Consider the following 113685-nt stretch of genomic DNA (forward strand, 5'->3'; position numbering starts at 1 on the left):
ATTTCACCGCTACACCAGGAATTCCAGTCTCCCCTACCGAACTCTAGCCTGCCCGTATCGACCGCAGGCCTGGGGTTGAGCCCCAGGTTTTCACGGTCGACGCGACAAGCCGCCTACGAGCTCTTTACGCCCAATAAATCCGGACAACGCTCGCGCCCTACGTCTTACCGCGGCTGCTGGCACGTAGTTGGCCGGCGCTTCTTCTGCAGGTACCGTCACTTACGCTTCGTCCCTGCTGAAAGAGGTTTACAACCCGAAGGCCGTCATCCCTCACGCGGCGTCGCTGCATCAGGCTTCCGCCCATTGTGCAATATTCCCCACTGCTGCCTCCCGTAGGAGTCTGGGCCGTGTCTCAGTCCCAGTGTGGCCGGTCGCCCTCTCAGGCCGGCTACCCGTCGTCGCCTTGGTAGGCCATCACCCCACCAACAAGCTGATAGGCCGCGAGCCCATCCCAAGCCGAAAAACTTTCCACCAAACACCATGCGGTGCAAGGTCATATCCGGTATTAGCCCCGGTTTCCCGGGGTTATCCCAAAGCCTGGGGCAGGTTGCTCACGTGTTACTCACCCGTTCGCCGCTCGAGTACCCCGAAGGGCCTTTCCGCTCGACTTGCATGTGTTAAGCACGCCGCCAGCGTTCGTCCTGAGCCAGGATCAAACTCTCCAACAAAAATCTTTGTCGAACAGCATCCTGGCAACAAAAGTGTTGCCAAAGGAATCCCAACCAGCAACCATTCCAAAGAACAGCCACCAGTCCGGGGTATAAAACAATTGGCACTGGCTTTACAAGCACCCTGTTGAGTTCTCAAAGAACAACCACACACCAACCACCAGGCCCCGCATAAGCAGAACCCCCAGCCGGGGCATTTCGTTCAACCACCCGCCGCTCTCGCGCCGGGCACTTTTACTACGTTACCCGGTGGTTTCTGCCGTGTCAAACCGGTGTCAACCGGTTTGTCGTGCATCACCCTTTTACCGGGCACCCCGATTAAACCGACTTCCGTCGGTCGTTCCGAGGAATTCGGCAGGCCGGCCGCCCGCGGTTTCCCGCTGGCTCGTCCGTTTCCCTGCCGGCCGATAACCTTACCCGGTCGGTTCCGCCTCGCCAAATCCGCCTCCCGGCGAATCCGGGGCACCACCCGGTTCTCAGGTCCTGCGCTCCGGCCTTCCAGGTCTTTCGCCCTGTTTCGTCCGTTCCGCGCTGGCAGAGAGAAAGTTACGCGCCCAGCGGAGTGATCGTCAAATCCGCTGGGCGCGTCCCGCGTCACATTGTCGACAACGGACTATCCGCGCAGCTCGACACCGGCGAACGAGCGCTTGCCCCGGCGCAGCACGAGGTACCGGCCGTGCAGCAGGTCGTCCGCCGACACGGTGGCGTCGACCTCGGAGATCCGGGTGTTGTTGACGTACGCGCCACCCTCGGCGATCACCCGGCGAGCCTCCTTCATGCTCGGCACCAGGCCCGACTCCTTGAGCAGGCCGGCGACGTCCGGCAGCGCGTCGAGGCGCACCAGGCCGGCCTCGGTCAGCGCGGCGCGCAGCGTCTCTGGGGCCAGTTCGTCGAGCGAGCCCCGCCCGAACAGCGCCTGGCTCGCCGCGACCGCCTGGGCCGTCTCCCGCTCGCCGTGCACCAGCGTGGTCAGCTCCTCGGCGAGCGCCCGCTGGGCCAGGCGCGCCTGCGGGCGTTCCGCGGTCGCCTTCTCCAGCTCCTCCAGCTCCTCACGGGAGCGGAAGCTGAAGTACCGCAGGTAGCGGCTGACGTCCCGGTCGTCGGCGTTGACCCAGAACTGGTAGAACGCGTACGGGCTGGTCATCTGCGGGTCGAGCCAGATCGCGCCGGACTCGCTCTTGCCGAACTTGGTGCCGTCGGACTTCGTCACCAGCGGGGTGGTGAACGCCTGCACCGGCCCGGCGCCGCGCCGGCGAACGTAGTCCACCCCTGCGGTGATGTTGCCCCACTGGTCGGAGCCGCCGTACTGGAGCTGGCAGCCGTGCCGGCGGTGCAGCTCGAAGAAGTCGTTGGCCTGCAGCAGCTGGTAGCTGAACTCGGTGAAGCTGATGCCCGTCTCCAGGCGCGCCCTGACGACCTCGCGGGCGAGCATCTTGTTCACCGGGAAGTGCTTGCCGACGTCGCGGAGGAACTCCACCACAGACATCTCGCCGGTCCAGTCCAGGTTGTTGACCAGTTGCGCCGCGTTCTCCCCGGTGTACGTGACGAACGGCGAGAGTTGCTCGCGGATGCGTTCCACCCAGCCGGCCACCACCTCGGGCGAATTGAGCGTCCGCTCGGCGCTCTCCTTCGGGTCACCGATCTGGCCGGTGGCGCCGCCGACCAGCAGCAGCGGACGGTGCCCGGCGAGCTGGAGCCGGCGCGCGGTGAGGACCTGCATGAGGTGGCCGACGTGCAGGCTCGGGGCGGTCGGGTCGAAGCCCACATAGAACGTGGCCTGCCCGCCCCCGAGCAGGTCGCGCAGCTCGTCGAGGCCGGTCGAGTCCTGGATCAGGCCCCGCCACAGCAGGTCGTCGGTCAGGGAGTCCCGCCCCTGCGGGAGGTTGCTGTCGGTCACGGTCACCGATTCTCCCCCATTACCGGACCCGGGCCGTACCGGGTTTGCCGAGGTGCGGCCGACTAGGCTGGCGGCGCCGTCGAACGCGAGGAGGAACCGCGGTGGACATGCCGAACCTGACCGGTGGCTTCGTGGCCCTGCTGGGCCTGACGTTCGACGAGGTCAGCGGGGACCGGGTGGTGATCCGGTGGAAGGTGCGCCCGGAGCTGCACCAGCCGTACGGGATCCAGCACGGTGGCGTCTACTGCTCGGTGGTCGAGACGGCGGCCAGCATCGGCGGCGCGCTCTGGCTGGGCGACAAGGGCAACGTGGTCGGGGTGTCGAACCAGACCGACTTCCTGCGCGCGGTGCGCGACGGCGAGCTGACCGCCGTCGGCACGCCCGTGCACCGGGGCCGCAGCCAGCAGCTCTGGCTCGTGGAGATCACCGACGCGGACGGCCGGCTGGTGGCCCGCGGCCAGGTGCGCCTGCAAAACCTGACCGCCTCCTGACGCATTCGCCCGAAACCGGGCACTGACGCCGATATCGTCGCCTCGGTGAGATCGTCCGCTCCCGAACCGACGTGAGGAAGCTGTTCGCCGCCACGCTCGGCGTGCTGTCGGCCGTCGGCGGCTTCGTCGACATCGGTGACCTGGTGGCGGCCAGTCAGGCCGGCGCCCTGTTCGGCATGGCCCACACCTGGGTGCTGCTGGCCGGCGTGGTCGGCATCTGCGCGTACGCGGAGATGGCCGGCCGGATCGCGGCGGTGAGCGGGCGGGCGGTCTTCGACCTGGTCCGGGAGCGGCTCGGGCCGCGGGTGGCGCTGCTCAACCTGGTCGCGTCGTGGCTGGTCACGGTGGTCACGCTCGCCGCGGAGCTGGGCGGGGTGGCGCTGGCGCTGCAACTGGCCACCCGGGTGAGTCACCTGTTCTGGGTGCCGCTCGCCGCGCTGGCCGTCTGGCTGGTGCTGTGGCGGCTGCGCTTCGAGCTGATGGAGCGGATCTTCGGCCTCGCCGGGCTGGCGCTGCTGGTGTTCGCGGTCGCGCTGGTGGCGCTGCCGACCGACTGGCCGGAACTCGGGCAGGGCGCGTGGCAGATCAGCGCGGCCGGGCACGGCTGGCCGCTGTACTGGTTCGTGGCGGTGGCGCTGTTCGCCTCGACGGTGAGCCCGTACGAGGTGTTCTTCTTCTCCTCCGGCGGCGTCGAGGAGCGCTGGAGCGCGGCGGACCTGGCGCGGGCCCGGTCGAACGTGCTGATCGGCTTTCCGGTGGGTGGGTTCCTGGCGTTGTCGCTGGTGGCCGTGGCGACGGTGGCCTACCACCCGTCCGGGGTGTCGCTCAGTACGCTCGACGAGGTGGCGCGGCCGGTGGCCACGGCGCTCGGTGGCGCCGGCCTGGCCACCGCCGTGCTGGCGTTCTTCGCGGTGACGTTCGGCGCGGCGCTGGAGACGGGCCTGTCGGCGGCGTACGCGGCGGCGCAGTACTTCGGCTGGCAGTGGGGCAAGCGTGTCCGCCCCCGGGAGGCGGCCCGGTTCCACAGCGTCCTGCTGGTCGGTCTGCTGCTCGGCGTGGTGATGCTGATGACGACCGTGGACCCGGTGCGGCTGACCGAGTACATGCTGGTGCTGAGCGCTGTGGTGCTGCCGCTGACGTACCTGCCGATCCTGGTGGTCGCGAACGACAGGGGGTACCTCGGCGACCGGGTCAACGGGCGCTGGATGAACCTGCTCGGCGCGGTGTTCCTGCTGCTCATCGTCGCGGCGTCGGTGGCCGCGATCCCACTGGCGATCATGACGGGGATGGGTCCATGAGGGTTCAGCTGGCCAAGCGGCTGCTCGACCGGCAGATCGTCGACGTGGACGGGCGGCTGGTCGGGCGGGTCGACGACATCGCGTTCGCCGTCGACGACGAGGGTTTCCCGTACGTGGACAGCCTGCTCACCGGGCAGGGCGCGCTCGGGGAGCGGATCGGCGGGCGGGTCGGTCGGCTGCTGGTGGCGGTGGCGGACCGGTTCACCGACGACCCGCCGGTGCCGCCGTTGCGCGTACCGCTGTCGCAGGTCGCCCACGTGGACAGCGCGGTGCGGCTGCGCTGCCGGGCGGCGGACCTGCCGCCGTCGCCGGTGGAGGCGTGGCTGCGCCGGCACCTGATCGAGCACATTCCCGGGTCCGGCCGTGCGAGCGGGTGAGCTGCTCGGCCGTACCGCCTACGACCTGCACGGGCGGCGGCTGGGCCGGGTGGTGGACGTGGTGGTGCGCGGCGGGTGGCCGCCGGACCGGCTGCGGATCACCGACGTGATCGTCGCCGGGCACTGGTGGACCCGGGTGATCAGCCGCCTGATCGGCCCGGAGCTGCACCCGTCCGGGCCGTGGCTGCTGCGGATGGTGGCCCGGCTGGTCGGGCGGAGCACCCGTCAGCTGCCCGCCGACGCGGTGCAGCTGCTTCCGCCGGTGCCCGGCTTCCCGTTCGGCCCGCCGACCGGACGCCGCTGAGGCCCGAGTTGCCGGACGCCGTCCGTCAGCGGCGCGCTTCGTCGAGTTCCGGGGCGTCGGCCGGCTCGCCGGCGTCGTCCGCGGCGTCGTCGTCCGGGGAGTCGTCGCCGCGGCCGCGCCGGCGGACCCGCACCTCGGTGATGGCCCGCTGGTCGACGTCGGCCACCGCCAGCTCCCAGCCGTCGACGGTGACCTGCTCCCCCGCCACCGTCGGAATGTGCCCGAGGCAGATCAGCACCAGCCCGGCGACGGTGGTGTAGTCGCCCGCCGGCCGGTTCGGCAGCTCCACGCCCAGGTCGGTCAGGTCGTGCACCGGGAACGTGCCGGGCAGCACCAGCGTGCCGTCCGGCTCGGTGCGCACGGAACGCAGGTCGCGGTCGGTCTCGTCGTAGATCTCGCCGACGATCTCCTCGAGGATGTCCTCCAGCGTGACGATCCCGTCGACCGCGCCGCGCTCGTCGACCACGAGCGCGATGTGCTGGCGTTCGGCCTTGAACTGGCGCAGCGCGTCGACCACCGGCAGCGAGTCGGGCAGCAGCATGGGCGGGCGGGCGATCTCGTCGACCGGCCGGTCGTCGGAGACGCCGACCAGGTCACGCAGGTGGATGACGCCGACCGCGTCGTCCAGGCCGCCGTGGCGGACCACCGGCGCCCGGGAGTGGCCGGTCGCCGCCAGGACCAGCCGCGCGGCCTCGGCGGTGGTGCCGCTGTCGAGCGTGAAGACCTGCAACCGGGGTACGAGCACAGCCCGCAACTGCCGGTCCGCGATCTCCACCGCACCGGCGATGATCGTGCGCTGTTCCTTGGTGAAGCCGTGGTTGCCGGCCACGATGTCGCGCAGCTCGTCCGGGCCGATCTCGTCCGGCTCGGCCTTCGGGTCCAGGCCGAACAGGCGTACCACCAGGTCGGTGGTGGCGCCCAGCAGCCAGACGGCGGGCCGGGTGATGCTGGAGAGCAGGTCCAGCGGGCGGGCCACCAGCAGCGCCCACCGCTCGGCCGACTGCATCGCGATCCGCTTCGGGGCCAGCTCGCCGAAGACCAGCGTGACGAACGTGAGCACCAGCGTTACCGCGACGATGGCGACGGTCTCGGCGGCGTTGCCGAACACGCTGAGCAGCGGCACCAGCGGCCGGGCCAGCGAGACCGCGGCGGCGGCGGACGCGAGGAACCCGGCGAGCGTGATGCCGATCTGGATCGTGGCCAGGAACCGGTTCGGATCCTTTGCCAGGCGGGCCAGTGTCCGTCCGCCCCGGCCGCTGCGCTCCAGCCGCTGCACCTGGCTGTCCCGCAGGGACACCAGGGCCATCTCGCTGCCGGCGAACGCCGCGTTGAGGATCACCAGCACACCGACCAGGGCCAGCTGGCTCCAGTAGCTCTGCACGACCGGTTATCTCCCTCGACCCGATCCGGGCCGGCCGACGGCCGACCCGCCGGCCGGCAGATCCGGTCGGCGTGGCCCCTCTGTGCCCCGCGGGCCCGCCGCTGAATCATGACCGGCCCCGGTGTCACCCGCCGGGGGCGGGGTTCAGGCCGGTACGGGCAGGTCGAGCACGTACGCGCCGCCCTCGGGCCGGAATCCGAGCCGGTGGTAGTAGGGGGCGACCATGCCGGGCGGGCTGACCACGCGGCGGAAGCCCCGGTCGGTGAACAGCCGGCTGCGCCGGTAGACGAACTCGCCCGGGGTGAAGTCCCGGAACGGCGGGGTCACGTAGTCCAGGTCGATCTGGGCCACGCCGCCCGGTTCGGCGTGCGAGAGCATCACGCCGACCACCTCGTCGGCGCGTACCACCAGGAACGCCGAGCGGTCGTCGGCGTCGGCGTCCCAGCGGAAGCCGGGGTTGAAGCGGGCGATGTCGGCGGCGTGCACCCGCAGCGTGTGCGCCAGGAAGGCGTCGCCGGTGCCCACCTCGACCACCTGGTAGGTCTGCTCGTCGTGCCGGGTGGCCAGCAGCTTGCGCAGGTACCAGACGTTGATCACGGCGAGCACCACGTTCAGCCCCACCATCGGCCAGACCTGCACGGCGGTGTTGTAGCCGATCAGGATGAGGCAGCCGACCAGGTTGAGCGCGCGCAGCCGCAGGATCCGGGTCTGCAGCAGGGACCAGACCAGCAGCGCGGAGCCGGCCCAGCCGACGAGTTCCAGCCAGTTCACCCGGGGAGACTAGCGGTCTGCCTGGTCAGGCCCCTCGGCGGGCAGCTCCAGCACGTACTCCTCGACCTCGGCGCCGCGCGCCGGGGCGTACCCGGAGTCCTCACCGACCACGACGAAGCCGCACTTGCGCAGCACCGCCAGCGAGGCGGCGTTGTCCTTCGCGGCGCGGGCGTGCAGCGGCCGGTGCGGCACCTCGCGCAGCAGCGCGCGCAGCGCCGCGGTGGCGTGGCCGCGCCCCCAGTACGCCGCGTCGATCCAGTAGCTGACCTCGGTCTGCTCGCCGACCGGGAACGCCGCCACCCGCCCGACCAGCCGGCCGTCGACGGTGACCGCGCGGTTCACGATGCGCGCGTCGGCGCGGATGCGCGCCCAGTGCGCCTCGAACGCGGCCCGGTCGGACGGATCCTTCGGGCCGAACGCGGCCATCCAGTTCGCCTGCGGGTCCTGCTCGTGGGCGAAGAAGGCGGGCAGGTCGTCGTCGCGCACCGGGCGGAGCAGCACCTCGTTCGTCACGGCCGGAACGATACGGGCCCCCTCCGACACGGTCGGGACCTCCGGCCCGGTGTGTGTCCCGTCCGGCCCTGCCGCACGGCCGGCCGGCCCGGTTACCAAGGAGGTGCAACGACGCAGTCGAGGAGGCCGGACCATGTCGAAGTACGTCTACGACTTCATCGAGGGTGACCGCAGCCAGGCCGACCTGCTCGGCGGCAAGGGCGCCAACCTCGCCGAGATGACCCGGCTCGGGTTGCCGGTGCCGCCCGGGTTCACCGTCACCACCGACGCGTGCCGGGCGTACCTGGCCACCGGGGCGCCGCCGGCCGGGCTGTACGAGGAGATAAACGCGCACCTGCGGGAGGTGGAGGCGCGGCTGGACCGGTGGCTGGGTGACCCGCATGACCCGCTGCTGCTGGCGGTGCGCTCCGGCGGGCGGTACTCGATGCCGGGGATGATGGAGACGATCCTCGACATCGGGCTCAACGACACCACCGTGGCGGGGCTGGCCGCCCGCACCGGCGACGAGCGGTTCGCGTGGGACTCGTACCGGCGGCTGATCCAGATGTTCGGCCGCACCGTGCACGGCATTCCGGGCGACGAGTTCGAGCACGAGCTGGCCGCGCTGCGGGCCACCGCCGGTCCGGGTGGGCCGGGCGCCGGGCAGCTGCGCGACCTGGTCGACACGTACAAGAAGATCTTCGCCCGGCACGTCGGGCACGACTTCCCGCAGGCCCCGCACGAGCAGCTGTTCCTGGCCGTGCGCGCGGTGTTCGAGTCCTGGCACTCGGAGCGGGCCCGGATCTACCGGCGGCAGGAGCGCATCCCGGACGACCTGGGCACCGCCGTCAACGTGATGGCGATGGTGTTCGGCAACCTCGGCCCGGACTCCGGCACCGGGGTGGCGTTCACCCGCGACCCGGCCACCGGCGCACCCGGCGTGTACGGCGACTACCTGAGCGACGCGCAGGGCGAGGACGTGGTGGCGGGCATCCGCAACACGGTGCCGCTGACCGAGCTGGCGAACCTCGACCCGGTGAGCTTCCACCGGCTGCGGGAGATCATGGCGACGCTGGAGCGGCACTACCGCGACCTGTGCGACGTCGAGTTCACCATCGAACGCGGGAAGCTGTGGATGCTCCAGACCCGGGTCGGCAAGCGCACCGCGGCGGCGGCGTTCGTGATCGCCGCGCAGCTGGCCGAGGAAGGGCTGATCACGGCCGACGAGGCGCTCACCCGGGTCACCGGCGCGCAGCTCGCCCAGCTGATGTTCCCGGCCTTCGACGTCGCCGGCGCGCCCGAGCCGCTCGCCGTCGGCGTCGGCGCCTCCCCCGGCGCCGCGGTCGGGCGGGTGGTCTTCGACTCGGCCGCCGCGGCGGCGTCCACCGGGCCGGTGATCCTGGTCCGGCCGGAGACCAACCCGGACGACCTGCCCGGCATGATCGCCGCGGTCGGGGTGCTCACCTCGCGCGGTGGGAAGACGTCGCACGCCGCCGTGGTGGCCCGCGGCATGGGCCGGACCTGCGTCTGCGGGGCCGAGGCGCTGACCATCGACGTGGAGCGCGGCGAGTTCACGGTGGGCGAGCAGGTGGTGCGCGCCGGCGAGGTGATCTCGATCGACGGCACCAGCGGGCGGATCTGGCGCGGCGAGGTGCCGGTGCAGCCGTCCCCGGTGGCCCGGTACCTGACCGGTGAGCTGCGGCCGGAGGCCGACCCGCTGGTCGCCGCCGTGCACCGGCTGCTCGGGCACGCCGACGCGGTACGCACGCTCGGCGTCCACGCCAACGCCGACACCCCGGACGACGCGCGCCGGGCCCGTGAGCTGGGCGCCAAAGGGATCGGTCTGTGCCGCACCGAGCACATGTTCCTCGGCGAGCGCCGGGAACTGGTCGAGCGGCTGATCCTGGCCGACGGTCCGGCCGAGGTCGGCGCGGCGCTGGACGCGCTGCTGCCGTTGCAGCGGGCCGACTTCGTCGGGCTGCTCACCGCGATGGACGGGCTTCCGGTCACGGTGCGGCTGCTCGACCCGCCGCTGCACGAGTTCCTGCCTCCGCTCGCCGAGCTGACCGCCCGGGTGGCGGGCGCGCAGGCGCGCGGCGAGGAACCGGGCCACGACGGCGTGCTGCTGGCGGCGGTACGGCGGATGCACGAGACGAACCCGATGCTGGGGCTGCGCGGCGTGCGGCTCGGGCTGGTGGTGCCGGGTCTGTTCGCGATGCAGGTGCGGGCGCTGGCCGAGGCGGCCGCGCAGCGGGTCCGGGCCGGCGGTGACCCGCGCCCGGAGATCATGGTGCCGCTGGTCGGTGACGTGCGGGAACTCGCCGCGGTGGCGGACGAGGCACGGCGGGTCCTGGCCGGGGTGCCTGACGCGCCGGAGATCCCGATCGGCACCATGATCGAGACGCCCCGGGCGGCGCTGACCGCCGGGGACATCGCCGCCGAGGCGCGCTTCTTCTCCTTCGGCACCAACGACCTGACGCAGATGACCTGGGCGTTCTCCCGGGACGACGTGGAGGGGGCGTTCTTCTCCACGTACCTGGAACGGGGGATCTTCCCGGTGTCGCCGTTCGAGAGCATCGACGCCACCGGCGTGGGGCGGCTGGTCCGCCTCGCCGTCGCCGAGGGGCGGGCGGCCCGGCCGGACCTGACCGTCGGGGTGTGCGGCGAGCACGGCGGCGACCCGGACTCGATCGGGTTCTTCGCCGCGGCCGGGCTCGACTACGTCTCCTGCTCGCCGTACCGGGTGCCGGTGGCGCGGCTGGCCGCCGGCCGGGCCGCCGTCGAGGCCCGTACCGAGAAGTCCGACTCCCGCTAGGAGGGCAGCGTCATGACCGCCATCTTCAACCCGACCGGTCCGGCGGTCGCGCCGGTCCCCCGGCCGGCGCCACCGCAGGCCGCGCCTCCGCCCGCGACGCCCACCCCCACCCCGGCCGGGCCGGTCGGCCCGGTGCTGGAGCTGCCCGGGGACGCCGCGCTGGTGCCGGTGAACCGCGACGGCCGTCCGGTCGGCGTGTTCGTCGCGGCCGGTGGCCGGGTCCGCTACCGGCGCGTGGTCGAACCGGACCAGCTCGTCGCCGCGGCCACCGGCGCGTTCGCGGTGGCCGCGCTCACCGCCGCCGTGGCGGTGTGGTCGCGGCGCCGTCCGCCGTCGGTCGGCACCGTCACCATGGGGCCGGGCGGCTGGGTCAGCCTGCGCGGCCTGCCGGCGCCCCGGCTGCGCCCGGACGACCGGCCATGGTGGGCGCGCGTGCTGCGGGCCCGCCGCCTCGTCGTCGACAGCTGAGCACCCAGGGGTACGGCCGCCGGTACGTCACCGGCGGCCGTACCGCCGTTCTCCCGTCGGCTCTCGGCGGAGGGGCCGTTGGTCCCGGGTCACGGCGGTCCTGCGCCCCTGCCCGGCGGCGCCCGGACCGACGACGCTGAGGGTGAGAACGAGACCGAGGGAGGCCCCCGATGCGCGCCAGTGTCGTCACCGCGTTCGACCGTCCGATGGAGATCACCGAGCGTCCCGTGCCGGAGGTCGGCCCGGGCGAGATCCTGGTCCGCGTCGAAGCCAGCGGACTCTGCCACACCGACATCCACGCCGCCCGCGGCGAGTGGCCGGTGAAGCCCACCCCGCCGTTCGTACCCGGTCACGAGGGCGTCGGCCTGGTCGAGCAGGTCGGCCCCGGCGTCACCGAGCACGCCGTCGGCGACCGGGTCGCGCTGCCCTGGCTCGGCTGGGCCTGCGGCACCTGCGCGTACTGCGTGACCGGCTGGGAGACGCTGTGCGAGTCGCAGCGCAACACCGGTTACAGCATCGACGGCGCGCACGCCGAGTACGCGGTGGCCTCGGCCCGCTACGCGGTCCGCGTGCCCGACGGCGTGGACCCGTTCGAGGCCGCGCCGCTGACCTGCGCGGGCGTCACCACGTACAAGGCCGTCAAGGTCGCCGGGGTACGGCCGGGCGAGCGGGTCGCGATCTTCGGCATCGGCGGTCTGGGTCACCTCGCCCAGCAGTACGCGCAGATCTTCGGCGCCGAGACGGTCGCGGTGGACGTGACCGCCGAGAAGCTGGAGCTGGCCACCTCGCTGGGCGCCGCGCACACTGTCGACGCCGCCACCACCGACCCGGTCGAGCGGATCACCGCGCTGGGCGGCGTGGACGTGGCGATCGTGCTGGCCGCCAGCCCCCGGGTGATCGAGCAGGCGCACCGCTCGCTGCGCCGTGGCGGCCGTCTGGTGCTGGTGTCGCTGCCCGCCGACAACGCGATCACCCTGCCCGTCTTCGAGACGGTGCTCAAGGGCATCACGGTGCTCGGCTCGATCGTCGGCACCCGCGCCGACCTGGCCGAGGTCTTCGCGCTGCACGCCGCCGGCCGCACCCGGGTCGTCTACGAGACCCGCAAGCTGGACGACATCAACGACGCGGTGGACGACGTCCTCGCCGGCCGGGTCGCCGCCCGGCTCGTGCTCCAGCCCTGACCCCCGCCCCCGGTCCCCGCACCCGCGGGGACCGGGGACACCGACGCCCGGAGAGGGACCGACATGACCGCCACCGAACCCCTGGCCCCCTGGCGCGGATTCCACGCCGGCGCGTGGCAGGAGACAGTCGACGTGGCCGACTTCGTCCGCCACAACCACGAGCCGTACACCGGGGACGCCTCGTTCCTGACCGGGCCGACGCCGCGCACGCTCGCGGTGTGGGACCGGCTGCGGGACATGTTCCCGGAGGAGCGGCGCCGCGGCGTGTACGACGTCGACGCGGCCACCCCGTCGACGATCACCTCGCACGCGCCCGGGTACATCGACCGGGAGCGGGAGCTGATCGTCGGGTTGCAGACCGACGCGCCGCTGCGGCGGGCGATCATGCCGGCCGGCGGGCTGCGGATGGTGGAGACGGCGCTGCGCGCGTACGGGCGTGAGCCGGACCCGCGCGTGCACGAGATCTTCACCCGGTACCGCCGCACGCACAACGACGCGGTGTTCGACGCGTACCCGGAGACCGTGCTCGCGGCCCGGCGCTCGCACATCATCACCGGCCTGCCCGACGCGTACGGACGCGGACGGATCATCGGCGACTACCGCCGGGTGGCGCTGTACGGCGTGGACCGGCTGATCGAGGAACGCCGCGCGCTCAAGGCGGCGCTGGACGACCGGCGCAGCACCGACGACGTGATCCGCGACCGGGAGGAACTGGCCGAGCAGATCCGCGCGCTCGGCGAGCTGAAGGAGATGGCCGCCTCGTACGGCTTCGACATCTCCCGCCCGGCCGTCACCGGCGCGCAGGCGATCCAGTGGCTCTACTTCGCCTACCTGGCCGCCACGAAGGAGCAGAACGGCGCCGCCATGTCGCTCGGCCGCACCGCCGGGTTCCTCGACGCCTACCTGCGGCGGGACATCGCCGAGGGGCGGCTGGACGAGAGCGGCGCGCAGGAGCTGATCGACGACTTCGTGATCAAGCTGCGGATCATCCGCTTCCTGCGCACCCCCGAGTACGACCAGCTCTTCTCCGGCGACCCGACCTGGGTCACCGAGTCGCTCGGCGGGATGGGCGCGGACGGCCGGCCGCTGGTCACCCGCACCACGTTCCGCTACCTGCAGACGCTGTACAACCTCGGCCCGGCGCCGGAGCCGAACCTGACGGTGCTCTGGTCGCCGCGGCTGCCCGAGGGGTTCAAGCGGTTCTGCGCCCAGGTGTCGCTGGACACCAGCGCCATCCAGTACGAGAACGACGAGCTGATCCGCCCGGCGTACGACGACGACACCGCGATCGCCTGCTGCGTGTCGGCCATGCGGGTCGGCCGGGACATGCAGTTCTTCGGCGCCCGGGCGAACCTGGCGAAGGCGCTGCTGTACGCGATCAACGGCGGCCGCGACGAGCTGTCCGGCGCGCAGGTCGCCCCGCCGGCCGCGCCGGTCGGCGGCGAGACGCTCGACTACGACGAGGTGCTGGCCGCGTACGACCGCACGCTGGACTGGCTGGCGCAGACGTACGTGGACGCGCTGAACGTGATCCACCACCAGCACGACAGGTACGCCTACGAGCGGCTGGAGATGGCGCTGCACGACCACCCGGTGCGCCGCTTCATGGCCACCGGCATCGCCGGCCTGTCGGTCGCCGTGGACAGCCTGTCGGCCATCCGGTACGGCCGGGTCAAGGTGCTGCGCGACGAGTCCGGGCTGGCGGTCGACTACGCGGTCGAGGGCGAGTTCCCGACGTACGGCAACGACGACGACCGGGCCGACGAGATCGCGGTGTGGCTGGTCGAGACGTTCGCGGAGAAGCTGCGCCGGCAGCGCACGTACCGCGACGCGGAGCTGACCATGTCGGTGCTCACCATCACCTCGAACGTGGTGTACGGCAAGCACACCGGCAACACGCCGGACGGGCGGCGCGCCGGTGAGCCGTTCGCGCCGGGGGCGAACCCGATGAACGGGCGGGACACGCACGGCCTGGTCGCGTCCGCGCTGTCGGTGGCGAAGCTGCCGTACGACGCGGCCCGCGACGGCATCTCGCTGACCGGCACCGTCACGCCGGACGGCCTGGGCCACACCCGCGACGAGCGGATCGCGAACCTGGCCGGGGTGCTCGACGGCTACGCCGACGCCGGCGGGTTCCACCTCAACGTCAACGTGCTGGACCGGGCCACGCTGCTGGACGCGATGGCGCACCCGGAGCGGTACCCGCAGCTCACCGTCCGGGTCTCCGGGTACGCGGTGAACTTCGTGCGGCTCACGCCGGAGCAGCAGCGCGACGTGGTGTCGCGGACCTTCCACGGGTCGCTGTGAACGGCCGCCCGCCCGCGCCGCCGCAGGTGACTGCGGCGGCGCCGGGGTGCGTCACCGGCGCTGTGCACTCCTGGGACACCTCGGTCGGGGTGGACGGCCCGGGCACCCGGTTCGTGGTCTTCCTGGCCGGTTGCCCGCTGCGCTGCCGCTACTGCCACAGCCCGGACACCTGGTACGGCCGCAGCGGCCGCCGCCGCAGCGTGGACGAGATGGTCGCGCTCGCCGGCCGGTACCGCCGGTTCATCCAGGTGGCCGGGGGCGGCGTCACTGTGAGCGGCGGGGAGCCGCTGCTGCAACCGGCGTTCACCCGGGAGCTGCTGCGGCGCTGTCACGTCGACCTGGGCCTGCACACCGCGCTGGACACCTCCGGCTTCCTCGGCGTCCGCGCCGACGACACGCTTCTGGACGCCACCGACCTGGTGCTGCTCGACGTGAAGGCGGGCAACCCGCAGACGTACCGCCGGGTCACCGGCACCGGCCGGCTCGCGCCGACGTTGCGGTTCGCGCAACGGCTGGCCGACCGGGGTACGCCGATGTGGATCCGGTACGTGCTGGTGCCCGGCCTGACCGACGCGGTCGACGAGGTGGAGCGGGTGGCCGACATCGCGGCCGGGCTGGCCACGCTGCAGCGCGTGGAGGTGCTGCCGTTCCACCGGCTCGGTGCGCACAAGTACGCCGAGCTGGGGCTGACCTTCCCGCTGGCGGACACCGAGCCGCCTGATGCCGACCTGCTGACCCGGGTACGCGGTCAGTTCGCCGCCCGCGGTCTCACCGTCACCTGACCGCGCGCCGGTTCAGCTGGCTGCGGCCGTCGGGTAGCCGTAGAGGTCCAGCAGCCGGACCCGGGACGCCTGGAGGCGGTCCACCACCACGCTCATGAACCGGCTGGTGAGCTGGCGGCCGAGCGTGTCGTCGGACTCCATCAGCCGGCGTACCCCGTCGGCGTCGAGTTCGACGGCGGTGCTGCGCTGGGTGGCGACCGCGCCGAACTGCCAGCGGTACGGCGGGAACAGCCAGGACCAGCCGAGCACGCCGCCCGGCCCGATCGTCTCGATGCCCACGTCGCCGCGGCCCGGCACCGGGAAGTCGAGTGCCACCTGGCCGCCGCGGACGAGCCAGAACCGGTCGGCCGGCGCGCCGGCGCGGAACAGCCGGTGCCCGGGGTGCCAGACCACCGGGCGGGCGTACCCGGTGAGCCGGGGCAGCCACTCGTCGGGCAGCCCGGCCAGGAAGGGGTGGACGCGGAGCATCTCCAGCGGGGTCATCGCGCCTCCAGGATCGACAGGAGGGAGCACTGGTTCCCATTCCACCTCGCGAACGGCCCGGCCGGTAGGGGCCGATGGTCCCGGCCGTGCCGGGCGGATCGACTCTGCCCAGGTGGCAGCCGTCGGCGCAGGCTGAGGGGGAACCGAAGGAGGACGTCATGACCGACAGGACCGGTGCCCCCGTCGTGGTGGGCGTGGACGGCTCCCCGTCCGCGCTGGACGCGGTACGGCTGGCCGCACGCGAGGCGGTGCTGCGGCACCGGCCGCTGCGGGTGGTGAACGCCTTCCTGTGGCCGCTGGTCGGCACGCCGCTGGGCATGGTCGCCCCGGTGCTGCCCGACATCGAGCTGCGCCAGGAGGCCGAGAAGCTGGTCGAGGAGGCGGTGGACGAGGCCCGCAAGGTCGACGCGGAGCTGGCGGTGACCGGCGCGGTGGTCGACGGCGGGCCGGTCGCGGTGCTGCTGCGGGAGAGCCGCGACGCCGCGCTGCTCGTGCTGGGCCACCGTGGCCTGGGCGGCTTCGCCGAACTCCTGGTCGGCTCGGCGGCGGTGCAGCTCTCCGCCCGCGCGGACTGCCCGGTTCTCGTCGCCTGGGGCGAGGCCCGCGCCGACGGCCCGGTGGTGGTCGGCGTGGACGGGTCCGCGCTGTCCGACGAGGCGGTCGGGTTCGCGTTCGCCGAGGCCGCGGCGCGCGACGCCGAGCTGGTGGTGGTGCACACCTGGCTGTACCCGCAGCCGGTGAGCTACCGCGAGGCGTTCGGCGACGTCCTGCCGCTGGCGTACGAGCCGGAGCAGTTGCGCGCCGACGAGCAGCGGGTGCTGGCCGACGCGGTCGCCGGCTGGACCGAGCGCTACCCGGAGGTCACGGTGCGGCCGAAGCTGGTCGCCGCCGCCACGCCGGCCCGAGTGCTGGTCGAGGAGTCCGTCGGGGCGCAGCTGACGGTGGTCGGCGCGCACGGGCGGGGTAGCCTCGGCTCGCTGCTGCTCGGCTCGGTCAGCCACGCCGTGCTGCACCACTGCCACAGCCCGCTGGCCGTCGTCCGGCACCGCGGGGGCCGGGAACGCTGACCCCGGTTCGGCGGTCCCGGCGCCGCCGGGACCGCCACAATGGCCTGAGCCGACCGGAGGGAACAGACCTGATGAACCGACCCGTCGTGGTGGGAGTGGACGGATCGCCGTCCAGCCTGGCCGCCGCCGACCTGGCTGCCGCGACCGCCGTGGCACGTTCCCGGCCGCTGGTGCTGGTGCACGGCTACCTGCACCCGCTCGGCTACGGCGTGCCGCTCAACCCGTACGACCTGGGGGTGCCGGCGCCCACCGCGGAGGCGGAGAAGATGCTCGAGTCGGTCGCCGCCGACCTGACCGAGCGGCACCCGGGCCTGCGGGTGCAGGTGCGCCAGGTGGCCGGCGGTCCGGGCGCGACGATGGTCGAGGAGTCCCGCCGCGCCGAGCTGGTCGTGGTGGGCAGCCGGGGCGTGGGCGGTTTCGCCGGCCTGCTGCTCGGCTCGGTCAGCGGGCAGCTCGCGCAGCACGGGCACTGCCCGGTGCTGATCGTCCGCCCGGAGGAGCAGCCGATTCCGGTGGACGGGCCGGTGCTGGTCGGCGTGGACGGCTCCGACTCGGCCGCGTACGCGATCGAGCTGGCTGCCGACGAGGCCGAGCGGCGCGACGCGGAGCTGGTGCTGATGCACGTCCGGTCGCCGGAACGCGGCGCGGTGGCGCCCGAGGTCGCGGCGGAGGCCTCCACCGCCGAGCGGGCCGAGGCGGCGGGACTGCTGGCCGAGGCCGCGGACCGGGTCCGGTCGGCGCATCCGGGCCTGCGGGTGACGGAGCGGTCCGTCACCTCCCCCTCGCCGGAGACCGCGCTCGTCGAGGCCAGCGGCGAGGCGGCGCTCGTGGTGGTCGGCTCCCGGGGCCGGGGCGGCTTCGTCGGGCTGCTGCTCGGCTCGGTCAGCCAGGCAATGGTGCAGCACTCCCACTGCCCGGTGCTCGTCGCCCACCGGCCCGAGCCGGCCGACGACTGAGCCGCCTCGCGGGCGGCGGCCCCGCGCCGGCCCTGTCCGCCGGGCCGCCCGGCGCGAGAGATGTCTTCCGAGCGATATGACTGAGAGGCATAAATATGCCTCTCAGGCATATCGAGTTTCCGGCGTGGTTTCGCCGGGACGGTAACGCTCGGTAGCGGTCGCCCCCGCGCCGCACCGCCCCGGCGTCAGGCCGGGTCGCGGCCGGCGAGCAGGTCGGCGAAGTCGGTGGTGAGCGCGAACGGGTCGGCCGGGCCGGTCGCGGGCGGGCGGCGGTCCACCTGCTCGGCCAGCTCGGCGGCGGCCCGGCGGATCCGGGACCGCAGCGCGCTGTCCCCGTCGTCACCGGCCCAGTCCTCCGGCGCGGCGAACACCGCAGTGGGCAGTGTCGCCGCCCGCAGGTACGTGAACATCGGCCGGACCGCGTGCTCCAGCGCGAGGGAGTGCCGGGCGGTGCCGCCGGTCGCCCCGATGAGCACCGGCTTGCCCGCGAGCGTGTCCCGGTCGATCACGTCGAAGAACGACTTGAACAGCCCGTTGTAGGACGCGTTGAAGATCGGCGTCACCGCGATCAGCGCGTCGGCGGCCGCCACGGCGTCGAGTGTCTGTCGCAGCGCGGCCGGCGCGAAGCCGGTGAGCAGGTGGTTCACCACGTCGTGGGCGTGCTCGCGCAGCTCCACGGTGCGCAGTTCCACCGTCGCGCCGCGCCCGGCCAGCTCGTCGCGGGCGGCCGCGGCGAGCTGGTCGGCGAGCAGACGGGTGGACGACGGCTGGGCGAGCCCGGCCGAGACGACCGCCAGGGTACGACGGGTCATCGCTGCTCCCCGTCGGCCGGAGCGGCGTCGCGGGCGGCCAGCAGGCCGGCGTGGGTGGGCGCCTCGGGCACGTGCGCGGGACGCAGCGAGTCGAACTCCTTGCGCAGCACCGGTACCACCTCCTCGCCCAGCAGGTCGAGCTGCTCCAGCACCGTCTTCAGCGGCAGGCCGGCGTGGTCGATCAGGAAGAGCTGCCGCTGGTAGTCGCCGACGTACTCGCGGAAGCCCAGCGTCCGGTCGATGACCTGCTGCGGGCTGCCCACCGTCAGCGGCGTCTCGCGGGTGAACTCCTCCAGCGACGGGCCGTGCCCGTAGACCGGGGCGTTGTCGAAGTAGGGGCGGAACTCGCGTACCGCGTCCTGGGAGTTGCGGCGCATGAATACCTGCCCGCCGAGGCCGACGATGGCCTGGTCGGGTGAGCCGTGGCCGTAGTGCGCGAACCGCTCCCGGTAGAGGCCGACCATCCGCTGGGTGTGCTCCTTGGGCCAGAAGATGTGGTTGGCGAAGAAGCCGTCGCCGTAGTACGCGGCCTGTTCGGCGATCTCCGGGCTGCGGATCGAGCCGTGCCAGACGAACGGCGGCACGCCGTCGAGCGGGCGCGGGGTCGAGGTGAACGCCTGCAGCGGCGTACGGAACCGGCCCTTCCAGTCGACCACGTCCTCGCGCCAGAGCCGGCGCAGCAGGTCGTAGTTCTCGATGGCCAGGGGGATGCCGTTGCGGATGTCCTGGCCGAACCACGGGTAGACGGGCCCGGTGTTGCCGCGCCCCATCATCAGGTCCACCCGGCCGTCGGCGAGGTGCTGCAGCATCGCGTAGTCCTCGGCGATCTTCACCGGGTCGTTGGTGGTGATCAGCGTGGTCGCGGTGGACAGCAGCAGCCGTTCGGTGCGCGCGGCGATCCAGCCGAGCATGGTGGTCGGCGACGACGGCACGAACGGCGGGTTGTGGTGCTCGCCGGTGGCGAAGACGTCCAGGCCGACCTCCTCGGCCTTGAGCGCGATGGCGGTCATGGCCTTGATCCGCTCACGCTCGGACGGCAGTCGCCCGTTTGTCGGGTCGGGGGTGACGTCACCGACGGTGAAGACTCCGAACTGCATGACCAGCTCCTCGCGTGGGGTCCGGACCGGTCGGCCCGGGATCGCTCCTCACAACATATTTGACGAGTCAACTATTCCGGTGGCCGCCCGCCCCGGCGTGGCCCGGATCACGCGCCTCCCACCGACTACCCTTGCCGCGATGACGTACCCCTGGCTCTCCGCGCCCGCCGCGCAGATCGCGCAGACCGCGCGGACGCTGCTCGGCTGGACCGTGTCGGCCGGCGGCGTCACCGTACGCCTCACCGAGGTGGAGGCGTACGCGGGCACCGGCGAGGACCCGGCGTCGCACGCCCACCGCGGGCCGACGCCGCGCAACCAGGTCATGTTCGGGCCCGCCGGGCACGTCTACGTGTACTTCGTGTTCGGCATGCACTGGTGCGCGAACATCGTCTGCGGGCGCGACGGCGAGGCGGCGGCGGTGCTGCTGCGCGCGGGCGAGGTGGTCGGCGGCGTCGAGACCGCCCGCGAGCGCAGGCCGCGCGCCGCCGACCGGGATCTGGCCCGCGGGCCGGCCCGGCTGGTCACCGCGCTCGGGATCGGGCGGGACGCGAACGGCACCTCGGCTATCGACGGCAGCGGCCCGCTGCTGCTGACGCCACCGGCGATCCCGGTCGACCCGGCGCACATCGTCGCCGGGCCGCGTGTCGGGGTCGCCGCCGCGCACGACCTGCCGTGGCGGTTCTGGCTGGCGGACGAGCCGAGCGTGAGCGTCTACCGGCGGCACACCCCGCGTCGCCGGCCCGCTCCGGCCGCCCCGGTGCGGAACTCGCCGGCCTGAATCGGCCGTTCCGGGCAACCCGGGACACCCCGCGGCGCGTCTGTGGTGGCATGACGCGCCGACCCTTCACCATGCGTTGAGGTCACGGTGTTTTATACGAGGGGCTTTCAACGGGGTGTTGACAACGGGCCATTCTTGGGTGTGGGATGGACGACATGGTCACCGTGGACAACGACCCGTTCACCGCTCCGGATGCTGCCCAGGCACGGGCGCACCGCAACTACGCGGCGCTGCTGCGGATCGCCGAGCGGCACGCCGGCACCAACTCCCGCCGCCGTCGCTACGCCCACCCCGACGTGCCCGACGCCTACGAGGCGGCCACGCTGGTGATGGCGCTCGCCGGGGGCGCCGAGCTGGACGAGGGTGAGGAGCCGGTCGACCAGGCCGACCTGATGGCCGCGCTGACGCTCATCCCGCACGTGCGCTCCGAGGTGGACGCACTGGAGGCCGGGCTGCTCCAGGTGGCCCGCGGCCGGGGCATGACCTGGCAGGCGATCGCCTTCGGGCTGGGGCTGGGCAGCGCCCAGGCGGCCCGGCAGCGCTACGAGCGGCTCACCGTCCGCACCGGCACCGGCGACTGACCGACGGCGCGCACTGTCACAGCCGCGGGCGAGACTGCGCCGGACGACGGCACGGGAGGACGCGATGACGCGCGAGGAGATGCTCGCCTACTGCCTGGCCAAGCCGGGAGCCTGGCTCGACCGGCCGTGGGAGGGCGACGAGGTGGTGAAGGTGGGCAGCCGGATCTTCGCGTTCCTCGGCTCGCCCGAGGGTGAGGCGCGGGTCGGGGTGAAGTGCGGGGCGTCCCGGGAGGTGGCCGACGAGTGGCTGCACCGGTTCCCGGCCGACGCGCGCCCCTCCCCCTACATCGGCCGGTCGGGCTGGAACACGCTGCGGCTCTCCGGCGGCATCCCGGACGACGAGCTGGTCGAGGCGGTCGACGGGTCGTACGACGCGGTGGTGGCGAAGCTGCCGAAACGCGAGCGCCCCACCGGTTGACCGGTGTGATCCGGGGGCAGGCGGGTGCCTGCCCCCGGATCAGCCGCAGGTCAGCGGGGGACGACCCGCTCGGCGGCCCACTCCCGCCAGCCGGTCAGCTTGTCCGCCGCGGCGGCGAGCTGGTCGGCGACCGGGCCGGGCCCGGTGGAGCCGGGCGTGATGCGGGCGGCCAGCGCCGAACGCACCGACAGCACGTCGCGCACCGACGGGTCCAGGTGCTCGCTGACGGCGGCCAGGTCGGCGTCGGACACCTCGTCCAGCGCGCAGTCCCGGGCCGCGCAGAGCGCCACCAGCTTGCCGGTGATCTCGTGCGCGTCGCGGAACGGCACGTTGCGCCGGACCAGCCAGTCGGCGACCTCGGTGGCGAGCGAGAAACCCGACGGGGCGCTCGCCACCAGCCGGTCCACCCGGACCGTCATCGTGGAGATCATCCCGGCCAGCGCGGGCAGCAGCAGCTCCAGCGTGTCGACCGCGTCGAACGCCGGCTCCTTGTCCTCCTGCATGTCCCGGTCGTACGTCATGGGCAGGCCCTTGAGCATGGTGAGCACGCTCATCAGGCCGCCGACCAGGCGGCCGGACTTGCCCCGGGCCAGCTCGGCGATGTCCGCGTTCTTCTTCTGCGGCATGATCGACGAGCCGGTGGCAAACGCGTCGTCCAGCTCGACCCAGCCGAACTCCTGCGACGTCCAGAGCACCACCTCCTCGCCGAGGCGGGACAGGTGCACGCCGATCATCGCGGTGACGAACAGGAACTCGGCGACGAAGTCGCGGTCCGCGACCGCGTCCATCGAGTTGGCGAACGAGGTACGGAAGCCCAGCTCCTTGGCGACCGCCACCGGGTCCAGCGGCAGCCCCGACCCGGCCAGCGCGCCCGCGCCGAGCGGGCTGATCGCGGTCCGCTCGTCCCAGTCCCGCATCCGCTCCAGGTCGCGCAGCAGCGGCTGCACGTGGGCCAGCAGCCAGTGCCCGAACGTCACCGGCTGGGCGTGCTGCAGGTGCGTCATGCCCGGCGCGGCGGTGTCCACGTGCCGCTCCGCCTGCTCGACGAGGGCCTCGGCCAGCTCGACCAGCCGGGCCGCCACCCCGCGGGCGTGGTCACGCAGGTAGAGCCGCAGGTCGGTGGCGACCTGGTCGTTGCGGGACCGGCCGGCGCGCAGCTTGCCGCCGAGGCTGCCCAGCCGCTCCAGCAGGCCACGCTCCAGCGCGGTGTGCACGTCCTCGTCGTCAACGGTCGGGCGGAACGCGCCGGAGGCGCACGCCGCCTCCAGGTCGTCCAGCGCGGCAAGCATCCGGCCCAGTTCGTCCGGGTCGAGCAGGCCGGCGCCGGCCAGGACCCGGGCGTGCGCGCGGGAACCGGCGATGTCGTACGGGGCGAGGCGCCAGTCGAACTGGACACTCACCGACAGCCGCGCGAGCGCCTCGGCGGGGCCGCCGGCGAACCGGCCGCCCCAGAGGCTCGTCCGGTTGGCGGGGGCGCTGTTCTCGGTCAGGCTCTTGTCGTCCACCCCACCCATTGTGGTGCCCCCCATCAGACTCCTCCCATCCGGGCGTCCCGCGCCGCCGCCATCCGGCTGGGCAGGCCCCACAACTGCACGAAACCCTTCGCCAGCGACTGGTCGAACGTGTCACCGGTGTCGTACGTGGCGAGGCCGAAGTCGTACAGGCTCGCCTCGGAACGCCGGCCGGTCACCACGGCCCGGCCGCCGTGCAGCCGCAGCCGCACCTCGCCGCTGACGTGCCGCTGCGCGTCGTCGATGAACGCGTCCAGCGCGCGCTTCAGCGGCGAGAACCAGAGCCCGTCGTAGACCAGCTCACCCCAGCGCTGGTCGACGCCGCGCTTGAACCGGGCCAGGTCCCGCTCGACTGTCACCGCCTCCAGCTCCTGGTGGGCGGTGATCAGCGCGACCGCGCCGGGTGCCTCGTACACCTCGCGGCTCTTGATGCCGACCAGCCGGTCCTCGACCATGTCGAGCCGGCCCACGCCGTGCGCCCCGGCGCGCCGGTTCAGCTCCCGGATCGCCTCGTACGGGGTGACCGTCTCGCCGTCGATCGCGACCGGGACGCCGGCGTCGAACGTGAGCACCACGTCGTCCGGGTCGCGTTCCGACGCCGGGTCCTCGGTGTACGCGTAGAGGTCCTCGACCGGGGCGTTCCAGATGTCCTCCAGGAAGCCGGTCTCCACCGCGCGGCCCCACAGGTTCTGGTCGATCGAGTACGGCGACTTCGCCGACACGTCGATCGGCAGCCCCTTCTCCTCGGCGAACGCGATCGCCTTGTCCCGGGTCCAGGCGAAGTCCCGGGCCGGGGCGATCACCTTCAGGTCGGGCGCGAGCGCGCCCAGGCCGACCTCGAAGCGGACCTGGTCGTTGCCCTTGCCGGTGCAGCCGTGCGACACGATCGTGCCGCCGTGGGCGCGCGCCGCGGCGACCAGGTGCTTGACGATCAGCGGCCGGGACAGCGCGGACACCAGCGGGTACCGGTCCATGTAGAGGGCGTTGGCCCGGATGGCCGGCAGGCAGTAGTCGGCGGCGAACTCGTCGCGCGCGTCCACCACCTCGGCCTCGACCGCGCCACAGTCGAGCGCGCGCTGCCGGATCACGGCCATGTCCTCGCCGCCCTGGCCGACGTCGACCGCCACCGCGATGATCTCCGCGCCGGTCTGCTCGGCCAGGTACGGAATGGCGACCGAGGTGTCCAGGCCCCCGGAGTACGCCAGCACGACCCGCTCGGTCACGTCGTGCTCCCTTCGACTGTGTCGTCCCGGCGGGCCCAGGCGGCGAGCCGCTCGCCCAGCGCCGCCCCGCCGTCGGCCTCCCGGGCCACGACGAGGATGGTGTCGTCGCCGGCGATGGTGCCGACGATCTCGGTGAGGCCGGCCCGGTCCAGCGCGCTGGCGAGGTACTGGGCCGCGCCCGGCGGGGTGCGCAGCACCGCGATGTTGCCGCTGGAGTCGACGCCGTTGAGCAGCTCACGCAGCAGCCGGACCAGCCGGGCCGGCGCGCCCTCGGCGTCGCGCAGCGGCCGGTGCCCGTCCTCCGGGATCAGGTAGACGCCCCGCCCGTCACCGCCGCGCGCGGTCACCGCCCCCAGTTCCTTCAGGTCCCGCGACAGCGTGGCCTGGGTGACCTGGATGCCGTCGCCGGCGAGCAGGTCGGCCAGCTCGGTCTGCGAGTGGATCGGGGTGTCGCGGATCAGCTCGACGATGCGGGCGTGCCGCGCGGCGCGGGTCAGCGGAGCGGTCATGCGGATTCCTCCAGGAGAAACGTCAGCAGCGCCTTCTGGGCGTGCAGACGATTCTCCGCCTGGTCGAACACCGCGCTGTGCGGGCCGTCGAGCGCCTCGTCGGTGATCTCCTCGCCCCGGTGGGCGGGCAGGCAGTGCAGCACGATCACGTCGGCGTCGGCGTGGCCGAGCAGCGCGGCGTTGACCTGGTACGGCAGGAACGGCGTGATCCGGTCCAGCCCGTCGGCCTCCTGCCCCATCGACGTCCAGGTGTCGGTGGCGACGACGTGCGCGCCGCGTACCGCCTCGGCCGGGTCGGTGAGCACCTGGACCGAGCCGCCGGTGGTGGCGGCGATCTTCTCCGCGCGGGCCACGATCTCCGGGTCCGGCTGAAACCCGGCCGGGCCGGCGATCCGCACGTGCATCCCGGCGGTCGCGCCGGCCAGCAGGTACGAGTGGGCCATGTTGTTCGCCGCGTCGCCCACGTACGCGAGGATCCGCCCGGCGGTGCCGCCGAAGCGCTCGCGCACGGTGAGCAGGTCGGCCAGCATCTGGCAGGGGTGGTACGTGTCGGTGAGCGCGTTGACCACCGGCACCGTGGCGTGCTCGGCGACCTCGGCGATCCGGTCGTCGCCGTGGGTGCGCAGCACGATCGCGGCGACGTAGCGGGACAGCACCCGGCCGGCGTCGGCCAGCGTCTCGCCGCGGCCGAAGTGGGTGACCTGGGTGTCCACCACCAGCGGGTGCCCGCCCAGCTCGGCGATGCCCACGTCGAACGAGATCCGGGTCCGCAGGCTCTGCTTGTCGAACAGCACCGCCACCGACTTCGGCCCGGCCAGCGGCTGGTGGCCGTACCGGTCGGTCTTCATCCGGGCGGCGAGGTCGAGCACGGCGGCCTGCTCGGCGGGCGTGAGGTCGTCGTCGCGCAGGAAGTGGCGGATCATGCGGGAGCCTCCGTCGGGGTCGTGGCGTCGGACGCGGCGTCGTCGGCGGTCGCTGCGGCGTCGGTGGAAGGGTGCGGCGCGGCGGCGGGCAGCGCGGCGGGCAGCGCGGCGACGAAGGCGTCGGCCTGCGCCACGGTGAGGATCAGCGGCGGGGCGAGCCGGATCACGTCCGGCTGCACCGGGTTCACCAGGAAACCCGCGTCGCGCAGCGCTGCCGCCGCGGCGGCGGAGACCGGCTGGTCGAGCACGATGCCGAGCAGCAGGCCGGCGCCGCGCACCTCGCGTACCAGCGGGTGGCCGAGCGCCTCGACGCCGCGCCGCAGCCGCTCGCCGACGCGCTTGACGTGGTCGAGCAGGCCCTCGTGCGCGATCGTGGAGACGACCGCGAGCGCGGCGGCGCAGCTGATCGGATTGCCGCCGAACGTGGTGCCGTGCGAGCCGGGGGTGAGCAGGTCGGCGGCCCGGCCGAAGGCCAGGCAGGCGCCCAGCGGCAGTCCGCCGCCGAGGCCCTTGGCGAGCGTGATCACGTCCGGCTCGACGCCGTCGGCCTGGTGGGCGAACCAGTGGCCGGTCCGGCCGATGCCGGTCTGCACCTCGTCCAGCACCAGCAGCGCGCCGTGCGCGGCGGTGATCCGCCGGGCCGCGGCGAGGTAGCCGGGCGGCGGGACGACCACGCCGTTCTCGCCCTGGATCGGCTCGATGATCAGCATGGCGGTGTCGTCGGTGACCGCCTCGGCCAGCGCGTCGGCGTCGCCGAACGGCACGTGCGTCACGTCGCCTGGTAGCGGGCGGAACGGGTCGGCCTTGGCGGGCTGCCCGGTCAGCGCCAGCGCGCCCATGGTCCGGCCGTGGAAGCCGCCGTGGGTGGCGACCACGTGCCGGCGGCCGGTGAGCCGGGACAGTTTGAACGCCGCCTCGTTGGCCTCCGCGCCGGAGTTGGCGAAGAACACCCGGCCGGGGCGGCCGGCCAGCGCCAGCAGCAGCTCGGCCAGCGCCACCGGCGGCTCGGCGACGAACAGGTTCGACACGTGCCCGAGCGTCGCGACCTGCTTGCTGACGGCGGCCACCACCGCCGGGTGGGCGTGGCCGAGCGCGTTGACGGCGATGCCGCCGAGCAGGTCGACGTACTCCCGGCCCGTCTCGTCGGTCACGACGGCGCCGGAGCCGGAGACGAGCGCCAGCGGCGGCGTGCCGTAGTTGTCCATCATGGTGGCGTTCCACCGCTGCACCAGCGTGCTCATGAGTCGATCACCATGGTTCCGAAGCCCTCCGACGTGAACACTTCCAGCAGCGTGGAGTGGGCGACCCGGCCGTCGACGACGTGCGCGGCGGGCACTCCCCCGCGCACCGCCCGCAGGCAGGCCTCCATCTTCGGGACCATGCCCGACTCCAGGGACGGCAGCAGCTTCGCCAGGTCGTCCGCGGTGATCTCGCTGACCAGGCTGGACGTGTCCGGCCAGTCGGCGTACAGGCCGGGCACGTCGGTCAGCACGACCAGCTTGCGGGCGTCCAGCGCCACCGCGAGCGCGGCGGCGGCGGTGTCCGCGTTGAGGTTGTGCAGCACCCCGTCGGCGTCCGGCGCGACTGTCGAGATGACCGGGATCCGGCCGGCGGCGATCAGGTCGGTGACCGCCGAGACGTTCACCGACTCCACGTCACCAACCTGGCCCACGTCGACCGCTTCGCCGCCCACGTACGCGGGACGGCGCACGGCGGTGAACAGCCCGGCGTCCTCGCCGGAGAGGCCGACCGCGTACGGGCCGTGCGCGTTGATCAGCCCGACCAGTTCCCGGCCGACCTGGCCGACCAGGACCATCCGGACCACGTCCATCGCCTCCGGGGTGGTGACCCGCAGGCCGCCCCGGAACTCGCTGGCGATGCCCAGCCGGCCGAGCATGGCGGAGATCTGCGGGCCGCCGCCGTGCACCACCACCGGCTTCAGGCCGGCGTAGCGCAGGAACACCATGTCGGCGGCGAACGCCCGCTGCAGTTCCGGGTCGACCATGGCGTTGCCGCCGTACTTGACCACGACGGTGGCGCCGGAGAAGCGGGCCAGCCAGGGCAGCGCCTCGATCAGCGTGGCGGCCTTGGCCTGGGCCCGGGTGAGGTCAGCACTCAGATTCATGTGGAATAGGCCGAGTTCTCGTGTACGTACGCGTGGGACAGGTCGTTGGTCCAGATGGTGGCGGTGTCGACGCCGGCGTGCAGGTCGATCCGGACGGTGACGCCGCGGCCGGTGAGGTCCACCTTGGCGCGGTCCTCGGCGGCGGCGCCGCCCCGGCACACCCAGATGCCGTTGACCGCGACGTCGACGCCGTCCGGCTCGAACACGGCGGTGGTGGTGCCGACCGCAGCGAGGATGCGGCCCCAGTTCGGGTCGTTGCCGAACAGCGCGGTCTTGACCAGGTTGTTGCGGGCCACCGTACGGCCCACCTCGACCGCGTCGTCCTCGCTGGCCGCGCCGACCACCTCGATCGCGACCTCCTTCGTCGCGCCCTCCGCGTCGGCCAGGAGCTGCTGGGCCAGGTCGTGGCAGGCGGCGGTGACCGCGGCGGTCAGCTCCTCGGCGGTCGGCTCGATCCCGGACGCGCCGCTTGCCAGCAGCAGCACCGTGTCGTTCGTGGACATGCAGCCGTCGGAGTCGATCCGGTCGAACGTGATCCGGGTGGCGGCGCGCAGCGCGGCGTCCAGGGCGTCCGGCCCGGCCACCGCGTCGGTGGTGAGCACGCAGAGCATCGTGGCCATGGCCGGGGCGAGCATGCCCGCACCCTTGGCCATGCCGCCGACGGTCCAGCCCGTACCCTGCGCCACTGTCGTCTTGGGCTGGGTGTCGGTGGTCATGATGGCCTCGGCGGCCGCCGGGCCGCCGTCGCGGGACAGGCCGCGCACCGCGTCGCGTACGCCGGGAAGCAGCTTGTCCATCGGCAGCCGCTCGCCGATCAGGCCGGTCGAGCACACAGCGACCTCGCCCGCGCCGACGATGAGCCGCGCGTTCGCCGCGGTGATCGCGGCGGCGGTGTGCTCGGCGGTGGCGTGGGTGTCCTGGAAGCCGGCCGGGCCGGTGCAGGCGTTCGCGCCGCCGGAGTTGAGCACCACGGCGCGCACGACGCCGCCGTGCACGACCTGCTGGCTCCACAGCACCGGCGCGGCCTTGACCCGGTTGGCGGTGAAGACACCCGCCACACCGGCGTCCGGGCCGTCGTTGATCACAAGGGCGACGTCGGGCGCGCCGGAAGACTTCAGTCCGGCCGCGACACCTGCGGCGCGGAACCCACGGGGGACGGTGACGCTCACGGGGCCACTCCAAACACGGACAGACCGGTGGTCTCGGGGAGACCCACCATCAGGTTGGCGTTCTGCACGGCCTGGCCGGCCGCGCCCTTGCCCAGGTTGTCGATCGCGCTGACCACGATCACCCGCCCCGAGTCGACGTCCACGGTCGCCTGGAGGTGGCAGGAGTTCGACCCGGCGGTGGCGGCGGTGTGCGGCCACGCGCCCTCGGGCAGCACGTGCACGAACGGCGCGTCGGCGTACGCGGCGGCCAGCACCGCGCGCGGGTCGGCGTCGCCGGTGGGCACGGCGGTGACGGTGGCCAGGATGCCCCGGGGCATCGGCGCGAGCACCGGGGTGAAGGACAGGCCGGTCGCGCCGGTGGCCTGCTTGATCTCCGGCACGTGCTGGTGCGCGCCCACCTTGTAGGGCGACAGGTCGCCCATCACCTCGCTGCCGAGCAGGTGGGTCTTGGCGGCCCGGCCCGCGCCGGAGGTGCCGGAGGCGGCGACCACCACCACGTCGTCGGGGCGTACCGCGCCGGCCGCGATCAGCGGCGCCAGCGCCAGCGTGGTCGCCACCGCGTAGCAGCCGGTGCTGGCCACCCGCGACGCGGCGGCGATCTCGGCCCGCTGGCCGGGCAGCTCGGGCAGCCCGTAGGTCCAGGCGCCGGCGTGCTCCCCGCCGTAGTAGCGGGACCAGGCGCCGGCGTCACGCAGCCGGTGGTCCGCGCCCAGGTCGACCACCTTGACCGAATCGGGCAGCGCCGCGGCGAGCGCCGCGGACTGCCCGTGCGGCAGGGCCAGGAACACCAGGTCCGCGTCGGCCAGGGTCGCCGGTTCGGTCGCGGCGAAGACCAGGTCCAGGCCGGCGAGCTGCGGGTGTACGGCGGTGACCGGCTGACCGGCCTGGGTGTGCGCGGTGGCGGCGATCAGCTCGAACTCGGGGTGACCGGCGAGCAGGCGCAGCAGTTCGCCCCCGGCGTATCCACTCGCCCCGGCCACCACTGTTCGAATGCCCATACCCACCTCCGCATGACTATGCAGAGAAGGGTACCGGTCGGGGCGACCTCATCGCAAGGTCATACGGCGCGCTGCATAGCCATGAGACGACGTTCACGGGCGGCTCGCGTGCGCGCGGTGTTAAAAGGGGCCCCCTCCGCTGCCGGAGGCGTTAAGAGGGGGCCCCTCCTTTCAGGCGCCGCGCAGGGTGGCGCCGAAGCGCTCGGCGGCGACAGCGACCGCCGCGTCGCGCGCCGCCACCGCCTCCTCGCCCGCCAGGGTCCGGTCCGGGGCGCGGAACGTCAGCTTGTACGCCAGCGACTTGCGCCCCTCGCCGAGCTGCTCGGAGGTGTAGACGTCGAACAGGCGGACGTCCTCCAGCAGCGCGCCCGCGCCCTCGACCAGCGCCGCCCGCACCTCGGCGGCCGGCACCGCGTCGTCCACCACGAGCGCCACGTCGATCAGCGCCGGCGGGAACGTGGAGATGGTCGGGCCGGCGACCAGGGGGGCGGCGGGCAGCGCGTCCAGGTCCAGTTCCATGGCGCTGGTCCGCCGGGGCAGCTCCAGCGCGGCCAGCACGGCCGGGTGCAGCTCACCGGCGTGGCCGACGACCACGTCGTCCACCACCAGTTCGGCGCAGCGGCCCGGGTGCCAGGGCGCGCGCTCGCCGGCCCGTACCGTCACCCGGTCGGCGGGGATCCCGGCGGCGTCGAGCACGGCCCGGCCCGCCTCGATCGCGTCGGCCCAGCCGGCCGCGCGGCCCGCGCCCCACCAGCCAGCCGGCTCGATCTCGCCGGTCAGCGCGACCGCGACGTGCCGCGGCTGGGCAGGTACCACCGCGTCGGCGGCGGCGAACTCCTCGTCGGTGGGCCGCCGGTCCACGCCCATCGCGGGCGGGGCGCCGGCGCCGGGGCGCGGGTGGAAGACGGTGCCGATCTCGTAGATCGCCACGTCCCGCTGACCCCGGCCGACGTTGCGCCTGACGATGCCGAGCAGCGGGCCGAGCAGCGTGGTGCGCAGCAGCGGCTCCTCCTCCGACAGCGGGTTCGCCAGGCGTACCGCGGGGCGGCGCGGGTCGTCGGCGGGCAGGCCGAGCTGGTCGACCAGTTCCGGCGCGACGAACGGCTGCGCCAGCACCTCGACGTAGCCGCGCTCGGCGAGCGAGCGGGCGACGGCCCGGCGGCGCTGCTGCTGCCAGGTCAGGCCCCGGCCGGGCGGCGCGGTGGGCAGCACCGACGGCACCCGGTCGTAGCCGTCGAGGCGTACCACCTCCTCCACCAGGTCGGCCGGGTCGGTCAGGTCGGGACGCCAGCTCGGCGGCGTCACGGTCAGCACCTCACCCTCGCCGGAGCCGACCCCGGCCGTGCCCGGGTCCTCGGCGAGCCGGTCCGCGCCGCGCGTGACTGTGCAACCGACCTGCTCCAGCAGCTCCACCACGCGGTCCGGCGAGTAGGACACGCCGACCCGCCGCGACGGCAGGTCCACCGGCAGCGTCACCGGCGTACGCGGCGCGACGTGGTCGATGTCGAGCACCTCGTCGCCGGCCGTGCCGCCGGCGAGGTCGGTGAGCAGCCGGACCGCCTTGTCCAGCGCGACCAGCGGCAGCGCCGGGTCGACGCCCCGCTCCCACCGCTTCGCCGCCTCGCTGAACAGCTTGTGCCGCCGCGCGGTACGGCCGACGGTCGCCGGATCCCAGTGCGCCGCCTCGAACAGCACGTTCGTGGTGGAGGCGAGCACCTCGCTGGTCTCACCGCCCATCACCGCGGCCAGCGAGATCGGACCCGTGTCGTCGCAGATCACCAGGTCCTCGGCGGACAGCGTCCGGCTCACCCCGTCCAGCGTGGTCAGCTTCTCCCCCGCCTCGGCGCGGCGCACCACGAGCGGCCCGGCGATCCGGTCCGCGTCGAAGGCGTGCATCGGCTGGCCGAGTTCGAGCATCAGGTAGTTGGTGATGTCGACCGCGAGCGAGATGCTGCGCACGCCGGCCACGGTGAGCCGCTGCCGCATCCAGCCCGGCGTCTCCACGGTCGGGTCGACGCCGCGCACCATCCGCGCCGCGAACCGGTCGCAGCCGACCGGGTCACGGACCTCCACCGGGTACGCGGGCTCGGCGGTCGCGCCGGGCGCTGGCGCGTCGGCCGGGTCGCGGAACGGCACGCCGAGCGCGTGCGACAGCTCCCGGGCGATGCCGCGCACGCTCAGCGCGTACCCGCGGTCCGGGGTGATCTCCATCTCGACCACGACGTCGTCCAGGCCGACGACGGGCCGGGCGTCGTCGCCGGGCTGGGCCTTGACGTCCTCGGGCAGCACGACGATGCCCGAGTGGTCGTCGCCCAGTCCCAGCTCCTGGGCCGAGCAGATCATGCCGTGGGAGTTGCGCCCGTACGTCTTGCGCGCGCCGATCGCGAACCCGCCGGGCAGCACTCCGCCGGGGAGGATCACCACGACCTTGTCGCCCTGGGCGAAGTTGCGCGCCCCGCAGACGATCTCCTGCGGCTCGCCGGTGCCGTTCGCGGCGCCGACGTCGACCCGGCAGAAGCGGATCGGCTTCTTGAAGCCGGTCAGCTCCTCGATCTCCAGGACCTCGCCGACGACCAGCGGGCCGGTGACGGACTCGCGCAGGTCCACCACGGACTCGACCTCGATGCCGAGGTCGACCAGCGCCTGCTCCAGGTCGCCGGTGGGCAGGTCGGCCGGCAGGTCGACGTACTCGCGCAGCCAACTGACAGAAACTCGCATGACTGTTAAACCACCGTTCCCGTAGCTCAGGCGCCGAACGCGCGGGTGAACCGCACGTCGCCCTCGGCCATGTCCCGCATGTCGCTGACGCCGTGCCGGACCATCACGGTCCGGTCGATGCCCATGCCGAACGCGAATCCGGAGTAGACCTCCGGGTCAATGCCGCAGGCGCGCAGCACCCGCGGGTTGACCATGCCGCAGCCGCCCCACTCGACCCACTGCGGACCGTCCCGGTGCTCCGGGAACCAGACGTCGAACTCCGCCGACGGCTCGGTGAACGGGAAGTAGTGCGGCCGCCAGCGGGTCTTCGCGCCCTCGCCGAACATGGCCCGGGCGAAGTGGTCGAGCGTGCCGCGCAGGTGCGCCATGGTGATGCCCTTGTCCACCACGAGGCCCTCGACCTGGTGGAAGACCGGCGCGTGGGTGGCGTCCAGCTCGTCGGTGCGGTAGACCCGGCCGGGCACCACCACGTAGATGGGCGGCTTGCGGCTGAGCATGGTGCGCGCCTGCACCGGCGACGTGTGGGTGCGCAGCACCAGGCCCGAGCCCTCGGGTGCGATGTGGAACGTGTCCATCAGGCCGCGCGCCGGGTGGTCGGCCGGGATGTTCAGCGCGTCGAAGTTGGTCCACTCCAGCTCGACCTCGGGACCCTCGGCCACCTCGTAGCCCATGCCGATGAACAGGTCACTGATCTGCTCCATCAGCACGCTCAGCGGGTGGCGGGCGCCACGCGGCCGGCGGTCGTACGGCAGGGTCACGTCGACCCGCTCCTCGACCAGCACCCGCTCGGCCTGCTCGCGCTCCAGGATCTCCTGCCGGGCGGCGTACGCGGACTCGATCGCCCGGCGGGCCTCGTTGACCCGCTTGCCGGCGTCGGCCTTCGCGGCCGGCGGCAGCGCGCCGATCTCCCGGCGCGCCAGCGACACCGGCGACCGGTCGCCGAGGTGCGCGGGGCGCAGCGCGGTGAGCGCGTCCGGGTCGGTGGCGTCGGCGAACGCCTTCTCGGCGTCGGCCACTGCTCCGGCCAGGGCGTCCGGGTCGAGCAGGGCGACCTGCTTCGGGTCGTACGGATCGTTGCGGTAGCTCATGGTGAACGGGCACTCCCTCACGGCGGCGCCGACCCTCACGGGTGGCTAGGCGAGTCTACGGACGCGCGGCTTCGCCGCAGCCCGCCGGTGGGGAGTCGTGCAGGGGGAAGGGTCAGGCCCGCCGCCCGCCGACACCGGCGGGCTGGCTAAACGAACGCCGTGGCGCGTTCATGACGAGGCGGACTCCCCTGCTGTCTCTCGCGTGCCCCGGGGGACACGCAGTGCTCTGGCGGAAGAATACAGGCAGACGGCGGCAGCCGCAGCCAGGTTCAGGCTCTCCGCGCGCCCGTGCAGCGGCACCCGGACCCGGGCGTCGGCGGCGGCGGTCAGCTCCTCGGGCAGGCCGTGCGCCTCCGATCCGAACAGCCACGCTGTCGGCGCGGCCAGCATTCCGGCGTCGGCGAGGTCGTCCAGGTCGCTGTCGCCGTACCCGGTGGTGGCGAAGATCTTCAGGCCCGCGGCCCGCAGCGCCTCGACGGCGGCGAGCGGGTCGGCGGCGCGCACCACGTCGACGTGGAAGAGGCTGCCGGCGGAGGCCCGCACACATTTGCCGTTGTAGGGGTCGACCGCCTCGCCAGCGAAGATCACCGCGCCCGCCCCGGCCGCGTCGGCGGTGCGCAGCACGGTGCCGGCGTTGCCCGGGTCGCGGATCCCGGCGAGCACCGCGACCAGTCGCGGTGCGCGCGCCACGGCCTGCGCCAGGGGTACGTCGAGGTGCCGGCACACCGCCACCAGTCCCTGCGGCGCGACCGTCTCGGCCAGCGCGGCCAGCGCGTCGTCGGTCACCTCGGAGACGGGCACGTCGGCCCGGGCGGCCGTGGCGGCGAGGTCGGCGTACCTGTCGAGCGCCGCCGGGGTGCCGAACAGCTCGACCACGGTGCCGGCGCGGGCCAGCGCCTCCCGGACCGCCTGCGGCCCCTCGGCCAGGAACCGGCCGGCCTGGTCGCGGTCGCGCCGGCGGTGCAGCCGGCGGGCCGCCACGACCCTGGGGGTACGCGGGGTGAACGGTCCGGGAACGGCGTCGAGACGCCTCCCCTGCGGATGTGACTGCATGGGAGACGCCTCGATCTGCCGTACGGGGTGGGTCAGGCGGCCTGAGCCGCGGCGCCACCGGTGCCCTCGGCCGCCACGGCGGCGCGGGCCAGCTCGACGATCGCCGCGAACGAGGCGGCGTCGTTGACGGCCATGTCGGCCAGGATCTTCCGGTCGACCTCGATGCCGGCCAGGCGCAGGCCCTGGATCAGCCGGTTGTAGGTCAGGCCGTTGGCCCGGGCGCCGGCGTTGATCCGCTGGATCCAGAGCTGCCGGAAGTCGCCCTTGCGGTCGCGACGGTCCCGGTAGGAGTACTGCATCGAGTGCAGCACCTGCTCCTTGGCCTTGCGGTACAGCCGGGAGCGCTGACCGCGGTAACCGCTCGCGGTCTCCAGCAGGGTACGACGCTTCTTCTGGGCGTTCACAGCCCGCTTGACGCGTGCCATCTCAACTCCTTCTTCGGTTCAGGTGGCTCGCGTCAGCGGCCGAGCAGCTTCTTGATGCGCTTGACGTCGGCCTTGGCCAGCTCGACGGTGCCGGTCAGCCGACGGGTCTGGGTGCTGGGCTTCTTCTCCAGGTTGTGGCGAAGGCCGGCCTGCTGGGCAACGATCTTGCCCTTGCCGGTCACCTTGACCCGCTTGCCCATACCCGTGTGGCTCTTCATCTTCGGCATTGGAACGTCTTCTCCCCTGTTACTGGCCGCTGGTCTCAGCGGTCGTACCGGTCTCGCCGGCTGCTGCGGTGTCGCCGGCCGCCGGGGTCTCGCCGGCCGGAGCGGCCGGTTCCTCCGCGGCCCGGTCGCGCGGTCCACCGCGGGACGCCGTGGCGGCGACCGCGGAGGCCTTGACGGCCCGGTGCGGAGCGAGAACCATGATCATGTTGCGGCCGTCCTGCTTCGGAGCGGCCTCGACGTATCCCAGGTCCGTGATCTCGGACTCGAGCCGGCGCAGGAGCCGGTAACCCAGCTCCGGGCGGCTCTGCTCCCGACCGCGGAACATGATCGTCACCTTGACCTTGTCGCCGGCCTTGAGGAACCGCACCACGTGACCCTTCTTGGTCTCGTAGTCGTGCGGGTCGATCTTCGGCCGGAGCTTCATCTCCTTGATGACGGTCTGCTGCTGGTTACGCCGCGCTTCGCGCGCCTTGAGTGCGCTCTCGTACTTGAACTTGCCGAAGTCCATGAGCTTGCACACCGGCGGGCGCGCCATCGGCGCAACCTCGACCAGGTCCAGGTCGACGTCCGCGGCCAGCTGCAGGGCGCGCTCAAGCGGGACGATGCCCACCTGCTCACCCTCAGGGCCGACCAGTCGGACCTCACGTGCCCGGATCTGCTCGTTCACGCGTGGTTCGACGCTGATGGGGCCTCCTCGAGTCGAGTCTCCTACGGTGCCGACTCCGCGGGCTCCCGGGCGGGAGCCGACCCGGAAAGCAGAAGGCCCCGGCGTATGCCAGGGCCCACTCGACCGGTCGGCACGATCACAGGATCGCGCATCCGGCGCCGGGACGTGCCCGAAACCGGGGACCGGACCCGGCCACCGTGGCGGCGACTCGGGTGGGAGCGGGCGCTCCGCTTCACGACCGCCCGCGCGTCAGGGACGGGGGCAGTCTGGTCGACTCCGCAACACTACACCCTCGGCCCAGGCCCGCCCAAACCGGGCTCGCTGGTCAGCGGGGTGCCGACTGGCCGGCGGACAGCGCCGCCAGGTGCGCCTGGTGCAGCCGGCGCAACGCGCGGACCGCCTCGACCGCGCTCTCCTTGTCGGCGGCCTGCAACGCGACCATCGGGAGCAGGTCGTCGTCGTGCAGCTCCAGGCTGGCCCACGGGGCACCCCGGTCGAACCGGACCCCGCGGATCACCTCCCACGGCAGCTCGTACGAGCTGAACACGTTGCGCACCCGGACGCCCTTGGCGTCGGCGACCACGCGCGGGCGGGTGAACAGCAGGAAGCCGAGCGCACCGAACACGCCCAGGCCGATCATGGCGAACTGGTCGCCGCGCTGGAACGTGCCGTAGCCGTTGCCGGTGGCGCCGGTCAGCGACGTCGCGACGAGGCTGAACACGACGAACAGCGTGACGGCCGACACCCAGCACACGACCCGGACGCGGCGGGGTCGCACGGTCACCACGGAATCGCTCACCCGACCAGTCTGCCATCCGGTTCGCGCGCATCTTCGGCCGCCACACGGTCCGGGCCGCGCCGGCGCAGGCTGGTGACCACCACGGCGAGCAGCGTGAGCAGGGCGCCGGCCAGCACCGGCAGCCGCACGCCGGGCCCGCCGGGCAGGACCAGGTCCAGCAGCAGCGCGCCGCCGAGCTGCCCGGCCACCAGCGCCAGGCCGGTGCGCAGCACCCCGGCGGCGCGTACGCCGACCAGCAGGGAGAGCACGATGCCGACGCCGAGCAGGCCGCCGACGTAGAGCCACCACTGGCCGGGCCAGCGGGGCTGGCTCGTGAGCGCGCCGGTCAGCGCCGCCACCGCGCCGATCACCACGGTGCTGACCGCGAAGTTGACGGCGAGCCCGGCGGCCGGGCCCACGGTGGCGGCGACCCGGCCGTTGAGCGCGGACTGCGTCGCCACCGCCAGCCCGCCCAGGACGCAGAGCAGCACCAGCCCGACCGCCAGTTCGCCGACCGGGCGGCCGAGCTGGGCGAGCGCGACCGCGCCGACGCCGAGCACCGCCCCGCCGACGCGGGGCACGGTGAGCGGCATCCGCCCGGTCGCGGCCAGCCCGGCCCGGTCCACCGCCAGGCCGCCGAGGCTGCCGCCGGCCACCTGGGCGATGGTGAACACCGCCACCCCGAGCACGGGCACCACCACCGGCGCGACCAGCACGATCACTGCACCGCCCACCCCGCCCAGGTAGGTCCACCAGGGCAGGCCGGAGCGGCGCAACGCGGCCAGCCCGGCGCGCATCGACGGCAACGCCACGATCCCGGCCAGCACCAGCAGGCAGCCGCCGAGGTTGTTGACGACCGCGCCGAGGACCGGGGCGCCGGTCCGCTCCCCCATCTCGGCGTTGACCACGCCCTGGGCGGCGGAGGCCACGCCACCGGCCACGACCACCGCGAGCGCGGCCGGGAGCGGCAGCGGCCTCACAGGCGGCAGGCGTGGATGTTGGTGACCAGGATCGCGCGGGCGCCCAGCTCGTACAGCTCGTCCATGATCCGGTGCACGTCGTCGCGGAGCACCATCGCCTGCACCGCGACCCAGCCCTCCCGGTGCAGCGGCGAGACCGTCGGCGACTCGATGCCGGGGGTCAGCGAGCTGGCCCGGTCGAGCAGGCCGGCCGGTACGTCGTAGGCGAGCATCACGTAGCGCCGGGCGACCAGGACGCCGTGCAGCCGGCGCAGCAGCTGCTCGTGCTGGGTGCCGCCGGGCGTGCCGGCGCGGCGGACCAGCACCGCCGAGGAACGCAGCAGCGGCTCGCCGAACACCACCAGGCCGGCCTGGCGCAGCGTCGCGCCGGTCTCCACCACGTCGGCGACCACGTCGGCCACGCCGAGGCGGATGGCGTTCTCCACCGCGCCGTCCAGGCGGATCACGTCGGCCTTGACGCCCAGCTCGGCCAGGTGCCGCTCGACCAGACCCGGGTACGCGGTGGCGATCCGGTGCCCGCCCAGATCCCGGACGTCGTCCACGTCCTGCGGGCGGGCGGCGAACCGGAAGGTGGCCTGGGCGAAGGCGAGGTCCACCACCTCCTCGGCCGGAGCGCCGGAGTCGATCAGCAGGTCCCGCCCGGTGATGCCGACGTCGAGGTCACCGGAGCCGACGTAGGTGGCGATGTCCTTGGGGCGCAGGTAGAAGAACTCGATGTCGTTGGGCTCGTCCCGGCAGACCAGGTCCTTCGGGTCGGTGCGCTGGCGGTAGCCCGCCTCGCGCAGCATCTGGGCCGCCTTCTCGGCCAGGGCGCCCTTGTTGGGTACTGCGACACGCAGCATGGGAGTGCTCCTTCGTTCGATCGGATGATCAGCGGACGGGCACTCACAGATGTCGGTAGACGTCCTTCAGTTCCAGACCGGTCGCGAGCATCAGCACCTGCGCCTGGTAGAGCAGCTGGGAGATCTCCTCGGCGGCCCGCTCCGGGCCCTCGTGCTCGGCGGCCATCCACGACTCGGCCGCCTCCTCGACGACCTTCTTGCCGATGAAGTGCACGCCCTTCGCGAGCGCGTCGACCGTGCCCGAGCCCGGGGTGCCGGCGGCGGCCTTGGCCTGCAGCTCGGCGAACAACTCCTCGAACGTCTTCACGGAAGGCGATTCTTCCAGCCGCTGCTGGTGACGGGCCGGGTGGGTCAGGCGAAGCCGACGCGGTGGGCGGACTGGGCGTCCAGGCCGCGAATCGCGAGGGCGGCGTCCAGCGCGGCCACCGTCGCCGACCAGCCCTTGTCCTCGGCCGAGCCGGGCAGCCCGGCCCGGTCCCGGGCCTGCTCGACGGTGTCCACCGTCAGCACCCCGTGCGCCACCGGCTTGCCCTCGTCCAGCGCCACCCGGGTCAGGCCCTCGGTGACCGACTGGCAGACGTAGTCGAAGTGCGCCGTCGCGCCGCGTACCACGACGCCGAGCGCGACCACCACGTCGAAGCGGCGGGCCATCGCCTGGGCCACCACCGGCAGCTCCACCGAGCCTGCCACCCGGGCCACCACGGCCCGCGCCCCGCACGCCTGCGCGGCGGCCACCGCCCGCTCGGTCATGTGGTCGGTCAGCTCGCCGTGCCAGCGGGCGGCCACCACGCCGACAGTCATGCCGGCGGCGTCCACCGCGCTCACGCCCGGCTCCCCGAAACCCGCCATCGCCCTACGCTCCGATCTCGTCACCGGCGACCGGGCGGCCCATCGGCGCCTCGGTCACCTCGTCCAGTCCGTCCAGCAGGTGACCCATCCGGTCCCGCTTGGTGCGCAGGTAGCGCACGTTCTCCGGGTTGGACCGCACGGGCAGCCCCTCCCGGCCGGTCACGGTGAGCCCGTACCCCTCCAGCCCGGCCCGCTTGGCCGGGTTGTTCGTCAGCAGCCGCATCGAGCGGACGCCCAGGTCGTAGAGGATCTGCGCGCCGGTGCCGTAGTCGCGGGCATCGGCCGGCAGGCCCAGGTCGAGGTTCGCGTCCACGGTGTCGCGGCCCTGGTCCTGGAGCTGGTACGCCTGCAGCTTGTGCAGCAGGCCGATGCCCCGGCCCTCGTGCCCGCGCACGTAGAGGACCACGCCGCGGCCCTCGGCCGCGACCCGGGCCAGCGCGGCCTGCAACTGCGGCCCGCAGTCGCAGCGCAGCGAGCCGAACACGTCGCCGGTGAGGCACTCGGAGTGCACCCGCACCAGCACGTCCCGCCCCTCGCCGAGCTCGCCCATGACCAGCGCGACGTGCTCGGCCGGGTCGTGCTCGGCGCGGTAGCCGAGCGCCTTGAACACGCCGTACGGGGTGGGCATCCGGGCCTCGGCGGCCAGCTCGACCTGCTTCTCGGTACGCCGCCGGTAGGCGATCAGGTCCGCGATGGTGACCAGCGTCAGGCCGTGCTCGGCGCAGAACTTCTCCAGGTCCGGCAGGCGCATCATGGTGCCGTCGTCGTTCACCAGCTCGCACAGCACCCCGGCCGGGCGCAGCCCGGCCATCCGGGTCAGGTCCACCGCCGCCTCGGTGTGCCCGGGTCGGCGCAGCACCCCGCCGGCGCGGGCGCGCAGCGGCACCACGTGGCCGGGCCGGGCCAGGTCGGTCGGGTCGGTGGCGGCGTCGGCGAGCAGCCGGATGGTGTGCGACCGGTCGGCGGCCGAGATGCCGGTGCTGACGCCCTCCCGGGCGTCCACCGTCACGGTGTACGCGGTGCCGCGCCGGTCCTGGTTGGTGTGGTGCATCGGCGGCAGGTCCAGCCGGTCGCACTCGTCCTCGGTCAGCGGCACGCAGATGTAGCCGGAGGTGTAGCGGACCATGAACGCGACCAGCTCCGGGGTGGCCAGCTCGGCCGCGAAGATCAGGTCGCCCTCGTTCTCGCGGTCCTCGTCGTCGACCACGACCACGGGGCGCCCGGCGGCGATGTCCGCCACCGCCTGCTCGATCGAACCGAAAGTGGTCATGCCACTGCCTCCGAGTACGTCGCCGGGATCGGGGCGGGCGCGGTCGCGACGGCCCGGGAGGTGCGCCACCAGCTGTACAGGCCGGCCGCGCAGAACGCGCCGTAGACCAGGTACATGGCGGCCGACGGGTAGAAGCCGCCGCGCAGCAGCAGCGGTACGCCGACCGCGTCGACGGCGATCCAGATCAGCCAGAACTCGACCCAGCCGCGGGCCATGCCGTACGTGGCGAGCAGGCTGCCGACCAGGATCCAGGCATCAGGCAGCGGCCCCCACGAGCCGAGCGCGGCGAGCACCGGGTACGCGGCGGCGGTGCCGACGACGGCGGCCACGAGCAGGCCGAGCCGCTCCGGCCAGGTGGCCCAGCGCGGCACCACGGCCGGCTCGTCCCCGCCACCGGCACGCCGGTTGCGCGACCAGCGCCACCAGCCGTACACGCTGACGGCGAAGAAGAAGACCTGCCGGCCGGCCTGGCCGTAGAGGTCGTGCGCCTGCGGGGTGACGAAGACGCCGCCGAGGAACACGGTGAGCAGCAGCGCGTTGCCGATCATGCCGACCGGCCAGGCCCACACCACCCGGCGCAGCCCGAGCAGCGCCGAGGCGAGCCCGAAGCCGTTGCCGACGATCTCCCGGACCAGCACCGGCGAGCCGGCCACGTGCACCTGGGCGTCGAGCAGCCAGCCGAGCGGGCCCATCACCGCACGCTTCCCGCGCCGCGGTCGCCGAGCAGCCGTTCGACGTACTTGGCCAGCACGTCGACCTCCAGGTTGACCGGGTCGCCGACCTGCTTCGTGCCGAGCACGGTGAGCTTGAGCGTGGTGGGGATCAGGCCGACCGAGAACCAGTCGTCGCCCGCCTCGGCGACGGTCAGCGACACGCCGTCGACGGTGATCGAGCCCTTCTCCACCACGTACCGGGCCAGCCCGTCGGGCAGCCGGAACCGGACCGTCTCCCACTGCGCGGCCGGCTCCCGGGCGACGATCTCGCCGACGCCGTCGACGTGGCCCTGCACCAGGTGCCCGCCGAGGCGGCTGTTGAGCGCGGCGGCGCGTTCCAGGTTGACCGGGTCGCCGGGGCGCAGCGCCCCCAGCGCGGTGCGGCGCAGCGTCTCGCCCATCACGTCGGCGGTGAACACCCCGCCGTCGACGTCGACAACGGTCAGGCATACCCCGTTCACCGCGATGGAGTCGCCGTGCCGGGCGTCCGAGGTGACGAGCGGGCCACGGATGGCGACCAGGGCGGAGTCGTCGCCGGTCTCGGTGCTCCGGACGATCTCGCCCAGTTCCTCGACGATGCCGGTGAACATGTCAGGCCTCCCTCTTCCGGGGCAGCGCGGTGATCCGCAGGTCGGGACCGACCCGCGTAACGTCGGTGATCTCCAGATCGATGGCGTCGGCGATGGTGCTCACGCCGGCGTCGAGCAGCGCGGTCGGGCCGGCGCCGAGCAGCTTCGGCGCGACGTACCCGACGATCTTGTCGACCAGGCCGGCGGCGAGGAACGCGCCGGCCAGCGTCGGCCCGCCCTCCAGCAGCGCGGCCCGCACGCCGCGGTGGTGCAGCTCCGCGAGCAGCGCCGCCAGGTCGACCCGGCCGTCCGGCCCGGCGCCGACCTCCGCGGCGGTGGCCACCCAGGTGCGGGCGGCGCCGTCGCGGACCCGGGCCTCGGCCGGGGTACGCCCCGAGCTGTCCACCACGACCCGCAGCGGCTGCCGGATGGCCAGGGTGCCGTCGCGCAGGTTGCGGGCGGTGAGCCGGGGGTCGTCGGTGAGCACGGTGCCCACCCCGGCGAGCACCGCGTCGACGGTGCCGCGCAGCGCGTGCACGTCGATCCGGGCCGCCTCGGAGGTGATCCACATGCTGGTGCCGTCGGCGGCGGCCGAACGCCCGTCGAGCGTGGCCGCGTACTTCCAGATCAGGTACGGCCAGCCCCGGCGCATCGAGGTGAGCCAGGCGACGTTGCCGGCCTCGGCCTCCTGGGCGCGTACCCCGAGGGTCACCTGGACCCCGGCGGCGCGCAGCGTGGCCGCGCCGCCGGAGGCGACCGGGTTGGGGTCGGGCACGGCGACCACGACGCGGGCCACCCCGGCGGCGATGAGCGCGTGGCTGCAGGGGCCGGTGCGGCCGGTGTGGTCGCAGGGCTCCAGGGTGACCACAGCGGTGCCGCCGCGGGCGCGGGCGCCGGCCTGGGCCAGCGCGACGATCTCGGCGTGCGGGCCGCCGGCGTAGGCGTGGAAGCCCTCGCCGACGACCTCGCCGTCGGTGTCGAGCAGCACGCAGCCGACGACCGGGTTGGGGCTGGTGGCGCCGAGGCCGCGCGCGGCCAGTTCGATGGCACGACGCATCGCCTCGTCGACGGAGACGCTCGCCATGGCCGTCTGTCCTCCCGCTCGCCGGTCGCGCGCGGGCGGGTTCGGGAGCAGCGGCCACAAAGCCGCGGACACGCGGCGGCGGAGAACCCGGGGACGGCGTCGCCGACCCCAGGGAGCCCACGCGGCGGCTGAGGGTGCTCAGCGGCCGGCAGGGGCCTCCCCCGTTCCGCGCGCTGTCTCCCATCCGGACTGTCTGGGGGCGGACGAGCCGCACCCCAACCGTCGGCCCCGGATTCTCACCAGGTCCACCGTCCGGCCGAAGCCGTCCGGGTCGCGGGCTTACCACGGTCGGACCGTGGATCACCGCCGGTTCGGAATTTCACCGAGCCCCGCCAGCGCGTGGTGGGTATACGGGAAGTCTTACACGTTCCGGCCGGGTGCGCGCCACAGAGGCGAGCTACCTCACAGGAGCGCTCAGGTGACGCCGCGCCGGCGGTCCACCGCCACGTACGAGCCGGGCTGGCTCTTGGCCACCGTCTTCATCTCCGAGGCCACCGCGATGGCCTCCAGCGGGTCGGTGAACCGCTTGCCGGAATCGGACAGCGACACCCCGATGGAGAGCGTGACGAGCGCGGCGCGGCGGATGTTGCCGCGCCGGTCCTTCAGCTCGACGAAGCCGCGTTCCCGGTCGGTGGCGTCGTAGAGCGCGTCCGCGGCCTTCTCGAAGTCGACAACGGCCCGGCTGGTCAGCGGCCGGACCTGGCTGGGCGCGCAGACGATCACGAAGTCGTCGCCGCCGACGTGCCCGAGGAACGCCGGCGGCAGCCCGATCGACACCACCGCCCGGTGCAGGCTGCGGGCCAGCGCCGAGATGAACTCGTCGCCGCGCACGAAGCCGTACCGGTCGTTGACGCTCTTGAACCGGTCGATGTCGATGTAGCCCACGGCGTAGTCGACGCCGTTGCGGACCCGGTCGCTGATCTCCCGCCGGATCCGGCTGTTGCCGGGCAGGCCGGTCAGCGGCGAGACCTCGCGGAACTCCTTGTTGCGCCGCAGCGTGGAGTTGACCCGGGCCACCAGCTCCAGCGTGTCGAACGGCTTGACCAGGTAGTCGTCGGCGCCGACGCTGAGCCCGTTGACCTTGTCCTGGGTCATCCCCTTGGCGGTCAGCATGATCACCGGCAGCGCGGAGGTCATCGGGTCGGCGCGCAGCCGCCGGGTCAGCTCCAGGCCGTCGACGCGCGGCATCATCAGGTCCACCACCGCCAGGTCGGGCCGCTGCCGCTCGATGATCTCCAGCGCCTCCTGGCCGTCACTGGCGTGCAGCACCTCGAAACCGTGCAGGCGCAGGTTGAACTCGACGAAGCGGGCGATGTCCTCGTCGTCGTCGACGACCAGGATGACGTCGGGGCGCTCGCCGGCCGCGTCCATCTCAGGCCCCGGTCATCGCACGTTCCGCCAGGCCCCGCAGGCGGCGTACCGCCTCCGCGGGATCGTCGGCGCCGTAGACGGCGGTGCCCGCGACGAACGCGTCGGCCCCGGCCGCGGCGGCCTGCTCGATGGTGTCCGCGGCGATGCCGCCGTCGACCTCGATGCGCAGCTCCAGGTGGCCGCTGTCGACGTGCCGGCGGGCGGCGCGCACCTTGTCCAGCAGCTGCGGCAGGAACCGCTGGCCGCCGAAACCGGCCTTGATCGTCATGATCAGCAGCGTGTCGAAGCTCGGCAGCAGCTCCAGGTACGGCTCGATCGGGGTGTCCCGGTCGATCGCCAGGCCCGCCTTCGCCCCGGCCGAGCGCAGATCCTTGGCCAGCGCCACCGGGTCGTCGCACGCCTCGGCGTGGAACGTGACGTTGTACGCCCCGGCGTCGGCGTACCCGGGCGCCCAGCGGCGCGGATCGGTGATCATCAGATGCACGTCGAACGGGATCTCGGTCACGGCGCGCAGGCTCTGCACCACCGGCAGCCCGATGGTCAGGTTGGGCACGAAGTGGTTGTCCATGACGTCGACGTGCAGCCAGTCGGCGGCGGGCTCCACGGCACGGACCTCGTCGGCGAGGCGGGCGAAATCGGCGGCCAGGATGCTCGGCGCGACGATCGGCGGCGGTACGGTCACCGGGCCAGTGTACGAACGCGGTGATCCGGAGGTCGCGGCACGGCTCCCGGAGCGACAGGTGGTGAGCCTTCCGTCACCCGTGGTGCACCATCGGGCCGTCCGGAGCGGAAAACGGCACGAATAGTCGTCGGTGACTAGCCGATCGATTGAAAGATGACGAAACTCCTACAGGGACGGTCACGTATGCTGCACGCCCGGGCGCGGGGGACGCCGGTCGGGCCTATGGCGACCGGCTGCCATCTCTCCCGGAAGGGGCGGACGATGCGACGGTGGCTCCACGTGCTCGCGCTGGCCGGCGCCGCGACTGCGGTGCTCGCCGGCTGCGCTCAGACACACCGGGCCGATGGCGACCTGATCGACGACTGGGCGGCGCTGCCGGCGCCGCGGCTGTTCGTACCGGCGACAGACGCGTGCCTGCCCCGGCTCACCACGGTGGTGGCCGCCGCCACGTACGAGACCGTCGACTGCGCGGGCAGCCACCTGGCCGAGACGGTGCACGTCGGCACGTTCACCGGGCCGGAGACGCTCGGCGACCGCCCCGAGCCGGGCACCCCCGCGCTGCGGACCGCGCGCGCCGAGTGCGACCGGAGCGCCCGGGAGATGATCGGCGGGGACTGGCACGCCGCCCGGCTCACGCTGAACATCGCGCTGCCGACTGTGGCCGCCTGGGGCGCCGGCGCGCGCTGGTTCCGCTGCGACCTGGCCGAGACCGACAGCATCGACAACACCCGTCCGATCAACCGGGTCGGCAGCCTGCGCGGCGCGCTGGTCGGCGACAACCCGCTCGTGCACAGGTGCTTCGACCCGAAGCTGATCGGCAAGAACCTCAACTACATGGCCCCGGTGCTCTGCACCGAGCCGCACCGCGCAGAGTTCGTCGGCGTGTACGAGGAACGCGACATGAGCTGGGCGGAGTTCACCAAGGGCGCGCCCACCACGCACCGGCGCTGCATGACGCTGATCGCCCAGTTCGCCGAGGTGCCGGACAACGCCGAACTGCCGTACCGGGCCGGGTCCATCTACTACCCACCGTCGCAGCGGGAGTGGGAGGAGGGCGACCGGGGGGTGCGCTGTTTCCTGTGGAGCGACGACCGCAAGCTCAACCGATCGGTGCGCGGCGCCGGTCCCGAGGGGCTCCCGGTGACCTGATCGGCTGCCGTATGCTGCACCGCCGAGGCGTACCGGGGGGCCGGTCGGCTCCGGACGCACGGGGAGGTCGGTCGCGATGCGGCGTTTGTGGGTGGCGGTCACCGTGTCAACGGTGGCGGCGCTGGCGCTCGGCGGCTGCGCCGCGCCGGCCGGAGTGGACCGCGACCTGACCGACGACTGGCCCGCGTTCGCCGCGCCGGTCGGCTTCGTGCCGAGCACCGGGGCCTGTCACCCCACCGTCGCCGACGTCGGCTACCTCAGCGGCTACCAGCCGGTCGACTGCGCCGCCACCCACCGCGCCGAGACGCTGCACGTCGGCACGATGAGCGGCCCGGAGGCGGAGCGCTCCGCCCCGCCGCGCACCGGCTCGGCCGGTATGCGCGCCGCGCACGGCGACTGCGCCCGCCAGGTCACCCAGGCCCTCGGCGGGGACTGGCGCTCCGGGCGGCTGCGGCTGTCGGTGGTCTTCCCCTCGGCGCTCGCCTGGTCCGGCGGGGCCCGCTGGTACCGCTGCGACGTCGCCGAGGTGACCGACCTGGACCAGGGCGACGTGGCCGAGCGCACCGGCAGCCTGCGGGGCGCGCTGAAGCCCGGCTCGAAGCTGGCGCTGGGCTGCTTCAACCCGAAGATGAGCAAGGACGACGTGCAGGAGATGCGGCCGGTGGCCTGCACCGCGAAGCACCACGCCGAGTTCGTCGGCGTCTACCAGGCTCCGGACATCAGCTACGCCGAGTTCGAGCGCACCCCGCTGCGTACGCACAAGGCGTGCCGCGGGCTGATCGCCAAGTACGCGAAGCTGCCCGACGACGGCAACATGCAGTACCGGGCCGGCACCATCATCTACCACCCGTACGCGGAGCAGTGGCGCGACGGCGACCGGGGCGTGCAGTGCTTCCTCTGGGTCTCCGACCGGACGCTGACCCGCTCGGTGAAGGGCGCGGGCGCCAAGGCGCTGCCGATCACCTGAGCCACGGGCGGGGCGGGCCGGCGCCCACCCCGCCCGTGTCCGCTCAGCCGACCTGCAGCGTCACGTCGTCCACGACGAAGCTGGTCTGCAACGACGAGTCCTCGACCCCGGTCCACTTCAGCGTGACCGTCTGCCCGGCGTACGCGGCCAGGTTGAAGGTGCGCTGGGTGTAGCCGGTGGCCTTGTTCAGGTTCGAGTACGTGGCCAGCGTGGTCGAGCCGACCTGCACGGTGAGCTTGTCGTACGCGGTCGAGCTGGTCGTCTCGGCCGAGTCGATGTGCAACCAGAACGAGAACGTGTAGCTGCTGCACCCGGACGGCAGCGTGACCGACTGGGACAGCGTGTCGGTACGCGAGGAGCCGTACCCGTTCAGCCACGCCTTGTACGACCCGGTGCGGGCCGCCTGGCTGGAGCTGTTGGTGATCACGCCGGAGCTGGCCGTCCACGGCGTGGTGCCGGACTCGAAGCTGCTGTTGCCGATGAGCTGGCCGCCGGTGCAGCCGCCGCTCCCGCCGGTCACGGTGATCGTGTAGCTGGCGGTGCGGGTGGCCGAGCCGGTGCCGGTCACGGTGAGCGTGAACGTGCCGGTGGTGGCCGTCGACGAGGCGCTGACGGTCATGGTGGACGAGCCGCCCGAGGTGACCGAGGACGGGCTGAAGCTCACCGACACGCCGCTCGGGGCGCCACTGGCGGACAGCGCCACGGTCTGCGCGCTGCCGGAGGTGGTGGCGGTGCTGACGGTGGCGGTGGTGGAGCCGCCCCGGGCGACGCTGCCGGAGGTGGGGCTCACCGAGACGGAGAAGTCGTTGGCGGGTGTGCCGCCGCCGACCGCGAGCGCCCAGATCGTGTACGCGACGCCGTCCGCGGCCCGGTTCAGGATGGTCGTGTTGATGTTGCTGGTGTTGTCGCAGGAGCGGTGGTAGCAGCCGTCGTACGCCGCGCCGGCGGTGCCGCCCCACTTGCTGGCCTGCGCCGACGTCTTGGTGTAGCTGGCGCCCGCCGCGTAGCCGGAGGTCTGGATGCCGGCGTTGGCGAACGAGTAGTCGTCGGAGCGGCCCTGACCCTCGGTGTTCTCCTCCGGCGAGATGCCGAACGAGTCCCAGTACGCCTTCAGCGGCGCCGCGGTGGCCGAGGTGATCCGGTTGATGAAGTAGCCGCCGTTCGGCGAGCCGACCATGTCGAAGTTGTAGTAGCCCTTGATGTAGCCGCGCTGGGTGGAGCTGAGCTGGTTGACGTAGTGCTTGGAGCCCTGCAGGCCCTGCTCCTCGCCGTTCCACCAGGCGAACCGGACCCGCTTGGTCATGGTCGGGTTCTGCGCGGCCAGCACCAGCGCGTTCTCCAGCAGCACCGACGAGCCGGAGGCGTTGTCGTTGATGCCCGGCCCGGCGGCCACGCCGTCCAGATGCGCGCCGAACATGACGACCTGGTCCGACGGGCCCTGCGGCCACTCGGCGATCAGGTTGTTGCCCGGGTAGGTGCAGGTGGAGCAGTTCTGCTCGGTGACCGTGTAGCCGGCCGCCTGGAGCTTGCCCTTCACGTAGTTGACCGACGCGGTGTAGCCGGCCGAACCGGCGCGCCGGTTGCCGCCGTTGCTGGTGGCGATGGAGTTGAACTGGGTGAGGTGGGCCTGGATGTTGCTGAGGGAGACGTCCGGCGCGGCGAGCGCGGCGATCGCCGGGGCGGGGGCGGCGGCCGGCGCGGGGGCGGCGGAGGCGGTGCCGGCCAGGCTCGCCGTCGTCAGGGTGGCGACGAGGGCGAGCGCGAGGCTCGTGGTCGGCGTTCTGCGTCTCATGGAGACTCCTCGTGGGGGTTCGGCGGGCGGGGTGCCGGGACCGGTGGTCGAAACAGTTACATGCATCGATCGGACAGTCAACGGGCTGTCACATCCCACCGGCCCCCTCCCCCCACCGGGATGCCGCACACGCTCCATCGCTCCCCATTTCTCCGCATGACGAGCAAGGAGTTCGTGTCCGGGCACGGCGGACACGAACTCCTTGGTCGACTGCGAGAGGTGGGTCAGTTCCGGCGCAGGACCGCCAGGAACATGGCGTCGGTGCCGTGACGGTGCGGCCACAGCTGCACCGTGGGGCCGTCCCCCAGGCCCGGCATGCCGGCCGGCAGCAGCGGCCGCGCGTCGACGAAATCGACGCCGAGGCCGCAGCGCCGGGCCGCCTCGGTCACCGTCACGTGCGTCTCCACCACGTGCGGCGAACACGTCACGTACGCGACCAGGCCACCCGGCCGGGCCGCCCGCAACGCGGCGGTCAGCAGCTCACGCTGCAACCGGGTCAGCGGCGGCAGGTCCGACGGCTGGCGACGCCATCGCGCCTCCGGCCGGCGGCGCAGCGCGCCCAGCCCGGTGCACGGCGCGTCGACGAGCACCCGGTCGAAGTGCCCCTCCGGCAGCTTCGGGTCGCTGCCCACGCTGCGCCCGTCGGTGTTCAGCACGGTCACCGGCAGCCCACGGGTGGCCTGCTCCACCAGCCGCGCCCGGTGCTCGGCCACCTCGACCGCCGTCAGCCGCGCGCCCCGCGTCGCGGCCAGCGCGCCGAGCAGACCGGACTTGCCGCCCGGACCGGCGCACAGATCCAGCCACCGGCCGTCCGGGCCGTCCAGCGGCGCCGCCGCCAGCGCGTCCGCCACCAGCTGGGAGCCCTCGTCCTGCACGTGCGCGCGGCCGTCGGCCACCGCCGCCAGGTCGCCCGGCGCGCCGCCGGGCAGATAGACCGCGTACGGCGAGAACGCGCCGGGCGCGCCGCCCACCTCGTCGGCCAGCGCCACCGGGTCGGCCAGGCCCGGCCGGGCGCACAGGTGCACCGGCGGGCGCTCGTTGTCCTCGATGAGCAGCCGGGTCGTCTCGCCCATGTCGCCGCCGAGCGCCTCGGCGAACGACCGCACGATCCACTGCGGATGGCTGTACGCCAGCGCGAGGTGCCCGACCGGGTCGGTCTCCTGCGCCGGGGCGAGCTTGGCCACCCAGGCGTCGGCGTCCCGGCTGGTGATCTCCCGCAGCACCGCGTTGGCGAACCCGGTCGCGCCCGGCCCCACCGACCGGACCAGGTCCACGGTGGACGACACCGCGGCGTGCGCGGGCACCCGCATGTGCAGGATCTGGTACGCCCCGAGCCGCAGCGCGTCGCGCACCGGCGGGTCGATGCGCTGCACGTCCCGCCCGGCCGCGTCGGTCACGATCGCGTCGAGCGTGCCGGTGTGCCGCAGCGTGCCGTAGGTCAGCTCGGTGGCGAACGCGGCGTCCCGGCCGGTCAGCCCCGCCTCGCGCAGCATCGCCGGGAGCACCAGGTTGGCGTACGCGTCGTCGCGGTGCACCGCCGCGATCGCCTCGTAGGCGACCTGCCGGGGCAGGTCCACGGCCGGACGGGCCGGACGCCCGCCCCGCCGGTCGCCACCGAACCGGTCCCCGCCGCGCCGGTCGCCGCCGGGCCGGTCGGAGCGCTGCCGGTCGGAACGCTGCCGGTCGCCGAACCGCTCCTCGCCGCGCCGGTCACCGGCGCGCTGGCGGTCGCCGTACCCCCGCTGACGCTCGCCCTCGACGGGCCGGTCCGGACGCGACGGCCCCGTCACGCGAACACCTCGCCGGCGGTGACCCGGGCGCCGCGCGCCCAGTCGCCGGCGGGCATGGCCTTCTTGCCTGCGGCGCGCACCTCGCCGAGGCGCACCGGCGTGGTGGCGGTGCCGACGAGCACACCGGACTTCGTCACGTGCAGCTCCCCCGGCTTCAGCTCCGGGCCGTCGGCCACCGGCGTGACCGGACCGAGCTTGACCCGGTCGTCGCGGAACGTCGTCCACGGGCCGGGCGCGGGCGTGCAGGCGCGGACGCGCCGGTCCACCGCGAACGCGGGGTCGCCCCAGCGGACCCGGGCGTCCTCCACCGTCAGCTTCGGGGCGAGCGAGACGCCGTCGACCGGCTGCGGCACGGCGCGGGCGGTGCCGGCGCCGATCGCGTCGAGCACCGCGACCAGCAGCCCGGCGCCGGAGTGCGCGAGCCGCTCCAGCAGGTCGCCGGAGGTGTCGGCGGGGCGGATCTCGTCGGTGACCGTGCCGTAGACCGGGCCGGTGTCCAGCCCCTCCTCCAGCTCGAAGACGCTGGCCCCGGTCACCTCGTCGCCGTGCAGCACGGCGTGCTGGACCGGCGCGGCGCCGCGCCAGGCGGGCAGCAGCGAGAAGTGCAGGTTGATCCAGCCGTGCCGGGGGATCTCCAGCGCCACCGGCGGCACCAGCGCGCCGTAGGCGACCACCGGTACGCAGTCCGGCGCCAGCTCGCGCAGCCGGTCGAGGAACTCCGGCTCGCGCGGGCGGGCCGGGGTGAGCACCTCGACGCCGTGCGCGTCGGCCCACGCCCCGACGGGCGAGCGGACCAGCCCCCGGCCGCGCCCGGCCGGGGCGTCGGGGCGGGTGACCACGGCGAGCAGCTCGTGCCCGGAGGCGGCGATCGCGTCCAGGGCCGGTACGGCGACGGCCGGCGTGCCGGCGAAGACCAGGCGCATCCGGGTCACCGCCCCAGGCCGAACGGGTTGCCGGCGGCGTGCGGGCTGAGCTTGACCGTGGGCGGGGCGGCCTGGTCGTACCACTCGGCCTGCCGGATCGCCTTCATGGCCTCCTTGCGGCCGGCCGGGTCGAGCCGGTCGACGAAGAGCACGCCGTCGAGGTGGTCGGTCTCGTGCTGCACGCAGCGGGCCATCAGGCCGGTGCCGACGATCTGCAACGGGTCGCCGTAGCCGTTGAAGCCCTTGGCGATCACGTTCTGCCGGCGCTTGGTGTCGAAGTAGAGCCCGGGGATGGACAGGCAGCCCTCCGGGCCGTCCTGCTCCTCTTCGTCGGGGAACTCCAGCACCGGGTTGACCAGGTGGCCGAGGACGTCGTCGACGTCGAAGGTGAACACCCGCAGGCCCACCCCGAGCTGCGGCGCGGCGAGGCCGGCGCCGCTCTGCTCGCGCATCGTGTCGGTCAGGTCGGCGATCAGCTTGCGCAGCTCGGCGTCGAAGTCGACGACCGGGTCGGCCGGCGTGCGCAGCACCGGATCGCCGAACAGACGGATGGGCTGGACGGTCACTCGGCGTGGCTCCTTGTCTGGGTCGAACGATGCGCGTCCAGTCTACGGAGTCGGCCCGGCCGCCCCGGGTGGCGTACCGGGAACGGTGACCGGGGACGCCTCCCGGCCGACGCGCACCGGCAGCGTGGCGTGACCACGAAGCGTGAGCCGGACGCGCCGCTCGGGCCGGCCCGCCACGGCGAGGCCGGGCAGCCGGCGCAGCAGCAGCGGGAACGCCACCTGCGCCTCCAGCCGGGCCAGCGCCGCGCCGAGGCAGTAGTGCGGCCCGGCGCCGAAGGACAGCGGGTGGACCTGCGGACGCCACGGGTCGAAGCGCGCCGGCTCCGGATAGCGGCGCGGATCACGGTTGGCCGCGCCGAGCATCACGATCACCCAGCTCTCCGGCGGCAGATCGACGTCGCCGTACCGGGCCGGCGCGGTGCTCATCCGGGACGTGAGCTGCACCGGCGAGTCGTAGCGCAGCAGCTCGTCGACGTACCCGGGGGCGAACTCCGGGTGCTCGGCCAGCGTCGCCGCCGCGCGCGGGTGCTCCAGCAGCGCCACCAGGCCGTTGCCGAGCAGGTTGGTGGTGGTCTCGAAGCCGGCCACCAGCAGCACGATCAGGTTGGCCAGCAACTCGTCGCCGGAGAGCCGGTCACCGCCGTCGTGCGCCTGCACCAGCGCGCTGGTCAGGTCGTCGGCCGGCGCCCGGCGGCGCGCCGCCACCAGCTCGGTGAAGTAGGCGCGCAACTCGCTCGCGCCCCGGTCGGCCACCGCCAGCTCCTCTTCGGTGATCTCCGGTTCCAGCACGCCGGTCAGGTCGGTGGCCCAGCGCCGGAACAACGGCCGGTCCGCCGCCGGCACGCCGAGCAGCGCGCAGATCACCCCGACCGGCAGCGGGTACGCGAACCCGGCCATGAAGTCGACCGGCCCCTCGGCGGCGAGCATCGCGTCGACCAGCTCGTCGGCCTGCGCCCGCACCACGTCGTGCATGGCGGCGATCCGGCGCGGGGTGAACGCGCCCGCCGCCAGCCGCCGCATCCGGCTGTGGTCGGGCGGGTTGGTGCGCAGCATCGACCGGGAGATCGACAGAATCGCCGGGCTCTCCCGCCAGCCGGGCATGAACTGGTCGCGCAGCGCGTCGTCCAGCACCCCGAACCGGGCGTCGCGCAGGATCGCGTCGGCCTCGGCGTACCCGGTGACCACGAAGAAGACCGGGCCGGCCTGGACCACCGGGCCGTGCGCGCGCAGCAGCTCGTACGTCGGGTAGGGGTCGACACGACCCTCGGGGGACATCAGCAGCGCGAGCGCGTCGGCAGGATCCACGGTCCGCCTCCCCAGGCGTCGGAGACCCCCATCATGCTCCGCGCCGCCCGAGGGTGGTCAACCCGTCACGGCGAGACGGCGGTGTCCACCGCGGTCAGGCGCCCGCGCCCGGCTCCCCGGCCAGCACCGGGCCGCCGTCGAGCAGCGCGTGCTCGGGCAGCGGCAGCGTGATGCCGTGGGCGTCCTCCCAGTCGTGGATCAGCCCCGGCCGGGCCTGCGTGGTGAAGAAGTCGACGGCGCTCATCCCGCCGACCACCGGCTCGTCCACCTCGGCGACCAGCCGGGCGGGGACCATCGGCAGGCCGGCGCGCACCGCCGAGCTGAGCCGCCGGTGCCCGTCGACGACGAAGAAGTACTCGCCGGTGTAGCCGATGCTCAGCGGCTCCGGCTCCTCACCGCTCTCGGCCAGCTCGGCGGCGAGGTCGGCGTCCCACAGGCCCCGCAGCGCGGACACGTCCTCGGTGGGGTAGACCCGGGTCGGGTCGAGCAGCAGCAGCGGCTGACCGGCGCGCAGCACGTCCGCGCCGAGGCGGCCCTCGTAGACGTCGATGACGTGCTGGATGACCTGCTCCGGGTTGGCCCGGGTGGTGTCGCAGATCAGGTCGTAGTTGCGCAGGCGGGCCTTGTCGACCCCGTAGCGGACGATGAACCGGCCCCGCTCGCTCTCGCTGCGCTCGCGCAGCTTGGTCCGCGCCTCCTCCAGCGAGGTGTAGCTCTCGGCCGGGCCGGACGGGCGGGCCAGCACGCGCCGGGCCGCCTCGGTCGGCTCGGTGATCATGTGCACCTTGAGCGCGTCGGTGAAGAAGTGCCAGGCCAGGCGGGAGTCCATGACCAGCGACTCGCCGGAGGCGGCGATGTCGCGCTGGAGCTGGTCGACGTAGCCGTCGACCGCCTGGTCCAGCTCGGCGTGCAGGTTGAGCTGCAGAGCGGTCATCTCCCGCTCCTGGGCCATCTGGCGGTAGAGGTCGCCGACGCTGACCCGGCGCAGCCCCAGCCGCTTGGCGATCTCGACGGACACGGTGCTCTTGCCACTGCCGAGGTCACCGTTGAAGACGATCGACTGACGAACGGTCACGACTGGTCCACCCCTGCTCACCGGCTGACTGACGACATCGAGTGTCGGCCCGACGTGCTCTGGCACCCGCCGCGCCGCGTCCCGCGCGGGGAAACCGCGCGGCTGGGCATGACGGGCGATGCTATCACCGCCCGCTACCCAATTGCCGGACCAGGTGTGCGGCAAACCCCAGCTCACGACCGTGCGCGAGGGACCGCGTGCGCAGTGTCACGCGGCGGCGGCCGGTCAGAACAGCACGAGCGGATCGACCTGCAGGCGTACCGGATCGGCCGCCTTGCGGGCGCTGCGCTGGCCGGCGGCGGCGTGCAGCGCCTCGGCCAGCGCGGCGGCCCGGGACCGGGGCACCCGCACGAGCATCCGCTCCCGGCCCTCGTCGGCCGGCACCGGCCCCAGCACCTCGGCGCCGTCCGGCAGCCGGGCGCCGTCCAGCAGGTCGCTGACCGCCTCGGCGACGCCGGTGACGCTCGCCATCCGCACCGCCGGGGGGAAGCCCAGCTCGCGCCGCTCGGCCAGCTCGCGGGCGGCGAACCAGGCGGAGTCCCAGCGCAGCAACGCCTGCACCGGCGCGAGCGCGCCGTCCGCGACCACCACCACCCGCCCGCCGGCCGTACCGGGCCGGGCCAGCGCGGCGGCGGCCATCCACCGCCGCAGCGCCTCCTCACCGGCCCGCAGGTCGGCCCGGGTCAGCAGCGCCCACGAGTCGAGCAGCAACACCGCGCCGTAGCCGCCGTCGGCCACCGGCTCGGCGCCCGGCGTGGCGATCACCAGCCCGGCCCCGCCCGGCACCGTGGCGAGCACCTCCTCCCGCCCCGAGGTGCGCACCGGCACGCCCGGGAACGCCCGGCCCAGCTCCTCGGCCGTGCGCCGGGCGCCGGTGACCGAGGCGCGCAGCCGCCGCCCACCGCAGTCCGGGCAGGCGTACGCGGCGGCCACCCGGCCGCACCAGCGGCAGGCGGGCGTGCCCTGCGCCGAGGGCAGCGCGAGCGGCCCGGCGCAGTGCGGGCAGCGGGCCGGGGTCCGGCAGTCGGCGCAGGCCACCGACGGCACGTAACCCCGGCGCGGCACCTGCACCAGCACCGGCAGGTCCGCGCGCAGCGCGTCCCGGGCGCTGGTCCAGGCCAGGCTCGGCAGCCGCGCCGAGGCCGCGCCGGGATCGCGGGCCAGTTGCGGGTCGTCGCCGGTGGGCGCCATGGCCGGGGTACGCGCGCGCACCACCGCCCGGTCGGCCACCACCTCCCGGGCCCAGGACGTCTCCACCAGCAGCTGCGCCTCGGCGCTGCGGGCGTACCCGCCGACCAGGGCGGCGGCGTCGCCGAGCTGCGCCCGGGTGAGCAGCACGTCCCGGGCGTGCGGGTAGGGCGCGCGGGGCTCGGCGTGCAGGTCGTCGCCGTCGTCCCAGATCGCCACCAGGCCGAGCCGCTCCACCGGGGCGAACATGGCCGCCCGGGTGCCGATCACCACTGCCACGTCGCCGCGTCGGGCCGCCAGGAACGCCCGGTAGCGGCGGGCCGGGCCGTCGGCGGCGGTGAGGCGCACGTGCCGCCCCGCGCCGAGCACGGCGGTCAGGGCGGCGTCGAGCCGGTCCAGGTCACGGGCGTCGGCCACCACGACCACTGCGCCCCGGCCACCGGCCACGGTGGCGGCCACCGCGTCGGCGTACCGGTCGGCCCAGTCCTCCCCCGGCAGCGCCGACCAGACCGCGCGGGCGGGCCGGCCGTCGGTGAGCGCCCGCAGCAGCGCCGACCCGGCCGGGTAGTCCCGCCAGCCGCGCGGGTCCACCTCCGCCCGGCCACCCGGCCTGGCGTCCGCGTCCGCGGGCGCGTCGGGGTCGGCGGGCGCGTCCGCGTCGGCGGTGACGGCCTTCTCGGCGCGGGCGTGCCGGGGCGGCACCGCCAGCCTCAGCACGTCGGCGAGGCTGCCCGCGTACCGGTCGGCGACCGCGCGGGCCAGCCGGGCCACCTCCGGGGAGAGCACCGGCACCGGCGAGACGACCTTCTCCAGGTACGCCAGTTTCGGGTGCGCGGAGGACTCGGCGCGCTCCAGCAGCCAGCCGTCGACCAGCTGCCCGGCGAAGCGCACCTTCACCCGTACCCCCGGTTGCGCCTCGGCGTCGAGCGCCTCCGGCACCAGGTAGTCGAACGGGCGGTCCAGGTGCGGCAGGGGCACGTCCACGCAGACGCGCGCGACCGGCGACCCCTGCGCGGGTCGCCGGTCGCGGCGCGTGGCGGCGGTCAGGCTCCCGCGGCCGACTTGAGGTCGGCGGCCCGGTCGGTGCCCTCCCAGGTCAGGTCCGGCAGCTCCCGGCCGAAGTGGCCGTACGCGGCGGTCTGCTGGTAGATCGGGCGGAGCAGGTGCAGGTCCCGGATGATGGCGGCCGGGCGCAGGTCGAACACCTCGGCGACGGCCTTCTCGATCGAGGCGACCGGCACCGTCTCGGTGCCGAACGTCTCGATGAACAGGCTCACCGGGTGGGCCTTGCCGATCGCGTACGCGACCTGCGCCTCGCACCGCTCGGCCAGCCCGGCGGCGACCACGTTCTTGGCCACCCAGCGCATCGCGTACGCGGCCGAGCGGTCGACCTTCGAGGGGTCCTTGCCGGAGAACGCGCCGCCGCCGTGGCGCGCGTACCCGCCGTAGGTGTCCACGATGATCTTCCGGCCGGTCAGGCCGGCGTCACCCATCGGGCCGCCGATCTCGAAGCGCCCGGTCGGGTTGACCAGCAGCCGGTAGCCCTCGGTCTCCAGGCCGAGGCCCTCCAGCTCCGGGGTGATGACGTGGTCCCGGATGTCCGGGGTGAGCAGCGACTCCAGCGAGATGTCGGCCGCGTGCTGGCTGGACACGACGACGGTGTTGAGCCGGACCGGGCGCAGCCCGTCGTACTCGATGGTCACCTGGGTCTTGCCGTCCGGCCGCAGGTAGGGGATGGTGCCGTCCTTGCGGACCGTGGCGAGCCGGCGCGCCAGCCGGTGCGCCAGCGCGATCGGCAGCGGCATCAGCTCGGGCGTCTCGGAGCAGGCGAAGCCGAACATCATGCCCTGGTCACCGGCGCCCTGCGCGTCCAGCGCGCTCTCCGACCCGCCGGTACGCAGCTCGAAGGCGTTGTCGACGCCCTGGGCGATGTCCGGCGACTGGGCGCCGATGGACACGCTGACGCCGCAGGACGCGCCGTCGAAGCCCTTCTTCGACGAGTCGTAGCCGATGCCGAGGATGGTCTCCCGGACGATGGTGGGGATGTCGGCGTACGCCTTCGTGGTCACCTCACCGGCCACGTGCACCTGACCGGTGGTGATCAGCGTCTCCACCGCGACCCGGCTGTGCGGGTCCTGGGCGAGCAGCGCGTCGAGAATGCCGTCACTGATCTGGTCGGCGATCTTGTCCGGGTGGCCCTCCGTGACCGATTCGGACGTGAAGAGACGTGTCACGGCACTCCTAAGCATGTGAAGACTTTTAAAGGTCGCTCGGCGGCAGTTTAGCCATCCTCGTTCCGCCGCGACCCCCTGAACGCGGGCCGACCAACCGTCAGGAACGTGACGGCAACCGCGGACAGACGAGGTCCCAGACGGCGTCGGCCAGGGCCTCCTTGGGCTGCTCGGCCAGCCGGTGCACGGCGCCGTCGGCGCCGATCACGGTGGCCGCGTTGGTGTCGGCGCCGAAGACCTTGTCCACGCCGACCTCGTTGACGACGATCATGTCGGCTCCCTTGCGGGCCAGTTTGGCCCGGCCGTTGGCCTCCGCGTCGTCGGTCTCCGCGGCGAAGATCACCAGCACCTGGCCGGGGCGGCGGACGCGACCCAGCTCGGCGGCGATGTCCGGGTTGGTGACCAGCTCGATGGTCGGCGCGACACCGTCGTCCGACTTCTTGATCTTCCCGGTGGCGTAGCTGGCCGGGCGGAAGTCGGCGGGCGCGGCGGCCATCACCACGGCGTCCGCGTCGGCGGCCGCCGCCAGCGTCGCCGTGCGCAGCTCCTCGGTGGTGCCCACCCGGACCAGGTCCACCCCGGCCGGGTCGGGCAGCGCCACGTTCGCCGCGACCAGCGTCACCCGGGCGCCCCGGGCCACAGCGGCGCGGGCGAACGCGTACCCCTGCTTGCCGGAGGACCGGTTGCCCAGGAACCGGACCGGGTCCAGCGGCTCGCGGGTGCCCCCGGCGGTGACCACCACGTGCCGGCCGGCCAGGTCGGCCTCGGCCTCGACGCCGCGGGCCAGGGCCCGGCGGGCCACCGCGAAGATCTCCGCCGGGTCGGGCAGCCGGCCCTTGCCGGTGTCCCGCCCGGTGAGCCGCCCCACGGCCGGCTCGATCACCCGGACGCCGCGCGAGCGCAGCGTGGCCACGTTCGCCACGGTCGCCGGGTGCTCCCACATCTCGGTGTGCATGGCCGGCGCCAGCAGCACCGGGCAGCGCGCGGTCAGCAGCGTGTTGGTCAGCAGGTCGTCGGCGAGGCCGTGGGCGGCCTTGGCGAGCAGGTCAGCGGTGGCCGGGGCGACCACGACCAGGTCGGCGTGCTGCCCGAGCCGCACGTGCGGCACCTCGTGCACGTCGGACCAGACGTCGTCGGCCACCGGCTGGCCGGACAGGGCCGCCCAGGTCGGCGCCCCGACGAAACGGAGCGCCGAGGCGGTCGGCACCACCCGGACCCGGTGACCCGACTCGGTGAAGAGCCGGAGCAGCTCACACGCCTTGTAGGCGGCGATGCCGCCGCCGACCCCGAGGACGATCTCGGCGGGCATCGGCGCGGGCGCGGTTACGGCTGGTCGGTCGGCTCAGCGGTGAGCAGGCCCGCGTTGATCTCGCGCATGGCGATGGAGAGCGGCTTCTCCTGCGGGGTGGTCTCCACCAGCGGGCCGACGTACTCCAGCAGGCCCTCACCGAGCTGGCTGTAGTAGGCGTTGACCTGACGGGCGCGCTTGGCGGCGAAGATGACCAGCGCGTACTTCGAGGTGGTCTTCTCGAGCAGCTCGTCGATCGGCGGGTTGGTGATGCCCTCGGGGTTGGTGGCGATGGATCCCACGAATTAAACCTCTGCGTCTCGTGCGCCGCCCGCGGGCGGTCGGGCCGGAGCCAGGAAGGACGAACCGAGCAATCCTACCAGCTCCGCCGCGGCGCGCTCGGTGTGGTCGTGTGCCACGGCGTGGGCGAAGAGGGCCGCGACGTCCGGGTCGGCCCGGTACGCCGGCGGCGCGAGCAGCACCAGCCGGGCGCCGGGCGCCGCCGCCCGTACCGCGAGCGCGCCGCCCAGGTCCAGCGGCAGCAGCACCGGCCGGCCCGCGGCGAGCCGCGCCCGTACCTCGGCCCGGGGCACCCCCCGGCGGTACGGCCCGATCCGGCACCACTCCAGCAGTTCCCCGGCGGCGATCAGCTGGTCGAAGGCGGGCGCGTCGAGGAAGACGCGGTCCACGCCGTCCCGCTCGTCGGGGCGCGGCGGCCGGGTGGTGGCGACCACCGGCACCCAGACAGACGCAAGGCGCGCCCGGACCGCCTCGACCACACTGCTCCGGCCGGCCCCGGAGGGACCGGACAGGACAGTGAGCCGAGCCGCCGAGCGCGCCTCGTCATCCGTGCTCACCGCTTGTTTCTACACGGCGGGCCGTTCAGTTCGCGGCGAACTCCCCGAGCAGAGCCTTGCGCTGCTGCTCGCCGAGGCCGCGCAGGCGACGGCTGTCCGCGATCTTGAGCTTCTCCATGATCTGGGTGGCCCGGATCTTGCCGATGCCCGGCATCGCCTGGAGCACGGCCGAAACCTTCAGCTTGCCCACGACGTCGTCGGACTCGGCCCGCTCGAGGACGGTGGCGAGGGTGGTCTTGCCCTGCTTGAGCTGCTCCTTCAGCTCAGCGCGGGCCTTGCGGATCTCCGCGGCCTTCTCCAGCGCGGCAGCGCGCTGTTCGGGGGTCAGTGACGGGAGCGGCACCAGTTCTCCTCAGGTCCCTAGTACGGCGGGCGGAGCGCCCCACCGCATCTGTGAAACGTGGTGTCGCTGGCAACCAAAGGGGTCCGTGGTTCCCAGCGCGGGGAAAACTAGCGGTCAACGGAGATTTCGGCAACGTGGGCGCGCGATGATCAACGGAAAGTGACCGAGCCGTCAGTCAGCCTACGGCGTCCAGGGCGCTCCGGCACTCGGCCAGCGCCCGCTCGGCGGCGGCGCGCAGAGCGTCCGGGTCCGGTCCCGCGCCGAGCACCTCCCGGGAGTACGACGGGAGCACCGACGGCAGCGCGGCGCCGAAGACGGTGCGCAACCCGGCGGGCGTGCCGCCCTGCGCGCCCAGGCCCGGAGCGAGCAGCGGACCGTTCACCGAGCCGAGGTCGTGACCGGTCTCGCCGACCGTCGCGCCGACCACCAGACCGAAGCTTCCGAGCGGCTCCGCACCCCGGTTGAGCTGGGAAATCTCGTCGATCACGGTCTGCGCGACGGTGCGCCCGTCGGCCCCGACGGCACGCTGCACGGAGGCGCCCTCCGGGTTCGAGGTGAGGGCCAGGACGAAGACCCCGCCACCGTGCTCGGCTGCGGTGGAGAACATCGGCGCGAGTGAACCTACTCCCAGGTAGGGGCTCGCGGTCACCGCATCGACATACATCGGGCTGGATGGATCGAGGTACGCCGACGCGTACGCGGCCACCGTCGAGCCGATGTCGCCGCGCTTCACGTCAAGCAGAACGAGCGCTCCCAGATCTCGCAACTGTCGGATAGTTGACTCAAGCACCCCGACGCCGCGCGAGCCGAAGCGCTCGAAGAACGCCGACTGCGGCTTGACCACGGCCACCCGGTCCCCGATCGCCTCCACCACGGTGCGGCAGAACCGGTCGAGTCCGTCGACGTCGTCGGTCAGCCCCCAGCCGGCCAGCAACCCGGGGTGCGGATCGATCCCCACGCACAGCGGCCCTCGCTCCGCCACGGCCCGGTGCAATCGGGCGCCGAACGTCTCCATCGCGTCTCTCCTCTCCCCGCGGCCCCGGGCCGCCTGGGCGTGTCCGGCGACGGCCTTCCCGTCGCGCCCTGTCGAACTCGGCCGGGCTCAGCCGGCCTTCACCGCCGCGGCCACCCCGGCCGCGATCCGCGCCACGTCCGCGGCGTCGCAGACGTACGGCGGCATGGTGTAGACGAGATCCCGGAACGGGCGCAGCCACACCCCCTGCGCCACCGCGGCGGCGGTCGCCCGGGGCAGGTCCACCTCGTGGTCGAGCTGCACCACCCCGATCGCGCCGAGCACCCGTACGTCGGCCACGCCGGGCGCGCCGCGCAACGGCGCCAGGCCGGCCCGCAGGCCCTCGGCGATCCCCGCCACCCGGCCGGCCCAGTCCCCGGCCCGCAGAAGCTCCAGGGAGGCGTTGGCGACCGCGCAGGCGAGCGGGTTGCCCATGAACGTCGGTCCGTGCGCCAGCACCCCGTCGGCGGAGATCGCCCGTGCCACCTCGGGCGTGCAGAGCGCCGCGGCCAGCGTCAGGTACCCGCCGGTGAGCGCCTTGCCGACGCAGAGCACGTCCGGGGCCACCCCGGCGTGCTCGGCGGCGAACATCCTCCCGGTCCGGCCGAAGCCGGTGGCGATCTCGTCGAAGACCAGCAGGATGCCGTGCTTCCGGGTCACCTCGCGCAGCACACGCAGATAGTGCGGGTGGTGGAACCGCATCCCGCCGGCGCCCTGGACCACCGGCTCGACGATCACCGCGGCCAGCTCGTCGGCGTGCCGCTCCACGGCGTCCACCAGAGCCGCCTCGTACGCCGGGTCGGGCGGCGCGTCGAAGCCGGACGGCGGCGCCGGCGCGAACACCTGCCGGGGCAGCACGTCGCCCCAGAGGTGGTGCATGCCGCCCTCCGGGTCGCAGACGCTCATCGGGTGGAACGTGTCACCGTGGTAGCCGCCCCGCCAGGTGCCCAGCCGGCGGCGCTGCGGGCGTCCCCGCGCCCGCTGGTACTGCAGGCACATCTTCACCGCGACCTCGACGCTCACCGAGCCGGAGTCGGCCAGGAAGACGTGTTCCAGGCCGTCCGGGGTCAGCTCGACGAGCGTGCGCGCCAGGCGTACCGCCGGCTCGTGGGTGAGCCCGCCGAACATCACGTGGCTCATCCGCCCGAGCTGGCCGGTCACCGCGGCGTCGAGCGCCGGGTGCCGGTAGCCGTGGATCGCCGCCCACCACGACGACATGCCGTCGACCAGCTCCCGCCCGTCCGCCAGCCGCAGCCGCACCCCTTGCGCGCTGTCCACGACGTACGGCGCGCCGGCGGAGGGCATCGCGGCGTACGGATGCCACACGTGCCGCCGGTCCGCGTCCAGAATCTCCTCAGGCGTCACGTCTCCTCCTTCACCCCTCCCCGCCGCCCCCTCTCTTCCCCCGCGATCTTGCGGTTGCTGCCCCTGCCGCGCCCGGAATGAGGGGGTGTGCCGGGGCCGCGAGTGCAAGATCGCGAGGAAGAGAGGGGTGGGTCAGGGGTGGGTGGTCCGGGTTATGGCTCTCGTCAGGGCGGGGCCGCGGTAGATGAAGCCGGTGTAGAGCTGGACCAGGGACGCGCCGGCGTCGAACATGCGCGTCGCGTCGTCCGGGTCGAGGATGCCGCCGACGCCGATCACCGGCAGCCGCCCGCCGGTCTCCCGGTGCACGAAGGCGACCATCTCCCGGGCCCGCACGGTGAGCGGCCGGCCGGACAGGCCGCCCGTCTCCGCGCCGCGCGCCCGGTCGGCCGGGGCCAGCCCGTCCCGGGCGAGCGTGGTGTTGGTGGCGATGACCCCGGCGGCGCCCCGGTCGAGGCAGACCTCCAGCAGCTCGGCCACGGCCGGCTCGGTGAGGTCCGGGGCGATCTTCACCAGCACCGGCTTCTCCCCCACCAGCGCGGCCAGCAGCGCGTCCAGGTGGGACCGGTCCTGAAGCGAGCGCAGCCCCGGGGTGTTCGGTGAGGACACGTTCACGGCGAAGTAGTCACCGTGTCCCTTGAGCGCCCGGTAGGAGTCGAGATAGTCCTCGACCGCCTGATCCAACGGGGTCACCTTGGACTTGCCGAGCGAGATGCCCAGCGGTACGCCGAGCGGGCGCGGCAACGCCGCCAGCCGGTCGGCGAGGGCCGCCGCGCCCGCGTTGTTGAAGCCCATCCGGTTGATCACCGCTTCGCTGTCGCGCAGCCGGAACAGCCGGGGCCGGGGATTGCCCGGCTGGGCGTGCGCGGTCACGGTGCCGACCTCGACGAAGCCGAAGCCCAGCGCCGGCCAGGCGGGCAACGCGAGTCCGTTCTTGTCCATCCCGGCGGCCAGCCCGACCGGGTTGGGGAAGCGCACCCCGAACACGGTGCGCGGCGCGGACCGGAAGTACGCCCGTCGCAGCGCCGCGAGAACGGCCGGCTGCCGCGACACCGCCGCGAGCCGTTCCAGGGTCCACTCGTGCGCCCCCTCGGCGTCCCCGCCCGCGAGCGAGAACAGCCGGGGCCGCACCACCTTCTCGAAGATCACGCCCCGGCCCCCCGCCCGCTCTCCCCGTTGATCATGAGGTTGACGGCGGATTTGGAGATCCACATCGCCGCCAACCTCATGATCGGCGCGGTCAGGCGCGGGGTCACTCGCCCGCCCGGAGGGCGGCGTGCAGGTCCTGCAGGGGGCGGACCTTCAGGTCGCCCCGGATTCGGGCCTCGATGCCCATTACCGCGGCTGCGGCGCCGGGGACCGTGGTGACGCAGGGGATGTCGACGCTCACCGCGGCGCTGCGGATCTCGTACCCGTCGGAGCGGGCGCTCGCGCCGGAGCCCTGCGGCGTGTTCACCACCAGCGCCACGTCCCCGCCGAGGATCAGCGAGACCGCGTCCGCACCCTCACCCGACTCGTAGTGCTTGCGGATCTGCTCGCAGGCGATGCCGTGCCGGCGCAGCACCTCGGCCGTGCCGGTGGTGGCCACGATCTCGAAGCCCAGGTCGGCCAGGCGCTTGATCGGGAAGATCATGCCGCGCTTGTCCCGGTTGGCGACCGAGACGAAGATCTTCCCGGCGGTGGGCAGCGACCCGTACGCGGCAGCCTGCGACTTGGCGAACGCCTGCCCGAAGCCGGTGTCGATGCCCATCACCTCGCCGGTGGACTTCATCTCCGGGCCGAGCAGCACGTCGATGCCCTTGCCGGAGGGGGTGCGGAACCGCTTGAACGGCAGCACCGCCTCCTTGACCGCGATCGGCGCGTCGGCCGGCATGGTGCCGCCGTCGCCGGTGGGCGGCAGCATCCCCTCGGCGCGCAGCTGCGCGATGGTGGCGCCGAGGGCGATCCGGGCCGCCGCCTTGGCCAGCGGCACCGCCGTGGCCTTCGAGACGAACGGCACGGTACGGGAGGCACGCGGGTTGGCCTCCAGCACGTAGAGCATGTCGCCCTGCAGCGCGTACTGGACGTTGAGCAGGCCGCGCACCCCGACGCCGCGGGCGATCTCCTCGGTGTAACGGCGCACCTGGGCCAGGTGCGAGCCGGCCAGGGTGATCGGCGGCAGCGCGCAGGACGAGTCGCCGGAGTGGATGCCGGCCTCCTCGATGTGCTCCATCACGCCGCCCAGGTAGACGTCGCCGTCGGCGTCCACGAGCGCGTCCACGTCGATCTCGATGGCGTCGTCCAGGAACCGGTCCACCAGCACCGGGCGGTCCGGCGAGATGGCGGTGGCCCGGCCGATGTAGTCGCGCAGCGTGGCGTCGTCGTACACGATCTCCATGCCGCGCCCGCCGAGCACGTACGAGGGACGGACCAGCACCGGGTACCCGATCTCGTCGGCGATCGCCTTCGCCTCGTCGTACGAGGTGGCCATGCCGTGCGCGGGCGCGCGCAGCCCGGCCCGGGACAGCACCGCGCCGAACGCGCCGCGCTCCTCGGCCAGGTGGATCGACTCCGGGGACGTCCCGACGATCGGCACCCCGGCGTTCTTGAGCCGCTGGGCCAGGCCGAGCGGCGTCTGCCCGCCGAGCTGGACGATCACCCCGATCACGCCGGGGCCGCCGGCGGCCTTGCCGGAGGAGTCCTCGGCGTGCCAGACCTCCAGCACGTCCTCGAACGTCAGCGGCTCGAAGTAGAGCCGGTCGGCGGTGTCGTAGTCGGTGGAGACGGTCTCCGGGTTGCAGTTGACCATCACCGTCTCATAGTCCACGGCCCGGAGCGCCTGGACCGCGTGCACGCACGAGTAGTCGAACTCGATGCCCTGACCGATCCGGTTCGGCCCGGAGCCCAGGATCAGCACCTTCGGCCGCGCCGAGGGCGCCACCTCGGTCTCCGAGTCGTAGGTCGAGTAGTGGTACGGCGTGGTCGCCTCGAACTCGGCCGCGCAGGTGTCCACCGTCTTGTAGACCGGCCGTACGCCGAGCCGGTGGCGCAGCGTGCGGACGCCGTCCTCGGCGGCCAGCTCGGGACGCAGCGCGGCGAGCTGCCGGTCGGACAGGCCGGCGCGCTTGGCCCGGCGCAGCAGACCGGCGTCGAGCACCGGCGCGGCCACGATCTCGGCGCGCAGCTCGACCAGCGAGGCGATCTGGTCCAGGAACCACGGGTCCATGCCGCCGGACGCCTCGGACACCTCGGCGATCGACGCGCCCAGGCGCAGCGCCCGCTCGACGGTGTAGAGCCGGCCGTCGTGCGGCGTCCGCAGCGCCGCGAGGGTGTTCTCCAACGTGGCGCCGTCCGGGTCCGGAGTGGTCCAGAAACCCGACGCCTTGGTTTCCATCGAGCGCATCGCCTTGTTCAGCGCCTCGGTGAAGTTGCGGCCCAGGCTCATCGCCTCGCCCACCGACTTCATGGTGGTGGTCAGCTCCGGGTCGGCGCCGGGGAACTTCTCGAACGCGAACCGGGGGATCTTCACCACCACGTAGTCGAGCGTCGGCTCGAACGCCGCAGGCGTCTTGAGCGTGATGTCGTTCGGGATCTCGTCCAGCGTGTAGCCGATGGCCAGCTTCGCGGCGATCTTCGCGATCGGGAAGCCGGTGGCCTTTGACGCCAGCGCCGAGGAACGCGACACCCGGGGGTTCATCTCGATCACGACGATCCGGCCGTCGGCCGGGTTGACCGCGAACTGGATGTTGCAGCCGCCGGTGTCCACCCCGACCTCGCGCAGCACCGCGATGCCGAGGTCACGCAGCCGCTGGTACTCCCGGTCGGTGAGCGTCATCGACGGCGCGACGGTGACGCTGTCGCCGGTGTGCACGCCCATCGGGTCGACGTTCTCGATCGAGCAGACCACCACCACGTTGTCGTGGCGGTCGCGCATCAGTTCGAGCTCGTACTCCTTCCAGCCGAGCACGCTCTCCTCGATGAGCACCTCGTGCACCGGGCTGGCCGCGAGGCCCGAACCGGCGATGCGCTCCAGGTCCTCGTCGGTGTGCGCCATGCCGGAACCGAGGCCGCCCATCGTGAACGACGGCCGGATGACCACCGGCAGGCCCAGCTCGGCGACCGTCTCGCGGACCTCGTCCATCGAGTGGCAGACCCGCGAGCGCGGCACCAGCGCGGACGGATCCTCCAGGCCCAGCCGTACGCCGGCCTTCGCGACGATCTCCTTGAACAGCTGCCGGTCCTCGCCCCGGTTGATCGCCTCGATGTTCGCGCCGATCAGCTCGACGCCGTACTTCTCCAGCACGCCCGCCTCGTGCAGCGCGACGGCGGTGTTCAGCGCGGTCTGCCCGCCGAGCGTCGGCAGCAGCGCGTCGGGGCGCTCCTTGGCGATGACCAGCTCGACGAACTCCGGGGTGATCGGCTCGACGTACGTGGCGTCGGCGAACTCCGGGTCCGTCATGATCGTCGCCGGGTTGGAGTTGACCAGGCTGACCCGGATCCCCTCGCTGCGCAGCACCCGGCAGGCCTGGGTGCCGGAGTAGTCGAACTCGCAGGCCTGTCCGATCACGATCGGCCCGGAGCCGATCACCAGGACGTGCTTGAGGTCGGTCCGCTTAGGCATTCTTGCGCCCCTCGATCAGCTCTGCGAAACGGTCGAAGAGGTAGTCCGCGTCGTGCGGGCCGGCCGCCGCCTCCGGGTGGTACTGGACGGTGAAAGCGGGGATGTCGATGCCCCGCAGCCCCTCGACCACGTTGTCATTGAGGCAGACGTGTGACACCTGGACACCGCCGAACTCGGTCTGGATCACCTGATCCGGCACCACCGCGCCGTCCCCGGCGCCCGGCACCTGCACCGCGAAGCCGTGGTTGTGGCTGGTCACCTCGACCTTGCCGGTGGCCCGGTCGAGCACCGGCTGGTTGATGCCGCGGTGGCCGTACCCCAGCTTGTAGGTGCCGAAGCCGAGCGCCCGGCCGAGGATCTGGCTGCCGAAGCAGATGCCGAACAGCGGGATCCGCCGGGCCAGCACCTCCCGGGCCAGCGCCACCGGACCGTCGGCGGTCGCCGGGTCGCCCGGGCCGGGCGAGAAGAAGACCGCGTCCGCGCCGGTGGCGAGCAGGTCCTCGATCGTCGACCCGGCGGGCAGCACGTGGGTGGTGACGCCGCGGGCGGCGAGCCGGCGCGGCACGTTGCGCTTGATGCCCAGGTCCACCGCGGCCACCGTGAACCGGTGCTCGCCTTCCGCCTCGACCACGTACGGCTTGGCGGTGGTCACCTCGTCGGACAGGTTCGCGCCGACCATCTGCGGCGAACGGCGCACCCGCTCCAGCAGCGCGGCCGGGTCGTCCTCGACGCTGGAGATGCCGACCCGCATCGCGCCGCGCTCGCGCAGGTGCCGGGTCAGCGCCCGGGTGTCCACCCCGCTGATGCCGACGACGCCCTCGGCGGCGAGCCGGTCCTCCAGCCCGCCGTCGGCGCGCCAGTTGGAGCTGATCCGGGCCGGGTCACGCACCACGTACCCGGCCACCCAGATCCGGTCGGACTCGTCGTCCTCACCGTTGACGCCGGTGTTGCCGATGTGCGGCGCGGTCTGCACCACCACCTGCCGGTGGTACGAGGGGTCGGTGAGCGTCTCCTGGTAGCCGGTCATGCCGGTGTTGAAGACCGCCTCGCCGAAGGTCTCCCCGACGCTGCCGTACGCCTCGCCGTGGAACGTGCGCCCGTCCTCGAGGACGAGAATCGCAGGACGTCTCTTCACTTAACTGCCTTTCCGTCCAGGACCGTCGGCTCGCCGCGCAGGAAGGTCGCCACGATGCGACCCGGCAGCGTCATGCGGGCGTACGGGGTGTTACGACTACGGCTGGCCAGCTCCGCCGGTTCGATGACGCGGCGGGCGGCGGGGTCGACAAGGGTCAGGTTGGCCGGCACGCCGGGCGCCGGGTCGACGCCGTGCCCGGTCAGCCCGGCGATGCGGGCCGGCGTGCGGGACATCCGCTCGGCGATCAGGTCCCAGCGGGGGCCGAACACGTCGAGCGCGATGGACAGGGCGGTCTCCAGGCCGAGCATGCCCGGCCGGGCGTACGCCCACTCGCACTCCTTGTCCTCCACGGCGTGCGGGGCGTGGTCGGTGGCGATGATGTCGATCACGCCCTCGGCCAGCGCCTCCCGCAGCGCGGCGATGTCGGCGGCGGTGCGCAGCGGCGGGTTGACCTTGAAGACCGGGTCGTAGCTCTCCGCCTTGGCGTCGGTCAGCAGCAGGTGGTGCGGCGTGACCTCGGCGGTGACCCGTACCCCGCGCGCCTTGGCCTGGCGCAGCACCTCGACGCTGCCGGCGGTGGAGACGTGGCAGACGTGCAGGCGGCTGCCGACGTGCTCGGCCAGCAGCACGTCCCGGGCGATGATCGCCTCCTCGGCGACGGCCGGCCAGCCGGTCAGGCCGAGGCGGGTGGACACCTCGCCCTCGTGCATCTGCGCGCCCTCGGTGAGCCGGGGCTCCTCGGCGTGCTGGGCGATCACGCCGTCGAACGCCTTGACGTACTCCAGGGCCCGGCGCATCAGCCGCGGGTCGGCCACGCAGTGCCCGTCGTCGGAGAAGATCCGCACCCCGGCGGCGGAGTCGGCCATCGCGCCCAGCTCGGCCAGGCGCTCGCCGGCCAGCCCGACGGTGACCGCGCCGATCGGCTGCACGTCGACCAGGCCGGCCTCCCGGCCGAGCCGCCACACCTGCTCGACCACGCCGGCGGTGTCGGCGACCGGCGAGGTGTTTGCCATCGCGCACACCGCCGTGTACCCGCCGAGCGCCGCGGCCCGGGAGCCGGACTCGACGGTCTCGGCGTCCTCCCGGCCGGGCTCGCGCAGGTGGGTGTGCAGGTCGACCAGGCCGGGCAGCGCGACCAGGCCGGTCGCGTCGACGACCGTGGCGTCGTCGGCGGCGAGTCCCTCGCCGACGGCGGCCACCACGCCGTCGCGGATGAGCAGGTCGGTCGGCTCGCCGCCGACCACACTGACGTTAGTGATGAGGTACGCGGTCACCGGTTGTTCCCTCCGAGCAGCAGGTAGAGCACGGCCATCCGCACGGAGACCCCGTTGGCGACCTGTTCGACGATGGTGGAGCGGGGCGAGTCGGCCACCTCGGGCGTGATCTCCATCCCCCGGTTCATCGGCCCGGGGTGCATGACGATCGCGTGCTCGGGCAGCCGGCGCATGCGCGGCCCGTCGAGCCCGTAGCGGCGGGCGTACTCGCGGGCCGACGGGAAGTAGGAGTCACCCATCCGTTCGCGCTGCACCCGCAGCATCATCACCACGTCCACATCTGGGAGAACGGCGTCGAGGTCGTAACAGACGTCGGTGCCGGGGGCCAGGGCGGCGGCGATGTCGACCGGGATGAGCGTGGGCGGGCCGATCAGGGTGACCTTCGCGCCGAGCGTGGACAGCAGCAGCACGTTGGAGCGGGCCACCCGGGAGTGCAGCACGTCGCCGACGATCGCCACGTGCAGGCCGTCGAGCCGGCCCAGCCGGGACCGCATCGTGTACGCGTCGAGCAGCGCCTGGGTGGGGTGCTCGTGGGTGCCGTCACCGGCGTTGACCACCGACCCGTCGACCCACTCGGCCAGCCGGTGCGGCGCGCCCGAGGCGGGGTGCCGGACGACCACCGCGTCCGCGCCCATCGCCTGGAGCGTCAGCGCGGTGTCCTTCAGGCTCTCCCCCTTGGCCACGCTGGAACCCTTGGCAGAGAAGTTGATCACGTCGGCGCTGAGCCGCTTGGCGGCCGCCTCGAACGAGATCCGGGTCCGGGTGGAGTCCTCGTAGAAGAGGTTGACCACGGTGCGCCCGCGCAGCGCGGGCAGCTTCTTGACCTCGCGCCCGGCCACCGTCGCCATCTCCGCGGCGGTGTCCAGGACCAGGGTGGCGGTGGCGGCGTCCAGGTCGGCGCCGGAGAGCAGGTGCCGGATCATGCGGGAGAGCCTCCGTACAGCCGTACCTCGTCGGCGCCGTCGGTCTCGGCGAGGGTGACCTTCACGTTCTCGGCCAGCGCGGTGGGGATGTTCTTGCCGACGTAGTCGGCGCGGATCGGGAGCTGACGGTGACCGCGGTCGACCAGGACGGCGAGTTGCACCGAGGCCGGGCGGCCGACGTCGCTGAGCGCGTCGAGCGCGGCCCGTACGGTGCGGCCGGAGAACAGCACGTCGTCGACGAGGATCACCCGCTTGCCGTCGATCCCGCCGGACGGCAGGTCGGTCGGGCCGACCGCGCGGGTGGCGTGCCGACGAAGGTCGTCGCGGTAGAGCGTGATGTCGAGCACGCCGACCGGGACGGTGACGTCCTCGAACGTGCTGATCCGGTCCGCGAGGCGGCGGGACAGCGGCACACCGCGGGTGGGGATGCCGAGCAGCACGGTGTCGGCGGCGCCCTGGGTCTTCTCCAGGATCTGGTGGGCGATGCGGTCGACCACCCGCGACACGTCCGCAGCGGCGAGGATCACCTTCACCGAGGGTTGTCGCGGCGGTGACGAATGGGCAGCCGGTGGGTAGGCCACGGCGGACCTCCTTCCCCGCCTCACGGGACGGGTCGTTAAAGGACGTCTGGGTCGGCTCCGGGGGCCCGCGCGGGGCCCGGACCGGGGCTTCACGCCACGTTACCAGCGGTCACCGGGCCGCCCGCCGCCGGTACTGACCTGCTGGTCAGCCCGGAGAAATGGGGACAAGCCACACGAGCGTCCTAGACGTCGTGGACAGCAACACTTGACCGCGTGTCGCAATCCCCGTACCGTCACGCTCCGTAGCGATAGCTGGGAGAACCCCGAGCAGCACTGGGAGTGTCCGAATGCCCTCTGAATACGCCAAGTCGCTGGGCGCCCGCCTGCGCTCCATCCGCCAGCAGCAGGGCCTGTCCCTGCAGGGGGTGGAGGAGAAGTCGAACGGGCGGTGGAAGGCCGTGGTGGTCGGCTCGTACGAGCGCGGCGACCGCGCCGTCACCGTGTCCCGCCTGGCGGAACTGGCCGACTTCTACCGCGTTCCCGTCTCGGAGCTGCTGCCCGACGGCAGCGGGGTGCGTCACGAGCCCACCAGCAAGATCGTGCTGGACCTGGAGCGGCTCTACGACGAGGCCTCCGAGGACCTGGCCTACGTCGCCCGCTACGCGCGCGCCATCCAGCAGCAGCGCGGCGACTACAACGGCCGGGTGCTCTCCATCCGCGCCGACGACCTGCGCGCCCTCGCGATCGTCTACGACGCCTCACCGTCGGGGCTGATCGAGCGGCTGACCGAGCACGGCGTGCTGGTCGCCGACCCGCGGGCGTTCTTCGCGTCCTGACATCCGCGTACGAGAAGGGCCCGTGCCGTCCGGCACGGGCCCTTTCGTCGTCGGAGCGCGGGGCTCAGCGGCTGGCGTACTCGGCGATCCGGCCGAGGATGCCGTTGAGGAACCGGGGCGAGTCGTCCGTCGACATCTGCCGGGCCAGCTCCACCGCCTCGCTGATCGCCACCGCGTCGTCGATCTCATCGACGTAGAGCAGCTCGTACACGGCGATCCGGGCCAGGTTGCGGTCGACCACCGGCATCCGGTCCAGCGTCCACCCCTCGGCGTAGCTGGCGATCGTCTCGTCGATCCGGTCGAGGTGCGCCGCCACGCCCTCGACCAGCCCGACCGCGTAGCCGAGGTGGTCGGGGCGCGGCTGCTCGATCCGCTCCAGGTAGCCGGCGAGCACCTCGACCGGCGGGCGGTCCCGCAGGTCGGCCTCGAAGAGCACGTCCAGCGCCCGCTTGCGCGCCTTGCGACGCGCGGGCATCTGCTGCTTGGGACCCTCGGCCATCAGGCTCGGCCGAGGTAACGGCCGTCGCGGGTGTCGACCTTGATCTTCTCACCGGTGGTGATGAACAGCGGCACCTGCACTGTGGCGCCGGTCTCGACGGTGGCCGGCTTGTTGCCGCCGGTCGACCGGTCGCCCTGCAGGCCCGGCTCGGTGTAGGTGACCTCGAGCACGACCGAGGTCGGCAGCTCGATGTACAGCGGCACGCTCTCGTGGGTGGCGACGGTCGCCTCGGCCTCGGGGAGGAGGTAGTTGGCGGCCTCGCCGACGGTGCCGCCGGGGACGGTGATCTGGTCGAACGTCTCCAGATCCATGAAGACGTAGTCCTCGCCGTCGGCGTACAGGTACTGCATGGTGCGCTTGTCCACGGTCGCGGTCTCGACCTTGGTGCCCGCGTTGAAGGTCTTGTCGACCACCTTGCCGGACAGCACGTTCTTCAGCGTGGTGCGCACGAAGGCACCACCCTTACCGGGCTTGACGTGCTGGAACTCGACGACGGCCCACAGCTCGCCGTCCAGGTTGAGTACCAGGCCGTTCTTCAGGTCGTTGGTGGTGGCCATTTCCTGCCTTGATCATCAATTGGCGGACAGACCGTCCAAGTCTACTCGCCCTGTCGAATCGGACTCGCACGCTGAGCCAGATGCTGCAGCGCCAGCCGGTAGCCGTCCACGCCCAGCCCGCAGATCACCCCGGTCGCCACCGCCGAGACCACCGAGTGGCGCCGGAACTCCTCCCGCGCGTGGATGTTGGAGATGTGCACCTCGACCAGCGGGCCGCGCAGCATCGCGCAGGCGTCCCGCACCGCCACCGAGTAGTGCGTCCAGGCCGCCGGGTTGAGCACCACCGCCGCCTCCTCGTCGGCCGCCGCGTGCAGCCAGGCCAGCATCTCGTGCTCGGCGTCGGTCTGCCGGACCACCACGTCCAGCCCCAGCTCCCGGCCGTGCCGCTCGCAGTCGGCCACCAGCTGGGCGTAGCTGGTCACCCCGTACACGTCGACCTGGCGGGTGCCGAGCCGGCCCAGGTTCGGCCCGTTGAGCACGTACACCCTCATGAGCTGATCTCCGCGTACGCGGCGGCGAGCAGGTCGTCCGGCGGCGCCTCCAGGATCGCCGGGCGGGCGATCCCGTCGAGCACCACGAACCGCAGCCGGCTGCCCCGGGCCTTCTTGTCCACCCGCATCGCGGCCAGCAGTTCCGGCCAGGCGTCGGCCCGGTAGCCGGTCGGCAGGTCGAGCGCGGTCAGCACCCGGCGGTGCCGCTCGGCGTCGGCCGCGTCGAGACGGCCGGCGAGCCGCGCGAGAGTGGCCGCGTAGACCAGGCCGACCGACACCGCGTGACCGTGCCGCCAGCGGTACCCCTCCACCTTCTCGATCGCGTGGGCGAGGGTGTGCCCGTAGTTGAGCACCTCGCGTACCCCGGATTCGCGCAGGTCACCGGCGACCACGTCGGCCTTCACGCGGACCGCGCGCTCGACCAGTTCCCGCAGCACCGGCCCGGCCGGGTCGAGCGCGGCGGCCGGGTCCCGCTCGACCAGGTCGAGGATCACCGGATCGGCGATGAACCCGCACTTGACCACCTCGGCCATGCCGGCGGCCAGGTCGGCCGGGGGCAGGCTGTCCAGCGTCGCCAGGTCGGCCAGCACGCCGGCCGGCGGGTGGAACGCGCCGACCAGGTTCTTGCCGGCGGCCGTGTTGATGCCGGTCTTGCCGCCCACCGCCGCGTCGACCATGCCGAGCAGCGACGTGGCGACCGGCACCCAGCGCACGCCGCGCAGCCAGGTCGCGGCGACGAACCCGGCCAGGTCGGTGACCGCGCCGCCGCCCACCCCGACCACCGCGTCGGTACGGGTGAACCCGGCGTCGCCGAGCCGCTCCCAGCAGGCCGCCGCCACGTCGACGTGCTTGCCCGCCTCGGCGTCCGGCACCTCGATCAGCAGCGGCGTCACGCCGCCCTCGCGGACCGCGTCGGCGAGCCGGTCGGCGAGCGCCTTGAGCGGCGGCGCGTGCAGGAAGGCCACCCGCTCGGCGCCCGCCAGCAGCACCGGCGGCGGGTCCAGCAGGTCACGTCCCACCAGCACGTCGTACGGCCGCTCGCCGCCGACCGGGATCCGGGTCACCTCGTCCATCGCGGGCAGCCTAGTCCAGCGCGCCGCCCCCGCGCGGCCGTTGTCCACTGGCTGGGTGTTTGTCCGGCCACATCGCGGGTAGGGCGGCCGGAATGAGTGAGACGACGGCACACGCGACCCGACCGGAGTCCGCGACGAGCATCCGACTGCCCGCCACGATCCTCGGCGTCGGGCTCGGCGGCTTCGTCGACGGCATCGTCCTGCACCAGGTCCTGCAGTGGCACCACATGCTCAGCAGCACCGGCAGCGACCGGATCGGCGTGCGCGAGTACCCGCTGGACACCGTGCCCGGCTTGCAGATGAACACGCTCTGGGACGGCCTGTTCCACGTGGTCACCTGGGTGGCGGTGCTGACCGGCCTGGCCCTGCTCTACTCCCGGGTCACACACTCGCGGGGCCGGCTGTGGCGCTCGCCGATGCTGTGGGGCTGGGCGCTGATCGGCTGGGGCCTGTTCAACCTGGTCGAGGGCGTCGTCGACCACCACCTGCTCGGCATCCACCACGTCCGTGGCGGCCCGAACCAGCTCTGGTGGGACCTCGGGTTCCTCGCGCTCGGCGTGGTGCTGATCGCTGTCGGCTGGACGATCCAGCGCCGGGCCCGCGCGGTGGATCTCTGCGCGCCGGAGCGCCGGTGAGCCTGGCTCACGCCGGGCACGCCGACGGCGGCTTCCCGGCGATCGCGCTGATCCCGGCGGCGCTGTTCTGGGCGTACCTGGCCGCCGCGCTGCGGCTGCGGGACCCGGGCGGGCCCGGCTGGCCGCACGCCCGGACGGCGAGCTTCGGGCTGGGCGCGCTGCTGCTGGCGGGCGGGCTGGCGTGGCCGGCCGGCGACTTCGTCGGGCACATGTGGCAGCACCTGCTGATCGGCATGCTCGCGCCGCTGGCGCTGGTGCTCGGCGCCCCGGTCACGCTGCTGCTGCGCACGCTGGACCGGCGTACCGGCCGGGCACTGGTCCACCTGCTGCGGCATCCGACAGCACGGGTGCTCGGCCACCCGGTGACCGGCCTGCTGCTCACCGCGGGCGGGCTCTGGCTGCTCTACCTCACCCCGCTGTACCGGGCCACGCTGGACAGCCCGGCCCTGCACACGCTGGTGAACGTGCACTTCCTGCTCAGCGGCTGCCTGTTCGCCTGGTCGATCGCCGGTCCCGACCCGGGCCCGCACCGCCCGCGCGTACCGGTGCGGCTGGTGGTGATCGGGTTCGGGGTGGCCGCGCACGCCACCATCGCCCAGCTGCTCTACGCCGGGCTGTTCGTGGACGTGCCGGCGACCGCCGCCGAGCTGCGGGCCGGCGCCACGCTCATGTACTACCTCGGTGACCTGGCCGAGATCGCGCTGGCGCTGGCGCTGCTCGCCACCTGGCGACCGGAGCGGAGCCCTCGCCGCAGGGCGGCCGGGGCCGTTGCGGCAAATGCCTGACCGGCCCGTCCCGCACGTTTCCCACGCACCCATGGCGTTCCACCCACCGACGCCATCGACGCCGACTGGAACGCCACGGGTGCCATAACGCTCGGGAGACACCCAAGGCGTTCCACCCACCAACGTCATCCACGCCGGGTGGAACGTCATGGGTGCCACGACACCCCGGAGACACCCACCGCGTTCCACCGAGGGCGGGAGCCGGGCGCGGCAGTGCGGGTGTCAGGGCTTGAGCAGCGCGGCGATCTCCGCGGCCAACTCCTCCGGCGTACGCCCGTCCGTCACCACGGTCGCGGTCGCCACCTCGGCGTAGAGCGGGCGGCGCTGGTCCATCAGATGCTTGAGCGTGGCGCGCGGGTTCAGCGCGAGCAACGGACGCCCGGCGCCCAGACCGACCCGCTTGACCGCGTCCGGCAGCTCCACCGACAGGTGCACCACGGTGTGGCCGATCAGCGCGGCCCGGTTCTCCTCGGCCAGCACCGCGCCGCCGCCGATCGCGAGCACGCCCGCGTGCGACGCGAGCGCCGCCGCCACGGCGGCCCGTTCGAGGGTACGGAAGTGCTCCTCCCCCTCGTCCACGAAGATCTCCGGAATGGGCTTGCCGGCGCGGTTCTCGATGTCGGCGTCGGTGTCCCGGAAGTCGACGCCGAGCGCCTCGGCCAGCGCCGTGCCGACAGTGGTCTTGCCGGCACCGGGCGCACCGACCAGCACGCAGATCGGCCGGGTGCTCACTTGATCACCAAGCTGTCGAGGTAACCGGTCAGGTTGCGGCGCATCTCGGCGACCGAGTCGCCGCCGAACTTCTCCACCGCCGCCTCGGCCAGCACGAGCGCGACCATCGCCTCGGCCACCACCGCCGCCGCCGGCACCGCGCACACGTCGGAGCGCTGGTTGATCGCGGTGGCCGGCTCGCCGGTGGTCACGTCGACCGTGGCCAGGGCCCGGTTCAGCGACGAGATGGGCTTCATGGCCGCCTTCACCCGCAGCGGCTCACCGGTGGTGATGCCACCCTCCAGGCCACCGGCCCGGTCGGTGATCCGCCGCACGCCGGTGGCGGTGGGCACGATCTCGTCGTGCGCCTCCGAGCCGCGCGAGCGGGCCTGCTGCCAGCCGTCGCCGATCTCCACGCCCTTGATCGCCTGGATCGACATGAGCGCGGTGGCGAGGCGCGCGTCGAGCTTGCGGTCCCACTGCACGTGGCTGCCCAGGCCCGGCGGCACCCCGTACGCGAGCACCTCGACCACGCCACCGAGCGTGTCGGCGGCCTTCTTCGCGGCGTCGACCTCGGCGACCATCCGAGCGCTGGCCTCGGCGTCGAGGCAGCGCAGCGGGTCGGCGTCGATGCGGGCGGCGTCCTCCGGGGTGGGGCGAAGCCCCGGCTTGACCGCAACCGGGCCCAGCTCGACCACGTGGGAGACGATCTCGACGCCGAGCGCCTGACGCACGAGCGCCTTGGCGACGGTGCCCACCGCGACCCGGGCGGCGGTCTCCCGGGCGCTGGCGCGCTCCAGGATCGGCCGGGCGTCGGTGTGCCCGTACTTCTGCATGCCGGCCAGGTCGGCGTGACCCGGGCGGGGACGGGTCAGCGGCGCGTTGCGGGCCTGGCTCGCCAGCTCCTCCGGGTCGACCGGGTCGGCGGCCATCACGGTGCGCCACTTGGGCCACTCGGAGTTGCCGACCCGGATCGCGACCGGGCTGCCGAGCGTCACGCCGTGCCGGAGCCCGCCGATGATCTCGACCTCGTCCTGCTCGAACGACATCCGGGCACCCCGGCCGTAGCCGAGCCGGCGCCGGGCCAGCTCGCCGGAGATCTCCCCGGTGGTCACCTCGATGCCGGCGGGTACGCCCTCCAGCATCGCGACGAGGGCGGGTCCGTGCGATTCACCTGCAGTCAGCCAGCGCAACACGACGGTCAGTGTGTCACGCCCGGTGGTCACCGGCGTACGCCGCCCGCCGCATCCCGCCCACCGGACAGGCCGCCTCCGCGCCGATCTGCCGCCTCGTGGGGCGAGGCGTTAACAAGGGGCCCTTCCTCTACCGGAGGAGTTAATAAGGGGCCCTTCCTTACACCGGCAGGGCAGCGCGCATCGCGGCGCGTGGGGCGGTGACGCCGGTGAAGTGCTCGAACTGGCCGTACGCCTGGGCCAGCAGCAGGTCCAGCCCGGAGACCACCCGGCACCCGGCTGTCAGCGCCGCCGCCGCGAGCGGCGTGGGCCACGGATCGTAGACGACGTCGAAGAAGACCGACTCCGGTCGCCAGTCGAAGTTGTCGGCGAGCGGGTCGGCCACGCCCTTCGGCACCGTGGAGATCACCAGGTCGGCGCGGGCGTGCGCGGGCGCGCCGTCCCACTCGGCCCCGGCCAATGGCACGCCGGCCGCCGCCGCGACCGGGCGCAGCTCGTCGACCGCCTCCGGGCGGCGGGCCACCACAGTCACCTCGGCCGCCCCGATCCGGGCTGCCGCCGCGATGGCCGCCCGGGCGGTGCCACCGGCGCCGAGCACGGTGACGACCGCCCCGGCGACGCAGCCCGCGCCGGTGAGCACCTCGACCATGCCGGTGACGTCGGTGTTGTCCGCGTACCAGGTGCCGTCGGCGCGTCGTACCAGCGTGTTGGCGGCGCCGACGGCGGCGGCGGCCGGTGAGACCTCGTCGGCCAGCGCGAGCGCCGCCTCCTTGCCCGGCATGGTCACCGACAGCCCGGCCCATTCCGGGCCGAGGCCCGCGACCAGGCCGGGCAGGTCGTCGGCGCCGGCTTCGATCTGGGTGTACGACCAGCCGCTCAGCCCGGCCGCCGCGTACCCGGCGGTGTGGATCACCGGGGAGAGCGAGTGGGCGATCGGCTTGCCGACCACCGCGGCGCGGCGGGGATCGGCCATCAGATGATCCCGGCCTCGCGCGCCTTCTGCTCGTTGCGTTGGTGCTCGGCGTAGGTCTCGGCGAACGCGGAGCGCCCGTCCTTGCTGATCGCCACGAAGAAGAGCCACTTGCCCGGCGGCGGGCTGAGCGCGCCCTGCAGGGCGTCCTTGCCCGGGTTGTTGATCGGGGTGGGGATCAGGCCGCGCAGCTTGCGGTTGTACGGGTTCTTCGGGTCGTCCAGCTCGGCGGCGGTCATGTCCTTCGACGCCTTGGTCGGCCGCCCGGTCAACTCCAGGTAGTAGTTGACGGTGACGTCCATCTCCAGACAGCCGCAGTCGAAGTTGCCCTTGTAGACCCGGTTGTAGGCGACCTGAGCGACCTTGCCCAGGTCGACCTTGTTGCCGGCCTCGGCCTGCGCGAGCGAGGCGACGATCAGCGCCTCGTACGGGGTGATGCCACCGCGGTCCTGCTGCACCTTCTCGGCGTACTGCATGTTCGAGGTGACGGTGAGGAAGTTGTTCACCATCAGCTTGAGCACCGTCTCGGCGGTGGCCTTCGGCGGGATCTCGTAGGTGTCGGGGAACAGGAAGCCCTCGATCGACGGCTTGACCTTCTTGCCGTCGGAGCGCTTGAACCACCAGTCCGGTACGCCGAGCGCCTCCGGATCCTTCGCCGCCGCCTCGAAGTCCTTGACCGGGATGTCGGTCTTCTCGGAGAGCCGCTTGTAGACCGTCTTCGCGGTGAGCCCCTCGGGAATGGTGATCCCGTTCACGATCCGGTTCTTCAGGTCCAGCATGGCCGCGACCGCCGCGTCGCCGCTCATCTGCTTGCGCAGCTTGTACGTGCCGGGCTGGATGTTCTTGCTGCGCGAGTTCTCCTCGGCGGCCTCGATGAACGCCTTGGTGCTCTTCACCACGTCGGCAGCGACCAGCGCGTCGGCCATGTCGGCGAGCAGCGCGCCCTGCTTGATCTCGACGGTCACCTCGCCGGTGCCGGAGCCGTCGTAGTCGGGGGTGACGAAGTAGTTCTGGACCCGGTCGAAGCCGTAGAACGCGCCGCCGCCGATGCCGCCCAGCAGGATCAGCGCGAGCGCGAGGGCGAGCAGGGTCTTGCCCCGGCCGCCGCCGGACTTGCCCTGCCGTCGGCGTACCGCGCCGCGCCGGTGCCGGCCCTTCTCCCCCCTGTCCTGCTCGTCGAAGCCCAGATCAAGGTCGTCGATCATTGCGTCCGCCTCCGCTGTGCGTCCAGCCAGCTCTGCAGAATCTCCACCGCGGCGGCCTGGTCGACCACCGCCCGTTGGCGCTTTCCCCGGACGCCCCGTTCGGCCAGCCTACGACTCGCGACGACGGTAGACATCCTCTCGTCCGTCAGCGTCACCGGAATCGGCCTCATTACATCAGCCAATCGGCTGGCATAGGCTGATACGTTCACCGCCGCGGGGCCGTGCTTTCCGGCGAGGTTGACCGGCAGGCCGACCACGATCCCCACCGCCTCGTGCTCGGCGGCGAGCCGGACCAGCTCGGCCATGTCGGCGGGCACCGCGTCCGGTTCGGCGGTCAGGTCGCGGGCCAGCGTGACCAGGGGCGTGGCGAGGATGCCGTGCGGATCACATCGGGCCACACCCACCCGGACCTGGCCCACGTCGACGCCCAGCCGGACGCCACGGGACAGCTCGGCCACTATCGGACACCTCCCCGCCGGTACGGGCCAGGGCGGACCGGGTGGTCCGCCCTGGCGTCGATCGGTGCGCTCATGCCGTGCCAGCGACCGCCTGCTCGACGGTGACCAGCAGGTTCGGCGCCTCCGCCGCGGGCAGGCCGCCGCCCTGGGCCAGGTCGTCGCTGCCGCCGCCCCGGCCGGAGAACGCCGCCTTCACGAGGTCCTTCGCGCTCAGGCTCCGCCCCCGGGCGGCCTGGTTGACGGCCACCACCAGGGACGCCTTGCCGTTGGCCCGGGCCGCCACCGCGACCACCGCCGGGCGGGCCGGGTCGATCCGGCCCCGGATCTCCTGGGCGAGGGTCCGCACGTCGTTCGCAGCCGCGCCCTCCGGCGCCTCGGTGCCGACGTACGCGACGCCGCGCACGTCCTTGGCCTGCGCGGCCAGGGCGCCGGCCCCGCCGAGCACGAGCTGGGCGCGCAGCTTCTCCAGTTCCTTCTCCGCGTCGCGAAGCTGGGTGACGGTCTGCTCCACCCGGTCGGCGACCTGCTCCCCCGGCACCCGGAACAGCTCCGCCAGCCGGGACACCAGCAGGTGCTCGCGGGCCAGGAAGCCGAACGCGTCCATGCCGACGAGCGCCTCGATCCGGCGTACCCCGGAACCCACCGACGCCTCGGAGAGGATCTTCACCAGGCCGAGCTGGGCGGAGCGGGCCACGTGCGTACCGCCGCACAGCTCCCGGGCGTAGTCGCCGACCTCGACGACCCGGACCCGCTCGCCGTACTTCTCGCCGAACAGGGCCATCGCCCCGATCCGGCGGGCCTCCTCCTGGCTGGTGACGAACGCGTGTACCTCCAGGTCGGCCAGCAGCACCTCGTTGACCTGCTGCTCCACGTCGTGCAGCACGCTCGGCGCCACACCCGTCGGGGTGTTGAAGTCGAACCGCAGCCGGCCCGGCGCGTTCAGCGAACCCGCCTGGGTGGCCGACTCGCCGAGGAAGTTGCGCATCGTCTGGTGCACCAGGTGCGTCGCGGTGTGCGAGCGGGAGATCGCCCGGCGGCGGGACACGTCGATCTCGGCGTACCCGGTCTCCCCGGAGCGGACCTCGCCGCGCACCACCTTGGCCCGGTGCACGATCAGGCCGGGCACCGGCTGCTGCACGTCGAAGACCTCGACCTGGCCGCCGCCGACGGTGATGAGCCCCTGGTCGGGCTGCTGCCCGCCGCCCTCGGCGTAGAACGGGGTGGTGTCGAGCACCAGCTCGATCGTGTCGCCCTCGACCGCGGCGGAGATCGCGGCGCCACCGGACAGCAGCGCGCGGACCCGCGACTCACGGCTCAGCTCGGTGTAGCCGGTGAACTCCACCGGCCCGCCGCCGTCGAGCACCGACCGGTACGCCGACACGTCGGTGTGCCCGGTCTTGCGCGCCTGCGCGTCGGCCTTGGCCCGGCTGCGCTGGTCGGCCATCAGCCGGCGGAAGCCCTCCGCGTCGACCTGCAGCCCCTGCTCGGCCGCGATCTCCAGGGTCAGGTCGATCGGGAAGCCGTACGTGTCGTGCAGCTGGAACGCCTTGTCACCGGAGAGCGCCGCCTTGCCGGCCGACTTGGTCTCCGCGATCGCGGTGTCCAGGATCGTGGTGCCGGCGCGCAGCGTGGCCAGGAACGCGTCCTCCTCGGCGTACGCGTACTGGGAGATCCGGCCGAAGTCCTCGGCCAGCTCCGGGTACGACGGCGCCATGCAGTCGCGGGCCACCGGCAGCAGCTCCGGCAGCGCCCGGTCCTGGTAGCCCAGCAGCCGCACCGCCCGGATCGCCCGCCGCATGATCCGGCGCAGCACGTAGCCCCGGCCCTCGTTCGACGGGGTCACGCCGTCGCCGATGAGCATCAGCGAGGTGCGCACGTGGTCGGCGATGACCCGCAGCCGTACGTCGTCCGGGTGCGACTCGTTCGCCGCGTGACCGGAGTGCACGCCGTAGCGCTTGCCGGTCAGCTCGGCGGCCTTGTCGAGGATCGGGCGGACCTCGTCGATCTCGTAGAGGTTGTCCACGCCCTGCAGCAGCGAGGCCATCCGCTCCAGGCCCATGCCGGTGTCGATGTTCTTCGCCGGCAGGTCACCGAGGATCGGGAAGTCCTCCTTGCCGGTGCCCGGGCCGCGCTCGAACTGCATGAAGACGAGGTTCCAGAACTCCAGGTAACGGTCCTCGTCGACCTCCGGACCACCCTCGCGGCCGTAGGCCGGGCCGCGGTCGTAGTACAGCTCGGAGCACGGGCCGCACGGGCCGGGGATGCCCATCGACCAGAAGTTGTCGGCCTTGCCGCGGCGCACGATCCGCTCGGCCGGCACGCCGGTGGCGCGCCAGATGTCGTACGCCTCGTCGTCGTCCAGGTAGACGGTGGCCCAGATCCGCTCCGGGTCCAGCCCGAAGCCGCCCGCCTCGACCGACTTGGTGGCCAGGTCCCAGGCTAGCGGGATCGCCCCGGACTTGAAGTAGTCACCGAAGGAGAAGTTGCCGTTCATCTGGAAGAACGTGCCGTGCCGGCTGGTCTTGCCGACCTCGTCGATATCAGGCGTCCGGATGCACTTCTGCACGCTCGTCGCCCGCGCGTACGGCGGGGTCTGCTGGCCCAGGAAGTAGGGCACGAACTGCACCATGCCCGCGTTGATGAACAGCAGGTTCGGGTCGCTGATGGCGGGCAGCGGAGCGGACGGAACCACGGTGTGCCCGTTCGCCTCGAAGTGGGCGAGGAACCGCCGCTTGATCTCCGCCGTCTTCATCGCTGGTGGTCCTCCGGGAAAATCTCTCGGTCGCCGATGCGCGGGTCCTCCCGCAGCTCGGCGAACTGGTCGTCGTACACCTCGCCGCGGGCGAAGGCCTCGTGGATCTCCTGCTCACGCTCGGCCATGCCGACCCGGACGTCGTCCACGAACGCCCGGAGCGACTCGACCAGACCGCCGGCGGACTCGGACAGCCCGCTCGCGATGCCGGCCGGGGTGTACGCCTGCGCGGTCCGGGTGGCCTTGCGCACCACCAGGACGCCCACGGCCAGCCCGATGCCCAGCCAGAACAACCGCCTCATGCTCTCATCCTCCCGCGTACGCCGGTCGGGGTCAGCGGTTGCCGCGCTTGGCGGCGCGACGCTGCTGCTTGATGGTGTCGCGCACCTCGCGCTCGGTCTCGGCGTGCCGGCGCGCGGAGGCGGCGCGGCGCACGCCGTACCCGAACGCGGCCACCTTCACCAGCGGGTTCGCGGCGGCGGCCGAGACCACGGTGGCCAGGTTCGCCACGTTCGCGGTGACGTTCTGCGCGTGGCTGGTCATGGTGTCCACCTTGGCGAGCTGCAGGTTCACCCCGTCCAGCGAGGTCTGCACCTGCTCCAGCGCCACGTTGACGTTCTTCACCGTGGTGTTCACGTCCCCGAGCAGCGGTGCGGTGCGGTCGTTGAGCTCGTTGATCATGCGGGTCGTCGCGTCCACGGTGTGCCGCAGCCGCAGGATCGGCACCGCCAGCACGAGCACCAGCATCAGGAACGCGCCGGCCAGGACCAGCCAAGCGACCTCGCTACCGTTCACGCGCACGTCCTCCTCAAGCAGTGTCCCGGAACCCGACGCTCCGGAACGCGCGACCGTACCTACCCACTTCGCGCCACGCCGACCCGGTCACCGGGCGCGGACGGGCGTGCCAGCCCCAGACCCTACCGTCCGTGATGAAAGTCGGCTCACGACGGTGAGGGAGTCGCCTCGCCCAGCGGGTCGTCGGTCAGCGTCGGGAACGGATCCTCACCGGTGAGTGACGGATCGGTGGTCGGCGTCGGCCCGGTGCGCTCGTCGTCGATCGCGTTGCGCACCTTCACCGACACCAACGAGCCGGTGCACGTCGCCGCTGCGGGCGCGGTCGGCGCGGAGGGCGCGGGCGCGCCGTCGATCGGCGGCGGCGTGCAGGCCGGGTCGCGTACCCACAGGTCAAGCGTGAGTTCGTCGCGACGCCAGCAGGTGTAGCTGCCCTCGACCTTCTCCTCCGGGCAGCGTTCGACGCTCCACCGCCGCCAGCCGTCCTTGGCCAGCGCCTGCTCGTAGACGGCGACCGTCTGCTCCCATCCCTGCTCCGACTCGACCGCGCGTTCCCGCAGCCGACAGTCCTGCAGGCACCAGCGGCTGCCGCTGACGTTGTCGACTGTCTTCTTCTCGGCCCAGGCGGGCACGTCGAGCGCGTCGAGGGTGTCGAAGACCGGATCGCGGCTGAGCGTCCGCATGCCGAAGTAGAGCGGTACCGCGCCCAGCAGCAGGAGGCTGACCAGCGCGAGGACACCCATCCGCAGGCGGCGCCGCTCGCGCATCTGCCGCCGCAGCTCGGACCGGGCGCCGCGCAGGCCACCGGCCTCCGCGTCGGTCTCGTCCACGCCGGGACCGGCGGGTCGCGGCGCGGGCATGCCGTCCGCGCCGGGCCGTGGCCCGGCAGCCTCCCCCGGGGGTACGACAGCAGCCGCCCGCGCCACCGCCGGAGCGCCCGGAGGCGGTGCCATGCCGGCCGGGTTGCCCGGACCGCTGCGGTCCGGCTCCGGTCCGGGGCCGGCCGCCCGTCCGGTGGTCCGCTCGTCCGGTCCGACCGGTCGCGCCACACCGGCCGCCGCGCGGGCGGCAGGCGCCGGTCCGGCGGCCGCGCCCCGGGCGCCGGGCGCCACCGGTGGACGGGGTCCGCCACCGGGCGGAGGTGCCTCACCGGGCCGGACCGGGCCGGACCCGCCGGGCCCCTGCCGGGGCGGATGCGGGCCGGGACCGCCGGGTCCCTGCCGGGGTGGGTGCGGGCCGGGACCGATACGGCCACCGTCGCCGCCGGGCGGACCGGCCGGACGCGGCGGGCCACCACCGGGACGGCCACCACCGATCGGCAAACCACCCGTGCGCTCGACGTCGCTCTGCGGGCCGCCACCGGGTGGTACGCCGGGGCGGGCGGCGCCCCGGGCCGGGCCGGGGCGGGCGGGGTTCGCGGCCGGGGCGGGCATCGGGGGACCCGCCGGTGGCGCGATCGGGCCGGACTGGTCGGGCCGGACCGGTGCAGCCGGTTGGCCTGCCGCCGCGCCACGCGCCGGCCCACCCGGTCCAGCCGGCGCGGGCCGCCGCGACGGCGTACCCGGATCGGCCGGTTCGGGGCGGACCGGTGGGACGGCGGCGCCGGTACGGCCGGTCGGCTCGTCGGCCGGGCGGCGGGTCACCGGCATGGCGGGGTCGGTGTGTGGCGCGCGACCGGCCTGCCGCAACCATTCGCCCGGCCGCTGCGGGCGCGGGTCGCCGGTGTCGTCAGGCGCCGCGCGACGTCCGGGCCGCGCCGCCTCGGCCGCGGCGCCGGGTTCGGCCGGCCCGTCGGGAGCGGCCCTCCGGCCACCCGGCGCGGCGCGGCGCGGCGCGTTCGCCGGGCCGCCGGACACGGGCGCGCCGGGCAGGTCCGGCGCGTTTCCGCTGCGCGGCACCACCGGCGGGCGGTCCGGTTCCGGGGCGGCCCGGCGGCCACCCGCCGGGGGCACGACGCCCTCAGGCGCGGCGCGGCGGCCGGCGCCGGAGACGGGGCGGGTGCCGGGCGGAACGTCGTCCGGCCGGGCACGACGGCCCGCGCCCGACACGGGCCGGACGCCGGGCGCTACGTCGTCCGGTCGCGCGCGACGGGGCCCGCCGGAGACCGGCTGGACGCCGGCGGTGTCGTCGGGCCGGGCCCGGCGGCCGCCGGGCGGCGAGGTGACGGGCGGGTTGGCCGCGGCCTGGTGCGCGCCCTCCGGCACGCCGGCACCGTGCCGGCCGCGAGGTGTCGGCGGCCGGTGCTCGCCGTCGACGGGCGGGCGGCCCGGCTCGGCGGGTACCCGGCCGGGTGGCGGCCCGGCGGGCGCGCCGGGCGGCGGCGAGACGCCGGTGACCGGCGGCTGCTGGCCGGTGGGGCCGTCCGCGCCCCGGCGGGCGGGTGCTCCCGCCGGACGACGGGCCTCGGGCACGCCGGGCCAGGGACCGTCGACGGGCGGGCGCGGCGCGCCGGCCTCGGGACCGCCGGGGCGCACCGGCGGCGCGGCCGGGCCGAGCTGGTCGGGACCGCGCCGGGTCACCGGAGGACGCGGACCGGGCCGGCCGCCGGGCATCGGGGGCGGCGCGTCAGCCGGGCGGCCGGGTGGCATCTCCGGACCGGGCCGGGCGGCGCCCGCGTCCGCTGCGGAACGCCCGGCGACAGGTGGTACGTCCGCGCCGGGCCGGACGTGACCGGGCCCGGCCGGTCCTCCGCGGCCCACGCCCGGCGGGGACGCCGGGCCGCCACGACCGGAAACGGGCGGTTGCGTCGGGTCGGTGCGGCCGTCCGGCACCGGCCCGGCCGGTTGGGGACGGCCGGGGGGCGGGGCGGCGGGAGACGACGGATCGGGCCGGCCGGACGACGGAGGCGCCGCCGGGCCGGGCCGACCGGAGACGGGTGGCTGCGGACCCGGGTGACCGGCCAGGGGCGGCTGCGGGCCCGGGTGACCGGACGCGGGCGGCTGCGGACCCGGCCGGCCGGGTGGTTGCGGGCCCGGCGCCGGGGGCCGCGGAGCGGACCGGGCGGGCATCCCCGGCCCGGCGGCGGGCGGAGGCATGCCGGGCCCGGCGGCCGGGCCCGGTGCTGCTCCCGGCCGGCCCGGCGCGGGCGCGGAGGAATCCCCCTCCGGTCCGAGTTCGCCGCCCTGCTGCTTGGCGGTACGCAGATCGTCGATCCAGCCGAGTTCCTCGCCGACGACGGTCGGGTCGAGCTCGGGCTCGGCCCGGCCGCGTCCCCACCGGCGGCCCTTGGCCCGCGGATCGCGCCGCTCGTCGGGGCCGTCCGCCGGCCGCTCCGGACCACGCGCCATCACTACTGACCCCCCTCGGCGGCGTCGCTGCCGCCCTCACTCGCCCCGCTGGCCTGCTCGCCGCCGCCCACCCGGGCCCCGTTCACGGCGGCCGGGGCGCCGGCCTCCGCCCGGGTCGCCGGTGCCGGCAGCCCACGGACGATCCGGCGCAGCAGCGGCAGCCGGGTGGCCACCGCCCGCTCCGCGCCGTGCCCACTGGGCTGGTAGTAGTCGGTCCCGACGAGGTCGTCCGGAGCGTACTGCTGGGTGACCACCCCCCGGTGGTCGTCGTGCGGGTAGCGGTAGCCGGCCCCGTGCCCGAGTCCGCGCGCGCCGGAGTAGTGGGCGTCGCGCAGCCCGCGCGGCACCGGGCCGCCACGACCGGCGCGTACGTCGGCGACAGCGGCGCCGATCGCGGCGGTGGCCGAGTTCGACTTCGGCGCGGTGGCCAGGTGGATGACCGCCTGGGCCAGGTTGAGCTGCGCCTCCGGCAGGCCCACGTACTCGACCGCGTGGGCGGCGGCGGTGGCGACCGTCAGCGCGGTGGGATCGGCCATGCCGACGTCCTCGCTGGCGAAGATCACCAGCCGGCGGGCGATGAACCGGGCGTCCTCGCCGGCCACCAGCATCCGGGCCAGCCAGTGCAGCGCCGCGTCCACGTCGGAGCCGCGCATGCTTTTGATGAACGCGCTGGTCACGTCGTAGTGCGCGTCGCCGTCGCGGTCGTAGCGCACCGCCGCCACGTCGACCGCCTGCTCCGCCACGGCCAGGTCGATCCGGCCGGCGCCGAGCGCGGTCGCGGTGGCCGCGGCCGCCTCCAGCGCGGTGAGCGCCTTGCGTACGTCGCCCCCGGCGAGCCGGACCAGGTGGTCCTCCGCCTCCTCGGCCAGCACCAGCGCGCCGCCGAGGCCGCGCTCGTCGGCGACCGCGCGGCGCAGCAGCCCGCGTACGTCGTCGTCGTCGAGGGCCTGAAGGGTGAGCAGTACGCACCGCGACAACAAGGGCGAGATGACCGAGAAGTACGGGTTCTCCGTGGTCGCCGCCAGCAGCGTGACAGTACGGTCCTCGACGGCGGCGAGAAGCGAGTCCTGCTGGGTCTTGCTGAACCGGTGCACCTCGTCGATGAACAGCACCGTCGGCGGGCCGCCGGAACGCCGCTGCCGCCGCGCGGTCTCGATCACCGCGCGGACGTCCTTCACACCTGCGGTCAGCGCGGACATCGCCACGAACCGCCGGTCGGTGGCCCGGGCCACGAGATGCGCGATCGTGGTCTTGCCGCTGCCCGGCGGCCCCCAGAGGATGACCGACATCGGCGCCGCGCCCTCGACCAGCTGACGCAGCGGCGCGCCCGGTGCGAGCAGGTGCTCCTGCCCGACCAGCTCGTCGATGCCGGCCGGCCGCATCCGCACCGGCAGGGGCGAGTCCGCCCGGGCGTCGGTGAAGCCGTCGGCGCCGCTCGCGCCCGCGGGTGCTCCGGCGGGCTCGCCGAGGGTGAAGAGGGCGTCCGATTCCATCACGAGAACAGTACCGGGCCGGGCCGACGGCGCCGGAATCGCGCCGCCGACCCGACCCGGGTGGTCGTTTCCGGTCAGCCGCGACCCGGCCGCCGGCCCCGGTACCAGCGGCCGCCACCGCCGCCGCGCGGGCCGGAGCCGACGCCGGCCAGGTAGAGCGAGAGCAGCAGGAAGCCGATGAGCATGAGCGTCGAGGTGCTGAACAGATCGGGCGCGCCGAGGTCGGTGTTCATGAAGTCGAGCAGCAGCGCGAAACCGAACACGATGGCCGCGAGAATGGCGAGCATGTCGTTCCTCCGGTGGGGGTTCCCAGCAGGTCGGCGACGGATGTACCCAATCGGTCTGTTCGTCAATCTCCACCCTGGAACAGGAGATGGCCGTCCTCCGATACGGGCTGCGGGTGCTCGTAGGCTGGCGCAATGATCACTGTCGACGAGGCGCTGACCGGGCGCGGGGCGCTGCTCGCCGCGGCCGGCGACCACCCGTACGCCCGGCACGCGCTGCGGCGCGACCAGGCCGTACGCGGATGGCGGCACGGCGGCGCGGTCGGGTGGCTGCTCCCGCCGGGCGAGTGGTCGGCCGGCGGGGCGGTCGGCGCCCCCGGCCCGGCGATCGACGTCTTCGCCGCCCACCGGGTGGACGGGACGCTGCGAGCCGGTCAGTCGATCAACCTGCCCCACGCCGACCCGGACGAGGTGGCCGCGCGGCTGCCGGTGGCCCGGCTGATCGACTGGGACTTCCTCTGGACCACCGCGCCGCCGCCGCACCAGCCGGAGCAGGAGCGGGTGGAGCGGCTCACCGCTGCCGACCACCCCGCCCTGACCGCGCTGATCGAGGAGGCGTTCCCGAGCACCACCTCCCGGCCGGGCGAGCCGGGCATCGTCGACTGGTACGGGATCCGCGACGGGGACCGCCTGCTCGCCTGCGGCGCGGATCGCAGCCGCGCCGACATCGGCTTCCTGGCCGGGTTGACCGTCGCGCCCGGGCTTCGCGGCCGGGGGCTGGGCGCGGCGCTGACCGCCGGCATGACTGACGCCCTGTTCGCCCGGTACGACACGGTGGCGCTGGGCGTCTACCCGGACAACCTGGGCGCGATCCGGCTCTACCGGCGGCTCGGCTTCACCGCCACCGAACGCCGCACCTCGATCAAGCTGGCCTGACGCTGCCGGCACCCGGCCAGGGCTGCGATCGGAAGTGGGCGCGTCGAACCGGTGAGTGGAACGTCATGGGTGTCAAACGGGAGCCGAGACACCCATGACGTTCCACCCGCGGGGCGGTGACCCGCACGGCGATGCCGGGAACGTTGCTGCCGACAACGCCGGCACCACTCGGCCGCCGCCGGGCGACGCCCGCCGTCGGGACGCCGGGACGCCGGGACGGCCCAACCACTGCCGGGCGACGCCCGCAGGACTCAGTCGCGGCCGGGTGACGCCGGCACGACCACCGGCCCGGGCCCGCCAGTGACGGCAGCCGCGTCCGCGCCGACGGCGGCGCCACGGTCCGCCGCGTCGAGGGGCGGCTCGGACGCCAGGCCGGCGTGGCCGGGGCCGCCGCCCGTCACCTCCGGCGTCACGTCGACCGCCGAGGGGGTACGGCGGGCGGCGCGCCAGGCCGGCAGGTAGAGCGGCGCGGCCACGGCGAGCACCACCCCGCCGACGATCATGGCGGTGCTGACGCTCGTGGCGTCGGCCAGCGCGGTGAGCGTGACCGCGCCGAGCGCGCCGGCCGGCTGGCCGGCCATCGAGTTGAGCGACAGCACGCTGGTGCGGTACGGCCCGTCGACCTGCCGGTGCAGCAGTCCCATGTGCAGTGGGTTCGACGCGCCGTGCACGGTGTAGCAGGCCAGGTACGCGATGAGGATGCCGACCGGCCCGGCCAGCAGGCCCATGCCGACCACTGTGACGCCCTGGAGGATCCGCATCAGCGCGGCGGCCGGGGCGGCGCCGAGGCGGCGCAGCAGGAACGGGGTGAGCGCGGCGCCGGCGGCGTTCGCGAGCCAGGCCGCGGTGCCGGCGGGGCCGAGCAGCGCCGCGGCGCGGGCCGGGTCGTCGAGCACCTCGGCGAGGCGTACCGGCAGCAGCGACTCGAAGGTGACCATGCCGAAGCCCCAGAACAGCTCGACGGCGACCAGGGCCGCCAGCACCCGGTTTCGGCGCAGCAGCCCGACGGCCTGCCCGACCATCCGGGGCGCGTCGACCACGGAGGCGCGCAGCGCGGCCGGGCCGGACGCGGGCCGCCGCTCGGCCATCAGCGCGAGCAGCGCCACGATGGACACGGCCTGGAGCACGGCGGCGACGATCACCGGCAGCGCGAGGGCGCTGACCGGGCCGACCGGGCCGAGCGCGACGAGGCCGCCGCTGAGCAGGGCGCCGGCGCCGATGGCGACACCGATCACGGTGCCGGCCCAGCCGAGGCCGCGTTCGTACTCGGCTTTCGGGTCGGCGGCGAGCGTCGCGTCGACGTACCAGGATTCCATCGGGCCGCTGTCGAGCGCCCGGTAGACGCCCTGCAGCGCCCAGACCAGGAAGAACATCCAGAACGAGTCGGCCACCGCCATCAGCGCCAGCGAGCCGAGGCCGATGGCCCAGGCGGCGACCAGCACGGGTTTGCGGCCGAGCGCGTCGGCGAAGCCGCCGGTGGGCAGTTCCAGCGCCAGCACGACGAGGCCCTGCGCGGTGGCGACCAGGCCGATCTGGGACAGCGTGAGGCCGCGCTCCTGCATCAGCAGGACCATCACCGGCATGAGCAGGCCGCTCGGTAGCCAGCGCAGGCCGTACAGCGTGAGGTAGCGGATCCGGATCTGGCGTACGGACAGCGCGGTCACGGCTTCTCCTCGGCGGGTGGCGGGGTGGACCGGGGGAACGCCGCGTCCATCGGGAGGGCGGCGAGGTAGAGCTGCACCGTCTCGGCGTCTGGGTCGTCCGGGTCGGTCTCGTCGCGGTGCCGCTCGAAGACCGCGAAGACCTCCTCCTGGATCGCCTTGAGGCGGTCCACCGGGATGCGCATGAAGAAGTCGCCCATGCCGAACGCGTCACGCCAGGCCGGCGACCACCGGTGCCGCTGGGCGAACCAGCGTTCGGCGTGCCCGGCGAAGAAGCGGACGTAGTCCGCCTCGACCCACTCGATGGCCGCCCGCGAGTCGGGGTCGTCGTCGAAGTCGCTGGACTCCCAGCTGGTGACGTCGTGCGCGGCCCGCCAGTAGCGCTGCCGGCCCGTGCCGAGGCTCGGGTCCTCGACCACGAGGCCGACCTCGGCGAGTTGGCGCAGGTGGTAGCTGGTCGCGCCGCTGTTGGTGCCGAGCGCCTCGGCGAGGGCGGTGGCGGTGGCCGGGCCCACCACGCGCAGCGCCCCGATCAGCCGCATGCGCAGCGGCTGGGCCAGCGCGCGGACCTGACGGTGGTCGATGCGTACGGTGCGCTTCTTCTCCTCCATGAGATGCACAATATCTGTGCACACTTTCCATGCACAAGATGCTTGCAAAGAATCTGTGCAACTAGCCGTACAGCTCGGTGATCCCGCGCAGCCGGGTCCGCAGCAGGCCCGCGGCGCGGGTGGAGTCCAGCACCACCTCGCCCGGTCGGCGCAGCCCGGCGGCGGCGATCGTGGTCGTCCGCAGCCCGCCCGTATCCACCCCGTCGTGCCGGGCCACCAGCAGCCCCAGCTCGGCGCGGCTCACCGCGTCCGGCCCGGCCACGTTCAGCAGCCCGGCATAGTCGCCCGGCACCAGCTCCAGCACCGCGCCGGCGAGGTCGGCGACGTGCACCGGGCAGCGCAGCTCGTCGGTGAACAGCGTGGCCCGCCCCGCGAGGGCCTCCCGGCAGAGCTGGATCTGCTTGCTGCCCTCCCCCACGATCAGCGAGGTACGCACCAGCGCCGCGCCCGGATCGACCGCCCGCACCGCCGTCTCCGCCGCCGCCTTCGCCGCCCCGTACGCGTGCAGCGGCGTGGGCACGGCCTCGTCCGCGTACGGCGCAGGCCGCCCGGCGTGCAGCGCGTCGCTGGACAGGTGCACCAGCCGGGCGTCCACCTCGGCGGCTGCTACCGCGATGTGGGCCGCCCCGTCCGCCGTGACCGCCCAGTCGTCGTACCGGTAGGGGGTGGCGACGACCGCGTCGGGGCGTACCCGGGTCAGCAGCTCCCGCACGGCGGCGCGGTCGGTCACGTCGAGCCGGTGCGGCGCGACGCCGGGCACCGCGACGGCGGAGCGGTGGTACGTGCCGGCGACCCGGTGCCCGGCGGCGACCGCCTGCCGGCACACCTCGGCGCCGAGGAAGCCGCTGGCTCCCACCACGAGCAGGTTCATGTCGTCTCCCCCGAAGATCGAAAAAGGCCCGCGTCATCATGACGCGGGCCAGTTCCGGAAAGCGAGGATCAGACGGGGTCGGCCACCGGGGCGGCCGGGCCGGCGGTGCCGGCGTGCGGACCGGCCGGGGCCTTCGGCTTGGCGTCGATGCCGGCCTCGGCGCGCTGCTGCCCGGTGATCGGGGTGGGCGCGCCGGTCAGCGGGTCGAAGCCGCCGCGGGTCTTCGGGAACGCGATGACCTCGCGGATCGAGTCGGCGCCGGCCAGCAGCATGCAGACCCGGTCCCAGCCGAACGCGATGCCGCCGTGCGGCGGGGCGCCGTACTTGAACGCCTCCAGCAGGAAGCCGAACTTGTCCTGCGCCTCGTCGGCGGTGATGCCGAGCAGGTCGAACACCCGCTGCTGCACGTCGCCGCGATGGATACGGATCGAGCCGCCGCCGATCTCGTTGCCGTTGCAGACGATGTCGTACGCGTACGCCAGCGCCCGGTCCGGCGCGTCCTCGAACCGGTCCACCCACTCGGCGTTCGGCGAGGTGAACGGGTGGTGCACGGCGGTCCAGCCGCCCTCGTCGGTGCGTTCGAACATCGGCGCGTCGACGACCCAGCAGAACGCCCAGGCGCTCTCGTCGATCAGGTTCGACCGCTTGGCGATCTCGATCCGGGCCGCGCCGAGCAGCTCCTGCGCCTCGCGGGTGTTCGTGCTCGCGGCGAAGAAGATCGCATCGCCGGGCTTCGCGCCGACCGCGTCGGCCAGGCCGGACAGGTGCGCCTCGGACAGGTTCTTCGCCACCGGGCCGCGCGGCTCGCCGGTCTCGGCGTCCAGCACCACGTACGCCAGGCCGCGCGCGCCGCGCGCCTTGGCCCAGTCCTGCCAGCCGTCCAGCTCCTTGCGGGTCTGCGCCGCGCCGCCGGGCATGACCACCGCGCCGACGTAGCCGCCCGCGTCGATCGCGCCGGCGAACACCCGGAACTCGGTGCCGCGCAGGTAGTCGGTCAGCTCGGTCAGCTCCACGCCGTAGCGCAGGTCCGGCTTGTCCGAGCCGTACCGGGACATGGCGTCGTGCCAGGTGATGCGCGGGATCGGCCGGGCGATCTCGTAGCCGGCGAGGTCCTGCCACAGCGCCGAGACGATCGCCTCGCCGAGGTCGATCACGTCGTCCTCGGTGACGAACGACATCTCGATGTCGAGCTGGGTGAACTCCGGCTGCCGGTCGGCACGGAAGTCCTCGTCGCGGTAGCAGCGGGCGATCTGGTAGTACCGCTCCATGCCGCCGACCATGAGCAGCTGCTTGAACAGCTGCGGCGACTGCGGCAGCGCGTACCAGCTGCCCGGCTGCAGCCGCACCGGCACCAGGAAGTCGCGCGCGCCCTCCGGGGTGGAGCGGGTGAGCGTCGGCGTCTCGATCTCCAGGAAGTCCCGCTCGTGCAGCACACCACGGGCGATCTGGTTGGCCCGCGAGCGCAGCCGCATCGCCTTCGCCGGGCCGCCCCGGCGCAGGTCCAGGTAGCGGTACTTGAGCCGGATGTCGTCGCCGGCCTCGATCTGGTCGTCCACCGGCAGCGGCAGCGGCGCGGCCTCGGAGAGCACCTCCAGCGCGGAGGCGGTCACCTCGACCTCGCCGGTGGGCAGGTCCGGGTTCTCGTTGCCCTCGGGGCGGCGGGTCACCTCGCCGGTGACCTTGACGCAGAACTCGTTGCGCAGCGCGTGCGCGTCCTCCTCGCGGAAGACCACCTGCACGACACCGGAGGCGTCGCGCAGGTCGACGAAGATGACACCGCCGTGGTCGCGCCGGCGGGCCACCCACCCGGCGAGCGTCACCGTCGAGCCGGCGTCCGCGGCGCGCAGGCTTCCGGCATTGTGGGTACGGATCACGGCTGGCGTCTCCTCAATCTGGTCCACTCACTGCTCCCCCGCATTCTGTCAGGGCGGGCGGGCCCGCTCCCGGGCACCCGTCGAGCCGGTCCGCCCCGGCGGTGGCGAAAGCGCCGTGCGGGCCGGGTCCGGCGGTCTACCGTGGCCGGGTGCGTGCCGTACCGAGCTGGGCCGTGGTCACCGCGGCCGCCGCGCCCGCGCTGCTGGTGGCGGGCTGGACGGTCGCGGGCGCCCGCCAGGGGCCGGGGTACGACCCGGTGCGGGACACGATCAGCGAGCTGGCCGGCGAGGGCGCGACCGATCCGTGGCTGATGGGTGGCGCGCTGGTGCTGCTCGGCTGCTGCTACGCCGCCACCGCCGCCGCGCTGCACGCCGCCGGGCTGCCCAGCCGCTTCCTGCTCGCGGTCGGCGGGGTGGCCACCGTCGCGCTGGTCGCGTTCCCCCGTCCGCAGGTTGGTGGCTCCCCGGCGCACGGCGTGGTCGCGACGGTGGCGGTGCTCGCGTTGTCGCTGTGGCCGGCCGGGACGGCGCTGCGGCTGCCCCGGAGAGTCCCGCGCGAGGTGGCCGCCTCCCCGGCCGGCACGCCGCCGTGGGCGTTCCGCCGGCCGGTGGCGCTGGCCGTGACGGCGGCGCTGCTGGCGTTGTTCGGCTGGTCGGTGGCCGAGGTGACCGGCGGCTCCCGGACCGGGCTGGCCGAGCGGGTGGCAGCGCTCGCGGTGACGCTCTGGCCGCTGGCGGCGGTGCTGTCGGCGCGGCGGGCCCACCGGCACTGGACGGCCCGGCCGTCGGACCCGCCCCGCCCGGACGGGCCGCCGATCGGTCCGGGCCGTCTTGGAGCGGGCGCCTGAGCGGGTACGCGGAACGGGCCGCCGGTCGCCCGGCGGCCCGTTGGATGCGATGCGTGGATCAGAAGACGCTCACGCCGTAGACGCTGAGCGGCTCGGTGACCGGCTGGAAGTAGGTGGTGCCGCCGGAGGAGCAGTTGCCGCTGCCGCCGGAGGTGAGGCCCAGGGCGGTGGTGCCGGCGAACAGCGAGCCGCCGCTGTCGCCCGGCTCGGCGCAGACGGTGGTGCGGATCAGGCCGGAGACGCGGCCCTCGGCGTAGTTGACGGTCGCGTTGAGCGCGGTCACGCTGCCGCTCTTCACGCCGGTGGTGCTGCCGGAACGGCGGACGGACTGGCCGACGTAGGCGTTGCCGGCCGAGGTGATGTCCTGGGTGCTGCCGTTGTAGAGCGAGACGTTGCCGGCCGCGTTGGCCGAGTTGCTGTGCCGGACGATGCCGTAGTCGTTACCCGGGAAGCTGGTGCCGGTCCGGGTGCCGAGCACGGTGGTGCGGCTGGAGTTGGAGTACCAGGTCGAGCCGATGTTGGTGCAGTGCCCGGCGGTGAGGAAGTAGTACGTCGAGCCGCTGCGCACGTTGAAGCCGAGCGAGCAGCGTCCGCCGCTGGCGTAGATGGCCTGGCCGCCGGAGATCCGGGTGCTCAGCACGCCGGCCTCGGCCTCGATGCGGATCGCGCCGTTGTGCCGGGCGGCGGCGGCCCTGACCCGCTCCAGCTTGGCGCCGGTGACGGTGCTGTCGATGGAGACGACGACCTGGTTCGTGACCGGGTCGGTCCACCAGGCGGTGCCGGGGATGCTCGCGGAGCGCTCCAGCTCGCTGGTGGCGGCGTTGAGCTTGTCCGCGCCGCGCGCCACAATCTTCGGGATGGCGCCGGCGGCGCGGACCTGGCGGGCGGTGGCGGTGTCGGTCACCGTGACGATCATCTTCCCGCTGGCGTCGGCGTACGTGCCGGCCGCCCGGGCGCCGAGCTTCTCGACGAGGGTGGCGGCGGCGTCCGGCGAGAGGGCCGCGGGGGCGGCCTGCGCGGGGGCGCTGAGCAGCGAGCCGGTGACCAGGGTGCCGGCAACGGCGACTGCGGCGGCGCGGCGGAGCGTGGACCTCGTGGGTCGCATGTAACAACCTCCGAATGGGGGTGAACGGGCGCTGTCATGGGGGCGCGCCCGAGGACAACCCGGGCGACCTGGGGAAACCGCCCGGGTGCCCAAAGTATTCACACATTTAAGATCGTAAACAAGACATGGCTTTGCCCGGATTCGCACCAGCACCCGATGTAACGCCCCAGCAACAACATCGACTCAAGGTGTCAGAGCCGGGGATCGACCCGCGTCGACGTGCTGGGGGCAGGCGCGGCGAACGGTCAGGCGCGCGGGCGGTCAGGCGCGGCGGTGGGCGCCGGGGCCGGGACGGGGCAGCACGTCGCGCGCCTCGGTGATCTCGTGCCCCTCGGCGCAGCGCAGCTCGACCCGAACCTCGGCGCCACAGTCACGATGCGCCACGCTCAGCGGGGAGCCCTCCGGGTCGGCCAGGTAGCGGTCACCCCAGCCGAGCACGGCGACGAGCACCGGCCACAGGTCCAGCCCCATCTCGGTGAGCCGGTACTCGTGACGCGGCCGGCTGCCCGGCTCCCGGTACGGCTCGCGACGCAGCACGCCGCGCTCGACGAGCATGGCGAGCCGGTTGGTCAGCACCTGGCGCGGGATGCCGGTGCGCACCCGCATGTCGTCGAAGCGGCGTACGCCGTTGAAGACCTCGCGCAGCACGACCAGTGTCCACCGCTCGCCGAGGACCTCCATGGCGCGCGCGATGGTGCAGTTCTCCACCGACCAGTCCAGTGCCGCGGGTCTCATCCGACCAGGCTAGGTCTGATTGACAGACTCAGCAACGCGCTGCCAGGCTGAGTCCATGACGCAGACGCAGGAACGCTCGCGCACGTTCACCTGGTCCGACCCGGCCGCCGGGGCCGCCCACCTGGGCCGGCGCAGCGGCCTGGAACTGATGCGGGCGATGATCGCCGGCGAGCTGGCCGCCCCGCCGATCATGCACCTGATCGACATGTCCCGGATGGAGGCCGAGGAGGGGCGCGTGGCGGTCGAGCTGCTGCCGCAGGAGTTCCACTACAACCCGCTCGGCACGGTGCACGGCGGCGTCCTCTCCACGCTGCTGGACACCGCCGCGGCCTGCGCCGTGCACACCACGCTGCCGCCCGGGGTCGGCTACACGTCGCTCGACCTCAACGTGAAGTTCCTGCGCCCGGTCACCGTCGACACCGGCACACTGCGCTGCGAGGGCACTGTGCTCCAGCGGGGCCGCCGCACCGCCCTGGCCGAGGCCCGCCTGACCGACCCCGCCGACCGCCTGGTGGCCCACGCCACCTCAACCTGCCTGATCTTCCCCCTCCCCTGACCACCGCACCCCGCGCCCCCCGCCGCGCCCGGCGATCTTGCGGTTGCGGCCCCCGCAGCGCCGGTTTCGCGGCATTCGCGGGGGCCGTGAGTGCAAGATCGCGCGGGAGAGAGGGGGGCGGGGTCAGCGGGTTGCGGCCAGGCGGGCTGCTCGGGCTGCGCGCTTCTCCTCGAAGCGGGACGCCTGGGTCTCCAGCATGTCCAGGTGGGCGGCGATCTGGTCGCGGGCGGCCTCGCCGTCGGCGTTCAGGCCGGTCACGTCGAACAGGTTCCACTGACGCAGCACCGGCATCACCACCTCGTCACGGTGCTGGCGCAGGTCGTAGATGCCGGCCAACGCGATCGCCACCGACTTGCGGGCGAAGCCGTCGATGCCCACGCCCGGCATCTGGAAGTTGGCCAGCACGTCGGCGACCGCCCGCATGGCCTGCGACGGGGCCAGCTCGAACGCCGCGCCGAGCAGGTTGCGGTAGAAGACCATGTGCAGGTTCTCGTCCGCCGCCACCCGGGCCAGCAGCGCCTCGCACGTCGGGTCGCCGGTGGCCCGGCCCGTGTTGCGGTGCGAGATGCGGGTCGCCAGCTCCTGGAACGACACGTACGCCAGCGAGTGCAGCATCTCCTGGTCGTGGACGTTCTGGTAGCCCGCCGACATGTGCACCATGCGGGCCCGCTCCAGCGCCACCGGGTCCACCGCCCGGGTCACCGTCAGGTAGTCGCGGATCGCCGTGCCGTGCCGCCCCTCCTCGGCGGTCCACCGGTGCACCCAGGTGCCCCACGCGCCGTCGCGCCCGAACAGGGTGGCGATCTCGTGGTGGTACGAGGGCAGGTTGTCCTCGGTGAGCAGGTTGACGATCAGCGCCGTCCGGGCCACGTCGGGCAGCGTCGAGTCCTCCGGTGACCAGGCCTCGCCGCCCAGCGGGCCGTCGAAGGTGCGGCCCTCGCTCCACGGCACGTACTCGTGCGGGAACCACTCCTTGGCCAGCGACAGGTGGCGGTCGAGGTTCTTCTCGACCACCGGCTCGAGTTCGGTGAGCAGAGCGGTCTGGCTGAGCACGGTCACGACGTTCTCCCTACGGTGGCGTAACTTACGCCACCGTAGGTCCAAACGCCTTCAGACGCCAGTGCCGGCCGGGCCGACCAGCGGCTTCAGGTCCGCCCGGGGCGGCGTCCACTCGCCCGCCGAAGCGGCCACCTGCTCACCGGAACGGATGTCCTTGACCTCGTCGCCGTCCGCGCCGGGGAACCAGACGTACGGGATGCCGCGCCGCTCGGCGTACCGGATCTGCTTGCCGAACTTGGCCGCCGACGGGGACACCTCGGTCGGCACACCGCGCGCCCGCAGCGCCGCCGCGACCGCGTCACTGGCCGCCCGGTCCTCCTCGGCGGTGACCGCCACCAGCACACAGGTCGGCACCGAACGGGACACCGACAGCGCCTCGGCGCCGAAGAGCAGGCCGAGCAGCCGGGTCACCCCGATCGAGATGCCCACCCCGGGGAACCGGACGTTGCCGGAGCTGGCCAGGTTGTCGTACCGGCCGCCGGAGCAGATCGACCCGAACCGCTCGTAGCCGATCATCTGCGTCTCGTAGACCGTACCCGTGTAGTAGTCCAGGCCCCGCGCGATGCGCAGGTCGGCCACGCAGAGGCCGGGCGCGTGCGCGGCGGCGGTCTCCACCACGGCGGCCAACTCCGCGACGCCCTCGTCCAGCAGCGGATCGCTCACCCCGAGGCCGCGCACCGCGTCGGCGAAGGAGGCGTCCGGCGCGGAGATCTCGGCCAGCGACAGCACGGCCTTGGCCTGCGCCTCACTCGCCCCGGCGGTGCTCGCCAGCAGCTCCGTCACCCCGGCCGGGCCGATCTTGTCGAGCTTGTCGACGGCGCGCAGCGCCGCCTCCGTGTCGGTCAGCCCGATGCCCCGGTAGAAGCCCTCGCAGATCTTGCGGTTGTTGACCTGGATACGCACCGGCGGGATCGGCAGCGACCGCAGCGCGTCACCGATGACCAGCGGCATCTCCGCCTCGTAGTGCGCCGGCAGCGTGTCCCGGTCGACGATGTCGATGTCGGCCTGGAGGAACTCCCGGTAGCGGCCCTCCTGCGGGCGCTCACCCCGCCACACCTTCTGGATCTGGTAGCGGCGGAACGGGAACTGCAGCTTGCCGGCGTTCTCCAGCACGTAGCGGGCGAACGGCACGGTCAGGTCGAAGTGCAGGCCGAGCGCGTCGTCACCGGCCGGCCCGTCGGCGTCGGCCTGCAACCGGCGCAGCAGGTACACCTCCTTGGAGGTCTCCCCCTTGCGCAGGAGCTGGTCCAGCGGCTCGACCGAGCGGGTCTCCAGCGGCGCGAAGCCGTACAGCTCGAACGTGGCGCGGATCCGGTCGAGCACGAACTGCTCGATCATCCGCTGCGCCGGCGTCCACTCGGGGAAGCCGGAAATGGGCGTGGGCTTGCTCATCACGAACTCCTTGAGAACCCGCGCGGGCGCGGGTGAGGGTCTAGAGGCCTCGGGTGGGCGCGGCCGGGCGCGCGCCGCCGGTGCCCGCCACCTCGACGAGGTACGGGTTGGTCGCGCGCTCGCGGCCGATAGTGGTCGCGGGGCCGTGGCCGGGCAGGACGACTGTGTCGTCGGCCAGCGGGAGCACCTTGTCCCGCAGGCTGGACAGCATCCGGGGCATGCTGCCGCCCGGCAGGTCGGTACGGCCGATCGAGCCGGCGAACAGCACGTCACCGGAGAGGCAGATCTGCTCCGCCTCCCAGGGCGAGCCGGCGCCGGGCAACCGGAACAGCACCGACCCGCCGGTATGGCCGGGGGCGTGGTCGACGGTGATCTCCAACCCGGCCAGCGACAGCGTCGCGCCGTCGGTCAGCTCGGCCACGTCGTCCGGCTCGGCGTACGGCAGCCGGCCGCCGAACAGCTGGGTCAGGTCCATCGACAGCGCCTTGCTCGGGTCGGCCAGCAGCTCCCGGTCGTCCGGGTGGACGTAGGCGGGGATGCCCCGCGCGCCGCAGACCGGGGCGACGGAGAACGTGTGGTCCAGGTGGCCGTGGGTGAGCAGCACGGCGGCCGGGTGCAGGCGATGCTCGGCGAGCACGGCGTCGAGCCGGTCGAGCACCCCGATGCCGGGGTCGACCACCACGCACTGCTCCCCCGGAGCGGTCGCCACCACGTAGCAGTTGGTGCCGAAGGCGTCCGCGGGAAAGCCGGCCACGAGCACGTCGCTCCCCTTTCCGTCCGGTCGTCGTCTGCTTGCAGCCTAGTCGTAGCGGCGAGCGAGTTCCGCCCGCCACCGGGCCCGTCCGCCCCGGCCGGGCTGAGATGACGGGACCTCGTACACGACATTCACAGTCGCTACCCGTACACTCTGGCGGGCGTGTGGCGTGGCGCACCCCGACCGGAACGGCGGCCGGCGCCCGGCGCCGGCGGCGATTCAGGCAGAGGAAGGGGAGCGCACGTGGCTTCCAGCAGGGACCGGCAGCGCAAACTGGCGCGGGCCAAGCTCGACCGGCAGCTCGCCCGGCGGGCGGCGGCCGCGAAGCGCCGCCGGCAGATCCGGGCCGGTGTGGGCGCCGCGGTGGTGCTCGTGCTGATCGTGGCCGGTTCCGCCTGGGCGCTCGGCGCGTTCGACTCGGAGCCGGAGAAGCAGGCCGCCGAGGACGTCTGCCTCTGGACCGCGCAGGACGGCGCCGTCAACACCAACCTCAAGGACGTCGGCGAGCCGCCCACCACGGGCCTGCCCACCTCGGGCACCCGGCCGATGACGATCACCACCAACCAGGGTGGCCCGATCACCGTCGAGCTGGACCAGACCGACGCGCCGTGCGGCGCGGCGAGCCTGAGCTACCTGGCCGGCCGCTCGTTCTTCGACAACACCACGTGCCACGAGATCACCGCCGAGGGCGCGCTGCGCTGCGGCGACCCGACCGGCACCGGGCTCGGCGGACCGACCTACTCGTTCTTCGACGAGAACGTGCCGGCCGCGCCGGAGCCCAGCCCGTCGGCCTCCCCGGCCCCGGGGCAGCCGGCGACGTACCCGAAGGGCACGGTCGCCATGATCGGCAACCCGCCGGGTAGCAACGGCAGCCAGTTCCTGATCTTCTTCAAGGACGCCAGCCCGGAGAAGCCGGCCTACTCCGTGGTCGGCAAGGTCACCGGCGGGCTCGACGTGGTGGAGAAGATCGGCGCCATGCCGACGGAGGACAATGGCAACGGCGCCAAGGTCAAGCCCAAGACGCAGATCCTGGTGCAGAGCGTCACCGTCGGCGAGCCGGGCGCGGCTCCGGCCGACAGTCCCGCGCCCTCGCCGAGCGCCAGCGCGGGCTGACCGACCCAGAGCCGGCGGCAGCCCGCCGGCTCACCCACACGTGACCGGCGGCGCGCGCGCCGACCCCAAACGCAGCAGGTGAGGAGTGACCGTGACGTCCACCAGAGACCGCCAGCGCGCGGCGGCGCGGGCCAAGCTCGAGCGGGAGATGGCGGAGCGGGCCGGCAAGGCCCGCAAGCGCCGGCAGACCCAGGCGATCGTCGGCGCCGCGGCCGTGCTGGTGCTCGTCGTTGCCGGCACGGTGTGGCTGGCCACCTCGCTCGGCGGCGACGACGACGAGCAGACGGGCGGCACGACCACTGCCGACGCCGTGCAGTGCGCGTACACGGAGGTGCCCAAGGAGGGCCGGCCGCCGCAGATCAAGGACGTCGGGCTGCCGCCGACCCAGCAGGCCGGCAAGGGCTCCCAGACGATGACCATCGACACCAACCTGGGCCCGATCACCGCCAAGATCGACCGTGCCGCCGTGCCCTGCACCGCGGGCAGCTTCACGCACCTCGCCAGCAAGGGCTTCTTCGACAACACCAAGTGCCACCGCCTGGTGACCGAGGGCATCAAGGTGCTCCAGTGCGGCGACCCGAGCGCCACCGGCAAGGGCTGGCGGGACACCGACGGCACCGGCGGGCCCAGCTACAACCTGGCCGAGGAGAACCTCCCCACCAACAAGCGCCCGCCGTACCCGGAGGGTGTCATCGCGATGGCCAACTCCGGGCAGCCGGGCAGCACCGGCAGCCAGTTCTTCATCGTGTACGGCGACTCGCCGCTCGACCCGAACTACACGGTGCTGGGCACCATCACCGGTGGCATGGACGTGGTGAAGCAGGTCGCCGCGGCCGGTGACGACGGCGCGTTCGCCAAGCAGGCCGGCGGTGGTCACCCGAAGAAGGAGATCACCATGACCAAGGTGACGATGAGCCCGGTCGAGGGCGGCTGACCGCACCGGTACGACGACGAAGCGCCCGCCGGCTGATCGCAGCCGGCGGGCGCTTTCGCGTACGTGGTGGCTCAGGCCCCGGAGGTGACCCGGTACGCGTCGAACACGCCGTCGACCTTGCGTACCGCGGCCAGCAGGTGGCCCAGGTGCTTCGGGTCGGCCATCTCGAAGCTGAACCGGCTCACCGCCACCCGGTCCCGGGTGGTGGTGACGGTCGCGGAGAGGATGTTGACCCGCTCCTCGGACAGCACCCGGGTCACGTCGGCGAGCAGCTTGTGCCGGTCCAGCGCCTCGACCTGGATGGCGACCAGGAACGTGGACGCCGAGGTGAGCTTCCAGCTGACCTCGACCACCCGCTCGGGCTGGGCGCGCAGGTCCTCGGCGTTGGCGCAGTCGTCCCGGTGCACGCTGACCCCGCCGGAGCGGGTGACGAAACCGAACACCGAGTCCGGCGGCACCGGCGTACAGCAGCGGGCCAGCTTGATCCAGACGTCGCTGACGCCGCGGACCACCACGCCCGGGTCGGCGCTGCTCTGCCGGCTGCGCGGCGGCCGGGTGGCGACGGCGGTCTCGGCGATGTCCTCCGCCGCGCCCTCCTCGCCGCCGTAGGAGGCCATCAGCTTCTGCACGACCGACTGCGCGGAGACCTGGCTGTCGCCGACCGCCGCGTACAGCGACGCCACGTCGGCGAGGTGCAGGTCCCGCGCGATCGCCATCAGCGCGTCCGAGGTGAGCATCCGCTGCAACGGCATGCCCTGCTTGCGCATCGCCTTGACGATCGCGTCCTTGCCGGCCTCGATCGCCTCCTCGCGCCGCTCCTTGTTGAAGTACTGGCGGATCTTCGTACGCGCGCGCGGGCTCTTCACGAAGCCCAGCCAGTCCTGCGTCGGGCCGGCCGTGTCGGACTTCGACGTGAAGATCTCGATCACGTCGCCGTTGGAGAGCGTCGACTCCAGCGGCACCAGCTTGCCGTTCACCCGCGCGCCGATGCACTTGTGCCCGACCTCGGTGTGCACCGCGTACGCGAAGTCCACCGGCGTCGACCCGGTCGGCAGCGGGATGACGTCGCCCTTGGGGGTGAAGACGTACACCTCCTGGCTGGACAGGTCGAACCGCAGCGCGTCCAGGAACTCGCTCGGGTCCGCCGCCTCGCGCTGCCAGTCAAGCAGCTGCCGCAGCCAGGTCATCTCGTCGATGTGCGCCGGCGGGCCCACCACCGGCGTGCCCTTGTGCTCCTTGTACTTCCAGTGCGCGGCGATGCCGAACTCGGCGGTGCGGTGCATCGCGTACGTGCGGATCTGCATCTCCACCGGCTTGCCGGTGGGCCCGATGACAGTCGTGTGCAGCGACTGGTACATGTTGAACTTGGGCATGGCGATGTAGTCCTTGAACCGGCCCGGCACCGGCTGCCAGTTGGCGTGGATGACCCCCAACGCCGCATAGCAGTCGCGCACCGTGTCGACCAGGATCCGCACACCCACCAGGTCGTAGATGTCGTTGAAGTCGCGCCCCCGCACGATCATCTTCTGGTAGATCGAGTAGAGGTGCTTCGGCCGCCCGGTCGTCTCCGCCTTGATCTTGGCGGCCTTCAGGTCGGTGGACACCTTCTGGGTCACCTGGCGCAGCAGCGCCTCGCGCTGCGGCTGGTGCTCCCCGATCAGCCGGTTGATCTCCTCGAACCGCTTCGGGAACAGCGTGCCGAAGGCGAGATCCTCCAGCTCCCACTTGATCGTGTTCATACCGAGGCGGTGCGCCAGCGGCGCCAGGATCTCCAGCGTCTCCTTGGCCTTCTGCTCCTGCTTGGGGCGCGGCAGGAAGGTCAGGGTCCGCATGTTGTGCAGCCGGTCGGCCAGCTTGATCACCAGGACCCGGGGGTCCTTCGCCATCGCGACGACCATCTTGCGGATGGTCTCGGCCTTGGCCGCGTCGCCGAGCTTGACCTTGTCGAGCTTGGTGACGCCGTCGACGAGCAGCGCGACCTCGCCGCCGAAGTCGGCGCGCATCGCGTCGAGCGTGTACTCGGTGTCCTCGATGGTGTCGTGCAGCAGCGCCGCGACCAGCGTGGTGGTGTCCATGCCCAGGTTCGCCAGGATGGTCGCCACCGCGAGCGGGTGCGTGATGTAGGGGTCGCCGGACTTGCGGTACTGCCCCGAGTGCCACCGCGCGGCCGTGTCGAAGGCGCGCTGCAGCAGCCGCGCGTCGGCCTTGGGGTGGTTCTCCCGGTGCGTCGCGATCAGCGGCTCCAGCACCTCGCTGACCTGCGAGGTCTGCCAGGGCGCGTTGAACCGGGCCAGCCGGGCGCGTACCCGCCGGCCGGTGGGCGCGTTGGAGAGCGCGAACCCGCCGCTGGTCGCCGCGTCGGCGGCAGCCTCGGTCGGGAACGGCACCACGACCGCCCCGCCGTCGGCCGTCGCGTCGGGCGCGCCGCCGGTGGCGCCGGTCGCCCGGGCCTGCGGGTTGCCGCTGCGCTCGGTCACCGAGCCGTCCGCGTCGCCTGTCGGGTGCACCGTGCCCTCCACCGGAGGGACGACATCGTGGGACACCGGCCTCCTCACCGCTCGCCGGGATGCGCCGGCCGTTCGGCCGACGTCTGGTTCAACCGGCCCGGGGGCCGGTGTTGTTCCGCGCGGTCACCGGGGCCGGGCCCCGGCGCCTTCGCCGCCCCGGACACCTCGGCCGGGTCGGGCAAAGCGCAATGCTACCCGTACGCAGGGTACGCCACCGCTCCCCCGGACGGTCGGCGCCGACCGGCCCGACGGCCGGGGCCGGGTCAAACGGTCAACAGGGCGTGGACCGGACGCGGCGCGAGCCGCTTGCGGCCTTCCAGGAAGCCCAGCTCCAGCAGCACGGTGAACCCGGTCACCGTGCCACCGGCCCGCTCCACCAGGTCCAGCGTCGCCTCGGCGGTGCCGCCGGTGGCGAGCACGTCGTCGAGCACCAGCACGCGGTGGCCGGCGGTGAAGGCGTCCTGGTGCACCTCCAGCGTCGCCTCGCCGTACTCCAGCGCGTAGGAGGCGGAGTGCGTCGCCCGGGGCAGCTTGCCGGCCTTGCGCACCGGCACCACGCCGACCCCGGTGGCGTACGCGACGGCCGCGGCGAGCACGAACCCACGCGCCTCGATGCCGGCGACGGCGTCGAACGAGTCGCGCCCGTGGTACGCGATGATGCCGTCGATCACCTCACGGAACGCCGTACCGTCGGCGAACAGCGGCATCAGGTCCTTGAACACGACACCCGGCTTGGGGAAGTCCGGCACGTCCAGCAACCGGCTGGCGACGAGCTGGGCGACCTCCGGGCCGCTGTCTCCGCGTACGCCCGTGGTGTGGGTCTCCGTCACAGTGCGTCCCATGTCCTTTCGAAACGACGACGGCGTCCGTCATGCCGTGAGTCCAGCATGACGGACGCCGTCGTCGCGACTACGTCCGGGCCCGTGGTTCAGCGGCGCTTGCCGCCGGGCCGGTTGCCGCCACCCCCGGCGGGCCGGCCGCCGCGGGCGCCGCTGGGACGCTTGCCGGCCGGGCGGGCGCCGACCTTGGGGGCGGCGCCGGCGAGCGCGGCGGCCTCCGGGTCGATCGGCGCGTCGGCGTCGGCAGCCGGGGCGGCGCGCGAGGCGCCCTTCGGCGTGATCTCGCCCCGGGCCAGCGCGGCCCGGCGGGACAGCACCCGCTTGTTGTGCGCGCTGATCCGCGGGTCCATGTTCTTCAGCAGCACCAACAGCGGGGTGGCCAGCACGATCGAGGTCAGGAACGCCACCGCCATACCGACGAACAGCACCAGGCCGAGGTCCTTCAGCGTGCCCGCGCCGAGCAGGCCGGCGCCGATGAAGAGCAGGCCGCCGACCGGCAGCAGCGCCACCACCGAGGTGTTCAGCGACCGCATGAGGCTCTGGTTGAGCGCCAGGTTGGACGCCTCGCCGTAGGTGACGTTGTTGTTCGCGGTGATGCCGCGTGTGTTCTCCTGCACCTTGTCGAAGACCACCACCACGTCGTAGAGCGCGAAGCCCAGGATCGTGAGGAAGCCGATGATCGTCGACGGGGTGACCTCGAAGCCGACCAGCGAGTAGATGCCGGCGGTGAGGACCAGGTTGGTCAGCAGCGAGGTGATCGCCGCGACCGCCATCCGCCACTCGAAGCGCAGCACCAGGTAGATCGACACCACCGCGATGAAGATCAGCAGACCGAGGAAGGCGCGGGAGGTGACCTGGCTGCCCCACGCCTCGGAGACCTGGCTGCCGCTGATCTGGTCGGCCTGGATGCCGAACTCCTCCGCCATCGCGGCCTTGGCCGCGTTGGCCTGCTCGGCGCTGAGCTGCCCGGTGCGCATCTCGTAGAACTCGCCGCTGGTGCTGCCGACCTTCTGCGCGCTCACCACCTCGACGCCGGGCGCCTCGTCGGCCAGCACTTCGTCGACGGTCTGCTCGGCCCGGTCCAGCGTGCCGACGCTGGCCGGCACCTGGAACGTGTTGCCGCCGGCGAACTCGATGCCGAGCTTGAAGCCGCTGATCGCGAAGCTGAGCACCGCGATCAGGACGAGGACGCCCGCCACGCCGAACCACAGGTTGCGGCGGCCGACGATGTTGAGATCCGCCTCGCCCCGGTAGAGCCGGGCGGCCAGACCGTTCTTAGCCATCTCAGGCCTCCTTGACACGCGGGTTGCGGGCGGTGCCCGACTCGGCCGACCGGGCCGGCAGAGCCCGGCCCAGACCGCTGACCCGCGGCGACAGGAACGCCCGGGTGCGGGCGAACATCGTCATGATCGGGTGGCGGAAGAGGAACACGACGACCAGGTCGAGCACTGTCGCCAGGCCGAGCGCGAAGGCGAAGCCCTTCACCGCGCCGACCGACACGATGTAGAGCACCACCGCCGACATCAGCGTGATCGCGTTCGCCGAGATGATCGTCCGGCGGGCCCGGATCCAGGCGCGCGGCACCGCGCTGCGTGGGCTGCGGCCCTCCCGGATCTCGTCCTTCAATCGTTCGAAGTAGATGACGAACGAGTCCGCCGCGACGCCCAGTGAGACGATCATGCCCGCGATGCCGGCGAGCGTGAGCGTGAAGCCGATCGAACGGCCGAGCACCACGAGCGCGCCGAAGACCAGCAGCGCGGAGAGCACCAGGCTCAGGAAGATGACCGAGCCGAGCAGCCGGTAGTAGAAGAACGAGTAGATGATGACCAGCAGCATGCCGATGCCGGCGGCCAGCAGACCCGCCTTGAGGTGGCTGTCGCCGAGCGTGGCGGTGACGTTCTGCTGCTCCTGCGGCTCGAACGTGACCGGCAGCGCGCCGTAGCGGAGCTGGCTGGCGAGCGCGTTCGCGGTCTTGTTGTCGAAGCTGCCGGTGATCTGCGAGTCACCGGTCAGCACGCCCTGGATCTCCGGGGACGAGACGATCTCGTTGTCCAGGACCACGGCGACCCGGCACTTGCCGTCCTGGCCGAGCGCGGTCTGGTCGCAGGCCTGGCCCTCGTTGTTGAACGCCTCGCGGGTCAGCGCGGTCCACTTCTCCTGGCCCTTGCCAGTGAAGTTGAGGCTGACCACCCAGGAGCTGGTCTGGTCGAGCTGGGCGGAGGCGTTCTTGACGTCGGTGCCGAGCACCTTCGCCACGTCGAGGAGGTATTTCGCGCCGGACTCGCAGGCGACCGCCTTCTGCTTCTCGTCCTTGATCGAGGCGGCCGGGCGCTTGTCGAGCTGGGCGCAGGTGATGGTCGGGACGTTGAACTGCATCTCGACCGGCAGGACCGCGACCTCCTGCGGAGTGAGCGTGCCGAACGGCTTGAGCTTGTCGGCGAGCGTCGGGTCGGTGGTGAGGTCGGCCGGGGCCTGCAGGCCCGAGGCGGCGGCCCAGGCGGCCGCGCCGACCTTCTGCTCGACGGCCTTGCGCTGCTGCTCGATGCTCTGCGGCACCGGCTCGGCGCTGGCGCTGGCGCTGGGGGACGCGGCGCTCGGCGAGGCCGACGGGGTGGCCGAGGCGCTGGCGCTCGGGTTCGGGGCCATGCCGCCCTGTCCGCCGGCGCTCGGCGACCCGCTGACCTTGGGGCTCGTGGTCGCCTGCGGCGACGCGCTGCCCGACGGCGCCGGGCTGGCGGTACCGGACGGAGCGACGCTCGGGGTCGGCGCGGGCGCGGCGGCGGCGCCGCTGCCGTCGGTGGCCTTGAGGACCTTGCGGAAGCGCAGCTCGGCGGCGCTGCCCACGTCGGTCAGGTCCCGGTTCTGGCCGGGCAGGGAGATGACGATGTTGCGGTTGCCCTCGGTGACCACCTCGGCCTCGGCCACGCCGTAGGCGTTGACCCGGCTCTCGATGATCTGGCGCGCCTCCTCGAGGTTGCCGGCGGTCGGCGGCTTGCCGTCCACGGTGTTTGTGGCCTCGAGCGTCAGCCGGGTGCCGCCGACGAGGTCCAGGCCGAGCCGGGGCTCCAGCCGGTCCTTCCAGCCACCGCTGGCGCCGCCCGAGAAGAACACCAAAAGATAGAGGACGACGAAGATGAGCCCGAGCACGGCGAGCTGCCGTCCGGGCCGCATCTGTCCCTGAGGTGGTGCCACGGCTGTCCTGTCTCCCTGTACGGTCGCGCCGCTTCCGCGGCGGCGACAACTGTCGGGCCGGGGGTGTCCGCCCGACTGCTCCGGCGGATCGGCACCGGCCGACGGCACGCCGACCGGGGCACGGCGCGGGGGCGCCGCACGGCCTGGCCGGGTGCCGGCGCCGGGCGCCGACCCCAACTATCCACTTGTACCGATGATTCCGCTGCCCCGTCCGGGGCGGCAGTCACTCCTTGACCGGCTCGGCTTCCTCGCTGATCGTCTCGGCGGCCGGCGCCTCGGCGCGCTTGATCACGCGGGCCACGGCGGGGCGGGCGTACCGGGTCTGCACACCCGGGGCCACCTCCAGCAGGACGGTCTCGTCCTCGACCGCGGTGACAGTGCCGTGCAGGCCGCCGATGGTGACCACCTCGTCGCCCGGGGCCAGGGCGGACTGCATCTGCTCGGCCTCGCGGCGGCGCTTCTGCTGCGGTCGGATCATCATGAAGTACATGACGACGAAGAGCAGAGCGATCATCAGGATCGGCGTCAGACCGCCGGCTCCCCCGCCACTCGCTGCTGCGTAAAGCACGGTGTAGACCTTCCGGTTGGCCTCCGTCCCGGCGCCGGAGGGCGCCGCAGCGGAAGCGGATTCTCACGTCCTGTACAAACCGCGGCGAAGTCTAGTCCCTGCTCCTGAGAAGACCGAATGCGGCACAGATCACGAACGGATCACGGCTGGTCGGTCTGCACCGAGAAGAGATCGGGCCCCGAAGAGGTATCCGCACCAAATGTACCATTCGGCGGGTTGCGGCCCAGATGCCGCCAAGCGGCCTCCGTCGCCACCCGCCCCCGCGGCGTACGCGCCAGCAGGCCGGCCCGCACCAGGAACGGCTCGCAGACCTCCTCGACCGTGTCCGGCTGCTCCCCCACCGCGACCGCCAGCGTGGACAGGCCCACCGGGCCGCCCCGGAACGAGTCGACGAGCGCGGTCAGCACCGCCCGGTCGAGCCGGTCCAGGCCGAGCGCGTCCACGTCGTAGACGGTCAGCGCGGCCCGGGCGGTCTCCAGCGTGACCACGCCGTCGGCCCGCACCTCGGCGTAGTCGCGCACCCGGCGCAGCAGCCGGTTGGCGATACGCGGGGTGCCGCGGGACCGGCCGGCGATCTCCGCCGCGCCGTCAGCGGTGATCGGCACGCCGAGGATCCGGGCCGACCGGTGCAGCAGCGTCTCCAGGTCGGCCGGGGCGTAGAAGTCGAGGTGCGCGACGAAGCCGAAGCGGTCGCGCATCGGCCCGGTCAGCAGGCCGGACCGGGTGGTGGCGCCGACCAGCGTGAACGGCTCCACGTCGAGTGGGATGGCCGTCGCGCCCGGGCCCTTGCCGACCACCACGTCGACGCGGAAGTCCTCCATGGCGCTGTAGAGCAGTTCCTCGGCCGGCTTGGCGATCCGGTGGATCTCGTCGATGAACAGCACGTCGCCCTCGGCGAGGCTGGTCAGGATCGCGGCCAGGTCGCCGGAGCGCTCGATGGCCGGGCCGCTGGTCACCCGGATCCCCGCGCCCAGCTCGGCGGCGACGATGTTGGCCAGGCTGGTCTTGCCCAGGCCGGGCGGACCGGACAGCAGGATGTGGTCCGGCGGCGAGCCACGCCGCATCGCGCCCTGCAGCAGCAGGTCGAGCTGGTCCCGGACGCGGTCCTGGGCGATGAACTCGGCCAGCCGCTTCGGCCGGACGCTCGCCTCCGCGTCCCGCTCGGCGTCGTCGACGTACGCCGAGACCAGGTTCTCCCCGCTCATCGGGTCCGGCCCAGGAGGCGGATCGCCTGCTTGAGCAGGACCGGCACCGGCGGCGTCTCACCGTCCACGGTCTCCGCCACCGCGGCCACCGCCTGCTCGGCCTGGGCGGCCGTCCAGCCCAGCCCGACGAGGGCCTGGCGGACCTGCTCCGGCCAGGCGCCGGCGGTCACCCCGGCCGCGCCGTCGGCGCCCACCGGCACCGGGCCGATCCGGTCGCGCAACTCCAGCACCAGCCGCTCGGCGCCCTTCTTGCCGATGCCCGGCACCCGGGTCAGCGCCGCGGTGTCGGCGTTGGCGATGGCCTTGCGGACCGCATCCGGCGTGTGCACGGCGAGCACCGCCTGGGCCAGCCGGGGACCGACCCCGCTGGCGGTCTGGAGCAGCTCGAACAGCTGCTTGGCGTCGTCGTCGGCGAAGCCGTAGAGGGTGAGCGAGTCCTCCCGGACGACCAGGCTGGTCGCCAGCCGGGCCGGCTGGCCCACGCGCAGCTCGGCGATCGTGCCGGGGGCGCACTGCACGGCCAGGCCGATGCCGCCCACCTCCACCACCGCGTGATCCGGGCCGGTGGCGGTCACCGTGCCGCGTACGCTCGCGATCATCGCGTCCCTCCTCGTCGGGCCCGCTGCGCGGCCTCGGCCAGCTTGGACCGGGTGCCGCCGCGCCACACGTGACAGATGGCCAGCGCCAGCGCGTCGGCGGCGTCGGCCGGTTTCGGCGGCTCGGGCAGCCGCAGCAGCCGGGTGACCATCGCCGTCATCTGCGCCTTGTCGGCCTGGCCGGAGCCGGTCACCGCCGCCTTCACCTCGCTCGGCGTGTACGTCGTCACCGGCAGCCCGGCCCGGGCCCCGGCGAGCACCGCGACGCCGCTGGCCTGCGCGGTGCCCATCACGGTGCGGACGTTGTGCTGGCTGAACACGCGCTCCACGGCGACCGCGTCCGGGCGGTGCTCGGCGACCAGGTCGGTGAGCGAGCGGTCCAGGTGCAGCAGGCGCAGCGGCAGGTCGTCGGCCGGGTCGGTGTAGACCACGTAGTAGGCCACGAGCGTGCAGGGGCGGCCCGGCACGCCCTCGACCACGCCGACCCCGCACCGGGTCAGCCCCGGGTCGACGCCCAGCACGCGCACGCCGCCTCCTCCCCGAGCCGCCAGCAGTACGTGTGTTCGACACACCCTACTGGTGCCCGCCGACGGCGGGTCGGCCGGACACGCCGGGCGCGGCCGGTGACGCGGCGCACCACACACCCGGGCGGTGGAGTATGTGTCGCCGCCCCATGTGCCAGGGGGCACCCGGCTCGTACGTTCATGCGCCATGACGGCAAAACCCGTGGTGGTCCCCCACGTCGTACACGTCGACCTGACCGGCCGTACCGCGCTGGTCACCGGCGGCGGCAGCGGCATCGGACGCGCCTGCGCCCTGCGCCTGGCGGCGGCCGGCGCGACAGTGGTGGTGCTGGACCGCGACGAGGC

Annotated in this window: 109 protein-coding genes, 1 rRNA gene and 1 riboswitch (1 of these 111 only partly in view); of the genes, 25 read left to right on the plus strand and 85 right to left on the minus strand. The window is 73.5% G+C overall.

What is annotated here, in order from left to right; all coding sequences use genetic code 11:
• Together A4R25_RS26600 and tyrS are read right to left on the minus strand one after the other, a co-directional pair.
• A 16S ribosomal RNA gene (locus A4R25_RS26600) occupies nucleotides 1-668 on the minus strand; the annotation flags it as partial.
• A 613-nt stretch (nucleotides 669-1281) separates the two neighbouring features.
• Entirely contained in the window at nucleotides 1282-2565 is a 1284-nt protein-coding gene (gene tyrS / locus A4R25_RS26605; protein WP_064448544.1) for a tyrosine--tRNA ligase, read from the minus strand.
• A 101-nt stretch (nucleotides 2566-2666) separates the two neighbouring features.
• On the opposite strand from tyrS, the gene A4R25_RS26610 reads away from it, so the two are divergent.
• The 4 genes from A4R25_RS26610 (at nucleotide 2667) to A4R25_RS26625 (ending at nucleotide 5035) form a co-directional block, all read left to right on the plus strand.
• Nucleotides 2667-3056 (plus strand): PaaI family thioesterase, encoded by a 390-nt coding sequence (locus A4R25_RS26610; protein ID WP_043324903.1) that lies wholly within the window; start codon nucleotides 2667-2669, stop codon nucleotides 3054-3056.
• 71 nt (nucleotides 3057-3127) lie between these two features.
• Complete coding sequence (locus A4R25_RS26615; protein WP_043324904.1) at nucleotides 3128-4354, plus strand: NRAMP family divalent metal transporter; 1227 nt, start codon at nucleotides 3128-3130, stop codon at nucleotides 4352-4354.
• Entirely contained in the window at nucleotides 4351-4731 is a 381-nt protein-coding gene (locus A4R25_RS26620; RefSeq protein ID WP_043324905.1) for a hypothetical protein, read from the plus strand. The genes A4R25_RS26615 and A4R25_RS26620 overlap by 4 nt, the downstream gene beginning before the upstream one ends.
• Nucleotides 4718-5035, plus strand: a complete 318-nt coding sequence (locus A4R25_RS26625; RefSeq protein WP_064448481.1) for a hypothetical protein — start codon at nucleotides 4718-4720, stop codon at nucleotides 5033-5035. The genes A4R25_RS26620 and A4R25_RS26625 overlap by 14 nt, the downstream gene beginning before the upstream one ends.
• Before the next feature lie 25 nt (nucleotides 5036-5060).
• Here A4R25_RS26625 and A4R25_RS26630 read toward each other — a convergent pair whose 3' ends face one another.
• The 3 genes from A4R25_RS26630 to A4R25_RS26640 form a co-directional block, all read right to left on the minus strand.
• Nucleotides 5061-6416: a hemolysin family protein gene (locus tag A4R25_RS26630; protein WP_043324907.1), complete on the minus strand. Its 1356-nt coding sequence runs from the start codon at nucleotides 6414-6416 to the stop codon at nucleotides 5061-5063.
• Between the two features lie 144 nt (nucleotides 6417-6560).
• Nucleotides 6561-7187, minus strand: coding sequence for a hypothetical protein (locus tag A4R25_RS26635; protein ID WP_043324908.1), 627 nt, complete (start codon nucleotides 7185-7187; stop codon nucleotides 6561-6563).
• Nucleotides 7188-7196: 9 nt separating this feature from the next.
• Nucleotides 7197-7700, minus strand: coding sequence for a GNAT family N-acetyltransferase (locus A4R25_RS26640; protein WP_113973125.1), 504 nt, complete (start codon nucleotides 7698-7700; stop codon nucleotides 7197-7199).
• A 133-nt stretch (nucleotides 7701-7833) separates the two neighbouring features.
• Between A4R25_RS26640 and ppdK the strand changes: the two genes are divergently transcribed.
• From ppdK to pflA, 5 genes are all read left to right on the plus strand, one after another.
• Nucleotides 7834-10494 (plus strand): pyruvate, phosphate dikinase, encoded by a 2661-nt coding sequence (ppdK, locus tag A4R25_RS26645; RefSeq protein WP_064448483.1) that lies wholly within the window; start codon nucleotides 7834-7836, stop codon nucleotides 10492-10494.
• Between the two features lie 12 nt (nucleotides 10495-10506).
• Nucleotides 10507-10962, plus strand: coding sequence for a hypothetical protein (locus tag A4R25_RS26650; RefSeq protein WP_064448484.1), 456 nt, complete (start codon nucleotides 10507-10509; stop codon nucleotides 10960-10962).
• A 170-nt stretch (nucleotides 10963-11132) separates the two neighbouring features.
• Complete coding sequence (adhP, locus tag A4R25_RS26655) at nucleotides 11133-12143, plus strand: alcohol dehydrogenase AdhP (RefSeq protein ID WP_064448485.1); 1011 nt, start codon at nucleotides 11133-11135, stop codon at nucleotides 12141-12143.
• 63 nt (nucleotides 12144-12206) lie between these two features.
• Nucleotides 12207-14450: a formate C-acetyltransferase gene (gene pflB, locus A4R25_RS26660; RefSeq protein WP_064448486.1), complete on the plus strand. Its 2244-nt coding sequence runs from the start codon at nucleotides 12207-12209 to the stop codon at nucleotides 14448-14450.
• Complete coding sequence (gene pflA, locus A4R25_RS26665) at nucleotides 14447-15232, plus strand: pyruvate formate-lyase-activating protein (RefSeq protein ID WP_051611069.1); 786 nt, start codon at nucleotides 14447-14449, stop codon at nucleotides 15230-15232. Before pflB ends, pflA begins: the two co-directional genes overlap by 4 nt.
• A 12-nt stretch (nucleotides 15233-15244) precedes the next feature.
• Here pflA and A4R25_RS26670 read toward each other — a convergent pair whose 3' ends face one another.
• On the minus strand, nucleotides 15245-15715 hold the full coding sequence (locus A4R25_RS26670) for a cyclic nucleotide-binding domain-containing protein (protein WP_043324912.1): 471 nt from the start codon (nucleotides 15713-15715) through the stop codon (nucleotides 15245-15247).
• 158 nt (nucleotides 15716-15873) lie between these two features.
• Between A4R25_RS26670 and A4R25_RS26675 the strand changes: the two genes are divergently transcribed.
• Complete coding sequence (locus A4R25_RS26675) at nucleotides 15874-16782, plus strand: universal stress protein (RefSeq protein WP_064448487.1); 909 nt, start codon at nucleotides 15874-15876, stop codon at nucleotides 16780-16782.
• 71 nt (nucleotides 16783-16853) lie between these two features.
• Entirely contained in the window at nucleotides 16854-17738 is an 885-nt protein-coding gene (locus tag A4R25_RS26680; RefSeq protein ID WP_064448488.1) for a universal stress protein, read from the plus strand.
• 185 nt (nucleotides 17739-17923) lie between these two features.
• Here A4R25_RS26680 and A4R25_RS26685 read toward each other — a convergent pair whose 3' ends face one another.
• Nucleotides 17924-18550, minus strand: coding sequence for a CE1759 family FMN reductase (locus A4R25_RS26685; RefSeq protein WP_043324915.1), 627 nt, complete (start codon nucleotides 18548-18550; stop codon nucleotides 17924-17926).
• Nucleotides 18547-19647, minus strand: coding sequence for an LLM class flavin-dependent oxidoreductase (locus tag A4R25_RS26690; protein ID WP_043324916.1), 1101 nt, complete (start codon nucleotides 19645-19647; stop codon nucleotides 18547-18549). Before A4R25_RS26690 ends, A4R25_RS26685 begins: the two co-directional genes overlap by 4 nt.
• 139 nt (nucleotides 19648-19786) lie before the next feature.
• Here A4R25_RS26690 and A4R25_RS26695 point away from each other — a divergent pair, with 139 nt between their 5' ends.
• The 3 genes from A4R25_RS26695 to A4R25_RS26705 all read left to right on the plus strand — a co-directional run bounded on the left by A4R25_RS26695 (nucleotide 19787) and on the right by A4R25_RS26705 (nucleotide 21424).
• Nucleotides 19787-20425, plus strand: coding sequence for a DNA-3-methyladenine glycosylase (locus A4R25_RS26695; protein WP_043324917.1), 639 nt, complete (start codon nucleotides 19787-19789; stop codon nucleotides 20423-20425).
• A 146-nt stretch (nucleotides 20426-20571) separates the two neighbouring features.
• The gene (locus A4R25_RS26700) at nucleotides 20572-21006 is read left to right on the plus strand and encodes a hypothetical protein (RefSeq protein WP_030502457.1); all 435 of its coding nucleotides are present in this window, start codon (nucleotides 20572-20574) and stop codon (nucleotides 21004-21006) included.
• A gap of 64 nt (nucleotides 21007-21070) precedes the next feature.
• Complete coding sequence (locus tag A4R25_RS26705; RefSeq protein ID WP_064448489.1) at nucleotides 21071-21424, plus strand: MmcQ/YjbR family DNA-binding protein; 354 nt, start codon at nucleotides 21071-21073, stop codon at nucleotides 21422-21424.
• 50 nt (nucleotides 21425-21474) lie between these two features.
• Here the strand turns inward: A4R25_RS26705 and argH are convergent, their stop codons facing one another.
• From argH to rpe, 25 genes are all read right to left on the minus strand, one after another.
• On the minus strand, nucleotides 21475-22938 hold the full coding sequence (gene argH / locus A4R25_RS26710; RefSeq protein WP_030271078.1) for an argininosuccinate lyase: 1464 nt from the start codon (nucleotides 22936-22938) through the stop codon (nucleotides 21475-21477).
• 14 nt (nucleotides 22939-22952) lie between these two features.
• On the minus strand, nucleotides 22953-24158 hold the full coding sequence (locus A4R25_RS26715) for an argininosuccinate synthase (RefSeq protein ID WP_043324919.1): 1206 nt from the start codon (nucleotides 24156-24158) through the stop codon (nucleotides 22953-22955).
• Nucleotides 24155-24667 carry an arginine repressor gene (locus A4R25_RS26720; protein WP_043324920.1) on the minus strand — a complete coding sequence of 171 codons (513 nt, stop codon included), beginning with the start codon at nucleotides 24665-24667 and terminating at the stop codon, nucleotides 24155-24157. Before A4R25_RS26720 ends, A4R25_RS26715 begins: the two co-directional genes overlap by 4 nt.
• A complete protein-coding gene (gene argF, locus A4R25_RS26725; RefSeq protein ID WP_043324921.1) occupies nucleotides 24664-25590 on the minus strand; it encodes an ornithine carbamoyltransferase in 927 nt (308 codons plus the stop codon). Before argF ends, A4R25_RS26720 begins: the two co-directional genes overlap by 4 nt.
• On the minus strand, nucleotides 25587-26831 hold the full coding sequence (locus A4R25_RS26730) for an acetylornithine transaminase (protein ID WP_043324922.1): 1245 nt from the start codon (nucleotides 26829-26831) through the stop codon (nucleotides 25587-25589). Before A4R25_RS26730 ends, argF begins: the two co-directional genes overlap by 4 nt.
• Nucleotides 26828-27715, minus strand: coding sequence for an acetylglutamate kinase (gene argB, locus A4R25_RS26735; RefSeq protein WP_064448490.1), 888 nt, complete (start codon nucleotides 27713-27715; stop codon nucleotides 26828-26830). Before argB ends, A4R25_RS26730 begins: the two co-directional genes overlap by 4 nt.
• A complete protein-coding gene (gene argJ, locus A4R25_RS26740; RefSeq protein WP_064448491.1) occupies nucleotides 27712-28884 on the minus strand; it encodes a bifunctional glutamate N-acetyltransferase/amino-acid acetyltransferase ArgJ in 1173 nt (390 codons plus the stop codon). Before argJ ends, argB begins: the two co-directional genes overlap by 4 nt.
• A complete protein-coding gene (gene argC / locus A4R25_RS26745; protein WP_064448492.1) occupies nucleotides 28881-29882 on the minus strand; it encodes an N-acetyl-gamma-glutamyl-phosphate reductase in 1002 nt (333 codons plus the stop codon). The genes argJ and argC overlap by 4 nt, the downstream gene beginning before the upstream one ends.
• A gap of 171 nt (nucleotides 29883-30053) precedes the next feature.
• The gene (gene pheT, locus A4R25_RS26750; protein ID WP_064448493.1) at nucleotides 30054-32600 is read right to left on the minus strand and encodes a phenylalanine--tRNA ligase subunit beta; all 2547 of its coding nucleotides are present in this window, start codon (nucleotides 32598-32600) and stop codon (nucleotides 30054-30056) included.
• A gap of 26 nt (nucleotides 32601-32626) precedes the next feature.
• On the minus strand, nucleotides 32627-33688 hold the full coding sequence (gene pheS, locus A4R25_RS26755) for a phenylalanine--tRNA ligase subunit alpha (protein WP_043324926.1): 1062 nt from the start codon (nucleotides 33686-33688) through the stop codon (nucleotides 32627-32629).
• A gap of 168 nt (nucleotides 33689-33856) precedes the next feature.
• Complete coding sequence (locus A4R25_RS26760; protein ID WP_064448494.1) at nucleotides 33857-34741, minus strand: RNA methyltransferase; 885 nt, start codon at nucleotides 34739-34741, stop codon at nucleotides 33857-33859.
• Nucleotides 34742-34773: 32 nt separating this feature from the next.
• Nucleotides 34774-35166 (minus strand): 50S ribosomal protein L20, encoded by a 393-nt coding sequence (gene rplT, locus A4R25_RS26765; RefSeq protein WP_043324928.1) that lies wholly within the window; start codon nucleotides 35164-35166, stop codon nucleotides 34774-34776.
• A 32-nt stretch (nucleotides 35167-35198) separates the two neighbouring features.
• The gene (gene rpmI / locus A4R25_RS26770) at nucleotides 35199-35393 is read right to left on the minus strand and encodes a 50S ribosomal protein L35 (RefSeq protein ID WP_026267805.1); all 195 of its coding nucleotides are present in this window, start codon (nucleotides 35391-35393) and stop codon (nucleotides 35199-35201) included.
• A 19-nt stretch (nucleotides 35394-35412) separates the two neighbouring features.
• A complete protein-coding gene (infC, locus tag A4R25_RS26775) occupies nucleotides 35413-36060 on the minus strand; it encodes a translation initiation factor IF-3 (RefSeq protein ID WP_043324929.1) in 648 nt (215 codons plus the stop codon).
• Between the two features lie 325 nt (nucleotides 36061-36385).
• Nucleotides 36386-36859, minus strand: a complete 474-nt coding sequence (locus A4R25_RS26780) for a PH domain-containing protein (RefSeq protein ID WP_030502474.1) — start codon at nucleotides 36857-36859, stop codon at nucleotides 36386-36388.
• The gene (locus tag A4R25_RS26785; RefSeq protein ID WP_064448495.1) at nucleotides 36856-37818 is read right to left on the minus strand and encodes a DMT family transporter; all 963 of its coding nucleotides are present in this window, start codon (nucleotides 37816-37818) and stop codon (nucleotides 36856-36858) included. The genes A4R25_RS26780 and A4R25_RS26785 overlap by 4 nt, the downstream gene beginning before the upstream one ends.
• The gene (hisG, locus tag A4R25_RS26790) at nucleotides 37815-38660 is read right to left on the minus strand and encodes an ATP phosphoribosyltransferase (RefSeq protein WP_043324931.1); all 846 of its coding nucleotides are present in this window, start codon (nucleotides 38658-38660) and stop codon (nucleotides 37815-37817) included. Before hisG ends, A4R25_RS26785 begins: the two co-directional genes overlap by 4 nt.
• A gap of 43 nt (nucleotides 38661-38703) precedes the next feature.
• The gene (locus tag A4R25_RS26795; RefSeq protein ID WP_197494977.1) at nucleotides 38704-38985 is read right to left on the minus strand and encodes a phosphoribosyl-ATP diphosphatase; all 282 of its coding nucleotides are present in this window, start codon (nucleotides 38983-38985) and stop codon (nucleotides 38704-38706) included.
• Between the two features lie 26 nt (nucleotides 38986-39011).
• On the minus strand, nucleotides 39012-39509 hold the full coding sequence (ribH, locus tag A4R25_RS26800; protein ID WP_043324935.1) for a 6,7-dimethyl-8-ribityllumazine synthase: 498 nt from the start codon (nucleotides 39507-39509) through the stop codon (nucleotides 39012-39014).
• A gap of 4 nt (nucleotides 39510-39513) precedes the next feature.
• A complete protein-coding gene (locus tag A4R25_RS26805; protein ID WP_064448496.1) occupies nucleotides 39514-40779 on the minus strand; it encodes a bifunctional 3,4-dihydroxy-2-butanone-4-phosphate synthase/GTP cyclohydrolase II in 1266 nt (421 codons plus the stop codon).
• Nucleotides 40776-41471 (minus strand): nicotinamide riboside transporter PnuC, encoded by a 696-nt coding sequence (pnuC, locus tag A4R25_RS26810; RefSeq protein WP_030502479.1) that lies wholly within the window; start codon nucleotides 41469-41471, stop codon nucleotides 40776-40778. The genes A4R25_RS26805 and pnuC overlap by 4 nt, the downstream gene beginning before the upstream one ends.
• Nucleotides 41471-42082, minus strand: a complete 612-nt coding sequence (locus A4R25_RS26815; RefSeq protein ID WP_064448497.1) for a riboflavin synthase — start codon at nucleotides 42080-42082, stop codon at nucleotides 41471-41473. Before A4R25_RS26815 ends, pnuC begins: the two co-directional genes overlap by 1 nt.
• A gap of 1 nt (nucleotide 42083) precedes the next feature.
• The gene (ribD, locus tag A4R25_RS26820) at nucleotides 42084-43145 is read right to left on the minus strand and encodes a bifunctional diaminohydroxyphosphoribosylaminopyrimidine deaminase/5-amino-6-(5-phosphoribosylamino)uracil reductase RibD (protein WP_043324937.1); all 1062 of its coding nucleotides are present in this window, start codon (nucleotides 43143-43145) and stop codon (nucleotides 42084-42086) included.
• A 168-nt stretch (nucleotides 43146-43313) separates the two neighbouring features.
• A riboswitch (FMN riboswitch) is annotated at nucleotides 43314-43486 on the minus strand.
• 73 nt (nucleotides 43487-43559) lie between these two features.
• Nucleotides 43560-44516 carry a response regulator gene (locus tag A4R25_RS26825; RefSeq protein WP_043324938.1) on the minus strand — a complete coding sequence of 319 codons (957 nt, stop codon included), beginning with the start codon at nucleotides 44514-44516 and terminating at the stop codon, nucleotides 43560-43562.
• A gap of 1 nt (nucleotide 44517) precedes the next feature.
• Nucleotides 44518-45198: a ribulose-phosphate 3-epimerase gene (gene rpe / locus A4R25_RS26830; RefSeq protein ID WP_043324939.1), complete on the minus strand. Its 681-nt coding sequence runs from the start codon at nucleotides 45196-45198 to the stop codon at nucleotides 44518-44520.
• Nucleotides 45199-45459: 261 nt separating this feature from the next.
• Here rpe and A4R25_RS26835 point away from each other — a divergent pair, with 261 nt between their 5' ends.
• Complete coding sequence (locus A4R25_RS26835) at nucleotides 45460-46347, plus strand: septum formation family protein (RefSeq protein WP_064448498.1); 888 nt, start codon at nucleotides 45460-45462, stop codon at nucleotides 46345-46347.
• Between the two features lie 76 nt (nucleotides 46348-46423).
• Nucleotides 46424-47314, plus strand: coding sequence for a septum formation family protein (locus tag A4R25_RS26840; protein WP_043324941.1), 891 nt, complete (start codon nucleotides 46424-46426; stop codon nucleotides 47312-47314).
• 43 nt (nucleotides 47315-47357) lie between these two features.
• Here A4R25_RS26840 and A4R25_RS26845 read toward each other — a convergent pair whose 3' ends face one another.
• The 20 genes from A4R25_RS26845 to pyrR all read right to left on the minus strand — a co-directional run bounded on the left by A4R25_RS26845 (nucleotide 47358) and on the right by pyrR (nucleotide 71559).
• A complete protein-coding gene (locus A4R25_RS26845) occupies nucleotides 47358-49106 on the minus strand; it encodes a M28 family peptidase (RefSeq protein ID WP_064448499.1) in 1749 nt (582 codons plus the stop codon).
• A 224-nt stretch (nucleotides 49107-49330) separates the two neighbouring features.
• Nucleotides 49331-50896, minus strand: coding sequence for an RsmB/NOP family class I SAM-dependent RNA methyltransferase (locus tag A4R25_RS26850; protein WP_064448500.1), 1566 nt, complete (start codon nucleotides 50894-50896; stop codon nucleotides 49331-49333).
• A complete protein-coding gene (gene fmt / locus A4R25_RS26855) occupies nucleotides 50893-51819 on the minus strand; it encodes a methionyl-tRNA formyltransferase (protein WP_064448545.1) in 927 nt (308 codons plus the stop codon). Before fmt ends, A4R25_RS26850 begins: the two co-directional genes overlap by 4 nt.
• Before the next feature lie 5 nt (nucleotides 51820-51824).
• Nucleotides 51825-52385: a peptide deformylase gene (def, locus tag A4R25_RS26860; RefSeq protein ID WP_043324943.1), complete on the minus strand. Its 561-nt coding sequence runs from the start codon at nucleotides 52383-52385 to the stop codon at nucleotides 51825-51827.
• A gap of 42 nt (nucleotides 52386-52427) precedes the next feature.
• A complete protein-coding gene (locus A4R25_RS26865; RefSeq protein ID WP_064448501.1) occupies nucleotides 52428-53690 on the minus strand; it encodes a cytochrome P450 in 1263 nt (420 codons plus the stop codon).
• A 94-nt stretch (nucleotides 53691-53784) separates the two neighbouring features.
• Nucleotides 53785-54765: an AAA family ATPase gene (locus tag A4R25_RS26870; RefSeq protein WP_064448502.1), complete on the minus strand. Its 981-nt coding sequence runs from the start codon at nucleotides 54763-54765 to the stop codon at nucleotides 53785-53787.
• 225 nt (nucleotides 54766-54990) lie between these two features.
• Nucleotides 54991-56937 (minus strand): primosomal protein N', encoded by a 1947-nt coding sequence (locus A4R25_RS26875; protein WP_064448503.1) that lies wholly within the window; start codon nucleotides 56935-56937, stop codon nucleotides 54991-54993.
• 59 nt (nucleotides 56938-56996) lie between these two features.
• Nucleotides 56997-58187, minus strand: coding sequence for a methionine adenosyltransferase (metK, locus tag A4R25_RS26880; RefSeq protein ID WP_223201130.1), 1191 nt, complete (start codon nucleotides 58185-58187; stop codon nucleotides 56997-56999).
• 97 nt (nucleotides 58188-58284) lie between these two features.
• Complete coding sequence (gene coaBC, locus A4R25_RS26885) at nucleotides 58285-59493, minus strand: bifunctional phosphopantothenoylcysteine decarboxylase/phosphopantothenate--cysteine ligase CoaBC (protein ID WP_064448504.1); 1209 nt, start codon at nucleotides 59491-59493, stop codon at nucleotides 58285-58287.
• A gap of 14 nt (nucleotides 59494-59507) precedes the next feature.
• Nucleotides 59508-59774, minus strand: a complete 267-nt coding sequence (gene rpoZ, locus A4R25_RS26890; protein WP_013285517.1) for a DNA-directed RNA polymerase subunit omega — start codon at nucleotides 59772-59774, stop codon at nucleotides 59508-59510.
• Nucleotides 59775-59777: 3 nt separating this feature from the next.
• A complete protein-coding gene (locus tag A4R25_RS26895; RefSeq protein WP_064448505.1) occupies nucleotides 59778-60329 on the minus strand; it encodes a guanylate kinase in 552 nt (183 codons plus the stop codon).
• Between the two features lie 25 nt (nucleotides 60330-60354).
• Nucleotides 60355-60672 carry an integration host factor, actinobacterial type gene (mihF, locus tag A4R25_RS26900; RefSeq protein WP_013285515.1) on the minus strand — a complete coding sequence of 106 codons (318 nt, stop codon included), beginning with the start codon at nucleotides 60670-60672 and terminating at the stop codon, nucleotides 60355-60357.
• A 175-nt stretch (nucleotides 60673-60847) separates the two neighbouring features.
• The gene (gene pyrF, locus A4R25_RS26905) at nucleotides 60848-61687 is read right to left on the minus strand and encodes an orotidine-5'-phosphate decarboxylase (RefSeq protein ID WP_064448506.1); all 840 of its coding nucleotides are present in this window, start codon (nucleotides 61685-61687) and stop codon (nucleotides 60848-60850) included.
• Nucleotides 61688-61774: 87 nt separating this feature from the next.
• Nucleotides 61775-63049, minus strand: coding sequence for an adenosylmethionine--8-amino-7-oxononanoate transaminase (locus A4R25_RS26910; RefSeq protein WP_064448507.1), 1275 nt, complete (start codon nucleotides 63047-63049; stop codon nucleotides 61775-61777).
• 132 nt (nucleotides 63050-63181) lie between these two features.
• Nucleotides 63182-64195, minus strand: coding sequence for a quinone-dependent dihydroorotate dehydrogenase (locus A4R25_RS26915; protein ID WP_043324949.1), 1014 nt, complete (start codon nucleotides 64193-64195; stop codon nucleotides 63182-63184).
• Between the two features lie 103 nt (nucleotides 64196-64298).
• Nucleotides 64299-67646, minus strand: coding sequence for a carbamoyl-phosphate synthase large subunit (gene carB / locus A4R25_RS26920; RefSeq protein ID WP_064448508.1), 3348 nt, complete (start codon nucleotides 67644-67646; stop codon nucleotides 64299-64301).
• Complete coding sequence (carA, locus tag A4R25_RS26925; protein ID WP_064448509.1) at nucleotides 67639-68781, minus strand: glutamine-hydrolyzing carbamoyl-phosphate synthase small subunit; 1143 nt, start codon at nucleotides 68779-68781, stop codon at nucleotides 67639-67641. The genes carB and carA overlap by 8 nt, the downstream gene beginning before the upstream one ends.
• A complete protein-coding gene (locus A4R25_RS26930) occupies nucleotides 68778-70055 on the minus strand; it encodes a dihydroorotase (RefSeq protein WP_064448510.1) in 1278 nt (425 codons plus the stop codon). Before A4R25_RS26930 ends, carA begins: the two co-directional genes overlap by 4 nt.
• Entirely contained in the window at nucleotides 70052-70978 is a 927-nt protein-coding gene (locus A4R25_RS26935; protein WP_030502502.1) for an aspartate carbamoyltransferase catalytic subunit, read from the minus strand. The genes A4R25_RS26930 and A4R25_RS26935 overlap by 4 nt, the downstream gene beginning before the upstream one ends.
• Nucleotides 70975-71559: a bifunctional pyr operon transcriptional regulator/uracil phosphoribosyltransferase PyrR gene (pyrR, locus tag A4R25_RS26940; RefSeq protein WP_043324953.1), complete on the minus strand. Its 585-nt coding sequence runs from the start codon at nucleotides 71557-71559 to the stop codon at nucleotides 70975-70977. Before pyrR ends, A4R25_RS26935 begins: the two co-directional genes overlap by 4 nt.
• 287 nt (nucleotides 71560-71846) lie before the next feature.
• Between pyrR and A4R25_RS26945 the strand changes: the two genes are divergently transcribed.
• Entirely contained in the window at nucleotides 71847-72335 is a 489-nt protein-coding gene (locus tag A4R25_RS26945; protein ID WP_013285505.1) for a transcriptional regulator, read from the plus strand.
• A 64-nt stretch (nucleotides 72336-72399) separates the two neighbouring features.
• Here the strand turns inward: A4R25_RS26945 and nusB are convergent, their stop codons facing one another.
• The 4 genes from nusB to aroB are packed head-to-tail and all read right to left on the minus strand — an operon-like array spanning nucleotide 72400 to nucleotide 74955.
• Nucleotides 72400-72810 carry a transcription antitermination factor NusB gene (nusB, locus tag A4R25_RS26950; RefSeq protein WP_174534511.1) on the minus strand — a complete coding sequence of 137 codons (411 nt, stop codon included), beginning with the start codon at nucleotides 72808-72810 and terminating at the stop codon, nucleotides 72400-72402.
• A 23-nt stretch (nucleotides 72811-72833) separates the two neighbouring features.
• Nucleotides 72834-73391, minus strand: a complete 558-nt coding sequence (gene efp, locus A4R25_RS26955) for an elongation factor P (protein WP_013285503.1) — start codon at nucleotides 73389-73391, stop codon at nucleotides 72834-72836.
• A 41-nt stretch (nucleotides 73392-73432) separates the two neighbouring features.
• Entirely contained in the window at nucleotides 73433-73882 is a 450-nt protein-coding gene (gene aroQ / locus A4R25_RS26960) for a type II 3-dehydroquinate dehydratase (protein ID WP_043324954.1), read from the minus strand.
• Nucleotides 73879-74955 (minus strand): 3-dehydroquinate synthase, encoded by a 1077-nt coding sequence (gene aroB, locus A4R25_RS26965; RefSeq protein WP_043324955.1) that lies wholly within the window; start codon nucleotides 74953-74955, stop codon nucleotides 73879-73881. Before aroB ends, aroQ begins: the two co-directional genes overlap by 4 nt.
• A 92-nt stretch (nucleotides 74956-75047) precedes the next feature.
• On the opposite strand from aroB, the gene A4R25_RS26970 reads away from it, so the two are divergent.
• Together A4R25_RS26970 and A4R25_RS26975 are read left to right on the plus strand one after the other, a co-directional pair.
• Nucleotides 75048-75590 (plus strand): DUF2243 domain-containing protein, encoded by a 543-nt coding sequence (locus tag A4R25_RS26970; protein ID WP_064448511.1) that lies wholly within the window; start codon nucleotides 75048-75050, stop codon nucleotides 75588-75590.
• Nucleotides 75587-76375, plus strand: coding sequence for a cytochrome c oxidase assembly protein (locus A4R25_RS26975; protein WP_064448512.1), 789 nt, complete (start codon nucleotides 75587-75589; stop codon nucleotides 76373-76375). Before A4R25_RS26970 ends, A4R25_RS26975 begins: the two co-directional genes overlap by 4 nt.
• 222 nt (nucleotides 76376-76597) lie before the next feature.
• Here A4R25_RS26975 and A4R25_RS26980 read toward each other — a convergent pair whose 3' ends face one another.
• From A4R25_RS26980 to A4R25_RS27035, 11 genes are all read right to left on the minus strand, one after another.
• Nucleotides 76598-77107 carry a shikimate kinase gene (locus A4R25_RS26980; protein ID WP_064448513.1) on the minus strand — a complete coding sequence of 170 codons (510 nt, stop codon included), beginning with the start codon at nucleotides 77105-77107 and terminating at the stop codon, nucleotides 76598-76600.
• A complete protein-coding gene (gene aroC / locus A4R25_RS26985) occupies nucleotides 77104-78282 on the minus strand; it encodes a chorismate synthase (RefSeq protein WP_064448546.1) in 1179 nt (392 codons plus the stop codon). Before aroC ends, A4R25_RS26980 begins: the two co-directional genes overlap by 4 nt.
• A 157-nt stretch (nucleotides 78283-78439) precedes the next feature.
• Nucleotides 78440-79252 carry a shikimate dehydrogenase gene (locus A4R25_RS26990; RefSeq protein ID WP_064448514.1) on the minus strand — a complete coding sequence of 271 codons (813 nt, stop codon included), beginning with the start codon at nucleotides 79250-79252 and terminating at the stop codon, nucleotides 78440-78442.
• Entirely contained in the window at nucleotides 79252-80454 is a 1203-nt protein-coding gene (mltG, locus tag A4R25_RS26995) for an endolytic transglycosylase MltG (protein ID WP_043324960.1), read from the minus strand. Before mltG ends, A4R25_RS26990 begins: the two co-directional genes overlap by 1 nt.
• Entirely contained in the window at nucleotides 80451-80912 is a 462-nt protein-coding gene (gene ruvX / locus A4R25_RS27000; protein WP_043324961.1) for a Holliday junction resolvase RuvX, read from the minus strand. Before ruvX ends, mltG begins: the two co-directional genes overlap by 4 nt.
• Before the next feature lie 70 nt (nucleotides 80913-80982).
• Complete coding sequence (alaS, locus tag A4R25_RS27005; protein ID WP_064448515.1) at nucleotides 80983-83664, minus strand: alanine--tRNA ligase; 2682 nt, start codon at nucleotides 83662-83664, stop codon at nucleotides 80983-80985.
• Nucleotides 83661-83966 (minus strand): hypothetical protein, encoded by a 306-nt coding sequence (locus A4R25_RS27010; RefSeq protein ID WP_013285491.1) that lies wholly within the window; start codon nucleotides 83964-83966, stop codon nucleotides 83661-83663. The genes alaS and A4R25_RS27010 overlap by 4 nt, the downstream gene beginning before the upstream one ends.
• 31 nt (nucleotides 83967-83997) lie before the next feature.
• Nucleotides 83998-84459, minus strand: a complete 462-nt coding sequence (locus tag A4R25_RS27015) for a DUF948 domain-containing protein (protein ID WP_043324962.1) — start codon at nucleotides 84457-84459, stop codon at nucleotides 83998-84000.
• A gap of 146 nt (nucleotides 84460-84605) precedes the next feature.
• Entirely contained in the window at nucleotides 84606-85223 is a 618-nt protein-coding gene (locus A4R25_RS27020) for a hypothetical protein (protein WP_064448547.1), read from the minus strand.
• Between the two features lie 2522 nt (nucleotides 85224-87745).
• The gene (locus tag A4R25_RS27030; protein ID WP_043324963.1) at nucleotides 87746-89236 is read right to left on the minus strand and encodes a replication-associated recombination protein A; all 1491 of its coding nucleotides are present in this window, start codon (nucleotides 89234-89236) and stop codon (nucleotides 87746-87748) included.
• Nucleotides 89237-89310: 74 nt separating this feature from the next.
• Nucleotides 89311-89523 carry a hypothetical protein gene (locus tag A4R25_RS27035; RefSeq protein WP_018785054.1) on the minus strand — a complete coding sequence of 71 codons (213 nt, stop codon included), beginning with the start codon at nucleotides 89521-89523 and terminating at the stop codon, nucleotides 89311-89313.
• Nucleotides 89524-89655: 132 nt separating this feature from the next.
• Between A4R25_RS27035 and A4R25_RS27040 the strand changes: the two genes are divergently transcribed.
• On the plus strand, nucleotides 89656-90396 hold the full coding sequence (locus tag A4R25_RS27040; RefSeq protein ID WP_064448517.1) for a GNAT family N-acetyltransferase: 741 nt from the start codon (nucleotides 89656-89658) through the stop codon (nucleotides 90394-90396).
• Nucleotides 90397-90647: 251 nt separating this feature from the next.
• On the opposite strand, the gene A4R25_RS27045 is transcribed toward A4R25_RS27040, so the two are convergent.
• The 4 genes from A4R25_RS27045 to aspS form a co-directional block, all read right to left on the minus strand.
• Entirely contained in the window at nucleotides 90648-92060 is a 1413-nt protein-coding gene (locus tag A4R25_RS27045) for an MFS transporter (protein ID WP_064448518.1), read from the minus strand.
• Nucleotides 92057-92668, minus strand: a complete 612-nt coding sequence (locus A4R25_RS27050) for a helix-turn-helix domain-containing protein (protein WP_064448519.1) — start codon at nucleotides 92666-92668, stop codon at nucleotides 92057-92059. Before A4R25_RS27050 ends, A4R25_RS27045 begins: the two co-directional genes overlap by 4 nt.
• Before the next feature lie 61 nt (nucleotides 92669-92729).
• Nucleotides 92730-93539, minus strand: a complete 810-nt coding sequence (locus tag A4R25_RS27055) for a sugar nucleotide-binding protein (protein WP_064448520.1) — start codon at nucleotides 93537-93539, stop codon at nucleotides 92730-92732.
• A gap of 68 nt (nucleotides 93540-93607) precedes the next feature.
• Complete coding sequence (gene aspS / locus A4R25_RS27060) at nucleotides 93608-95413, minus strand: aspartate--tRNA ligase (RefSeq protein WP_064448521.1); 1806 nt, start codon at nucleotides 95411-95413, stop codon at nucleotides 93608-93610.
• A 149-nt stretch (nucleotides 95414-95562) separates the two neighbouring features.
• Here aspS and A4R25_RS27065 point away from each other — a divergent pair, with 149 nt between their 5' ends.
• The gene (locus tag A4R25_RS27065) at nucleotides 95563-96261 is read left to right on the plus strand and encodes a DUF998 domain-containing protein (protein ID WP_069087702.1); all 699 of its coding nucleotides are present in this window, start codon (nucleotides 95563-95565) and stop codon (nucleotides 96259-96261) included.
• A 58-nt stretch (nucleotides 96262-96319) separates the two neighbouring features.
• Here the strand turns inward: A4R25_RS27065 and A4R25_RS27070 are convergent, their stop codons facing one another.
• Entirely contained in the window at nucleotides 96320-97366 is a 1047-nt protein-coding gene (locus tag A4R25_RS27070) for a S1 family peptidase (protein ID WP_064448523.1), read from the minus strand.
• A 261-nt stretch (nucleotides 97367-97627) separates the two neighbouring features.
• The gene (locus A4R25_RS27075; protein ID WP_043324969.1) at nucleotides 97628-98101 is read right to left on the minus strand and encodes a helix-turn-helix domain-containing protein; all 474 of its coding nucleotides are present in this window, start codon (nucleotides 98099-98101) and stop codon (nucleotides 97628-97630) included.
• 55 nt (nucleotides 98102-98156) lie between these two features.
• Between A4R25_RS27075 and A4R25_RS27080 the strand changes: the two genes are divergently transcribed.
• A complete protein-coding gene (locus A4R25_RS27080; RefSeq protein ID WP_064448524.1) occupies nucleotides 98157-98657 on the plus strand; it encodes a PaaI family thioesterase in 501 nt (166 codons plus the stop codon).
• A 123-nt stretch (nucleotides 98658-98780) separates the two neighbouring features.
• Here the strand turns inward: A4R25_RS27080 and A4R25_RS27085 are convergent, their stop codons facing one another.
• The 3 genes from A4R25_RS27085 to A4R25_RS27095 are packed head-to-tail and all read right to left on the minus strand — an operon-like array spanning nucleotide 98781 to nucleotide 101868.
• The gene (locus A4R25_RS27085; protein WP_043324971.1) at nucleotides 98781-99716 is read right to left on the minus strand and encodes an acyl-ACP desaturase; all 936 of its coding nucleotides are present in this window, start codon (nucleotides 99714-99716) and stop codon (nucleotides 98781-98783) included.
• A 51-nt stretch (nucleotides 99717-99767) separates the two neighbouring features.
• The gene (gene hisS, locus A4R25_RS27090; RefSeq protein ID WP_064448525.1) at nucleotides 99768-101108 is read right to left on the minus strand and encodes a histidine--tRNA ligase; all 1341 of its coding nucleotides are present in this window, start codon (nucleotides 101106-101108) and stop codon (nucleotides 99768-99770) included.
• Nucleotides 101109-101148: 40 nt separating this feature from the next.
• On the minus strand, nucleotides 101149-101868 hold the full coding sequence (locus A4R25_RS27095) for an MBL fold metallo-hydrolase (protein ID WP_030502528.1): 720 nt from the start codon (nucleotides 101866-101868) through the stop codon (nucleotides 101149-101151).
• A 237-nt stretch (nucleotides 101869-102105) separates the two neighbouring features.
• Here A4R25_RS27095 and A4R25_RS27100 point away from each other — a divergent pair, with 237 nt between their 5' ends.
• Nucleotides 102106-102975, plus strand: coding sequence for a peptidylprolyl isomerase (locus tag A4R25_RS27100; RefSeq protein ID WP_064448526.1), 870 nt, complete (start codon nucleotides 102106-102108; stop codon nucleotides 102973-102975).
• A gap of 91 nt (nucleotides 102976-103066) precedes the next feature.
• Nucleotides 103067-103909, plus strand: a complete 843-nt coding sequence (locus A4R25_RS27105; protein WP_043330340.1) for a peptidylprolyl isomerase — start codon at nucleotides 103067-103069, stop codon at nucleotides 103907-103909.
• A gap of 71 nt (nucleotides 103910-103980) precedes the next feature.
• Here A4R25_RS27105 and A4R25_RS27110 read toward each other — a convergent pair whose 3' ends face one another.
• The 8 genes from A4R25_RS27110 to ruvC all read right to left on the minus strand — a co-directional run bounded on the left by A4R25_RS27110 (nucleotide 103981) and on the right by ruvC (nucleotide 113343).
• Nucleotides 103981-106452, minus strand: coding sequence for a bifunctional (p)ppGpp synthetase/guanosine-3',5'-bis(diphosphate) 3'-pyrophosphohydrolase (locus tag A4R25_RS27110; RefSeq protein ID WP_043324973.1), 2472 nt, complete (start codon nucleotides 106450-106452; stop codon nucleotides 103981-103983).
• A gap of 227 nt (nucleotides 106453-106679) precedes the next feature.
• Entirely contained in the window at nucleotides 106680-107246 is a 567-nt protein-coding gene (locus A4R25_RS27115) for an adenine phosphoribosyltransferase (protein ID WP_043324974.1), read from the minus strand.
• 98 nt (nucleotides 107247-107344) lie between these two features.
• Complete coding sequence (secF, locus tag A4R25_RS27120; protein WP_043324975.1) at nucleotides 107345-108538, minus strand: protein translocase subunit SecF; 1194 nt, start codon at nucleotides 108536-108538, stop codon at nucleotides 107345-107347.
• Between the two features lies 1 nt (nucleotide 108539).
• The gene (secD, locus tag A4R25_RS27125) at nucleotides 108540-110447 is read right to left on the minus strand and encodes a protein translocase subunit SecD (protein WP_176722758.1); all 1908 of its coding nucleotides are present in this window, start codon (nucleotides 110445-110447) and stop codon (nucleotides 108540-108542) included.
• A 223-nt stretch (nucleotides 110448-110670) separates the two neighbouring features.
• The gene (gene yajC / locus A4R25_RS27130; RefSeq protein WP_036343450.1) at nucleotides 110671-111015 is read right to left on the minus strand and encodes a preprotein translocase subunit YajC; all 345 of its coding nucleotides are present in this window, start codon (nucleotides 111013-111015) and stop codon (nucleotides 110671-110673) included.
• Nucleotides 111016-111155: 140 nt separating this feature from the next.
• A complete protein-coding gene (gene ruvB, locus A4R25_RS27135; RefSeq protein ID WP_064448528.1) occupies nucleotides 111156-112220 on the minus strand; it encodes a Holliday junction branch migration DNA helicase RuvB in 1065 nt (354 codons plus the stop codon).
• Entirely contained in the window at nucleotides 112217-112819 is a 603-nt protein-coding gene (gene ruvA, locus A4R25_RS27140; protein WP_043324978.1) for a Holliday junction branch migration protein RuvA, read from the minus strand. The genes ruvB and ruvA overlap by 4 nt, the downstream gene beginning before the upstream one ends.
• Nucleotides 112816-113343, minus strand: coding sequence for a crossover junction endodeoxyribonuclease RuvC (ruvC, locus tag A4R25_RS27145; RefSeq protein ID WP_030502538.1), 528 nt, complete (start codon nucleotides 113341-113343; stop codon nucleotides 112816-112818). Before ruvC ends, ruvA begins: the two co-directional genes overlap by 4 nt.
• A gap of 184 nt (nucleotides 113344-113527) precedes the next feature.
• Here ruvC and A4R25_RS27150 point away from each other — a divergent pair, with 184 nt between their 5' ends.
• Nucleotides 113528-113685: the 5' portion of a 3-hydroxybutyrate dehydrogenase gene (locus A4R25_RS27150; RefSeq protein WP_064448529.1), read on the plus strand. It continues 625 nt past the right edge of the window; only the first 158 of its 783 coding nucleotides appear in the window; the start codon lies at nucleotides 113528-113530; the stop codon falls past the right edge of the window.

The organism is Micromonospora sp. NBRC 110037 (assembly GCF_001652995.1).
GTDB lineage: Bacteria > Actinomycetota > Actinomycetes > Mycobacteriales > Micromonosporaceae > Micromonospora > Micromonospora chalcea.

What these genes read in the sequence shown, in the direction of transcription:
- A4R25_RS26620 (WP_043324905.1), top strand. Translation starts at nt 4,351, where the DNA reads ATGAGGGTTCAGCTGGCCAAGCGGCTGCTCGACCGGCAGATCGTCGAC.
- ppdK (WP_064448483.1), top strand. Translation starts at nt 7,834, where the DNA reads ATGTCGAAGTACGTCTACGACTTCATCGAGGGTGACCGCAGCCAGGCC.
- A4R25_RS26650 (WP_064448484.1), top strand. Translation starts at nt 10,507, where the DNA reads ATGACCGCCATCTTCAACCCGACCGGTCCGGCGGTCGCGCCGGTCCCC.
- adhP (WP_064448485.1), top strand. Translation starts at nt 11,133, where the DNA reads ATGCGCGCCAGTGTCGTCACCGCGTTCGACCGTCCGATGGAGATCACC.
- pflB (WP_064448486.1), top strand. Translation starts at nt 12,207, where the DNA reads ATGACCGCCACCGAACCCCTGGCCCCCTGGCGCGGATTCCACGCCGGC.
- A4R25_RS26670 (WP_043324912.1), bottom strand. Translation starts at nt 15,715, where the DNA reads ATGACCCCGCTGGAGATGCTCCGCGTCCACCCCTTCCTGGCCGGGCTG.
- A4R25_RS26675 (WP_064448487.1), top strand. Translation starts at nt 15,874, where the DNA reads ATGACCGACAGGACCGGTGCCCCCGTCGTGGTGGGCGTGGACGGCTCC.
- A4R25_RS26680 (WP_064448488.1), top strand. Translation starts at nt 16,854, where the DNA reads ATGAACCGACCCGTCGTGGTGGGAGTGGACGGATCGCCGTCCAGCCTG.
- A4R25_RS26685 (WP_043324915.1), bottom strand. Translation starts at nt 18,550, where the DNA reads ATGACCCGTCGTACCCTGGCGGTCGTCTCGGCCGGGCTCGCCCAGCCG.
- A4R25_RS26690 (WP_043324916.1), bottom strand. Translation starts at nt 19,647, where the DNA reads ATGCAGTTCGGAGTCTTCACCGTCGGTGACGTCACCCCCGACCCGACA.
- A4R25_RS26695 (WP_043324917.1), top strand. Translation starts at nt 19,787, where the DNA reads ATGACGTACCCCTGGCTCTCCGCGCCCGCCGCGCAGATCGCGCAGACC.
- A4R25_RS26700 (WP_030502457.1), top strand. Translation starts at nt 20,572, where the DNA reads ATGGACGACATGGTCACCGTGGACAACGACCCGTTCACCGCTCCGGAT.
- A4R25_RS26705 (WP_064448489.1), top strand. Translation starts at nt 21,071, where the DNA reads ATGACGCGCGAGGAGATGCTCGCCTACTGCCTGGCCAAGCCGGGAGCC.
- argH (WP_030271078.1), bottom strand. Translation starts at nt 22,938, where the DNA reads ATGGGTGGGGTGGACGACAAGAGCCTGACCGAGAACAGCGCCCCCGCC.
- A4R25_RS26720 (WP_043324920.1), bottom strand. Translation starts at nt 24,667, where the DNA reads ATGACCGCTCCGCTGACCCGCGCCGCGCGGCACGCCCGCATCGTCGAG.
- argF (WP_043324921.1), bottom strand. Translation starts at nt 25,590, where the DNA reads ATGATCCGCCACTTCCTGCGCGACGACGACCTCACGCCCGCCGAGCAG.
- A4R25_RS26730 (WP_043324922.1), bottom strand. Translation starts at nt 26,831, where the DNA reads ATGAGCACGCTGGTGCAGCGGTGGAACGCCACCATGATGGACAACTAC.
- argB (WP_064448490.1), bottom strand. Translation starts at nt 27,715, where the DNA reads ATGAATCTGAGTGCTGACCTCACCCGGGCCCAGGCCAAGGCCGCCACG.
- argC (WP_064448492.1), bottom strand. Translation starts at nt 29,882, where the DNA reads ATGGGCATTCGAACAGTGGTGGCCGGGGCGAGTGGATACGCCGGGGGC.
- pheT (WP_064448493.1), bottom strand. Translation starts at nt 32,600, where the DNA reads ATGCGAGTTTCTGTCAGTTGGCTGCGCGAGTACGTCGACCTGCCGGCC.
- pheS (WP_043324926.1), bottom strand. Translation starts at nt 33,688, where the DNA reads ATGAGCTACCGCAACGATCCGTACGACCCGAAGCAGGTCGCCCTGCTC.
- A4R25_RS26760 (WP_064448494.1), bottom strand. Translation starts at nt 34,741, where the DNA reads ATGCAGTCACATCCGCAGGGGAGGCGTCTCGACGCCGTTCCCGGACCG.
- rplT (WP_043324928.1), bottom strand. Translation starts at nt 35,166, where the DNA reads ATGGCACGCGTCAAGCGGGCTGTGAACGCCCAGAAGAAGCGTCGTACC.
- rpmI (WP_026267805.1), bottom strand. Translation starts at nt 35,393, where the DNA reads ATGCCGAAGATGAAGAGCCACACGGGTATGGGCAAGCGGGTCAAGGTG.
- hisG (WP_043324931.1), bottom strand. Translation starts at nt 38,660, where the DNA reads ATGCTGCGTGTCGCAGTACCCAACAAGGGCGCCCTGGCCGAGAAGGCG.
- ribH (WP_043324935.1), bottom strand. Translation starts at nt 39,509, where the DNA reads ATGGCGGGTTTCGGGGAGCCGGGCGTGAGCGCGGTGGACGCCGCCGGC.
- A4R25_RS26805 (WP_064448496.1), bottom strand. Translation starts at nt 40,779, where the DNA reads ATGACCACTTTCGGTTCGATCGAGCAGGCGGTGGCGGACATCGCCGCC.
- pnuC (WP_030502479.1), bottom strand. Translation starts at nt 41,471, where the DNA reads ATGGGCCCGCTCGGCTGGCTGCTCGACGCCCAGGTGCACGTGGCCGGC.
- A4R25_RS26815 (WP_064448497.1), bottom strand. Translation starts at nt 42,082, where the DNA reads ATGTTCACCGGCATCGTCGAGGAACTGGGCGAGATCGTCCGGAGCACC.
- ribD (WP_043324937.1), bottom strand. Translation starts at nt 43,145, where the DNA reads ATGGCGAGCGTCTCCGTCGACGAGGCGATGCGTCGTGCCATCGAACTG.
- A4R25_RS26825 (WP_043324938.1), bottom strand. Translation starts at nt 44,516, where the DNA reads ATGGACGCGGCCGGCGAGCGCCCCGACGTCATCCTGGTCGTCGACGAC.
- A4R25_RS26835 (WP_064448498.1), top strand. Translation starts at nt 45,460, where the DNA reads ATGCGACGGTGGCTCCACGTGCTCGCGCTGGCCGGCGCCGCGACTGCG.
- A4R25_RS26840 (WP_043324941.1), top strand. Translation starts at nt 46,424, where the DNA reads ATGCGGCGTTTGTGGGTGGCGGTCACCGTGTCAACGGTGGCGGCGCTG.
- A4R25_RS26845 (WP_064448499.1), bottom strand. Translation starts at nt 49,106, where the DNA reads ATGAGACGCAGAACGCCGACCACGAGCCTCGCGCTCGCCCTCGTCGCC.
- fmt (WP_064448545.1), bottom strand. Translation starts at nt 51,819, where the DNA reads ATGCGCCTGGTCTTCGCCGGCACGCCGGCCGTCGCCGTACCGGCCCTG.
- coaBC (WP_064448504.1), bottom strand. Translation starts at nt 59,493, where the DNA reads ATGCCCGCCGAGATCGTCCTCGGGGTCGGCGGCGGCATCGCCGCCTAC.
- pyrF (WP_064448506.1), bottom strand. Translation starts at nt 61,687, where the DNA reads ATGGAGACGTTCGGCGCCCGATTGCACCGGGCCGTGGCGGAGCGAGGG.
- carB (WP_064448508.1), bottom strand. Translation starts at nt 67,646, where the DNA reads ATGCCTAAGCGGACCGACCTCAAGCACGTCCTGGTGATCGGCTCCGGG.
- A4R25_RS26935 (WP_030502502.1), bottom strand. Translation starts at nt 70,978, where the DNA reads ATGATCCGGCACCTGCTCTCCGGCGCCGACCTGGACGCCGCCACCGCC.
- A4R25_RS26945 (WP_013285505.1), top strand. Translation starts at nt 71,847, where the DNA reads ATGCCCTCTGAATACGCCAAGTCGCTGGGCGCCCGCCTGCGCTCCATC.
- nusB (WP_174534511.1), bottom strand. Translation starts at nt 72,810, where the DNA reads ATGCCCGCGCGTCGCAAGGCGCGCAAGCGGGCGCTGGACGTGCTCTTC.
- efp (WP_013285503.1), bottom strand. Translation starts at nt 73,391, where the DNA reads ATGGCCACCACCAACGACCTGAAGAACGGCCTGGTACTCAACCTGGAC.
- aroQ (WP_043324954.1), bottom strand. Translation starts at nt 73,882, where the DNA reads ATGAGGGTGTACGTGCTCAACGGGCCGAACCTGGGCCGGCTCGGCACC.
- aroB (WP_043324955.1), bottom strand. Translation starts at nt 74,955, where the DNA reads ATGGACGAGGTGACCCGGATCCCGGTCGGCGGCGAGCGGCCGTACGAC.
- A4R25_RS26970 (WP_064448511.1), top strand. Translation starts at nt 75,048, where the DNA reads ATGAGTGAGACGACGGCACACGCGACCCGACCGGAGTCCGCGACGAGC.
- A4R25_RS26990 (WP_064448514.1), bottom strand. Translation starts at nt 79,252, where the DNA reads ATGGCCGATCCCCGCCGCGCCGCGGTGGTCGGCAAGCCGATCGCCCAC.
- mltG (WP_043324960.1), bottom strand. Translation starts at nt 80,454, where the DNA reads ATGATCGACGACCTTGATCTGGGCTTCGACGAGCAGGACAGGGGGGAG.
- alaS (WP_064448515.1), bottom strand. Translation starts at nt 83,664, where the DNA reads ATGAAGACGGCGGAGATCAAGCGGCGGTTCCTCGCCCACTTCGAGGCG.
- A4R25_RS27010 (WP_013285491.1), bottom strand. Translation starts at nt 83,966, where the DNA reads ATGAGGCGGTTGTTCTGGCTGGGCATCGGGCTGGCCGTGGGCGTCCTG.
- A4R25_RS27020 (WP_064448547.1), bottom strand. Translation starts at nt 85,223, where the DNA reads ATGCGCGAGCGGCGCCGCCTGCGGATGGGTGTCCTCGCGCTGGTCAGC.
- A4R25_RS27030 (WP_043324963.1), bottom strand. Translation starts at nt 89,236, where the DNA reads ATGGAATCGGACGCCCTCTTCACCCTCGGCGAGCCCGCCGGAGCACCC.
- A4R25_RS27035 (WP_018785054.1), bottom strand. Translation starts at nt 89,523, where the DNA reads ATGCTCGCCATTCTCGCGGCCATCGTGTTCGGTTTCGCGCTGCTGCTC.
- A4R25_RS27040 (WP_064448517.1), top strand. Translation starts at nt 89,656, where the DNA reads ATGATCACTGTCGACGAGGCGCTGACCGGGCGCGGGGCGCTGCTCGCC.
- A4R25_RS27050 (WP_064448519.1), bottom strand. Translation starts at nt 92,668, where the DNA reads ATGGAGGAGAAGAAGCGCACCGTACGCATCGACCACCGTCAGGTCCGC.
- A4R25_RS27055 (WP_064448520.1), bottom strand. Translation starts at nt 93,539, where the DNA reads ATGAACCTGCTCGTGGTGGGAGCCAGCGGCTTCCTCGGCGCCGAGGTG.
- A4R25_RS27070 (WP_064448523.1), bottom strand. Translation starts at nt 97,366, where the DNA reads ATGCGACCCACGAGGTCCACGCTCCGCCGCGCCGCCGCAGTCGCCGTT.
- A4R25_RS27075 (WP_043324969.1), bottom strand. Translation starts at nt 98,101, where the DNA reads ATGAGACCCGCGGCACTGGACTGGTCGGTGGAGAACTGCACCATCGCG.
- A4R25_RS27080 (WP_064448524.1), top strand. Translation starts at nt 98,157, where the DNA reads ATGACGCAGACGCAGGAACGCTCGCGCACGTTCACCTGGTCCGACCCG.
- hisS (WP_064448525.1), bottom strand. Translation starts at nt 101,108, where the DNA reads ATGAGCAAGCCCACGCCCATTTCCGGCTTCCCCGAGTGGACGCCGGCG.
- secF (WP_043324975.1), bottom strand. Translation starts at nt 108,538, where the DNA reads ATGGCTAAGAACGGTCTGGCCGCCCGGCTCTACCGGGGCGAGGCGGAT.
- ruvB (WP_064448528.1), bottom strand. Translation starts at nt 112,220, where the DNA reads ATGAGCGGGGAGAACCTGGTCTCGGCGTACGTCGACGACGCCGAGCGG.
- ruvA (WP_043324978.1), bottom strand. Translation starts at nt 112,819, where the DNA reads ATGATCGCGAGCGTACGCGGCACGGTGACCGCCACCGGCCCGGATCAC.